The sequence below is a fragment of the Pseudofrankia coriaricola genome (assembly GCF_001854805.1).
GTDB lineage: Bacteria > Actinomycetota > Actinomycetes > Frankiales > Frankiaceae > Pseudofrankia.
Genome location: NZ_MBLO01000239.1, coordinates 57,672 through 161,522 on the forward strand (window position 1 = coordinate 57,672; position 103,851 = coordinate 161,522).

The 103,851-nt window shown below is 71.3% G+C and carries 87 protein-coding genes, 1 tRNA gene and 1 pseudogene; 56 read left to right on the plus strand and 33 right to left on the minus strand.

All coding sequences use genetic code 11. From position 1 onward, the window contains the following. The first annotated feature begins 46 nt into the window (after positions 1 to 46). The 4 genes from nth to BCD48_RS32280 are packed head-to-tail and all read left to right on the plus strand — an operon-like array spanning position 47 to position 3,410. Positions 47 to 772: an endonuclease III gene (nth, locus tag BCD48_RS32265; protein WP_071052163.1), complete on the plus strand. Its 726-nt coding sequence runs from the start codon at positions 47 to 49 to the stop codon at positions 770 to 772. Further along, complete coding sequence (locus BCD48_RS54305) at positions 769 to 1,767, plus strand: NUDIX hydrolase (RefSeq protein ID WP_241842167.1); 999 nt, start codon at positions 769 to 771, stop codon at positions 1,765 to 1,767. Before nth ends, BCD48_RS54305 begins: the two co-directional genes overlap by 4 nt. A 29-nt stretch (positions 1,768 to 1,796) precedes the next feature. Next, positions 1,797 to 2,177 carry a cupredoxin domain-containing protein gene (locus BCD48_RS32275; protein ID WP_397428807.1) on the plus strand — a complete coding sequence of 127 codons (381 nt, stop codon included), beginning with the start codon at positions 1,797 to 1,799 and terminating at the stop codon, positions 2,175 to 2,177. A gap of 51 nt (positions 2,178 to 2,228) precedes the next feature. Then, the gene (locus BCD48_RS32280) at positions 2,229 to 3,410 is read left to right on the plus strand and encodes a MarP family serine protease (RefSeq protein WP_071052165.1); all 1,182 of its coding nucleotides are present in this window, start codon (positions 2,229 to 2,231) and stop codon (positions 3,408 to 3,410) included. A 217-nt stretch (positions 3,411 to 3,627) separates the two neighbouring features. Here BCD48_RS32280 and BCD48_RS32285 read toward each other — a convergent pair whose 3' ends face one another. Both BCD48_RS32285 and BCD48_RS32290 read right to left on the minus strand, forming a co-directional pair. Continuing rightward, a complete protein-coding gene (locus BCD48_RS32285; protein ID WP_083419523.1) occupies positions 3,628 to 4,551 on the minus strand; it encodes an alpha/beta fold hydrolase in 924 nt (307 codons plus the stop codon). A 178-nt stretch (positions 4,552 to 4,729) separates the two neighbouring features. Continuing rightward, positions 4,730 to 5,251, minus strand: coding sequence for a phage holin family protein (locus BCD48_RS32290; RefSeq protein WP_071052166.1), 522 nt, complete (start codon positions 5,249 to 5,251; stop codon positions 4,730 to 4,732). A 320-nt stretch (positions 5,252 to 5,571) separates the two neighbouring features. Here BCD48_RS32290 and BCD48_RS32295 point away from each other — a divergent pair, with 320 nt between their 5' ends. The 6 genes from BCD48_RS32295 (at position 5,572) to BCD48_RS32325 (ending at position 11,486) form a co-directional block, all read left to right on the plus strand. Beyond that, the gene (locus tag BCD48_RS32295) at positions 5,572 to 6,498 is read left to right on the plus strand and encodes a Fic family protein (protein ID WP_071052167.1); all 927 of its coding nucleotides are present in this window, start codon (positions 5,572 to 5,574) and stop codon (positions 6,496 to 6,498) included. Between the two features lie 402 nt (positions 6,499 to 6,900). Then, the gene (locus tag BCD48_RS47595; protein ID WP_083419545.1) at positions 6,901 to 8,247 is read left to right on the plus strand and encodes a TadA family conjugal transfer-associated ATPase; all 1,347 of its coding nucleotides are present in this window, start codon (positions 6,901 to 6,903) and stop codon (positions 8,245 to 8,247) included. Then, a complete protein-coding gene (locus tag BCD48_RS32310) occupies positions 8,244 to 9,893 on the plus strand; it encodes a type II secretion system F family protein (RefSeq protein WP_071052168.1) in 1,650 nt (549 codons plus the stop codon). Before BCD48_RS47595 ends, BCD48_RS32310 begins: the two co-directional genes overlap by 4 nt. A 201-nt stretch (positions 9,894 to 10,094) precedes the next feature. Then, complete coding sequence (locus BCD48_RS32315) at positions 10,095 to 10,379, plus strand: DUF4244 domain-containing protein (protein ID WP_071052169.1); 285 nt, start codon at positions 10,095 to 10,097, stop codon at positions 10,377 to 10,379. A 193-nt stretch (positions 10,380 to 10,572) separates the two neighbouring features. Further along, positions 10,573 to 11,079 (plus strand): TadE family type IV pilus minor pilin, encoded by a 507-nt coding sequence (locus BCD48_RS32320; RefSeq protein WP_071052170.1) that lies wholly within the window; start codon positions 10,573 to 10,575, stop codon positions 11,077 to 11,079. Continuing rightward, positions 11,076 to 11,486, plus strand: coding sequence for an Rv3654c family TadE-like protein (locus tag BCD48_RS32325; RefSeq protein ID WP_071052171.1), 411 nt, complete (start codon positions 11,076 to 11,078; stop codon positions 11,484 to 11,486). The genes BCD48_RS32320 and BCD48_RS32325 overlap by 4 nt, the downstream gene beginning before the upstream one ends. A gap of 121 nt (positions 11,487 to 11,607) precedes the next feature. On the opposite strand, the gene BCD48_RS32330 is transcribed toward BCD48_RS32325, so the two are convergent. Then, positions 11,608 to 14,175, minus strand: coding sequence for a DEAD/DEAH box helicase (locus tag BCD48_RS32330; RefSeq protein WP_071052237.1), 2,568 nt, complete (start codon positions 14,173 to 14,175; stop codon positions 11,608 to 11,610). Positions 14,176 to 14,766: 591 nt separating this feature from the next. Between BCD48_RS32330 and BCD48_RS32335 the strand changes: the two genes are divergently transcribed. The 7 genes from BCD48_RS32335 to BCD48_RS32365 all read left to right on the plus strand — a co-directional run bounded on the left by BCD48_RS32335 (position 14,767) and on the right by BCD48_RS32365 (position 28,177). Further along, entirely contained in the window at positions 14,767 to 15,108 is a 342-nt protein-coding gene (locus BCD48_RS32335; RefSeq protein ID WP_007516571.1) for an anti-sigma factor antagonist, read from the plus strand. A gap of 291 nt (positions 15,109 to 15,399) precedes the next feature. Continuing rightward, on the plus strand, positions 15,400 to 15,966 hold the full coding sequence (locus tag BCD48_RS32340) for an ATP-binding protein (protein WP_071052172.1): 567 nt from the start codon (positions 15,400 to 15,402) through the stop codon (positions 15,964 to 15,966). A gap of 512 nt (positions 15,967 to 16,478) precedes the next feature. Further along, entirely contained in the window at positions 16,479 to 18,884 is a 2,406-nt protein-coding gene (locus BCD48_RS32345) for a sodium-translocating pyrophosphatase (RefSeq protein WP_083419524.1), read from the plus strand. A 948-nt stretch (positions 18,885 to 19,832) separates the two neighbouring features. Beyond that, on the plus strand, positions 19,833 to 22,859 hold the full coding sequence (topA, locus tag BCD48_RS32350) for a type I DNA topoisomerase (RefSeq protein ID WP_071052173.1): 3,027 nt from the start codon (positions 19,833 to 19,835) through the stop codon (positions 22,857 to 22,859). Beyond that, entirely contained in the window at positions 22,859 to 25,366 is a 2,508-nt protein-coding gene (tmk, locus tag BCD48_RS32355; protein ID WP_241842168.1) for a dTMP kinase, read from the plus strand. Before topA ends, tmk begins: the two co-directional genes overlap by 1 nt. After that, the gene (locus BCD48_RS32360) at positions 25,363 to 26,655 is read left to right on the plus strand and encodes a DNA polymerase III subunit delta' (RefSeq protein WP_071052174.1); all 1,293 of its coding nucleotides are present in this window, start codon (positions 25,363 to 25,365) and stop codon (positions 26,653 to 26,655) included. The genes tmk and BCD48_RS32360 overlap by 4 nt, the downstream gene beginning before the upstream one ends. A gap of 439 nt (positions 26,656 to 27,094) precedes the next feature. Continuing rightward, positions 27,095 to 28,177: a PSP1 domain-containing protein gene (locus tag BCD48_RS32365; protein ID WP_071052175.1), complete on the plus strand. Its 1,083-nt coding sequence runs from the start codon at positions 27,095 to 27,097 to the stop codon at positions 28,175 to 28,177. A gap of 86 nt (positions 28,178 to 28,263) precedes the next feature. On the opposite strand, the gene BCD48_RS32370 is transcribed toward BCD48_RS32365, so the two are convergent. Then, positions 28,264 to 28,989, minus strand: coding sequence for a response regulator transcription factor (locus BCD48_RS32370; RefSeq protein WP_071052176.1), 726 nt, complete (start codon positions 28,987 to 28,989; stop codon positions 28,264 to 28,266). A 447-nt stretch (positions 28,990 to 29,436) separates the two neighbouring features. Between BCD48_RS32370 and BCD48_RS32375 the strand changes: the two genes are divergently transcribed. The 4 genes from BCD48_RS32375 to BCD48_RS32380 all read left to right on the plus strand — a co-directional run bounded on the left by BCD48_RS32375 (position 29,437) and on the right by BCD48_RS32380 (position 32,225). Further along, a tRNA-Thr gene (locus BCD48_RS32375) sits at positions 29,437 to 29,508 on the plus strand. A gap of 713 nt (positions 29,509 to 30,221) precedes the next feature. Continuing rightward, complete coding sequence (locus tag BCD48_RS49925) at positions 30,222 to 30,377, plus strand: keywimysin-related RiPP (protein ID WP_116271733.1); 156 nt, start codon at positions 30,222 to 30,224, stop codon at positions 30,375 to 30,377. Between the two features lie 314 nt (positions 30,378 to 30,691). After that, a complete protein-coding gene (locus BCD48_RS49930; RefSeq protein WP_116271734.1) occupies positions 30,692 to 30,868 on the plus strand; it encodes a keywimysin-related RiPP in 177 nt (58 codons plus the stop codon). A 91-nt stretch (positions 30,869 to 30,959) separates the two neighbouring features. Beyond that, the gene (locus BCD48_RS32380) at positions 30,960 to 32,225 is read left to right on the plus strand and encodes an FAD-dependent monooxygenase (RefSeq protein WP_071052177.1); all 1,266 of its coding nucleotides are present in this window, start codon (positions 30,960 to 30,962) and stop codon (positions 32,223 to 32,225) included. Between the two features lie 301 nt (positions 32,226 to 32,526). On the opposite strand, the gene BCD48_RS32385 is transcribed toward BCD48_RS32380, so the two are convergent. After that, positions 32,527 to 33,069, minus strand: a complete 543-nt coding sequence (locus tag BCD48_RS32385; protein ID WP_071052178.1) for an inorganic diphosphatase — start codon at positions 33,067 to 33,069, stop codon at positions 32,527 to 32,529. A 589-nt stretch (positions 33,070 to 33,658) separates the two neighbouring features. Here BCD48_RS32385 and dacB point away from each other — a divergent pair. From dacB to folE, 5 genes are all read left to right on the plus strand, one after another. Beyond that, on the plus strand, positions 33,659 to 35,164 hold the full coding sequence (dacB, locus tag BCD48_RS32390; RefSeq protein WP_071052179.1) for a D-alanyl-D-alanine carboxypeptidase/D-alanyl-D-alanine endopeptidase: 1,506 nt from the start codon (positions 33,659 to 33,661) through the stop codon (positions 35,162 to 35,164). Positions 35,165 to 35,443: 279 nt separating this feature from the next. Further along, a complete protein-coding gene (locus BCD48_RS32395; protein ID WP_071052180.1) occupies positions 35,444 to 36,586 on the plus strand; it encodes a zinc-dependent metalloprotease in 1,143 nt (380 codons plus the stop codon). Between the two features lie 124 nt (positions 36,587 to 36,710). Continuing rightward, on the plus strand, positions 36,711 to 38,576 hold the full coding sequence (hpt, locus tag BCD48_RS32400; RefSeq protein WP_071052181.1) for a hypoxanthine phosphoribosyltransferase: 1,866 nt from the start codon (positions 36,711 to 36,713) through the stop codon (positions 38,574 to 38,576). A gap of 240 nt (positions 38,577 to 38,816) precedes the next feature. Further along, positions 38,817 to 41,060, plus strand: a complete 2,244-nt coding sequence (ftsH, locus tag BCD48_RS32405; protein WP_071052182.1) for an ATP-dependent zinc metalloprotease FtsH — start codon at positions 38,817 to 38,819, stop codon at positions 41,058 to 41,060. Continuing rightward, positions 41,057 to 41,773: a GTP cyclohydrolase I FolE gene (gene folE, locus BCD48_RS32410; protein WP_071052183.1), complete on the plus strand. Its 717-nt coding sequence runs from the start codon at positions 41,057 to 41,059 to the stop codon at positions 41,771 to 41,773. Before ftsH ends, folE begins: the two co-directional genes overlap by 4 nt. 117 nt (positions 41,774 to 41,890) lie before the next feature. Here the strand turns inward: folE and hisG are convergent, their stop codons facing one another. The 3 genes from hisG to BCD48_RS32425 form a co-directional block, all read right to left on the minus strand. Next, positions 41,891 to 42,736 carry an ATP phosphoribosyltransferase gene (gene hisG / locus BCD48_RS32415; RefSeq protein WP_071052238.1) on the minus strand — a complete coding sequence of 282 codons (846 nt, stop codon included), beginning with the start codon at positions 42,734 to 42,736 and terminating at the stop codon, positions 41,891 to 41,893. A gap of 161 nt (positions 42,737 to 42,897) precedes the next feature. After that, positions 42,898 to 43,161, minus strand: coding sequence for a phosphoribosyl-ATP diphosphatase (locus BCD48_RS32420; protein WP_071052184.1), 264 nt, complete (start codon positions 43,159 to 43,161; stop codon positions 42,898 to 42,900). 274 nt (positions 43,162 to 43,435) lie between these two features. Beyond that, complete coding sequence (locus BCD48_RS32425) at positions 43,436 to 45,220, minus strand: HNH endonuclease (RefSeq protein ID WP_083419547.1); 1,785 nt, start codon at positions 45,218 to 45,220, stop codon at positions 43,436 to 43,438. Positions 45,221 to 46,026: 806 nt separating this feature from the next. Here BCD48_RS32425 and BCD48_RS32430 point away from each other — a divergent pair. Beyond that, positions 46,027 to 46,815, plus strand: a complete 789-nt coding sequence (locus BCD48_RS32430; protein WP_071052186.1) for an HAD family hydrolase — start codon at positions 46,027 to 46,029, stop codon at positions 46,813 to 46,815. Positions 46,816 to 47,355: 540 nt separating this feature from the next. Here the strand turns inward: BCD48_RS32430 and BCD48_RS32435 are convergent. After that, on the minus strand, positions 47,356 to 48,249 hold the full coding sequence (locus BCD48_RS32435) for a helix-turn-helix domain-containing protein (RefSeq protein WP_071052187.1): 894 nt from the start codon (positions 48,247 to 48,249) through the stop codon (positions 47,356 to 47,358). A 50-nt stretch (positions 48,250 to 48,299) separates the two neighbouring features. Continuing rightward, entirely contained in the window at positions 48,300 to 48,497 is a 198-nt protein-coding gene (locus BCD48_RS32440; RefSeq protein WP_071052188.1) for a hypothetical protein, read from the minus strand. Between the two features lie 460 nt (positions 48,498 to 48,957). Here BCD48_RS32440 and BCD48_RS32445 point away from each other — a divergent pair, with 460 nt between their 5' ends. Together BCD48_RS32445 and BCD48_RS32450 are read left to right on the plus strand one after the other, a co-directional pair. Beyond that, complete coding sequence (locus BCD48_RS32445) at positions 48,958 to 49,164, plus strand: hypothetical protein (protein WP_071052189.1); 207 nt, start codon at positions 48,958 to 48,960, stop codon at positions 49,162 to 49,164. A gap of 346 nt (positions 49,165 to 49,510) precedes the next feature. Beyond that, positions 49,511 to 50,083, plus strand: a complete 573-nt coding sequence (locus tag BCD48_RS32450; RefSeq protein ID WP_131804137.1) for a hypothetical protein — start codon at positions 49,511 to 49,513, stop codon at positions 50,081 to 50,083. Positions 50,084 to 50,290: 207 nt separating this feature from the next. Here the strand turns inward: BCD48_RS32450 and BCD48_RS32455 are convergent, their stop codons facing one another. The 3 genes from BCD48_RS32455 to BCD48_RS50865 form a co-directional block, all read right to left on the minus strand. Next, positions 50,291 to 51,244: a helix-turn-helix domain-containing protein gene (locus tag BCD48_RS32455; RefSeq protein WP_157910593.1), complete on the minus strand. Its 954-nt coding sequence runs from the start codon at positions 51,242 to 51,244 to the stop codon at positions 50,291 to 50,293. A gap of 34 nt (positions 51,245 to 51,278) precedes the next feature. Then, positions 51,279 to 51,512, minus strand: coding sequence for a hypothetical protein (locus BCD48_RS32460; protein ID WP_071052191.1), 234 nt, complete (start codon positions 51,510 to 51,512; stop codon positions 51,279 to 51,281). A 398-nt stretch (positions 51,513 to 51,910) separates the two neighbouring features. Beyond that, positions 51,911 to 52,285: a hypothetical protein gene (locus BCD48_RS50865; protein WP_131804138.1), complete on the minus strand. Its 375-nt coding sequence runs from the start codon at positions 52,283 to 52,285 to the stop codon at positions 51,911 to 51,913. Between the two features lie 486 nt (positions 52,286 to 52,771). Here BCD48_RS50865 and BCD48_RS32470 point away from each other — a divergent pair, with 486 nt between their 5' ends. From BCD48_RS32470 to BCD48_RS32480, 3 genes are all read left to right on the plus strand, one after another. Beyond that, positions 52,772 to 53,707, plus strand: coding sequence for a hypothetical protein (locus BCD48_RS32470; RefSeq protein WP_071052193.1), 936 nt, complete (start codon positions 52,772 to 52,774; stop codon positions 53,705 to 53,707). 546 nt (positions 53,708 to 54,253) lie between these two features. Then, entirely contained in the window at positions 54,254 to 55,819 is a 1,566-nt protein-coding gene (locus tag BCD48_RS32475; protein ID WP_071052194.1) for a TldD/PmbA family protein, read from the plus strand. A 102-nt stretch (positions 55,820 to 55,921) separates the two neighbouring features. Beyond that, a complete protein-coding gene (locus BCD48_RS32480; RefSeq protein ID WP_071052195.1) occupies positions 55,922 to 57,343 on the plus strand; it encodes a metallopeptidase TldD-related protein in 1,422 nt (473 codons plus the stop codon). A gap of 196 nt (positions 57,344 to 57,539) precedes the next feature. On the opposite strand, the gene BCD48_RS32485 is transcribed toward BCD48_RS32480, so the two are convergent. The 3 genes from BCD48_RS32485 to BCD48_RS32495 all read right to left on the minus strand — a co-directional run bounded on the left by BCD48_RS32485 (position 57,540) and on the right by BCD48_RS32495 (position 61,845). Then, positions 57,540 to 58,100, minus strand: a complete 561-nt coding sequence (locus BCD48_RS32485) for a bacterial proteasome activator family protein (protein ID WP_071052240.1) — start codon at positions 58,098 to 58,100, stop codon at positions 57,540 to 57,542. 146 nt (positions 58,101 to 58,246) lie between these two features. Continuing rightward, entirely contained in the window at positions 58,247 to 59,242 is a 996-nt protein-coding gene (locus tag BCD48_RS32490) for an NAD(P)H-quinone oxidoreductase (RefSeq protein WP_071052196.1), read from the minus strand. 629 nt (positions 59,243 to 59,871) lie between these two features. After that, the gene (locus BCD48_RS32495; protein WP_071052241.1) at positions 59,872 to 61,845 is read right to left on the minus strand and encodes an ABC transporter ATP-binding protein; all 1,974 of its coding nucleotides are present in this window, start codon (positions 61,843 to 61,845) and stop codon (positions 59,872 to 59,874) included. Between the two features lie 584 nt (positions 61,846 to 62,429). On the opposite strand from BCD48_RS32495, the gene BCD48_RS32500 reads away from it, so the two are divergent. The 4 genes from BCD48_RS32500 to BCD48_RS32515 all read left to right on the plus strand — a co-directional run bounded on the left by BCD48_RS32500 (position 62,430) and on the right by BCD48_RS32515 (position 66,134). Continuing rightward, positions 62,430 to 63,305 carry a SigE family RNA polymerase sigma factor gene (locus BCD48_RS32500; RefSeq protein ID WP_241842169.1) on the plus strand — a complete coding sequence of 292 codons (876 nt, stop codon included), beginning with the start codon at positions 62,430 to 62,432 and terminating at the stop codon, positions 63,303 to 63,305. Further along, a complete protein-coding gene (locus BCD48_RS32505) occupies positions 63,302 to 64,564 on the plus strand; it encodes a hypothetical protein (protein WP_071052197.1) in 1,263 nt (420 codons plus the stop codon). Before BCD48_RS32500 ends, BCD48_RS32505 begins: the two co-directional genes overlap by 4 nt. Before the next feature lie 666 nt (positions 64,565 to 65,230). Beyond that, on the plus strand, positions 65,231 to 65,617 hold the full coding sequence (locus BCD48_RS32510; protein ID WP_198543484.1) for a hypothetical protein: 387 nt from the start codon (positions 65,231 to 65,233) through the stop codon (positions 65,615 to 65,617). Positions 65,618 to 65,702: 85 nt separating this feature from the next. Next, a complete protein-coding gene (locus BCD48_RS32515) occupies positions 65,703 to 66,134 on the plus strand; it encodes a DUF3817 domain-containing protein (RefSeq protein ID WP_083419530.1) in 432 nt (143 codons plus the stop codon). 81 nt (positions 66,135 to 66,215) lie between these two features. Here BCD48_RS32515 and BCD48_RS47610 read toward each other — a convergent pair whose 3' ends face one another. Continuing rightward, the gene (locus BCD48_RS47610; protein WP_083419531.1) at positions 66,216 to 67,256 is read right to left on the minus strand and encodes a hypothetical protein; all 1,041 of its coding nucleotides are present in this window, start codon (positions 67,254 to 67,256) and stop codon (positions 66,216 to 66,218) included. A 415-nt stretch (positions 67,257 to 67,671) separates the two neighbouring features. Between BCD48_RS47610 and BCD48_RS32525 the strand changes: the two genes are divergently transcribed. Next, entirely contained in the window at positions 67,672 to 69,846 is a 2,175-nt protein-coding gene (locus tag BCD48_RS32525) for a hypothetical protein (protein ID WP_071052199.1), read from the plus strand. Positions 69,847 to 69,957: 111 nt separating this feature from the next. On the opposite strand, the gene BCD48_RS56925 is transcribed toward BCD48_RS32525, so the two are convergent. After that, complete coding sequence (locus BCD48_RS56925) at positions 69,958 to 70,791, minus strand: FDXHR family putative zinc-binding protein (RefSeq protein ID WP_491677186.1); 834 nt, start codon at positions 70,789 to 70,791, stop codon at positions 69,958 to 69,960. 600 nt (positions 70,792 to 71,391) lie between these two features. Here BCD48_RS56925 and BCD48_RS32535 point away from each other — a divergent pair. Next, a complete protein-coding gene (locus BCD48_RS32535) occupies positions 71,392 to 72,435 on the plus strand; it encodes an ABC transporter ATP-binding protein (RefSeq protein WP_083419532.1) in 1,044 nt (347 codons plus the stop codon). Then, positions 72,432 to 73,202, plus strand: a complete 771-nt coding sequence (locus BCD48_RS32540) for an ABC-2 transporter permease (RefSeq protein WP_071052200.1) — start codon at positions 72,432 to 72,434, stop codon at positions 73,200 to 73,202. Before BCD48_RS32535 ends, BCD48_RS32540 begins: the two co-directional genes overlap by 4 nt. A gap of 162 nt (positions 73,203 to 73,364) precedes the next feature. On the opposite strand, the gene BCD48_RS32545 is transcribed toward BCD48_RS32540, so the two are convergent. Continuing rightward, complete coding sequence (locus BCD48_RS32545; RefSeq protein WP_071052201.1) at positions 73,365 to 73,811, minus strand: hypothetical protein; 447 nt, start codon at positions 73,809 to 73,811, stop codon at positions 73,365 to 73,367. Between the two features lie 688 nt (positions 73,812 to 74,499). After that, complete coding sequence (locus tag BCD48_RS32550) at positions 74,500 to 75,669, minus strand: glycoside hydrolase family 53 protein (RefSeq protein WP_083419533.1); 1,170 nt, start codon at positions 75,667 to 75,669, stop codon at positions 74,500 to 74,502. 1,106 nt (positions 75,670 to 76,775) lie between these two features. Here BCD48_RS32550 and BCD48_RS32555 point away from each other — a divergent pair. The 3 genes from BCD48_RS32555 to galE all read left to right on the plus strand — a co-directional run bounded on the left by BCD48_RS32555 (position 76,776) and on the right by galE (position 81,230). Further along, on the plus strand, positions 76,776 to 77,726 hold the full coding sequence (locus BCD48_RS32555; RefSeq protein ID WP_071052203.1) for a UDP-glucuronic acid decarboxylase family protein: 951 nt from the start codon (positions 76,776 to 76,778) through the stop codon (positions 77,724 to 77,726). 280 nt (positions 77,727 to 78,006) lie between these two features. Further along, entirely contained in the window at positions 78,007 to 80,148 is a 2,142-nt protein-coding gene (locus tag BCD48_RS32560; RefSeq protein WP_071052204.1) for a glycosyltransferase family 2 protein, read from the plus strand. Then, positions 80,142 to 81,230, plus strand: a complete 1,089-nt coding sequence (gene galE / locus BCD48_RS32565; protein WP_083419534.1) for a UDP-glucose 4-epimerase GalE — start codon at positions 80,142 to 80,144, stop codon at positions 81,228 to 81,230. The genes BCD48_RS32560 and galE overlap by 7 nt, the downstream gene beginning before the upstream one ends. A gap of 397 nt (positions 81,231 to 81,627) precedes the next feature. Here galE and BCD48_RS32570 read toward each other — a convergent pair whose 3' ends face one another. From BCD48_RS32570 to BCD48_RS32595, 6 genes are all read right to left on the minus strand, one after another. Then, positions 81,628 to 82,500 (minus strand): SAM-dependent methyltransferase, encoded by an 873-nt coding sequence (locus BCD48_RS32570; RefSeq protein WP_083419535.1) that lies wholly within the window; start codon positions 82,498 to 82,500, stop codon positions 81,628 to 81,630. Between the two features lie 258 nt (positions 82,501 to 82,758). After that, on the minus strand, positions 82,759 to 84,114 hold the full coding sequence (locus tag BCD48_RS32575) for an amidase family protein (RefSeq protein ID WP_071052205.1): 1,356 nt from the start codon (positions 84,112 to 84,114) through the stop codon (positions 82,759 to 82,761). A gap of 16 nt (positions 84,115 to 84,130) precedes the next feature. Continuing rightward, positions 84,131 to 84,820, minus strand: a complete 690-nt coding sequence (locus BCD48_RS32580; RefSeq protein WP_071052206.1) for an ATP-binding cassette domain-containing protein — start codon at positions 84,818 to 84,820, stop codon at positions 84,131 to 84,133. Next, positions 84,817 to 86,577 (minus strand): branched-chain amino acid ABC transporter ATP-binding protein/permease, encoded by a 1,761-nt coding sequence (locus tag BCD48_RS32585; RefSeq protein ID WP_071052207.1) that lies wholly within the window; start codon positions 86,575 to 86,577, stop codon positions 84,817 to 84,819. Before BCD48_RS32585 ends, BCD48_RS32580 begins: the two co-directional genes overlap by 4 nt. 100 nt (positions 86,578 to 86,677) lie before the next feature. Beyond that, positions 86,678 to 87,532, minus strand: a complete 855-nt coding sequence (locus tag BCD48_RS32590; protein ID WP_071052208.1) for a branched-chain amino acid ABC transporter permease — start codon at positions 87,530 to 87,532, stop codon at positions 86,678 to 86,680. A gap of 20 nt (positions 87,533 to 87,552) precedes the next feature. Further along, the gene (locus BCD48_RS32595) at positions 87,553 to 88,866 is read right to left on the minus strand and encodes a substrate-binding protein (RefSeq protein WP_083419537.1); all 1,314 of its coding nucleotides are present in this window, start codon (positions 88,864 to 88,866) and stop codon (positions 87,553 to 87,555) included. 189 nt (positions 88,867 to 89,055) lie between these two features. On the opposite strand from BCD48_RS32595, the gene BCD48_RS55120 reads away from it, so the two are divergent. The 3 genes from BCD48_RS55120 to BCD48_RS32605 all read left to right on the plus strand — a co-directional run bounded on the left by BCD48_RS55120 (position 89,056) and on the right by BCD48_RS32605 (position 91,190). Beyond that, the gene (locus BCD48_RS55120) at positions 89,056 to 89,178 is read left to right on the plus strand and encodes a hypothetical protein (RefSeq protein WP_274536603.1); all 123 of its coding nucleotides are present in this window, start codon (positions 89,056 to 89,058) and stop codon (positions 89,176 to 89,178) included. 249 nt (positions 89,179 to 89,427) lie between these two features. Beyond that, entirely contained in the window at positions 89,428 to 89,745 is a 318-nt protein-coding gene (locus tag BCD48_RS32600) for a metalloregulator ArsR/SmtB family transcription factor (protein WP_198543485.1), read from the plus strand. A gap of 17 nt (positions 89,746 to 89,762) precedes the next feature. After that, on the plus strand, positions 89,763 to 91,190 hold the full coding sequence (locus BCD48_RS32605; RefSeq protein WP_071052209.1) for an ABC transporter substrate-binding protein: 1,428 nt from the start codon (positions 89,763 to 89,765) through the stop codon (positions 91,188 to 91,190). 28 nt (positions 91,191 to 91,218) lie between these two features. On the opposite strand, the gene BCD48_RS32610 is transcribed toward BCD48_RS32605, so the two are convergent. Both BCD48_RS32610 and BCD48_RS32615 read right to left on the minus strand, forming a co-directional pair. Next, positions 91,219 to 91,506: a hypothetical protein gene (locus BCD48_RS32610; RefSeq protein WP_071052210.1), complete on the minus strand. Its 288-nt coding sequence runs from the start codon at positions 91,504 to 91,506 to the stop codon at positions 91,219 to 91,221. Positions 91,507 to 91,595: 89 nt separating this feature from the next. After that, positions 91,596 to 92,144, minus strand: coding sequence for a hypothetical protein (locus BCD48_RS32615; protein WP_071052211.1), 549 nt, complete (start codon positions 92,142 to 92,144; stop codon positions 91,596 to 91,598). A gap of 106 nt (positions 92,145 to 92,250) precedes the next feature. Here BCD48_RS32615 and BCD48_RS32620 point away from each other — a divergent pair, with 106 nt between their 5' ends. Further along, complete coding sequence (locus tag BCD48_RS32620; protein ID WP_083419538.1) at positions 92,251 to 92,775, plus strand: TetR/AcrR family transcriptional regulator; 525 nt, start codon at positions 92,251 to 92,253, stop codon at positions 92,773 to 92,775. A gap of 472 nt (positions 92,776 to 93,247) precedes the next feature. Here the strand turns inward: BCD48_RS32620 and BCD48_RS32625 are convergent, their stop codons facing one another. The 3 genes from BCD48_RS32625 to BCD48_RS32635 form a co-directional block, all read right to left on the minus strand. Next, positions 93,248 to 93,439, minus strand: a complete 192-nt coding sequence (locus BCD48_RS32625; RefSeq protein ID WP_071052213.1) for a hypothetical protein — start codon at positions 93,437 to 93,439, stop codon at positions 93,248 to 93,250. A gap of 68 nt (positions 93,440 to 93,507) precedes the next feature. Then, positions 93,508 to 94,686, minus strand: coding sequence for a hypothetical protein (locus tag BCD48_RS32630; protein WP_071052214.1), 1,179 nt, complete (start codon positions 94,684 to 94,686; stop codon positions 93,508 to 93,510). A gap of 190 nt (positions 94,687 to 94,876) precedes the next feature. Further along, positions 94,877 to 95,506, minus strand: a complete 630-nt coding sequence (locus BCD48_RS32635) for a deaminase (protein ID WP_131804139.1) — start codon at positions 95,504 to 95,506, stop codon at positions 94,877 to 94,879. Positions 95,507 to 95,993: 487 nt separating this feature from the next. On the opposite strand from BCD48_RS32635, the gene BCD48_RS32640 reads away from it, so the two are divergent. The 4 genes from BCD48_RS32640 to BCD48_RS32650 all read left to right on the plus strand — a co-directional run bounded on the left by BCD48_RS32640 (position 95,994) and on the right by BCD48_RS32650 (position 98,361). After that, on the plus strand, positions 95,994 to 96,269 hold the full coding sequence (locus BCD48_RS32640; RefSeq protein ID WP_071052216.1) for a hypothetical protein: 276 nt from the start codon (positions 95,994 to 95,996) through the stop codon (positions 96,267 to 96,269). Between the two features lie 296 nt (positions 96,270 to 96,565). Next, on the plus strand, positions 96,566 to 96,691 hold the full coding sequence (locus BCD48_RS55125) for a hypothetical protein (RefSeq protein WP_274536604.1): 126 nt from the start codon (positions 96,566 to 96,568) through the stop codon (positions 96,689 to 96,691). A gap of 99 nt (positions 96,692 to 96,790) precedes the next feature. Then, the gene (locus tag BCD48_RS32645; RefSeq protein ID WP_071052217.1) at positions 96,791 to 97,105 is read left to right on the plus strand and encodes a helix-turn-helix transcriptional regulator; all 315 of its coding nucleotides are present in this window, start codon (positions 96,791 to 96,793) and stop codon (positions 97,103 to 97,105) included. After that, on the plus strand, positions 97,105 to 98,361 hold the full coding sequence (locus BCD48_RS32650) for a type II toxin-antitoxin system HipA family toxin (protein WP_071052218.1): 1,257 nt from the start codon (positions 97,105 to 97,107) through the stop codon (positions 98,359 to 98,361). Before BCD48_RS32645 ends, BCD48_RS32650 begins: the two co-directional genes overlap by 1 nt. A gap of 59 nt (positions 98,362 to 98,420) precedes the next feature. On the opposite strand, the gene BCD48_RS32655 is transcribed toward BCD48_RS32650, so the two are convergent. Beyond that, positions 98,421 to 98,768: an NUDIX hydrolase gene (locus BCD48_RS32655; protein WP_083419539.1), complete on the minus strand. Its 348-nt coding sequence runs from the start codon at positions 98,766 to 98,768 to the stop codon at positions 98,421 to 98,423. Positions 98,769 to 98,896: 128 nt separating this feature from the next. Further along, the gene (locus BCD48_RS32660) at positions 98,897 to 99,412 is read right to left on the minus strand and encodes an ATP-binding protein (RefSeq protein ID WP_071052220.1); all 516 of its coding nucleotides are present in this window, start codon (positions 99,410 to 99,412) and stop codon (positions 98,897 to 98,899) included. Positions 99,413 to 99,667: 255 nt separating this feature from the next. On the opposite strand from BCD48_RS32660, the gene BCD48_RS32665 reads away from it, so the two are divergent. From BCD48_RS32665 to BCD48_RS47615, 6 genes and pseudogenes are all read left to right on the plus strand, one after another. Continuing rightward, on the plus strand, positions 99,668 to 100,471 hold the full coding sequence (locus tag BCD48_RS32665) for an aminoglycoside adenylyltransferase domain-containing protein (RefSeq protein ID WP_071052221.1): 804 nt from the start codon (positions 99,668 to 99,670) through the stop codon (positions 100,469 to 100,471). A 130-nt stretch (positions 100,472 to 100,601) separates the two neighbouring features. Beyond that, positions 100,602 to 101,195, plus strand: a complete 594-nt coding sequence (locus tag BCD48_RS32670) for a TetR/AcrR family transcriptional regulator (RefSeq protein WP_071052222.1) — start codon at positions 100,602 to 100,604, stop codon at positions 101,193 to 101,195. Further along, entirely contained in the window at positions 101,192 to 102,034 is an 843-nt protein-coding gene (locus BCD48_RS32675; protein ID WP_071052223.1) for an alpha/beta fold hydrolase, read from the plus strand. Before BCD48_RS32670 ends, BCD48_RS32675 begins: the two co-directional genes overlap by 4 nt. Positions 102,035 to 102,221: 187 nt before the next feature. After that, on the plus strand, positions 102,222 to 102,659 hold the full coding sequence (locus tag BCD48_RS32680; protein ID WP_083419540.1) for a P-loop NTPase family protein: 438 nt from the start codon (positions 102,222 to 102,224) through the stop codon (positions 102,657 to 102,659). A 234-nt stretch (positions 102,660 to 102,893) separates the two neighbouring features. Further along, positions 102,894 to 103,469: a ribonuclease HI gene (rnhA, locus tag BCD48_RS32685; RefSeq protein ID WP_083419541.1), complete on the plus strand. Its 576-nt coding sequence runs from the start codon at positions 102,894 to 102,896 to the stop codon at positions 103,467 to 103,469. 152 nt (positions 103,470 to 103,621) lie between these two features. After that, positions 103,622 to 103,759: pseudogene (locus BCD48_RS47615) on the plus strand (IS6 family transposase); the annotation flags it as partial. Between the last annotated feature and the right edge of the window lie 92 nt (positions 103,760 to 103,851).

The following is a 103,851-nucleotide window of genomic DNA, read 5'->3' on the forward strand; positions in this document are numbered from 1 at the left end:
GCCAGGCATCTCAGGGCCCCGTCGCCAGGGGGAATAGGCTCGGGACATGCCGGCCATCGTCGACGCGTCTGCCGAAACCACGCTGGCGCGGACCAGGCGGGCTCGGCGGATCGTCCGGATCCTCGGCGAGATGCATCCCGACGCGCGGATTGCGTTGGACTTCTCCAACCCGCTCGAACTTCTGGTCGCGACCGTGCTGTCCGCGCAGTGCACCGACAAGAAGGTCAACGAGGTCACCCCCGCGGTCTTCGCGAAGTACCCCACCGCCGCGAGCTACGCGGGCGCCGACCGGGAGGAGCTCGAGCAGCAGCTGCGCCCGACCGGTTTCTTCCGCGCCAAGGCGAATTCGCTGATGGGGCTCGGGGCCGCCCTGGTCGACCGTTTCGGTGGCGAGGTGCCCCACACGCTCGACGAGCTGGTCACCCTGCCCGGCGTCGGCCGCAAGACCGCCAACGTCGTGCTCGGGCACGCCTTCGACACGCCGGGCATCACGGTCGACACCCACGTCGGCCGCCTCGCCCGGCGGTTCGGCCTGACCACCAACGACGATCCAGTCAAGGTCGAGGCCGACCTCGCCGCGCTGATCGAGCGCAGGAACTGGACGATCGCCTCCGATCGAATGATCTTCCACGGCCGGCGTGTCTGCCACGCCAGGCGGCCGGCATGCGGCGCCTGCGGCGTCGCGAAGCTGTGCCCGTCGTTCGGCGAGGGCCCGACGTCGGCCGCCGACGCGGCCCGGCTGGTCCGCGGCGACGCCGAAGCGGCCAGATGACGGATCCCGACGGCCTCCCGCGCGACGGCGGGCCGCCCAGTTGGCTCACCGCGCTCGCGGCGGCGGTCACGCGCGACGGCCTGCCGGTCCGCGAGGAGGGCTGGCCACCGCCGCCCCCGGACGCACGGCCCGCCGCGGTGCTGATCCTGTTCGGTCGGGGCGAGCACGGCCCGGACGTACTGCTGCTCGAGCGGGCGGCCGACCTGCGCAAGCACGCCGGCCAGCCGGCCTTCCCGGGCGGTGGCGCGGACCCGGCGGACGGCTCGGCGATCCACACGGCGCTGCGCGAGGCCCGCGAGGAGGTCGGGCTGGACCCGGAGGGCGTCGAGATCCTCGGCGCCGCGCCACGGCTCTACCTGCCCCACAGCAACTACCTGGTGACGCCGGTGCTGGCCTGGTGGCGCGTGCCATGCCCGGTCTACCCGGTGGATCCCGGCGAGACGTCGGCGGTCGCGCGGGTACCGGTCGCGGACCTCGTCGACCCGGCGAACCGGGTGCGGCTGCGCCACCCGCGGACCGGGCAGCCAAGCCCGGCGTTCCGCGTCGCCGGCATGACGACGGTATGGGGCTTCACCGCTGGCATCCTCGACGCGCTGCTACGCCTCGGCGGCCTGGAGCGGTCGTGGGGGGAGGGCCCGCCGGTGGAGGACCCGGCCGTCAACGCCTCGATCGCCCGCGCCGCGGCCGAACTGGCGCAGGCCGGCGGCGTGGACGCCGCCGGCGAGATCGACCCCGACGACCTCACCCCGGACAGTGCCGAGCCCGACGGCCTCGGCGCGGCTGAGTTGAGCCAGCCCGGCCACGACGTGCCCGACCGGAGCGCCGTCGGCCTCGCCGCTCGCGGCCCCGGCACGGCACACGCCGGGGCACCCGCCCAGGGCGATAGCCGGCCGGCCGGCGGCGTGCCGCCCCACCAACCGGACGCCCCCGGCGACCGCGACCGCACCGCCGGCACCGGGACTGGTGCCGGCCCGACGAAGGGCTCGGCGGCTTGAGGATGTCGACGGCGGGCAGGCGGCTGGCCGTGACGGTGATCGGGGCGCTGACGCTGGCGACGGCCGGTGCCGGCTGCACGGCCGAGCACCCGGACACGCCGAAGCCCACCGCCGTGCTGGCCCCGACGACTGCCGGCGGTGTCCAGGTGTTCCACCTCGTCGGCCTCGCCGACCTGCGGTTCTCCGCGGCCACGTTGAACGCGAAGCCCGGGAAGATCCGCGTCGACTTCTCCGTCGCGGACGGCTCGGCGTCTCACAACTTCGTGATCCCGAAGATCCCCGCGGCGCGCACCGACATCATCGGCGCCGGCGCGTCACAGTCGGTGACCTTCACCGTGACGGCGCCGGGTGACTATCCGGTGATCTGCACGCTGCACCCGAACATGTCCGCCACGCTGCACGTCGCCTGACACCGACCGAGACACCCGAGACGACCGAGACCGAGACGACCGCCGTTCGTGATGAACATCCTGGATATTGTCCTGCTGCTCGTGGTGCTGGCGTTCGCCGTGTCCGGGTACCGGCAGGGCTTCGTGGTGGGCGCGCTGTCGTTCATCGGATTCATCGGCGGCGGCATCCTCGGTGCCCAGATCGCCCTCCCGCTCGCCAAGTTGATCGGCCAGCGTGAGCATGGCGCGGTCATCGCCCTGGTCACGGTCCTGACGCTCGCCTGTCTTGGCCAGGTGGCCGGGACAGGCGCCGGCGTCGCCCTGCGCAGCCGGCTCACCTGGCGGCCCGGCGAGACCGTCGACTCGCTGGCCGGCGCGGTCCTGTCGGGGCTGTCTGTGCTGTTGGTCGCCTGGCTCATGGCGACCGCGCTGGAACGGTCCCCGTTCACCACCGCTGCCCGCGAGGTCCGCGATTCGGCGGTGCTGACGACAGTCGACGACGGCATGCCCGCGAGCGTGCGGGACACGTTCTCCAGCCTGCGCCAGCTCGCGGACGGCAACGGCTTCCCGGCAGTGTTCTCCGGCCTCGGCAACGAGTCGATCGTCGCCGCCGACCCGCCCGACCCCGCCGTGGTGAACGCCGCCGGGGTCACGTCGGCCGCCGCCAGCGTGCTGAAGGTCCGGGGCATCGCGCCGTCCTGCTCACGGCAGGTCGAAGGCACCGGATTCGTGTATGCGCCCCAGCACGTGATGACCAACGCGCACGTGGTGGCCGGGGTCCGGGAACCGGGAGTGGAGGTCAGCGGGCGGCTGTTGCCGGCACAGGTGGTGGTCTTCGACGCCGCGCGCGACGTGGCCGTGCTCTACGTCCCCGGCCTCAACCGTCCGCCGCTGCGGCTGCAGACCTCGCCGCCGGGACACGCCGACGACGACGCCGTCATCGCGGGCTTCCCGGAGGACGGCCCATACCGGACGGAGCCGGCGCGGATCCGCAACCACCAGAAGGCCAGGGCGCCTGACATCTACTCCCAGGGCAGCGTGGTGCGCGACATCTACGCCGTGCGCGGCACCGTGCTGCCGGGCAACTCGGGCGGGCCGCTGCTCTCGCCGGGCGGCAGCGTCTACGGCGTCGTCTTCGCCGCCGCGACCGACGACAGCGACACCGGATACGTGCTGACGGCGGCCGAGGTCAGCGGCGCGGCGCAGGCGGGCGAGCGCGCCACCACCCCGGTCAGCACCCAGGGCTGTCGCTAAGCCCCTTCCCCGTCCCCACCTTCCCCACCGATTGGCTAGACGGGGACTGATACTCACCCCTCAGGTTCGACGCCGATCCCGGCTTGGCAGCCAATCCGGACCTCCCAGCAGACCTCCCAGATCGCCGATCCGGCAGGGACCCCGGCTTCGCGATCCGGCAGGGACCCCGGGGGACCCCGCGGGCAGCTCACCGCAGAAGAGGCGCCGGGGTGGGCCGTCAGGGTGGGGTGGGGAGCCAGCGCAGGAGCAGGTCGCTCACCAGGTCGGGAGCCTCCTCGGGCAGGAAATGGCCGGCGCCGGGAAGCAGCTGCCAGGTGTAGAGCCCGCTGACGTAGCGGCCCGAGCCCTGGGCCGTGTCCGGCAACAGGAACGAGTCCGCGCCGCCGTGCAGATGCAGAACGGGGCAGGTCACCGCCCGTCGCAGCGCCTGCGCGAACCGGGCACCATCGGGCCGGAACAGCGAGCGGAACACCCAGCGGTGGTACTCCAGCGAGCTGTGCGCCACGCCAGGAATCTGCATCGCCGCGCGGTAGCGCCGTTCTTCCTCGTCGCTTGGGAATCCCGGCCCGCCCCAGTCGCGCAACAGCTCGCCGATCCGGGCCGCGCCATCGGCGGTCAGATGGCGCTCAGGCAGCCAGGGGAGCTGGAAGGCGAACAGGTGCGCCCCGGCCAGGCCCTGTCCCCGGGGGCTCACCGCGTACTGGTGGCGGACCCGCAGCGGGTGTGGCATCCCGAGAACCGCTATCCGGCGAACCTGCCGAGGCCAGAGGGTCGCGGCCGTCCAGCAGGCGAGCCCGCCCCAGTCCTGCCCGACCAGGACGGCGTCGCGCTCACCGAGAGCGCGGATCAGCCCGGCGACGTCGTCCGCGAGGGTGAACGCGTCATACCCACGCGGTGGCTTGTCGCTCCCCCCATAGCCGCGCAGGTCGGGCGCCACCACCCGGTAGCCGGCTGCGGCCAGCGTCACCAGCTGGTGGCGCCACGCCCACCAGAACTGCGGGAAGCCGTGCAACAGCAGCACCAGCGGGCCCTGGCCCAGCTCGGCGACGTGCAGCCGGGTGCCGTTCGCGGAGACGTCGCGATGCCGCCACGGCCCGTCGATCAGCACGCTGGCGGGCTCCGACGCGAACACCTCTCCCACCGATCGGCTCCCGAAGGTTCAGCGCCCACCCGCACGTTCGGCGGCCCCCCGGGTGACAACCACGTTCGCGGGCCCAGCCCTAAAGACGTCGCTCACAGGCTAGCCGGGCGCAAGGCGGGGCCGGTCGGTGCGCACAGCCGAGAGCGGTCCTGGGCCCGCGCCGAGGAGGCGGTCAGCCTCACGGCTCGCGCCTGCCGGGACGGCCTGGTTGACCACCCTCCCGCGACGGCGGGATCGCCGGGGCCGCGCCGACCGGCGCGCTGGCACCCCCGGCACGGCCCGCCGCGCTGGTCCCGACGGGGTGCCGCAGCAGGGCCACGTCCTCGCGGACAGAGGAGATCGTCCGTCGCGGCGGCCGCAGCTTGCGCAGCCGCATCGCGCCGACCAGCACGAGCAGCCCGGCGAGCGCCAACAGCAGCACCGCCGTGATCAGGAAGGACCAGAACCGCTCGAGCCCAGCCCAGGTGAACAGCTCACCAAGGAAAATCGTCAGCGCGATCAGCGCGCCGAGCCCCAGCCCGGCGGCGGCACCGATCAACCCGGCGCCGACGGCGGCCGACGCCGCCTGACGGCCAAGCTCCGCCTTCGCGAGATCGATCTCCTGGCGGACGAGCATGGACATATCCCTGGTCGCGATCGCGACCAGCTCGCCCAGCGAGGCTTCCTTCCCCGCGCGGCGATCCCCGTTCTCGAACGTCACCGAAGTCCCTCCCCATCCCCCGGCTCCGGGAAGGCATATGCCGGCCGGTCACCGCCAGCCTGCTCACGCCCGTGGGGCCGCGCTCGCGGGCGACCGACCCGCCCCCTCGCCCGGTCCGCTCCCCGGTCCCCTGCCTTCAGTCTGACGCCCTGGGCACGCGCACGGGGGCCGTAGCGACGAGTGGGCGGGCGTGTGGCCCGGATTACCACTTTCCCCCCGATTGGCGGGACCTCGCGGAAGCCACGGAGCGGACGCCGGCCGGTCGGGGCGGAGCAGGCGCGGAACGCGGGTCACCCAGCTGGACGGGTAGCGTCGGCCGCGTGTCGACAGCGCCCAGCCCACACGCCGGTATCGAGGCTGACCCGTTCGCCAGGGTCGCGGCACTTCCCGGTGTGGACGAGGCGGTGGCGGCCGCCCGCTCGGCGGTCGACGCCCTGCTGCGCCACCGGGTGCTGCGGCGGCGCAGCGCTGAGGTCACGGCCGAGGCGTCGCTGCGCTCCGCCCGGGCGAGCGCGGCGCTTGAGGGCCACGGCGTCGCGATGGAGACGCTGCGGGAGCGCCTCACCGCCGGGGAGGACGGGGACAGCCACGACGACGCCCCCACAGCGGTCGGCCGGCCACCCGCTCCCGCCGACGATGACCTCGCGGCGACCCTGGGGGCGGTCCGGCTGTACGCCGAGCTGGGCGGCCTCAGCGCGGCCTGGGAGCGGGCCCCCCGCCAGGCGCTCGCCCGGATGCACACCCTGCTCGGCCGGGGCATCGTCCCGGACAGCGAACTTGGCCGGCCGCGCGCGGGCGCGGCCGTTGCCGGCCTGCTCGGGCTCGGCCCGGCTCCGGGTCCGGCCGAGGTGTCCGCCCGGCTGGACGGGCTCGTCGGCCTGCTCGTCGGGCGAACGGCGGCACCGGCGATCGTGGTCAGCGCCATCGTGCACGGCGAGCTGCTCGCGCTGCGCCCCTTCGGGAGCCTGGACGGGATGGTCGCGCGGGCGGCCGCCCGGCTGGTCCTCGTCGGACGCGGCCTGGACCCCAAGGCGGTGACGGCGAGCGACGTGGGCCATCTGGAGGCCGCGCTCGGCGACGGAGATGCCGGCTCCGCCGCGCCGGACGCCGCCTACCGGACCGCCGCCGCGGGCTACGCGCACGGCGGGGCGGATGGCGTGCGCGTCTGGCTGCTGCACTGCGCCCGCGCCGTCGAGCTCGGCGCCCGCGACTCACTCGCCGTCTGCGAGGCCCTCAGCAGGTCATGAGGGACGCCCCGGGCACCCCTCGGCGGAGGCCCGGGCCCGGCCGGCTGAGCCCGGTAGGCATCCCGCAGGGCCCGTTCCCGGTCCGGTGTGGACGACGTGGGACGGGCACGGGCAACCCTCCTTCGTACCGCGCCGGATGGCCTGTGGATGACGCTCATCCACAGGTGCTCCGGCGGGGCACGGTGGTGCGCGACCGAACCGTCCGCTCCGAAGGGACCAGGGCGCCATGGCCACCGGCCCACCGATCATCCTCGTCGCACCCACCGCCGCTCCGCCGGGTATCGCCGCTCCACCGGGTATCGCCACTCCACCTGCCCGCCGGGCCGCGCCCGCGGCCGGCCGGTGCTGGCGACCGGCCGGCCTGGCGGCGTCACCGGCGCCGGTGGCCGGCGAGCTGGTCCGATGACGGCCCCCGTCCGTGGCGTCCCAGCGGCGACGATCGACGGGGTGCGCGACCGACTGGCCGACGTGGTCCACCCGCCTACTCGGGCGGACGTGGCCCGGGCGCTCGCCGAGGTCGCCGGGCCGCTGCGTGAGGAAGATCGGGAGGCGACCCGGCGGGTGGTCACCGCCGAGCTGCTCGGCGCCGGCCCGCTGGACGAGTTGCTCGCCGATCCGGCCGTGACCGACGTGCTGGTGAACGGCCCGGCCGAGGTTTGGGCCGACCGAGGCGGGGGGCTGGAACGCGCGGACGTCTGGTTCGCCGACGACGACACGGTGCGCCGGCTCGCGACCCGGCTCGCGGCCAGCGGCGGGCGGCGACTGGACGCGGCGGCGCCCTTCGCGGACGCGCGGCTTCCGGACGGCACCCGGCTGCACGCGGTGCTCACGCCGGTGGCGATCGGTGGCACCTGCCTGTCGCTACGCCGACCGCGCCGGGTGCCGATCGGCCTCGCCGAGTTCGTCACGGGTGACGCCGGGGACGCCACCGGAACGCCTCCCCGGCGATCCGCCGGCACGGAGTCCCCGGAGGCCCACGCGGCGACAACGAAGCCCAGCGCGGCCGGAGGCCGGTCCGCCGGCATCGCCGCGAGGCGTGACGGAGAGACGCTCGTCGACGTACTGCGCGCGCTCGTCGACGCCCGGCTCGCGATCGCGGTCACCGGCGGCACAGGCACCGGCAAGACGACGCTTCTCGCCGCGCTCCTCGGCTGCGTGAGCCCGGCCGAACGTGTCGTGATCGTGGAGGACACAACCGAGCTGGCACTGGAGCGCGACAACCTCGTCCGACTGCAGGGCCGGCCGCCCAACATCGAGGGCGCGGGCGCCATCACCCAGCGCGACCTCGTCCGGCAGGCGTTGCGGATGCGCCCTGACCGGCTGGTCGTCGGCGAGGTCAGGGGACCTGAGGTGCTGGACCTGCTGGTCGCCTTCAACACCGGCCACGAGGGCGGCCTGACGACCGTCCACGGGAACGCGCCCGGCGCGCTGCCGGCCAGGATGGAGGCGCTGGGGGCGCTCGCGGGCCTGTCCCGGCCCGCCCTGCACAGCCTGCTGGCGGCCGCCGTGCAGGTCACCGTCCACCTGCGCAGGGATGACGCCGGCCGGCGCGTTGTCGCCGCCGTGGGCGTGCTGCGCCAGGACCCGGGCGGGCTCGTGCGGGTCCGCCCCGCGCTGGTCGCGACGCCGCCCGCACCGCCCGAAGCGCCCGGCGGGCGCATGCTCCCGGCGGACGGCCTGCCGTGGCTGCGCGACCTGCTGCGTGATCGCGGCGTCGCCCTTCCGCCACCGTTCGGGTCACGGCCATGAGCACCACAGCGAGCGTGCCACGGCTGGCCGCCCGGCTGGTCGGGGTGACGGCCGTCGCCGGGACCGTGCTCGGGGCCGCCATGGTCGCGGGGCGGGCCGGCGCCATCGTCGCCGCGCTGGTCACCGTGGTCACCGCGACCGCCGCCCGGGCGGGGCGGCGGGCGGCGGCACAGCGCCGGACGACGGCGGCAAGAGCGGCCGCGGAGGACCTGTTGGCCGCGTTCGCGGCCGAGCTCGACGCGGGTGCCGACCCGGACGCGGCCCTGCGAGCGGCCGCGGCCGCCGCCGGGCGACAGCCGTCCGGCGACGCGAATGGCGACATCCGGGAAGTCCTGGACGGGACAAGCGGTACCGCCGGCGACGCGGACGGCCATGCCGCGGGCGCGGGTGAGCTGGTGTGGCTCTCAGCCGGGCTGGCGGCCGGCGAGGACCCGGCCCGGCTGCTCGCCGGCTGCCGGACGCCGGCGCTACGCCAGCTCGGCGCGGCCCTGTGGGTCTGCCGGACCGGCGGAGCCCGGCTGGTGCCGGTCGCGATGACGCTCGCCGCGCAGGCGCGGGCAGATACCCGGCGAGCCGGCGAACTCGCCGCCGCGCTGGCCGGCCCGCGTTCATCCGGGCGGTTGGTCGCGGGCCTGCCGGTCGTCGGCATCGTGTTCGCGGGCTTGCTCGGTGCCCGTCCGGCCCACGTGCTGCTCGCCACGCCGACGGGCTCGGCGTGCCTCGCCGCCGGGGTCGCACTCGATCTGCTCGGCCTGCGCTGGCTGCGGTGGATCGGCGACCGAGTGGTCCGAGACGTCGAGTCGGTGGCGCCCCGGGACGCACACGTGGACGAGCACGCGCGCCGGCCGCGGGCCGGCCCGGCGAGGCGCCCGGGGTTCCTGCCGGATCGGCGATCCGGGAGATCGGCGATCCGGGAGATCGGCGATCCGGTAGGCCGGCGATCTGGGAGGTCTGCTGGCAGGTCTGTCGGGCGGCCGGCACTCGGGGCCGTCCTGACCAGCGCGATGGGGGCTTGCGCCGGAGTGCTCCTCGCTCACGGCCAGCGCGGGCCCGGAGCCATCGCCACGGTGGGGGCGGCGGCGCTGCTGGTCGGCGCGGCGTTGCCCGCCGACCCAGGCCGGGCGCGGCGGGCGCGGCTGTTGGCCGACCTCCCGCTCGCGCTCGACCTGATCGCCGCCTGCCTCGCCGCGGGCGCGACCGTGCCAGCGGCGCTGGAGGCCACGGCCGCCGGAGTGGCCGGCCCACTGGGCGTCGAGCTCAGGGCAACCGCCCGCGGGCTCCGTCTGGGGGCGACGGCGGCAGGGGCGACGGCCCGACTGGTCGCGGCTGGCACGGGACCGACCAGCCTCCTCGACGCGCTGCGACGGCGAGTCGGCGCAGGTCAGCGCGCAAGTTCCGCGCGCCCGCTGATGGCGGCGGCCCAGGCGCTCGGACGGGTCGAGACCAGTGGGGCGCGACTCGCCGACGGGCTCACCAGAATCGCCGCGCGCGCCAGGGCTCAGGCCCACGACGAGGCGATCGGCGCCGCGCGGCGGGCGGGCGTCGCCGCGGCCGCGCCGCTCGGGTTGTGCTTCCTGCCCGCGTTCCTCCTCCTGGGCGTGGTCCCGACCATTCTCGGCTCACTGCCCGGCGCGCTGCCGGCCTGATCCACCGCCTGTGGATACATCGGCTATATCCACAGGTCGCGGGCGAGCCATGACATCGGCGCCAGTCCCACGCACGATCACGATGCTCCTCGCGCTCCCAGGTCTCGGCCCGCCGGCTACCACCAGCCCATCACGGGCCGCGACCGGCGCACCCACCCCACGCGTTCGCTCCTCGCATCCCACCCATGGAGGTGTCAGCCGGTGTCTCCGCTGTCGGTTCTGTTCCTGCTGCCCGCGTTGCTCGCTGGCTGCGCTCTGCTGGCCCACGGGCTCGCCCACCGCCCTGACGACACCCGTGCCCGGCCCGAGGACACGGCGCACCGGGACGCGGTGGGCCGCGACTCGGGCATGTCGACCGCCGAGTACGCCGTGGGCACCGTCGCCGCGGTCGCGTTCGCGGGCGTGCTCTACGCCGTCGTCAGCAGTTCGGCCACCCAGGAGATGATCATGTCGGTCGTACGACGCGCGCTGACGCTGCCCTTCTGACGGCCGGAGGTACCCGATGACACGTTTCCGCGTCTGTCGGCCGATGGCCGTCCGTACCGCTCCACGTCGCCGTAGCCGCGGCTGGCTCGGCGGAGCCTCATCGCACGGGGCACGCTCCACCAGGTCCCGGCCCGGCCAGCCATGGTTCGAACCAGGCGGCGCCGTACCGGCCCGGTCTGGGTCGGCCAGCCGCGTGGCGGCCCGCTCGGGTCCTCCCGGATCCACGCCGGCGCCAGCCAGGCGCGCGCGGCTGGCTCGGCGGCCGGACGGCGGGCAGGCGACCGCCGAGCTGGCGCTCGGCCTGCCGACCCTCGGCGCCGTCGTCCTGCTAGCGCTCTGGCTGCTCGCCGCGGCCGGCGCGCAGGCCCGCGCCCAGGAGGCGGCCAGGATCGGAGCTCGGGCCGCCGCGAGGGGTGACGACGACCGCCAGGTCGCGGCTTGGGCACATCTGGCCGCCCCGGCGGGCGCCACGGTCACGATCTCCCGGCAGGCCGGCGAGGTCACGGTGACGGTTCAGATCCGGCTGTCCGTAGCGGGCTCCCCGCTGCCACCGGCCCACATCGCGGCCAGCGCCGTCGCCCCGACGGAACCTGCCGCGGCCGGCGCGAGCACCGCCGGCCCAGCCGCGGCCGGCTCTGGCGGCCAGGTGGCCGGTGGCGACCCCGAGGCTGGCGAGCGAGACGAGGAGGCTCCCGGATGAACCCGGCGGCCAAGCGGTCAGCCTGGCGCGGCGCCGATCGCGGGTCGGCGACGGTGCTACTGCTGGGCTGGCTGATGGTCCTCGCGATGTCGGCCGGGATCCTGCTCGCGGTCAGCGCGGTCTCGCTCACCCGGCGTCAGGCGGCCACGGGTGCGGACCTCGCGGCACTCGCGGCCGCCTCGGACCGGACCGGCGACCCGGCGGCGGCCTGCGGCCGAGCGCGAATCCTCGCCATCCGCAACGGCGCCGAGCTGGTCGTCTGCCGGGCCACCGGCGACGCGATCGAGGTGGTCGCACAGGTACACCCGCCGCCTGCCCTGCGGCTGCTCGGCCCGCTGGCCGCCACCTCCCGCGCTGGTCCCTGGATCGGCGCGACCGGCCAGACCGAGACGGGACCCAGCGGATGATCACGACTGGGTCACCGTCGATCGAAGCCCTCGCCGAACCCGCCAGGACCATTGCCAGCCACCCAGCACCCCCTTGAGAAGCCAGACGGGACGGCCAAGGCCGCCGCCGGTGCCCGGTGGGTCACGGTCCGTCCAGCCTCCCGAGGATCGTGGTGAGAAGCCGGACCGCGGCGGCCTTGTCGAGTGGCTCGTTGCCATTGCCGCATTTCGGTGACTGCACGCACGACGGGCACCCGGCCGGGCACTCGCAGGCGGACACGGCGTCGCGGGTCGCCGTCAGCCAGGTGCCAAAGCGCCCGTAGCCGCGCTCGGCGAAGCCGGCGCCACCCGGATGACCGTCGTAGACGAACACGGTCGTCTGCTCGGTGTCCGGATGCAGCGCGGTCGACACACCGCCGATGTCCCAACGGTCGCAGGTGGCGAACAGCGGGAGCAGCCCGATCGCGGCGTGCTCGGCGGCGTGTACCGCGCCGGGCACGTCGGCCGGCTCGACGCCGGCGTCCTCCAGCAGCCGGTCCGAGACCACGTACCAGACCCCTCGGGTACGCAGGTGGCGCGGCGGCAGGTCGAGCGGGACGTCCCCGAGCACCTCACCGGTGGTGATGAGCCGCCGCTGGTAGCCGACCACCTGGCTGGTCACCTCGACGGTGCCGAAGTACACGGCCAGGTCACGGTCGACGACCCGTGCCCGGGTCTGCCCGACGATCCGGATGTCGGTGTGGTCGCGGGCCGTCGTCGTCCAGTCCGGCGCGGCATGGACGACGAAGGCGACCGACTCCTCCAGGTCGAGCTCCTCGACGACAAAGCTCACGCCCTGGTGCAGATAGACGGCGCCGGGGTGAACGGTCGAGTGCGAGGTCGCCGCGTCCACCGTGCCGAGCAGCCGCCCCGTGCCGGACTCGACGATGCGCACCGGCGGGCCGCCGACGCCCCGGATGTCGACGTCGGGCCGACCACGCTGGGTCCAGTACCAGCCGGCCGGTCGCCGACGCAGCCGGCCGCGCCGGACAAGGTCATCGAGCACCGGTCGCGAGGCGGCCCCGAACAGTTCCAGGTCGCTCTCGGTGATGGGCAGCTCCGCGGCGGCGCACTCCAGCTGCGGGCCGAGCACGTAGGGATTGTCGGGATCGAACACGGTCGCCTCGACGGGCCTGCCGAACACCGCCTCGGGGTGATGCACCAGGTAGGTGTCAAGCGGGTCGTCCCTGGCGACCAGCACGGCGAGCGCTCCCTGCCCCGACCGGCCGGCGCGGCCGGCCTGCTGGCGCAACGAGGCCAGCGTCCCCGGATAGCCCGCGATCACGGTGGCGTCCAGGCCGCTGATGTCGACACCGAGCTCAAGCGCCGAGGTCGCGGCGACGCCGAGCAGATCACCGGAGCGCAGCCGGGCCTCCAGGTCACGGCGCTCCTCGGCCAGGTAGCCGGCCCGATAGGCCGCGACCCGCTCGCCGAGCTCGGGCGCCACCAGGCCCAGGGCCCGGCGGGCCGAGTTCGCGACCACCTCGGCCGCCCGCCGCGAACGGACGAAGACCAGCGTGCGCACGCCGTCGGCCACCAGGTCCGCCAACAGGTCCGCCGACTCGGCGGTGGCCGAGCGCCTCACCGGCGCCCCGTTCTCGCCGGCGCCCGGGCCGTCGTCGCCCTCCGTGCCCTCAGCCGCCGTGGCCACGCCACCACCAGCGCCGGCCCTGGTCGGGTGGTCCCCCCCAACCGATGCGCCCCTTCCAGCCACACCGGCCACGCCAGCCATACCGACAGCCCCGGCGACCCCGGCGACCCCGGCGACCCCGGCGAGCTTGCCCGCGCCGGTCAGCCTGCCAGCCCCGCCAGGTCCGGGGCCGGCGGCGGCCAGCCGCCCGCCCGCGGCGGCGTCCGGCTGGCGCCGGCCGGCCGTGAGGAACAGTGGCGGCTCGTACAGGACGAAGTCGGTCGCCCCGCGCGGGGAGCCGTCCTCATCAACCACGTCGACGTCGAGGCCCGTCAGCCGGGCCGCCGCGACCCCGGGGTCGGCGACGGTGGCCGATGCGAGCACGAAGACCGGGTCCGACCCGTAGCGGGCACAGACCCGCCGCAGCCGGCGCAGCACCTGCGCCACGTGCGCGCCGAACACCCCGCGGTAACCGTGGCACTCGTCGATCACGACGTAGCGCAGGCCGCGCAGGAACGGCCCGAACCGGCGATGGCCCGGCAGGATCCCCCGGTGCAGCATGTCCGGGTTGGTCAGGACGAAGGTGGCATGCGCGCGCACCCACTCCCGCTCGCCGGCGGGCGTGTCGCCGTCGTAGCTGGCCGCGCGGACGGCCGTCAGCGCCAGCGAGCGCACCGCGCGAAGCTGGTCGTGGGCCAGCGCCTTGGTGGGAGCCAGATAGAGGGCCCGCGCCGACGGGTCGGCGAGCAGCGTGGTGAGCACCGGGAGCAGGTAGCCGAGCGACTTGCCGGACGCCGTTCCGGTCGCGAGCACGACGCTTCGGCCGGCGAACGCCGCCCCCGCCGCCGCGGCCTGATGGCTCCACGGTGCCGTGACGCCGGCGGAGCGCAGCCGCCCGAGCAGCAGCGGGTCCGCCCACTCCGGCCAGTCCACCGCCGTTCCAGCCCGCGCGGGAACCCGCTCGACGTGGGTCACGCACCGGTCCCGCCGGCGGTCGGCCCGCAGCCGGGACAGGATCTCGGACCCGCGGTCGTCACCCACCTCGGACTCCCGTCTCCCGCGCTCGCCGGCGCGCGTGGTCAATCGGCCGAACCTCCCGGACCGTTCCTGCCAGCCCTGCCAGTCCCGTCAGCTCACGCCTGGTGGCTTGTCGGCACGAGCGGGCCCAGCACCGGCTCCCGTGGTCCTCGGATGCCCCAGGCGTTCTCAAGAGTAGGCAAGCCGCACTATGCCGCACTGTCCTGGCCGTTCGCCGCGCGCGACCGGCGCCGCCCGCGGCCCCCGGACCAGCGGCGCGCCGCCGACGCCGAACCGGCCGAAAAGCCGCATTGGCGTCTTTCGGCCAGACCCCACCGACAGGTCACCGAGAGTGGCAGACGGCAACGGAAGATCCGGCGTAGATTTCCGGTGGCGTCGGTACGCGTCAGGTCCGGCGCGTCGGGCCATTCCGGCGCACTAGGACCATGATGGTGTGGGGTCATGCCAGCCCGTGGAGCCATCTGCTCGGCTGTGTGATGCAGCGGTCGGATTGGCCCTCCACGCCGCGGGGTAGTGGCGCCTGCAGTCGGGTCACTCAGACCCGAACGCCCCATGCGCCTGACCGACAAGTCGACGTAGTACGCAGGAGGATCCGTGGACCTGTCCCTCACGACCCGCCAGGAAGGCGACCACACGGTCGTCGTCGTGGGCGGCGAGATCGACGTCTACACCGCGCCGAAGCTGCGTGAGCAGCTCATCGACCTCGTCTCAGCCGGTTCCTACCACCTGGTCGTCGACATGGAGGGCGTCGAGTTCCTCGACTCCACCGGTCTCGGCGTCCTCGTCGGTGGCCTCAAGCGGGTCCGGGCACACGACGGCTCGCTGCGCCTCGTCTGCACACAGGAGCGCATCCTCAAGATCTTCCGGATCACGGGCCTGACCAAGGTCTTCCCGATCCACGCCTCTGTAGAGGAAGCACTCTCCGCCAGCGACTGAGGCGCCTGGCTGGCCACCCGGCCCACCGTCCCCGTGACGGTGGTGTACACGGGGTGGCCCACCAAGGACGTCGCGCCGGGGTCCCGCCCCGGCCGCTCTGGGACCTTGGTCGAGCATCGCCCGACGGGGCGGGACCGATCGGCCTCACCGGCCGGCGCGGGTTCCCGACGAGGCTCGAGGCACCCGCGCGCCGCCTCGCCGGCACTGGCCAGGCACGGCCGCTCGGCGATGAGATGGTCGGGGCCGCCCCAGAGACGATGCTCACCAACAGGACAGAACCCCGGAGGCCACATGTCCACCGTCGAGTTGCGCTTCGCCGCCCTGCCGGGGCACGTCCGCACCGCCCGCAGGATCGCGATGGCGGTCGCGCGCCGCGCCGGGGTACCGACCGGCGTGCTCGACGAGATCGGGATCGCCGTCGGCGAGGCCTGCCTGCGCGCGGTGAACGTGAACCGCCGCCGCGCGCCCGAGAACCTGGTCGAGGTCCAGATGACGGGCGTCGACGGCACCTTCACCGTCGCGGTCGCCGACTCGGGTGAGCCGGGCGACGACGTGGCGCCGGGCCCGGACGGCGGCCTGCTCGGCGCCCCGGCGCTGCTCGACCTGGGCACCGGCGACGCCCGGCCCGCCGGCGACCCGCTGACGGCTCTCCCCGGCGACCAGGAGCCCGGGGCGGCCGGTTCGGCTCTGCCGCCGGGCATCGGCCTCGCCCTCATCGAGGGGCTGGTCGACGACGTCCAGATCCGCCGCCGCCCAGACGGCGTCGGCACGGTGGTGACGATGACCTGGGACACCGCCACCTTCGTCGGCAGCGGCCTGGAGGGCGACATGGCGACGGCGGGCAACCCCGCCCACTAGAGGGCCGGCGGCCATTGTCCCAGGATCACTGACGGCGAAACCCGCCGGCCGGCCCCGCGGGATCCCGGAGGCACGTCGCTCGCGACATGTGCCCCTACGGACCCGCAGAGGGCGGTCGGCGGCAAAAACGAGCGCACGCCGCAGACGTGTGGATAGACTCCGCCGCATCTCACAGACGGTGTAGCTGGCCGTCCGTGACCGGAATTGGTGCTCCTGGTGGAGCGCGGTGGAGGTGGGGCAGGGACCTTCCGCGAGACGGCAACGCAGGCGCCGAGTCAGCCGGCAGGCGTGGTACTCCCCGAGCAAAGGGCGCCACGACGCCGGTCGATGTTACCTGCGCGCCGCCAGCCACGGTTTGACCCGCGAACCCACGACATCCCCGACTAGCCACCCGCGGCGTCGTCCGATGCGACGCTCTGCTGTGACCGTTGGGCCTGCGCGCACCGTCGAGCCACGACGGCGTGCGGACGCCCGACCGTCCAGGGGACAAATAGTGCAGACCGGGAGGAGCCATGTCCCCGATCCAAGCCGCGGAGTCACCCGCGGCCGCTGGGATCGACCTTACTGGCGGGCAACTGGGATTGGTCGCCGGTGTGGCGTTCATCGCAGCGTTGGCCCTGCTCGTGGCCGCTTTTCTGGTCCGCGAGGTACTCGCGGCCAGCCAGGGCGGACCCAAGATGATCGAGGTCGGCGCCGCGGTACAGCAGGGCGCCGCCGCCTATCTGCGCCGGCAGTTCAAGACCCTGGCCGGGTTCGTCGTCGTCATCCCGTTCGTCCTCCTGGCGCTGCCGGCGGACGACACCGGCGCCAGAGTCGGCCGCTCGGTGTTCTTCGTCGTCGGCGCGGTCTTCTCCGCGCTCGTCGGCTTCGTCGGCATGTCGCTGGCGACCAGGGCTAACACCAGGACAGCGGCGGCGGCCAACGAGCGCGGCGAGAAGGCCGCGCTTCGACTGGCGTTCCGCACCGGCGGCGTCGTCGGCATGTTCACCGTCGGGCTCGGCCTGCTCGGCGCCGCCGTCGTGGTGCTCGTCTTCCGGGACACCGCGCCGCAGGTGCTGGAGGGATTCGGTTTCGGCGCCGCGCTGCTCGCGATGTTCATGCGGGTCGGCGGCGGCATCTTCACCAAGGCCGCCGACGTGGGCGCCGACCTGGTCGGCAAGGTAGAGAAGGGCATCCCCGAGGACGACCCGCGCAACGCCGCGACCATCGCGGACAACGTCGGCGACAACGTCGGCGACTGCGCCGGGATGGCGGCGGACCTGTTCGAGTCGTACGCGGTCACCCTGGTGGCCGCGCTGATCCTCGGCGTCGGGGTGTTCGGCGCGCACGGGCTCGTGTTCCCGCTGCTGATCCCGGCTGTCGGCGTCATCACTGCCGTGATCGGCATCTTCGCGGTCAGCCCACGCGCCAAGGACCGCAACGGGATGGCCGCGATCAACCGCGGGTTCTTCATCTCGGCCGTGATCTCCGCGATCGGCGTCGTCATCGTCGCGTTCGTCTACCTGCCGACCAGCTTCGCCGACTTCCCCGGCATGGCGGGCAGCACCCAGGACGGCAACCCACGAGTAATCGCGATCAGCGCCGTGCTGATCGGAATCGTGCTCGCCGCGGCGATCCAGCTGCTTACCGGCTACTTCACCGAGACGGCCCGCAAGCCGGTCCGGAGCGTCGTCGAAGCCTCCACCACCGGCCCGGCTACCAACATCCTCGCCGGCATTGGCGTGGGCCTCGAATCGGCGGTCTACTCGGCGGTGCTGATCGGCGCGGCGGTGTTCGGCGCCTATCTGCTCGGCTCGGGCAGCATCACGGTCGCGCTGTTCGCGGTGGCGCTCGCCGGCACGGGGCTGCTCACCACGGTCGGCGTGATCGTGTCGATGGACACGTTCGGCCCGGTGAGCGACAACGCCCAGGGCATCGCGGAGATGTCCGGCGAGGTCACCGCGGAGGGCGCGGCGATCCTGACCTCGCTCGACGCGATCGGCAACACCACCAAGGCCATCACCAAGGGCATCGCGATCGCGACAGCGGTGTTCGCCGCGACCGCGCTGTTCGGCTCGTTCACCGACACGATCGTCGAGGCGCTAGGCAAGGCGGGAGTCAGCGGCGACGCGGCCCGCGGCCTCGGCGGCCTCAACGTGGCCTACCCGGACGCGCTGGTCGGCCTGATTCTCGGGGCGGCGGTCGTGTTCCTGTTCTCGGGGCTCGCGATCAACGCGGTCGGCCGAGCCGCCGGCCGGGTCGTCTGGGAGGTGCGCGCCCAGTTCCGCGACCATCCGGGGATCATGGAGGGCACCGAGAAGCCGGACTACAAGGCCGTGGTCGACATCTGCACCCGCGACTCGTTGCGCGAGCTCATCACGCCGGGAACCCTCGCCGTGATGGCTCCGATCGCGGTCGGGTTCGGCCTCGGCTACCCGCCGCTGGGCTCGTTCCTGGCCGGCGCGATCGCCGGCGGCGTGCTGATGGCCGTCTTCCTCGCCAACTCGGGCGGTGCCTGGGACAACGCGAAGAAGCTGGTCGAGGACGGCGCACACGGCGGGAAGGGATCCGAGGTCCACGCCGCGACGGTCATCGGCGACACCGTGGGTGACCCGTTCAAGGACACCGCGGGCCCGGCGATCAACCCGCTGATCAAGGTGATGAACCTGGTCAGCCTGCTGATCGCGCCGACCGTGGTGAAGTTCTCGGTGGGCGAGGACAAGAACACCTGGCTGCGGATCGTCATCGCCGTCGCGGCCGTCGCGGTGATCGCCGCGGTGATCGTGATCTCCAAGCGGCGCGGCTCGGCACTGGACGCGGCACCGTCCTCCTCGGGTGCTCCGGCGGTGGCGGACTCGTCCAATGTCACGGTCACGGGCACCGACTCGACCGCGGCGGTGTCCCCGGACCAGACGACCGCCAACCAGGTGAACGTCTAGGCCGGGCGGCTTCCCGTCGATTCGCGCCACGCCGGTCCGGAGACTCGGCCCTGGCCTGGAGCGAATCGGCGGGGATCCACACCCGGGGGCTCCGACCCGGCAGTGCCTCTGAGGACTCGGCCGCTTGACCGGGGCCAGCCGCCCGGACTCCCCGGGCCGGGACTCCCCGGGCCGGGACTCCCCGGGCCGGGAGTCCCCGCCCGTACCGGCCCGATCAGGGCAGGATTCCGACCGCCCGCAGCCGGCGCACCGGCGGCGGGCGGTCGCTGCCGTTAGGCGGCCCGCCATGAGGGCACCTCCCCGGCATGGGGAGGTCGGTCACGTGACGCGCTCAGGGGATGGCGTACCGGCACCGTGAGCCCTTACCGTGGCGGCGGTGTCCACCCCACCGGGCCGCCGTGGTCCGGCGCGGCCAGGCCGTCTCCACCCGCCCCGCCGGGCACGCGGGCGTGGGCGAGGCCGGCGGCTGGGTGCGCCAGGGCCATGACGGTCCGGTGGGACCTGGACAGGCACGGGCTGTGATGGCGGCCGGGCATCGCCGCTGTCGGGGCTGAGGGGCCGCGGCGCGGTGACCGTGGCACGGTGATAAGGAAGGTGAAGTCTGACCGGGGGGCCGGGCGCGTCCCCCCGGCGCACCTGCGTGCCACCATCGAACCTCGCCCGGCCGTCTCGGACGGGCGGCGAGAAGCCGGCTGGGACGGCGCGGCGTACCGTGCAGCACGACACGTGCACCGGTTGCGGTGACGGCTCACCGGTTGGGGTGGGGTGGGGCCCGGTGTGGGCGCGAGCGAGCGCCCTGCCGGTCATCCGGCCCACGGCGTCCGGTCACCGCGGTGGCCGGCGGCCAGCCAGCCGGGCACGTGCCAGCCCTCGACGTCGCCAGCCAGCGACGCCGCCAGCCATGAGACCGCCGACAGCGACACGAGAACAGCAGTACCGAGGAGACCAGTGCCACCGCGCGCGAAGACGACGGCCCGGACCCCGTCCCGGTCGTCCACCCCGCTAGCCGAGCCGCTCGACGTCGACGAGGACGTCCTGGATGCGGCCGAGCAGGTCGACGAGGCCGAGACGCCGTCCGGCACCGCCCGCGGCGGCGTCGGACGACGGCGGTCCACCGCCGGCGGCACGGGCACCCGGCTGGTGATCGTCGAGTCGCCGGCGAAGGCGAAGACGATCGCGGGCTACCTCGGGCCTGGCTGGCAGGTCGAGTCGAGCATCGGCCACATCCGCGACCTGCCACGCAGCGCCGCGGACGTGCCGGCGGCGCACAAGGGCAAGCCGTGGGCCCGGCTTGGGGTGGACGTCGACAACGGCTTCGAGCCCCTCTACATCGTCACCCCGGACAAGCGCCAGCAGGTCACCAAGCTCAAGGAGCTGGTCAAGGACGCGAGCGAGCTCTACCTCGCGACGGACGAGGACCGCGAGGGCGAGGCGATCGCCTGGCACCTGCTGCAGACGCTCAAGCCGACCGTGCCGGTCAAGCGGATGGTCTTCCACGAGATCACCCCGCAGGCGATCCGCCGGGCCGTCGAGAGCCCGCGCGAGATCGACGAGAACCTCGTCAACGCCCAGGAGACCCGGCGCATCCTGGACCGTCTCTACGGCTACGAGGTCTCCCCCGTGCTGTGGAAGAAGGTCATGCCGCGCCTGTCCGCGGGCCGGGTGCAGAGCGTCGCGACGCGCATCCTGGTCGAGCGGGAGCGGGCGCGGATGCGTTTCCGCTCGGCGGACTACTGGAACATCGAGGGCCGGTTCGCCGCCACCGTCGGCCACGACGGCAAGGCGCCCGACCCGACCGCGCTGCCCGCGACCCTGGTGGCGCTCGACGGCCGCCGCCTCGCCACCGGCCGCGACTTCGACGCCGCGGGCAGGCTCACGTCGGCCGAGGTCGTCCGCCTCGACGAGGCGGGCGCGACCGGCCTCGCCGAGCGGCTGGCCGCCACCGTCTTCGCCGTCCGCTCGGTGGAGACCAAGCCGTACCGGCGCTCGCCCTACGCGCCGTTCATGACGTCGACGCTGCAGCAGGAGGCGGGCCGCAAGCTGCGGTTCTCCAGCCAGCGCACCATGCAGATCGCGCAGAAGCTGTACGAGAACGGCTACATCACCTACATGCGGACCGACTCGACGAACCTGTCCGAGACGGCGCTGGCCGCCGCCCGCGAGCAGGCCCGCCAGCTCTACGGCCCGGAGTACGTGCCGGACAAGCCGCGTGTGTACACGAAGAAGGTCAAGAACGCCCAGGAGGCGCACGAGGCGATCCGCCCCGCCGGCGACACCTTCCGCACCCCCGGCGAGGTGCGCGCCGGGCTCGACGCCGACGGCTTCCGCCTCTACGAGCTGATCTGGCGGCGCACCGTGGCGAGCCAGATGGCCGACGCCCGCGGAACCAGCGCCACGGTCCGCATCGGTGGCAGGTCCAGCGCGGGTGAGGACGCCGAGTTCGCCGCCAGCGGCAAGGTCATCACCTTCCCCGGCTTCCTGCGTGCCTACGTCGAGGGTGCCGACGACCCGGACGCCGAGCTTGAGGACCGCGAGACGCGGCTGCCGGATGTCCGCCAGGGCGATCCGCTGACCACCCGGCAGCTCACCCCGCGCGGCCACTCCACCAGCCCGCCGCCCCGGTTCACCGAGGCGAGCCTGGTCAAGACGCTGGAGGAGCTGGGCATCGGCCGGCCGTCTACCTACGCGTCGATCATCGGCACGATCCAGGACCGCGGCTATGTGTGGAAGAAGGGCACCGCGCTGGTGCCGAGCTTCATCGCGTTCGCCGTCGTGGGCCTGCTCGAGGACCACTTCACCCGGCTGGTCGACTACCGGTTCACCGCGTCGATGGAGGACGACCTCGACGACATCGCTGCCGGCACGGCGGGCTCGACAGACTGGCTGACCCGCTTCTACTTCGGCGACGGCACCCCCGCCGAGGCCGGCGGGGAAAACGGCACCGCGGTCGGCGGCAGCGGTGCCAACGGCAAGGTGGCCGGCGGTGGCAACGGCAAGGTGGCCGCCGACGCGGGGCTCAAGCACCTGGTCAGCGAGCGGCTCGGTGAGATCGACGCCCGCGAGGTCAACTCGATCCCGCTCGGCGAGGCCGACGACGGCGTGTCGGTGGTGGTCCGAGTCGGCCGCTACGGCCCGTACGTCCAGTACGGCGAGCGGCGCGCCAGCGTGCCGGAGGATCTGCCGCCGGACGAGCTGACGATCCCGAAGGCGCTCGAACTGCTGGAGGCGCCGTCGGATGACCGGGTTCTCGGCGCCGATCCCGAGACCGGGGCGACCATCACCGCGAAGGCGGGCCGCTACGGCCCGTACGTGACCACCGACACCGACCCGCCGCGGACCGCGAGCCTGCTGTCGACCATGGCACTGGAGACGGTCACGCTCGACGACGCCCGCAAGCTGCTCACGCTGCCAAGGTTGCTCGGCGCGGGCGAGGACGGCGAGGAGATCACCGCCCAGAACGGCCGTTACGGCCCCTACGTGAAGAAGGGGACGCAGAGCCGCTCCCTGGAGTCCGAGGAGCAGCTGTTCACGGTGACCCTCGAGCAGGCGCTCGCGCTGCTGGCGCAGCCGAAGACGCGCGGGCGGCGCAGCGCGGCCGAGACCCCGCCGCTGCGTGAGCTCGGGCCCGACCCGGCGAGCGGCAAGCCAGTCGTGCTCAAGGAGGGCCGCTTCGGCCCGTACGTGACCGATGGCGAGACCAACGCGAGCCTGCGCAAGGGCGACGAGATCGCGACCCTGACGATCGAGCGTGCCGCCGAGCTGCTCGCGGACAGGCGCGCCCGCGGTCCCGCCACCCCGCGCCGCGCGTCCAGCCGGTCGGCCACGGGAACCGGCGCCAAGGCCGCCAAGCCCGCGGCGGGCGCGGCCAAGGCGAAGTCCACCGCGAAGGGCAAGACGACGGCGAAGGCGGGCACGGGAACGCGCGCCGCCACCAAGCGGTCGGCCGGATCCGGCGGCACCAGCGAGGCTGGCTGATGGTCCCCGACTACGGGGACGAGAAGGACACTCGGGCCACGGCGGGCCTGATGCCCGAGCCAGGCCACACGGGCGGCCTGGATGGGCCGCCCGTGGACGATGTGGCCGCGGAGGGGGACGCGCCAGCCCGGCCCGTCGGCAACCCGAGCGGCGAGTTAACGCCGCGCCGTCCGCGGCGCGCCGGCTGGGCCGTCAAGACAGTCGGCCAGCATCCGGTCACCAGCGTGCCGGAGCCACCGGAACGGCGTGCGCCAGCGAGCTCCGACGAGGGTGACGTGCGCGCGGTGCTGCGCATCCCGGAGTTCCGCCGGCTGTGGATCCAGCTGGGGCTGTCCAGCCTCGGCGACTGGATGGGCCTGCTCGCGACCACCGCGATGGTCACCCAGCTGCAGCACGGCTTCTCCGGCCAGGCGTACGCGCTCGGCTCCCTGCTGATCATCCGGCTGGCGCCGGCGCTGATCTTCGGCCCGCTGGCCGGCGCGGTCGCCGACAAGCTCGACCGCCGGCTGACCATGGTGGTCACCGACCTGCTGCGCTTCGTCCTGTTCCTGTCGATCCCGATCGTCGGCACGCTGACCTGGCTGCTGATCGCGTCGTTCCTGATCGAGTGCGTGACCCTGCTGTGGGCGCCGGCCAAGGAGGCGAGCGTCCCGCATCTCGTACCGAAGGAGCGGCTGGCGGCGGCCAACACACTCAGCCTGCTCACCACCTACGGCAGCGCGCCGGTAGCGGCGGCGATCTTCGCCCTGCTGGCGACCCTCTCGCGCAGCCTCGCGCCGGGGCACCCGTACTTCCGGGATTCGTCCGTCGACATCGCGCTCTACTTCAACGCCGTGACCTTCCTGCTGTCGGCGCTGGTGATCTGGGGGCTCAAGTCGATCGGCAAGGCGGCACGCCCGGAGCACGGCCCGGAGCCGGGCTTCTTCGCCTCCATCACCGAGGGCTGGAAGTTCGTCGGCAACGACCGGCTGGTGCGGGGCCTGGTCATCGGCATCCTCGGCGGATTCGCCGGCGCCGGCTGTGTCATCGCGCTGGGCAAGCTCTACGTCCAGATCCTCGGCGGAGGGGACGCCGCCTACGGCGTACTGTTCGCGGCCGTGTTCATCGGCCTCGCGACCGGGATGGCGATCGGGCCGAAACTGCTCGGCGACTACAGCCGCACCCGCCTGTTCGGGGTCTGCGTCACCGGCGCCGGCATCACCCTGGTGTTCGTCGCGATCATCCCGAACCTGGTGCTGGCCTGCATTCTCGTCGTCCTGGTGGGCATGTTCGCCGGGGTGGCATGGGTGACCGGCAACACCCTCCTGCAGGCCGAGGTGGCCGATGAGCTGCGCGGGCGCACCTTCGCGCTCGTGCAGTCGCTGGTCCGCATCGACCTGCTGCTGGTGCTGGCCGCCGCGCCGGCGCTGGTCGGCCTGATCGGCTCGCACAGCGTGCACTTGTGGGGCGACGTCAACGTCCGGGCCGACGGCGTGACCTTCGTGCTGCTCGGCGGCGGTGTCCTCGCCATAGTCGTGGGCCTGTTCGCCTACCGGCAGATGGACGACCACTCCGGGGTGCCCGTCCTCCCGGAGCTGTGGAACGCGCTGCGCGGCCGTAGGCAGAACCGCCGACCGCGCCATGCCGGCCTGTTCGTCGCGATCGAGGGAGCGGACGCCGCCGTGAGGGCCAGCCAGCTCGAGGCGCTGCGCTCGTGGCTCACCGAGACCGGGCGCGAGGTGGTAGTCGCCTCGGACGCGGTGATCGCCGCCCCCCTGGAGGCGTCGCTGCGCCAGCTGCAGGCGGACCCGTCGGCGGCGCTGCACCCCCGGACCGAGGCCCTGCTCGCGGCGGCGGCCAGGGCCGAGCACGTCGCCAGGGTGATCGAACCGGCGCTCGCGCGCGGCGCCGTGGTCCTCACCGACCACTACGTCGACTCGACGGTCGCGCACCAGAGCGCCGCGAGCTGCGCCGGCCTGGACGAGCTGACCGTGCTGGCCCAGTGGGCCACCATGTCGCTGCTCCCCGACGTCACGGTCCTGCTGGACACCGAGACGTCCGCGGACGCCGACGCCGGCACGACGGCGACGGACACGGACACGGACGTGCCTGGCTCCCCTGCCCCCGGGTTCCTGAACGGCTCGGCGGCAGGCCACGCCCCGACGTTCGGCGAGGAGGTCCGCGCCGCCTACCTGCGGCTCGCGGACGAGGAGTCGCATCGGTACCTGGTGCTCGACTGCGCCGCGCCGGCGGGCGAGCTGCACGCCCGGATCCGCCGGGTGGTCGCCCGCCGACTCGGGGACGCCACCCTCAGCGACATCGGCGACACGGACGGCCCCACTGTGACGGCCGCCGCCGCCGGCGGCCCGGAGCTGACGGCCGTCGCCGCTGGCGGAACCGGACCGGGCCGTCCGCCGGGCACCGGGCGCGGCGACGAACCCGACCGGCGCGGCGGCGTCGACCGGCGCAGCCCGATCATGGATACCGGAGCGCCCGACTCCACGCGGTTCCCCGAGGGCTCGGCGTGAGCGTCTGGGAGTCGCTCACCGGCCAGGACGCGGTCGTCGACACCCTCTCCACGGCCGCCAAGGCGGCCGCGCTCATCGGTGGCCCGGACGGCGCCATCGCCGCCGCCAGGGCAGGGATGACCCATTCCTGGCTGTTCACCGGCCCCTCCGGCGCCGGCCGCGTCGACGCCGCCAGGACCTTCGCCGCCGCGCTGAGCTGCGAGCGCGCCTCGGCGGCCAGAGCGGCGGGGGCGGCGGGGGCGTCCGGCGAGCCGGCGGGCCCACCTGGCTGTGGCGAGTGCGTCGGCTGCCACACCGTCCTCACCAACACGGCGGCCGACCTGCGCACGGTGCGCGCGGAGGGGCTCTCGCTCGGCGTGCAGGACGTGCGGGCGCTGGTCAGGGACGCGGCGAGTGCCCCGACCAGTGGCCGCTACCGGATCCTGCTCATCGAGGAGGCGGACCGGCTCACGGACTCCGCTGCCAACGCCCTGCTCAAGGCGCTGGAGGAACCGGCTGAGCGGTCCGTGTTCCTGCTGTGCGCGCCCTCGGTGGACGACGTGATTCCCACGATCCGGTCTCGATGCCGGGTGGTGGCGCTGCGGCTGCCGTCCGTCGACGACATCGCCAACGCGCTGCTGCGCGACGGCGTCGACGAGCGGACGGCACAGGTCGCCGCGAGGGCGTCGCAGGGCCACCTTGGCCGGGCCCGCCTGCTCGCCGTCGACGAGCGGGCCAGGGCGGGGCGTGCCCAGGTGCTGGCGGTGCCTGGCCGGCTCGGCCGCGCGGCCGACTGCCTGGGCGCCGCCGCCGACCTCGTGGCCGCGGCGAACGCGGACGCCGACACGGCGAACACCGAGCGGGACGAGGCGGAGGCGGAGGCCCTGCGCACGGCGCTCGGCGTCGGGGCGACCTCGTCCGGCGCCGCGGGACGCTCGAAACGGGCGACGAAGACGGCGCCAAAAGCCAAAACGATGATGATCCGCGGCGCCGCCGGGGCGCTCAAGGACCTGGAGAAGTCGCAGAAGAGCCGCGGCCGGCGCACGGTGCTCGACTCGCTCGACCGGACGTTGCTGGACCTCGCGGGTCTCTACCGGGACGTGCTCGCCCACCAGCTCGGCGCGACCGTCGACCCGGTCAACCCCGACGCCGCCGCCGAGATCAGCCGGCTCGCCGCCGCGGCGACCCCGGAGCGCACCCTGCGTCGACTGGAGGCAGTCCTGGCGACCAGGGACGCGCTCGCCGCCAACCCGGGCCTGGTCGCCCAGCTTGCCGTCGAGTCCCTCACCCTGACTCTCCGGGACGCCTGAACCGAAGGCGGCCGGCCGGGCACGGGAGCGCCCTCCCTCCCACTCCCTCTCATGAGCCGCTGACCGATCCGCGAAGCACTGGGTTCTGCCAGCAAGCCGGATCGGCCGCCGAGTGGGCAGGTAACGAGCTCACAGGCCGGGGCCGATTCCTCGACGGGTCAGTCGACGGGAAAGTCGCGGTCGACGGCGGCGGAAGGGCGCATTCAGGGTCCCGTTCCCCGACGAACCGGGTGCTTCGGTGAGAACGCGGACGTACGCTCAGGGCGAACGGCGACTTCCGCCACATTCGGTCAGGTCAGAGTGACCTGGTCGGATGTACGGCCAGGTCCCACGTGGCCGGGATGGCTGGCATGGCCGGCCGGTGCCGGTGCCGGGCCACTCCGCGGTGCCTCGCGGCGGACACGACAGGACGGCGGACACGACAGGACGGCGGGCACGCATGTCGATGATGTGCGCGGTGGCCTTCTCGCCCCGCGGGAAGCTGTACTACGCCGACCCAGGGCAGCTGGCGCCCCGTGTCGGCGACCGGGTGCTCGTCCCCACCGACGACGGCCCGGCGGTCGCGACCTGCATGTGGGCGCCGCAGTGGGTGAGCGAGGACGTCGGCCACCTGCCGGTCCTCGCCGGGTTCGCGGCCGACGACGACGTCGAGCGGGACCAGGTGTCCCGGCGGCGGCGCGCCCAGGCGAGGGTCGCGGCCAAGCGGCTGGTCCGGGAGCACGGCCTGCCCATGAAGATCGTCGGGGTGGACCACGTCGACACGTCGGACACCTTCACGATCTACTTCACCGCCGACGGACGGGTTGACTTCCGTTCCCTCGTCCGCGAGCTGAACCGGACGCTGGACACTCGGGTTCTCCTACGCCAGCTGTCCGCCAGGGACAGCGCAAAGCTGCAGGGCGGCATCGGGTCCTGCGGCAGGGAGCTGTGCTGCTCCACGTTTCTGACCGACTTCGAGCCGGTGAGCATCCGGATGGCCAAGGACCAGAACCTGGCGCTCAATCCGCTGAAGATCAGCGGGGCCTGCGGCCGGCTGATGTGCTGCCTGCGCTACGAGCATCCGCTGTACGAGGAGTTCGCCGCCGCGGTCCCCGCCGTGGGCTCCCGGGCGAGCACTCCCGACGGCCCCGGCAGGGTGATCGGCCACGATGTGCCCCGCCAGCAGGTGACGGTGGCGCTCGACGCGGGCGGGCGGCGGGCCTGCGATCGGGCCGACGTCTGCTCCTCCCGCAAGACCCACGAGGCCGCCTATCCGACCGCCGCGGGCTCCGGATGCGGTTCCGTCAGTCTTCCCGAGGATGGGAGCCGGAACGGTGCCCAGGCTGACGCCCCGGATCAGAACGGGGAGGAGAGCTCCGTCGCACACCAAAGCGCGGCCGCGCCGGACGCCGCCATCCGGGAGGCTGCCGTGCCCGCGGTCGTTTCACAGCCGGACGAGGCAAGCCAGGAACCGCCGGCCAGCGACGGTGGGCACCGCCGGATCCGCCGACGTGCACGCTCCCGCCGCTCCGACTCGGACTGAGACGGGGATCCAGCTATGACCCGGTGGAGTCCCCGGCCTTCTGGGCACGGAGAACTCCACCGGATCACGGAATCACGGAGCTGGGCTCACGGGTCGAAGCGGTAACCCATGCCGCGCAGGGTGGTGACCAGCCGGCGCTGCGGCGGCCGGCCCTCGACCTTGGTCCGGACCCGCCGGACGTGCTCCGTCACGGTCGCGGGGTCCTGGAACCGCGTGCCCCAGACCTGCTCGAGCAGTTCCTCCCGGCTGAACACCCTGCGCGGATGACGGGCCAGGAAGGCGAGCAGCTCGTACTCACGGGCGGTCAGGTCGATCCGCTCACCGGCGACCGCGACCTCGCGGGCACGCAGGTCGATCGACACGTCGCCGTAGATCAGCGGCTCGTTGCCGTCCCCGCTGCGCTGGGGCGGCGCCTCCACCGGCCGGCGGCGCAGCCGGGCGCGAACCCTGGCCACCAGCTCGCGCAGCGAGTAGGGCTTGACGACGTAGTCGTCGGCCCCGAGCTCCAGGCCGACCACCCGGTCGACCTCCTCAGCCCGACCGGTTAGCATGATCACCGGCACCTCGCTCGTCTGCCGCAGCCGACTGAGCACGGCGAAGCCGTCCATCCGTGGCATTGCTACATCGAGTACAACCAGGTCAATCTCCGTCGTCTGAAACAGGCGGAGTGCGGTCTCGCCGTCGGCCGCCTCCAGCACGCGGTACCCGAATCGCTCAAGACTGCGCGCGAGTGCGACGCGCGATGCTTCATCATCTTCCGCGACGAGCAGCGAGGCCCCTCGCGTCGTCGTCGCAGTTGCTTCCCCGGTCATGGCGAAACCCTACGCAACCTCTCCAGCGCCACTGCGAGCGGGGTCGCATTTGACGAATTTCGGTCGACTGGCGACACCATGCTGACACATACATGTGACCACGCCAAAGCTTTCCGTAACGGAACCCCTACCCAAATCCCAGGGCGCACATCAACCCGTCACCAGACGATCCGGACACCCACCATCACATCCAACCCACCGCCATCAGACGAGACGACCAGCGCCGCCAGCCCGGCGCTCGCCCCCACATCCGCCGTCGGCGACCGAGATCGAAGATCGAGGCCGAGGTCGTCCGTGCGACGGCGGACCGCCAGCGATGCACCCACCCGAGCCGCGAACCAGAGCCATCCGCCAGTCGCAAGATCGCAAAAACGCGGCCGGGCCACACACGTCGGCCTCGTCATCCCATCTGGCATACTCGGAGCCGCGCCAGCCTCGCTGGACCAAGCCGAAGTAGCTCAGTGGCAGAGCAATCGCCTCGTAAGCGATAGGTCGCGGGTTCAATCCCCGCCTTCGGCTCGCGCCGGGGTCGCCTGCTCGCAGCCCTGACGGGCCGCTTCGCCATGGGCCGTCATGTTGCCCCGGGGCCGAGCCCCGGACCCCACGCCAAGGGGCTCCGCCCCCTGGACCCCCACCCGGGTCGCCTGCTCGCAGCCCTGACGGGCCGCTTCGCCAAAGGCCGTCATGTTGCCCCGGGGCCGAGCCCCGGACCCCACGCCAAGGGGCTCCGCCCCCTGGACCCCCACCCGGGTCGCCTGCTCGCAGCCCTGACGGGCCGCTTCGCCAAAGGCCGTCATGTCGCCCCAGGGCCGAGCCCCGGACCCCACGGCCCCGGCTCGCCGTTCATGCTCGACCTCGGGCGATGACCACGCGGCATCCCGCCTCGCAGCCCGACTCCCCCGAGGTCCGAGAGTCTGGCCCTTATAGCCGGGGCAGACATGATCGCTCTTTTCCTCTCCCCTTTTGGGAGCTGGCCGGGGGTTCGGGGGTGGAATTCATTTCCCGGCCGGATCCGCTCGTGGCGGGTGGGATCGACCACCGGAAAGAGAGTGATTGACGGACCATGCTCAGGGTGCTGAACCGAGGATGAACCGATCGGTGGCAGGCTGATGGTGGTCGGTCGCAAGTAGTTATAGAAGAATGACCAGGTCGGCGGACTGAACGTCGGCTGGTTTTGCTGCTCGGCCGGCCGAAACCGAAAGGTGACATCACCACCAGACGGAGGAACCGCCATGAAGACTGCATACCACGCACCGACCCTCCACGACGCCGGATCCTTCCACGAGCGCACCGGATGGGGCGGCGGCGGATGGGGCTGGGGCGGCGGCTGGGGCGGCGGATGGGGCTGGGGCGGCGGCTGGGGTGGCGGCTGGGGCTGGGGCTGGTAGGCCCACCCACTCGCAACCGCGTCGTCCTGACGCATCCCGTGGCGGTGGCCCGTCGGCCACCGCCACCCCCATCTCCGCGGCCCTGGCCCAGGGACCTGCCGTTCGGGTTGCCCCCTGAGGAAATTCACCGGTCCCTATAGGTCTGAGGCAGTTATGCGAAGCGTAGTGAACCCTCGGTGAACCGAGGGGTGGAAGGCTACTAATGGTCGGTTACAAGTGGCGCGACTAGCCGATTAGAACCGGTGGGTTGTTACCCAGATTTGTACGCGGATGGCCCGCCGAATGGTGACATCACCATAGAGGGAGGAACCGCCATGAAGGCTATGTATCGGGCGCCGGCCCTCCAGGACGTGGGGTCCTTCCGCGAGCGAACCCACGGCTTTAGCTTTGGCGGCTTCGGCGGCTTCGGCGGCTGGGGCTGGGGCTGGGGCTGGGGACGCGGCTGGGGCTGGGGACACGGCTGGGGCTGGGGACGCGGCTGGGGCTGGTAAGCCCACCCATCCCGCAACCGCGTCGTCCTGAAGCATCCCTGTGGCGGTGGCCTGTCGGCCACCGCCACCTCTATCTCCGAGGTTCCTTCCTATGAAGATCGTCTGCGTTGGCGGTGGCCCGGCGGGGCTGTACTTCGCGATCCGCGCAAAGCTGCGGGATTCCAGCCACGACATCGCCGTGCTCGAGCGCGACCGGCCGGGGGCCACCCACGGCTGGGGGGTCGTCTACTGGGAACCGCTACTAGGCAGCTTGTTCCGCGCTGACCCGGTCAGCGCGCGCGAGCTGCGGGCGGCGTCGACCCTGTGGCGGGGCCAGCACGTCAGCGTCGGCGGTCCACGACCCGCCTACCTGCCTGGCTACGGGTACAGCATCCAGCGCGCGACCCTGCTCGACGTGCTCGCGCGCAGGGCGGTCGAGCTGGGAGTCGACGTGCGGTACCGCCGGCATGTGGCCGACGCCGACGACCTGAGCGCGCTTATGGCGGAATCCGATCTGGTGGTCGCGGCTGATGGGGCGAACAGCCAGGTACGACGGCTCGCCGGCTTGGATGCCTTCGGCACCCAGCTCGAGGTCGGCGCCAACCAGTACATCTGGCTGGGCACGGACCGGCGATTCGAGAACTTCATGTTCGCGTTCGAGCGCACGGAACCCGGTTGGATCTGGTTCCACGCCTATCCGTCGGCCGCCGACATCAGCACTTGCATCGTCGAGTGCGCCCCCCAGACCTGGACCGGTCTGGGTCTCGACCGGCTGAGCGACGCGGATGGCTGTCGGCTCCTGGAAGGCATCTTCGACGGGCCGCTCGGCGGCCATCGGCTGATCAGCGACTGCCACGGCCGGCCGGCACGCTGGCAACATTTCACCCACGTCACCAATCGCACCTGGCAGCACGAGAACGTCGTGCTGCTGGGCGACGCCGCGCATACCACCCATTTCACCCTGGGCTCGGGCACGGCGCTCGCGATCATGGACGCGATCATGCTCGAACGGTTCCTCCACGGACGCGCGGACGTCACCACGGCGCTGCGGGACTTCGACCGGTCCGGCCACGCGGCGCTGGGGCCGCTGCAGAACCGGGCTCGGATCAGCATGTCGTGGTTCGAGGGTGTCGACGGCCAGCTCGACCGCCTGTGCGACGCCACCCAGCCCGCGGAACGCGGGCGCCCGCCCGTCGACGAGGCACCGGACCCTCTGGCGTTCGCGTTCAGGATGGCCACCCGACAGGGCGACGAGACGCCCCTGCGCTACCAGATTCTGCGAGCGGCCCAGCTGCCGGCGGTACAGGCCATCGACCAGCAGGCGGGCCGCGGCACACGCTGGCTGCTCGACAAGCGCCGCGCGCTGGTCACCCGGTAGCTCTCACGGCCGTGGCCACCCGGCCCGGCCTGGCAGCCCGGCGGCAACACCGACGCCGGGAGGGCGGAGGGTGCGGTCACCCGGCGCCGGTGTACTGGCAGTTGGCCGGTCCGGCACATCGCGGCTGGCCGTGGCAAGTCCGGCGCCGAGGAGGCAAGCCGCCCAGGCGACGAGACCGCGGCCTGCGCGCGATGACGACGGAATGGACGCGATGACGACGGAATGGAGATGACAACGGAATGGAAAGGCCCCGGTGGTTCGAAGAACCAGCCGGGGCCTCGCGATACGGGGTGGCGACGAGTCAGGCGGACTGGGCCTCGTCGACGACCGGCTCCGCCGGTTCCGCGTGCTCGTCCGCCTCGGTCTCCATCCGCTTGACCGAGGCGAGGATCTCGCGCTCGGCGTCGGCGCGGCCGACCCAGCTCGCACCCTCGACCGACTTCCCGGGCTCCAGGTCCTTGTAGACCTCGAAGAAGTGCTGGATCTCCAGCCGGTCGAACTCCGGCAGGTGACGGATGTCACGCAGGTGCTCCTGGCGGACGTCGGCCACCGGCACGCAGAGGACCTTGTCGTCCGGGCCCTTCTCATCGGTCATCTGGAACATGCCGATCGTCCGGCAGCGCACCAGGCAGCCCGGGAAGGTGGGCTCCTCGAGCAGCACCAGCGCGTCCAACGGGTCGCCGTCGCGGCCGAGAGTGCCCTCGATGAACCCGTAGTCGGACGGGTAGTGGGTGGAGGTGAACAGCATCCGGTCGAGCCGGATCCGCCCCGTGTGGTGATCCATCTCGTACTTGTTGCGCTGCCCCTTGGGGATCTCGATGGTCACGTCGAACTCGAGGTCCACGCCGCTCCCTGTCTCCTTCTTCTTCGGTGGCTCGGCCCTGGCGGGCCGGCTCGTCTTCCATCGTCCCGGCCCAGGCCTCGCGACCGGTACCGGCTTCCCGCGCGGACCGGCCCTGGGGCCGGCCGATGTCCATGGCGACCCGCCACACAGCGCGGCTGGTCGCTCAGGTTCGTGAAACCGCGCCTTCGTCCAGTGTCGGCGGACTTCCCACAGGCCGCAGCTCCGGCAATGTGGCCTATCCCACCCGCCGGGCCCTCGCCGGCGCGTGCCAGTTGTGCGGGTAGCCCCGACGCCGCCCAACCGCCAACGCTGACCCTGAAGTCGCTACCTGACCACTCCCCCGAACGCGTCGCCCCCACGCGGTCACCCGTGCGGGCCGAGTACCGAAATTCTCTCTCCAGTTCCACCCTGCCCTGGCGATCGACCGCGCCCTCCACCGATCTGCGGCGCCCTGCCGGTTGTCCGCCCCCCGTCGAGCAAAGCCCGACATTGGGGGTCTGGGGGTCGTCCCCGGAGCAATATCGCGAACCCTGGGAAGCTGACCACGTTCAGCGAACACACCTCGCCGCCGGCGCCTTAAGCTCGCCCAATGACGGGTGCTCGGGCTGGCGGCCTGACGGCGCTGACCGGCGCGTTGCTCGCCGGGTCCCTGTCCATATCGTCCACGCCGGGCGAGGCGCCGACACCGACGGTACCGCGCGTCACCGCGCCCGCCTTGGCCGGGCCGCGGGCGGACGGCCCTATGCCCGACCAGGCCACACTGGCCGCCCGGCTCACCGGGCCGCTGAGCAATCCGGCACTGGGCAGCCCGGCTGGGATCGTCGTCGACGCACTGTCCGGCAAGGTGCTGTTCGACGTCAGGTCCACCGTACCGACCGCGCCGGCATCGACGTTGAAGACCGCCGTCGCCACAGCCGCTTTGCGAACCTTCGCCCCGGACGCCCGGCTGACCACGCGGGTCGTCTACCTTCCGCCCGCCGGCACGTCCACGGGTGCCGCCGGCGCGCCGGGCCCCGCGACGCCGGCCGACAAGGCCTCGGCTGGCGGCACGCTCTGGCTCGTGGGCGCCGGCGACCCGACGCTGACCGCCGCGGCCGACCCCACCGGCTACCCCGCGAGCGCCAGCGCCCGCCTGTCGACCCTCGCGGCCCAGGTGCACGCCGCCGGGATCACGTCGGTGGACCAGGTGATCGGGGACGGCAGCCTGTTCTCCGGACCGGGGACGGCCGCCGGCTGGAACGACACCTACGTCACCGAAGGCGATGTCACCCCCGTCTCCGCGCTGGAGGTCGACGCCGGCCGCTCCCAGCCCGGCTCAGTCGGGCCCCGCAGCCCGGCCCCGGACGCGGCCGCGGCGGCCGCGTTCGCCACCGCGCTGCGAGGCGCAGGCGTGTCGGTCGGTTCAACAGGGACCGGAACCGCCGACAGGGCGGCGAGGTCGGTCGCCACAGCCGACAGCCCGCCCATCCCGATGCTGGTGGAGCGGATGCTGACCGACTCGGACAACGACCTGGCCGAGTGCCTAGGCCGGCTGGTCGCGCACGCCCGCGGCCTGCCGACGACATTCACCGGCGCGACGGCCGCTGTCGGCAAGGTGCTGGCCGGCCTCGGGATCGACACCACCGGGATGTCGCTGGCCGACGTGAGCGGGCTGTCCGTCAACAATCTGATCCCGCCGCGCACGGTGGTCGAGATCCTTCGGACCGCGACGCTGCCGAACCACCCCGAGCTGCGAACCCTGCTCACCGGCCTGCCGGTGGCGGGCTTCTCCGGGACGCTCGGAGACCGCTACGGCGGCGCGGACACCGCGGCGGCCGCCGGCGACGTCCGGGCCAAGACCGGCAGCCTCCGGATCGTCACCAGTCTGGCCGGGGAGCTCGTCGACGCGGACGGCCGGCTCCTCCTGTTCGGCTTCTTCGCGCCCGTCCAGGAGTCCCCCGCGGCCAAGGCGAGCCTCGACCGGGCCGCGGCGGCGCTCGCGTCCTGTTGCGCATCCGCCGGCGCCGACGGAGCCGACGGAAAGCCCGCCTCCGACGCGGGACCGCCGCCCACCAGGGAGGCCATCGGAGCGTCCAGCCCGCCGCCGGCCGGATAGCCGGACAGCCAGTCGGCCGGGTCCAAACAGGGCCAGGTCCGGACAGGGCTGTCTGGATAGGCCCAGGCCGGGATAGCCAGTTGGCCCGGCAAGGCCCGCTATCCACCTTTGGTCCACCCTTGGTGGACGGACTCGGATATGCATCGACGATTTTTGCCAGCGGACCGTCGAGGGATACCCAGGCGGGGCATCCAGTTGGTACCCATGGGTGGAGAACGGGTCAGGAAGCATGATCGGATAGCGCTCACCGGGTACCCTTGCCCTGTGGATGCGCAGCCGGTGGACAGGCAGCCCGTCGACTGGGACCTGGCGGTGGCGACAGCACGCAAGCTCGTCCGCCCGGGCCCGCAGCTGACGCGGGCCGAGGCCGACGAGGTCGTGACCGAGCTGCGCAGGCTGGCCGTCGAGGCCGAGCGGCACGTCGAGGACTACACACATCTAAGCCCGCCGGCCGCCGCGGTCACACCCATCGCCGTGGTCGACCGGCCCGAGTGGGCCCGGTCGAACGTCGCCGGCCTACGCATGATCACGACGCCGTTGCTGGAGCGCATCACCGACGCGAGCCGCGGGTCGCTGTCGACAGCGGTCGGCCGCCGGGTGACCGGCGTGCAGCTCGGCTCGGCACTCGCGTACCTCGCGGGCAAGGTCCTCGGCCAGTACGAGGTGTTCCTCCCACCCGAGGAATACGGGCCGACGCCCACCGTCGCCGCGGCTCATGACGGCGTCATCGCGGCCGACGGCACCGGACCGGTGGGCCGGCTGAGCCTGGTCGCGCCGAACATCGCGCACGCCGAGCGGCAGCTGTCCGTCGTCCCCCGCGACTTCCGGCTGTGGGTGTGCCTGCACGAGCAGACGCACCGCAGCCAGTTCACCGCGGTGCCGTGGCTACGGGCCCACCTCGAATCCGAGATCGGCGACTTCATCGAGGCGACCGACCTGGATCCCGACGTGCTCGCCGACCGGATGCGCTCGGCCGTGGCGGCGCTGCGCGGCGCCGTGCGCGACCGCGGCCAGGATGTCCCAAGCGTCGTCGAGGCGCTGCAGACCCCGGCTCAGCGCGCCGTGCTCGACCGCCTTCAGGCGCTGATGACCCTCCTCGAGGGGCACGCCGACCAGGTGATGGACGCCGTCGGGCCCAAGGTGGTGCCGACCGTCACCGACATCCGGGCGAAGTTCGACACCCGCCGCTCCGGCGGGTCACCGCTCGACCGGTTCGTCCGCCGGCTGCTCGGCCTGGACATGAAACTGCGCCAGTACCGGCAGGGCGGCGCCTTCGTGCGGGCCGTGGTCGCCGAGGCCGGCGTCGACGGGTTCAACCTTGTCTGGCAGTCACCCGCCACGTTGCCCAGTCAGGCCGAGATCGCCGATCCGGGTGCCTGGATGGCGCGCGTGCTCGGCAGCCGGCCGTCCATCTCGGCGTAGGCCCCGTAGTCTGGCCTCGATCGACGACGCCCTGGGCCTAGTCCCGCTTGGCTCGGAGTGGTCTCGGAGTGGTCAATGCCAGACGTGAGCGACGGGGGCTGTGGTAACCAGCTCGGAACAGCGGATGTACCCAACCGGATCGCCCGCGCCGGCGGTGGCGGCGGTGCGGCTGGCGGTGCGGCATGCCGTCGCGGACCTGCCGCCGGGCGCGCTGGTGCTCGTCGCCTGCTCGGGCGGCCCTGACTCGTTGGCGCTCGCGGCCGCGACGGCGTTCGTCGCGCCGCGACGGGCGCTGCGCGCCGGCCTGCTGACCGTCGACCATGGCTGGGATCCGGCGTCGGCCGCCCGGGCCGAGGAGGTCGCGCGGCAGGGCAGGGCGTTACGGCTCGACCCGGTGGAGGTGCTGACCGCGCACTCCGCACGCTCGGAGGGCGCGGCGCGCGATGCCCGCAGGGCGGCGCTGTTCGCCGCCACCGAACGGCTGGGTGGCGCCGCGTTGCTGCTCGGCCACACTCTCGACGACCAGGCCGAGACCGTACTGCTGCGGCTCGCCCGCGGTTCCGGCGCCCGAACGCTCGGGGCGATGAGCCCGCGCGACGGGCTGGTGCGCCGGCCGCTCCTGGGCCTGCGCAGGGACCACACCAGGACGGCCTGCCGCGCCGAGGCCTTCGAGCCATGGGACGACCCGACAAACGCCGACGAGGCGTTCGCGCGCGCCCGGGTCCGGCACAGCCTGCTGCCGGCGCTGGAGGAGCAGCTGGGGCCGGGCATCGCCGAGGCGCTGGCGCGCAGCGCCGACCTGCTGCGCGCGGACGCCGAGGCGCTGGACGCGCTCGCCGACGACGCCTACGCCCAGCTCACCGGCATCGCGGACGTCCCGCCCGGCGCCGGTCTCCCGGCCGGTCTCGATCTCGACGTCAACACGCTCGGCGCGCTGCCGAGCGCGCTGCGCACCCGGGTGCTGCGGCGGGCCGCGCTGACGCTCGGGGCGTCCGCGTCGGCGTTGCGCGCCGAGCACGTCTGGGCGATGGAGGCGCTGGTGACGCGTTGGCGTGGTCAGCAGCCTGTGCCACTCCCGTCGGGCGTCACCGCCCGCCGCCGAGGTGACAGGATTGCCTTGGTCGGACCTGGTAGGACCGGGTCCGGGCGCCGCGGGACGGCGGATGGGGACTCGCGAGGCGCCGGCCCCACGCCGGCGGATCCGCGGTCATCGCCGCGCCGGCGCGGCGCCGGCCGGCCAGACGCCGAGGAGGGCCCGCAGGTGAGCCACGCTGGGGTGAGCATGCCCGACTTCGACAACGCCCGCCTTGGCCAAAGGGTGCGCGATGATGCTTCTCCGTCGCGCGCCCGGAGGCCTGAAGAGACCCTGGGCGAGGGCGACGGGGAGGTCACATCGATCCAGGCGACCGTGACGACGATGCCGGGGGTCGCGCCCGCGCTCGCCGGCGACATCGGTGAGGTGCTGGTCAGCGCCGACGAGATCGCGCAGCGCATTGACGCGCTCGCGGCCCGGGTCGACGCGGACTACGCCGGCCGAGAGCTGCTGCTTGTCGGGGTGCTCAAGGGCGCCGTGATGGTGATGGCCGACCTGTCACGCGCGCTGCGTACTCCCGTGACCATGGAGTTCATGGCCGTGTCGTCCTATGGCTCGGCGACGTCGTCAAGCGGCGTCGTTCGCATCCTCAAGGACCTCGACCGCTCGATCGAGGGCCGGGACGTGCTCGTCGTCGAGGACATCATCGACTCGGGGCTGACACTGTCCTGGCTGCTGAAGAACCTGCGGTCGCGGCACCCGGCGTCACTCGAGGTGCTCGCGTTGTTCCGTAAGCCGGAAGCCATCACGGTCGACGTCGATGTCCGCTATGTCGGTTTCGACATCCCGAGTGCCTTTGTGGTCGGCTATGGCCTCGACTATGGCGAGCACTACCGGACCCTGCCGTTCGTGGGAACCCTCACCCCAGAAGCCATCGCTCGCGGCCCCCGCATCTGACGGCGAGCCAACTGCCCACTCCGTACCGTTACGCCTCACCACGTTGGACGACGTCGGACGACCAGGAGGCGGACCGGGGCGCCCAGCACCCCGGAACACGGTGGCGCGGCGAACCGTTGCTCACGTGTACGCACGAGTGAGAGGTGCGTGCCGGCGGTACCCTCGGCACAAGGGAATCCCCGATCGAGGGCAGAACACACGTCAGGAGGGCGGAGTGCGCGTGTCCCGCGCTCCAGGCAGATGACTCCAAGAAGAATCTTCCGTGGCTGGGTGGTCCTGGCTCTCCTGGTCCTCCTTGTGATCTTCCTGACGACGAACGTCCTGTCGGGCCCCAAGGAGTACTCCAAGGAGAACCTGCACTTCATCCAGGCCAAGATCGCGGCTAGCCAGGTCGAGAAGGCCACGATCCAGGACTCCAAGCAGATCATCCAGATCACGACCAAGGACAACAAGAAGTACGAGTCGTCCTACGTCACGAACCAGGGCCGCTACCTCGCGGACTCTCTCAATGACAAGAACGTCGCGTACGAGGTCAAGGTCGAACGCAGCAACGTCCTGGTCTCCCTGCTGCTCAACCTGTTGCCACTGGTCCTCGTGGTCGCGCTGTTCCTGTTCCTGATGAACCAGATGCAGGGCGGCGGCAACCGCGTCATGAACTTCGGCAAGTCCAAGGCCAAGCTGGTCAGCAAGGACACGCCGAAGACGACGTTCGCGGACGTCGCCGGTGCCGACGAGGCCCTCGAGGAGCTCGAGGAGATCAAGGAGTTCCTGGAGAACCCTGGAAAGTTCCAGGCGATAGGCGCGAAGATCCCCAAGGGCGTGCTGCTCTACGGCCCGCCGGGCACAGGCAAGACGCTGCTGGCCCGCGCCGTCGCCGGCGAGGCGGGGGTGCCGTTCTACTCGATCTCGGGTTCCGACTTCGTCGAGATGTTCGTCGGCGTCGGCGCGAGCCGCGTCCGCGACCTGTTCGAGCAGGCCAAGGCGAACGCGCCCGCGATCATCTTCGTCGACGAGATCGACGCGGTCGGCCGCCACCGCGGCGCCGGCCTGGGCGGTGGCCACGACGAGCGGGAGCAGACCCTCAACCAGCTGCTCGTCGAGATGGACGGCTTCGACGTCAAGGGCGGTGTGATCCTCATCGCCGCGACGAACCGGCCGGACATCCTCGACCCGGCGCTGCTGCGCCCGGGCCGCTTCGACCGTCAGATCGTCGTCGACCGCCCGGACCTGCAGGGCCGCGAGGCGATTCTCAAGGTGCATGCCAAGGGCAAGCCGATCGGCGCGGACGTCGACCTGCTCGTCATCGCCCGGCGCACCCCCGGCTTCACCGGCGCGGACCTGGCGAACGTGCTCAACGAGGCGGCGCTGCTCGCCGCCCGCGCCGACCAGAAGGTGATCTCCTCGGCGCTGCTCGAGGAGTCCATCGACCGCGTGCTCGCCGGCCCGGAACGCAAGACCCGGGCGATAAGCGACAGGGAGAAGAAGCGCATCGCCTACCACGAGGGTGGGCACGCCCTGGTGGCGCACGCGCTGCCGAACTCCGACCCGGTTCACAAGATCACGATTCTGCCGCGCGGCCGGGCTCTCGGCTACACGATGCAGCTCCCGCTGGAGGACAAGTACCTGTCCACCCGTTCGGAGATGCTGGACAAGCTGGCCGTGCTGCTAGGCGGCCGGACGGCGGAGGAGCTGGTCTTCCGCGAGCCGACCACCGGCGCGAGCGACGACATCGAGAAGGCGACCCAGATCGCCCGCGCGATGGTCACCCAGTACGGCATGAGCGACAAGCTCGGCGCGCTGAAGTTCGGCGCCGAGTCGGGTGAGGTGTTCCTCGGCCGCGAGGTCGGCCACCAGCGCGACTACTCGGAGGCCGTCGCCGGCGAGATCGACAGCGAGGTGCGCAAGCTCATCGAGGCCGCGCACGACGAGGCGTGGGAGGTGCTCAACACCTACCGCGACGAGCTGGACGCCCTCGTGCTTCGGCTGATGGACACCGAGACCCTCAGCAAGGACGACGTGCTGGAGACCTTCGCCACCGTCCAGAAGCGGCCGATCCGCGGCTACTACACGGGCGTCGGCCGGCGGGTACCGTCGGACCGTCCACCCGTGCGGACCCCCGCCGAGCTGGGCCTCGTCACCACGGACGTGGCCGACCTCGTCCACGGCGGGGGCAACGGCCACCCCGGCCAGAGGCCACGCGACAACGGCGGAGCACGCTCGGCCGGTGGCGGTCACGATGCGAACGGCGGCAACGGGAACGGCTCCCAGGGGCTGACCCAGCCGGCGGGGGCGGGTCCGGTCACCGACCCCGGCCAGGGCCATCACGACCCTGGCTCGGGCCCCGGTGCCAGCCCGATGGGCGGCCCAACCGCCCCCACCGGGCCAGCCGGTCCGCCAGGCGCACCCCCGCCGGACGCTCCGCGGATCTCCAACCCGTGGGCGCCGCCGGTGTGGCCGAATGACGACGAAAGGAAACACCGTTGACGTCCGAAACCGACCAGGCGGTCCTGTCCGCCCACCTCGACACGTCCGCTGAGCTGGCGGACGGGGTGGACGGATCAGAGACGGAAACCAGGTCAGGTTCTGGCGCCGCCGTCGCGGCCTTCCGCGCCGGCAACGGCCGAGTACGCCCGTTCGACCACGCCAGGGTCGCCGCGGCCGTGCGTGAACTGCTGATCGGTATCGGGGAGGACCCGGACCGCGAAGGGCTACGTAAGACGCCGGACCGGGTCGCCCGGGCCTATGCCGAGGCGGTCGAGGGCCTGGGCCGGGACCCGGCCGACGTGCTGACCACGGTCTTCGACGAGGGCCACGACGAGATGGTGCTGGTACGCGACATCGACTTCTCGTCGCTGTGCGAGCACCACCTGGTCGTTTTCTCGGGCAAGGCGCATGTCGCCTACATCCCGAACGAGAACGGCCAGATCACCGGGCTGTCCAAGCTTGCCCGGCTCGTCGACCTGTTCGCGCGCCGCCCGCAGGTGCAGGAGCGTCTGACCTCGCAGGTCGCCGACGCGCTGGTCGACGTGCTCAAGCCACGCGGCGTGATGGTGATCATCGAGGCGGAGCACCTGTGCATGTCCATGCGCGGTGTGCGCAAGCCGGGCGCCTGCACGGTGACATCCGCGGTCCGGGGGCAGTTCCTGAGCCCGGCGACCCGGAGCGAAGGCATGTCGCTCATCCTCAGCCACCGCTAGCGGCAGCTACCCGACCGACGGCGGCGGGGCCCGGGGCGCTTGCCCCGGGCCCCGCCGCCGTTCTCGGCACGACGGCACGCCTGCACTCCGCCCAGGCGTCGCGACAGGCGGCAGTCGCTACAGGCGGCAGGCCTGGATGGCGGACACGAGAATGCCGCGGGCGCCCAGCTCCCACAGGTCATCCATCGTCCGGTTGACCTCGTCCTTCGGCACCATCGCCCGCACCGCGACCCACCCCTCGCGCTGCAGCGGCGAGATCGTCGGCGACTCGTAGCCCGGCGTGATCTCGCAGGCCTTCTCGAGCACCACGACCGGCGCGTCGTAGTCCATCATCACGTACTGGCGGGCGACCAGGACACCCTGCACACGGCGCAGCAGCTTCTCGTGCGACGGCGAGAGTTCCGTGCCCTGCTTGGCAATCATGATGGCCTGCGACTGCATCACCGACTCACCGATGAGCTCGAGGCCCGCGGCGCGCAGCGTGCGGCCGGTCTCGACGACGTCGGCGATGGCATCGGCGACGCCCAGACGCACGGCTGTTTCGACCGCGCCGTCGAGGGTGACGACCTCGGCCCGCAGGCCGCGGGCCGCGAAGTCGGTGCGGACGAGCTCGGGGAACGAGGTCGCGATCCTGGCCCCATCCAACTGGGCCACGTCGGTGATGGCGCCCTTCGGCGCCGCGTAGTGAAACGACGAGTGCCCGAAGTCGAGCGCGACCAGCTCCAGCGCGGCGACGCCGCTGTCCTGCAGGAGGTCACGGCCGGTAATACCGACATCCAGCCGCCCGGAGCCGACGTAGACGGCGATGTCGCGCGGCCGCAGGAAGAAGAACTCGATGTCGTTCTCAAGGTCGGCGACGACAAGGTCGGCGCCCTCGCGCTTCGCCAGGTAACCGGCGTCGCAGAGCAGTTGGCTGGAGGCGGCGGAGAGCGCGCCCTTGTTCGGTACCGCGATACGCAGCATGATCATTCCATCGAGGCTGGCCGTGGCGGGGTCCGGAACTCACGGCGGGTCGGGCTCACAGCGGGTCGGGGGCTCACAGGGCTCTTCGAGGCGCGCGGCATCGTCCCGCGCACGGTCAACGCCCGCGCCGCTTCAAGGGCACGCGAGCCCCGAGGCGCGGGCTACAGATGGAAGTAGACGTCTGCCGGGGTGAGACCCCGCGAGATCATCATGAGCTGAATCCAGTAGACCAGCTGGGAGAGCTCCTCGGCGGCTCGCTCACGGCTCTCATGCTCCGCCGCCATCCAGCTCTCCGCGGCTTCCTCGACCAGCTTCTTGCCGATGTGGTGCACACCCGCCTCAAGGGCGGCCACGGACCCGGACCCCGGCACCTTCTGCTGCCACTTCGCGGAGAGCTCGCCGTACAGCTCGTCAAAGGTCTTCACGATGGGCGGACCCCTGGAATGGTCCTCGTGCCCGCGTGGCGGCACGCGCGCCGGCCTCGGGCGTCGACAGACCTCATGAACCGCATGTTACCTGGCGACGCCCGGCCACTCGCCCGCCACGATCTCCGTACGCAGCGGCGTTATCCGGCCCGCGCGCGCCGGTCCGCCGCGCCGCGTCCATCCGATGACCCTGCCCTCCCTAACTACGACCAAGGATGTTCTCCGGCACCGAAGGATGTTCTCCGGCACCGCTGGCTGTCCTCTCCCGCGGGCCTCATGTGTGATCTTCGATGCGGCGACGTCGCGAGCGAGTAGACCTCCGCGACCGCGGAACCAGGCGCCGCTGGTCGTGGTGGTCGAACGATGGCGCCGGCGGGCCCGTCGGCCCGACCGGCGAAGCCTCGGCCGGTCGGACGCAGCGCTTGTTCTCGTTGGTTCCGGCCGTGGACGGCGTACGGACGGTCTCCACGGTCATCTGGCTCTGACCGACCTGGTTCCAGCGGTGTTGGGTAAGGACGAGCATCGAATCGGCGAGGTGAAGCCGGCCACCATGGCGGGTCGCGATCGCGGCCTCGCCGACATGGCCGGTCACTGCGGCCAGGGTCTCGACGGGCCGAGGGCCGGCGTCGACAGGCGGCGCGGGGCGCAGTACCCGGCCGTCGGCCAGGATCGCGATGAGCACCCCGTCGACAGCACGCTCAAGGGTGATGCCTTCATCGTGGACCGCGTGGTGATGGGCCGTGCACAGCACGGTGAGCAGGTCGATGTCGGTCTCGCCCTGGTCAGCGACCCATTCCGCGAGATGATGGCATTGCAGCCAGCGGGTGTGCTCGCAGCCCGGGTACTGGCAGGTCGCGTGGTCGCGGGCATAGACCGCATCGCGCAATCGCTGGTTGGGAAACCGGCGCCGCCGGCCCAGGTGCAGCGGATTGCCCTCGGCGTCGGACAGCAGGGCCCGCAGCATCCCGTCACAGCCCAGCCGGCGCAGCACCGGCGCGGCCAGGCCGACTCCCGGTTCAAGATCCGCCCGGAACAGCCCCCGCCGGACCCGGTCAGGCAGCTGGCCTGGTCCGGCTGGCTCGCCGTCAGTCTGGCACGCTCTGGCGGTGCGATCGGGACGGCCAGCCTCATCGGTGCCGACCGCCGCGTCCGTTCTCCTCGCTTCCTCGGGCGCGTTTGCTGCCTCGGACCCGCGGCGGTCTTCGGGGTCGGGCGTTCGTGCTCCCGCGGTGCCGGCATGGTCCGAAGCGCCGATGCCCGTCCCCGGCGGGCCAGCGCCCAGCAACGTCCCGACGTCCACGTGGACGGTGACTGTGTGCGGCAGCGACATCAGACCAGGCGCGGGCCTGTGCAGAAACCCGGCAGCCAGCGCAACCAGCGCATCCGCGTCCGATCGCCGGTCCCGCGGGGCCGCCATGATTTCCCCGTCCGCTGGCACCCGGTCCGGCTCATCTGGCCCGGGCACCGGTGTGGTGTCGTCCAGGCCGGCACGTGCCGCGTCGATCGCCGCGACCAACTGCGCGCCCTCGTCGGCCGGCAGGACGGCGGTTAGGCGCAACATCCCGTCCCGATCAGTCCGCCAGGACACCCGCCTACCGGCCCGCTGCCCCGCGTGATCTCCGGCCAGCCGCTCATAGGTCGCCGCCAGGCGTTCCAGCTGGGCTGCCGTGCAGCACAACGCGTGCTTCAGCCACGACGCCTCGCTCGCGGGCTCCGCTACCCTGGCCACCGCGCGGACCTTGGAATACGACAGCCGCCCCGCCTCGAACGCGGTCCGTACTGCCGGGAGGCTCGCCAAGGCGTGCCCGACCGCCAGATGCTCTCGCGCCGTGCGCACCGCCAGCCCGCACCGCCAGGCCGCCCAGTGCGCGCAGGACGCGAATCCCTGTCCCCGCCACCCGTCCCGCCGGTCGAAAATCGCCAGCAACACCAACCAGTCACACGTCGCCGCTGCCAGCCGACCAGCCCAGGCGACGATCTCGCCTTCCAACACCGCGAGCGGCGCCTTCTCGGCGTCCACCGACGACGGGGACACAGCCTCGGACTCGACTACTGTCATCGCGATCACCAGCCAGGGGACAGTGGGCCAGAAACATCACGATCCTCGCACCCACGTCCGACAGTTTTCGGCATCGCCCCAGGCCACAGCCATGATCCATCGCGCGCCGGTGGATTCCGGTCTGGCTGGCGGACCCGCTCGACCGGGCGTGGGTCAGCCCAACGCCTGGCTCGTGGACACGCCGCGAAACGGACGGAGCCCATCCAGGCCACAGCCATGATCCATCGTGGCGCGCCGGTGGATTCCGGTCTGGTGGCGGACCCGCTCGACCGGGCGTGGGTCAGCCCAACGCCTGGCTCGTGGACACGCCGCGAAACGGACGGAGCCCATCCGCCGGGTGCGGGCCGCCAAGCGGCCGATCGCGACAACGGTTCCGCGGAACCAGCACCCGTCAGCTCCGCCGAGCCCGGCCGTCTGGCGCTCCCCTCCTCGGCGAGAACCTCCTGTTGCCTGATCGCGGCGGTCCGGCCGGCCGACCGACCAACCGACCAACCGCCGCGTCGCGCTCCACCTCGCAGCCGCCGGCACGATCTCGTCGACCAGGACCTCAACGGCCCGGGAGATGCCCGCCGCGGCGCGGTCGTCCGTCGGGCATGACCAGCGGGGGCCCACCCAGCCGCGGAACCGCATCGGCCCAGTTGGGGCATGCGCGATTCGTTCACACACCGACTCACAACCATAAAGATCTTGTGGTTGGACGAAGGCCACGAGTGATCCGCCTCGACGGCCCGATCGGTGTCGATCAGTGTCGGTGATCCGGCACCAGCCATGGTGCATGGGGCCTCGCACTGGTTGACTGGGTCGCTGTGTCCCCTCCCGCGATAGTTGCCACTGATCTGGATGGAACGCTGATCCGGTCGGACGGCACGGTGTCGGAGCGCACCCGCCGCGCGCTGCGCCGGGTCCGCGAGCATGGCGGGACGGTCGTGTTCGTGACGGGGCGGCCGATTCGGGTGATGGCGGACGTCGTCGCGCAGACCTCGGTCGCCGGCATCGCCGTCTGCGCGAACGGGGCGCTCGTCTATGACCTCGACGCCGAGGTCATGATCGACCAGCGCGGACTGGACCCGGCCGCCGCCCTCCGGCTGGCGTTGGCGATCCGCGAGATCGTGCCGGAGGCAGCATTCGCTGTCGAAAGCGGGATCAAATTCGGGCGCGAACCGCTTTTCCGAACGATGTGGCCCGATCCGGACGAAGTCGTCGCCGACGTCGCCGAGCTGCTCCTCACGTTGCCCCCGGCCAAGTTGTTGGTGCGCCGCGGCGGAGAGTCGCTTGCCGATATGTACGAGAAGATTGTCGCCCTCGCCGGCACCGAGGCTATGGTCACGCGCTCGACCGAGACGTTGGTCGAGATTGCCGGCGCTGGTGTCTCCAAGGCGGTCGCGCTCGCCCAGGTCGCCGCCACCCGCGGCGTGACCGCCGCCGACGTCGTCGCCTTCGGCGACATGCTCAACGACCTGCCCATGCTCGCTTGGGCCGGTTACGCGGTCGCCGTCGCCAACGCCCACCCCGATGTCCTAGCCGCCGCCGACGAGATCACCGCCTCCAACGACAACGACGGCGTGGCCCTCGTCCTGGAACGACTGTTCCCCTAGCCGGGTAGATCGACATATGCGGCGAAGGCGGTTTTCGGGTAAAATCACCCTCACCGAGAACTCATGGACATACGGTCCCCGGGCAAGGGTCGGCGTTCGGGTTGGCGCTACTGTAGAACCGGACGTCCCCTGGGCTGTTTCCAGCCCAGGGGCGCCCTACCTGGTCAGAAGCGCGGAGGCTGGCCTCGGAACCACTCCGGTGCAACGACCATGAGGCTGGCCGCGAGGAGGTCTGCCAAGACGGCAGCCTCCTCGTGGCCGGTCGACCGGACCACTGCGGCGGACAGCGTAAGCCAGGCGATGGAGTTAGCTAGTGCCTCCTCTGCCCGCCAACGCGGATTGGGCATCACATCTCACCTCCCTTCTCGCTCGGGTGGCATCACCACCGATCGAGCCCGAACCGGTGGGAATACCGAGTGATCTTGGGATGATGGCCAAAGCCACAGAATGCATGGCCGTTGGATGGATGCTTGTCGATTTATAGAGATTCTAGTGCCAGGGGCATGCGTCGCCCGCTGGGTGCCCTGTCCGCGACCGGCGTCAGTCGTCCTTCGGAAGCGCGAGCGAGGCGTACAGCGCCTTGTAGTGCTCGAGGATCGGCGTCAGGTCCGTAACGGTGCGCTCGACGTAGGCGTTGTAGAAGTGCGTGTAGAACTCGACCGACCGACGATCACGGAAGATCGTCGAGTCGACCGCCTCCGTGATCACCATGTCGTCATCGAACAGCTGGAACCCGTGCAGTGGCGGGAGCCCGAGTTCCGCGGTCTGCGGGACGATCCGGATCGTCACGTTAGGCAGCCGGGAGACCTGCTCGATCCGGTCGACCTGCGCAAGCATGGAACCGGGCGAGGCGAACCGGTTGGCGAGCACGGCCTCCATGAGCAGGAACTCGAAGGTCTTGCTCGGGTCGTACAACCGTTCCTGTCGCTGGATCCGCAGCGACACCATCGTCGCGGTCTCGGCCCACAACGCGCTCGGATCGGTCGTCATGATGGCGTGGTAGCCGTTGATCACGCGGCGGGCATATTCACTGATCTGGAGCAGGCCGGGTACCGCGATGGGCTGGAACTCACGGACGTGGGCCGCGGTCCCTTCCTCAGCGAAGACCTCTTGCTGGCTGGCGGTGCCGCGCCGGGTCGGCGCGCGCCTGTTCGCGCCATCCCCGTATGCCTGCTCGGCCCATTCGACCAGCTTGGCCACCAGATCGGCCGACGCGTCCAGCGCGGCCGCGATCTTTTCGGCGTCCTTTGGGGATGCTCGCAGCGCACCCCGTTCGATCTTGGAAATCTTCGCCTGGGAGAAGCCGACGAGCAGTCCCAGCGCCTCGCCGGTGATCCCCTTCTGGTGGCGCAGAGTAGCGAGCGCCGCGCCGACGTCCCCCGAGGGCTGGCTCAAGTCGAGAGCGTCCGGCCTGAAGCGAACGTCCTCCGTCATAGCGCCCAGTCACCTCCGTTCGAGCCGACGCGGCATTCTCCGCCGGTCGGCTAGCTCCACTCCGGCAGCTCGCGCGCGGCCTGGAGCAGAAGCTCCCGAGGGATCCGCACCCGCGCCTCACCGGCTGGCACGTCCGCCTGCGCCGGCACGACGTATCCCTGCACGACCAGGGACCCGTCAGCGGCGCTGAACACGGTCGGGCAGTTGGCCGCGGCGCAGGCGGTCGCCGCCAGGGGTACGAGCTCCATCGCTCCTACTTTCCTCTCCGGGCCGACCCCACATCAATTGGGCTCGCCCGGAATATGACAGATTGGATAATAGCGATCTTGAGGAGGCATGGTGATCGACCTCGGGGCTGAATACTAGCCGGACGCCGCCTGACCAGCGCGTCGACCTCGGCTGGAGGGGCCGGGCGGAGCGGCCGTCCCCCACGGAACGCCCATACGGATCATCGATAAAAGGGGTTTCGGGTCGTGGTTGGCCCTCGATAGGGCGAACGGCCGGTCGATGACCGGATCGCGATGAGGTGTGGCGGGTCGATGACCGTCTCCCGTTGGCCGCCCAAACCATGGGGCGTTGACGTCACGGTCATGTTCAAATGACGTAAAAGGTCCCGTCGGCCGGTGGGGCGACCCCCGACTGGCCGAGCCCGCCGGACGACGACGTGCGCGCAGGGGGTACGGGGCACGCACAGAGAGGGTTGCCTCGATGCAGCTGACCCCAGCCACGCCGGCGTGTAATACCGGCGCCTGCCCCCAGGTGTACTTCACCGACCGCGGCACCGTCGTCATCCAGGGATCCGGTCTCGACGCGGCCGAGGCAGGTGTACCGACCTCGGAGGGCGAGGTGCTGGTCGAGATCACCCGCGAGCTGTTCCTCGCGGCGGCCGCCGCGGACCGCGGCGAACCAGCCTGAGACACCACCCCGCACCCCGCCCAGGCCCACGCTGGTCCTGGCCCACCGTGCCGGGTCACGGTCTGTGCCCGTCCACGCCACCGCGACCACGGTCCTCATGACGTCGCTCCATCCATCCTGGCTCGTGCATCCAACCACCGAGCGGGCGATGACCCCTGGGAGACTAGAGTATTCCTACTAGCCCTCTATGATAGGGATCATGGACTAGATTCTCCTATAGGCCTTGTGAGAGCCTCCGCAGTCAGTTACCTTTTGCTCATGGCCTCACCGACCTACCGGTAGGTGGCCCTGCAAGCAGGAGGTGCGTCGGAATATGTCGCGCGCGGGGGCTCTAACCACGGAATCCTTGGTAGTACACAAGCGGGGTACGGCCGCGCTGGCCGGCTCCACCAGCGCCTCGGCCGGGTCTCCCGGCAGCCAGCCGCCCGGCCAGCGAGGCCCGGCAGGACACAGTCGCCTACCTCGACTGATCGACTTCTACGCCACCGCGACCGGAACCAACTCCCGACAATTGGAGTTCCGCCTGTGCTGGTGCGCCAGGGAGTATGTCCGGTCCGTCGCTCCGTGCCAGGGCCGGCCGCCCCGGCTGGACATCGGCTCGGAACAGGCGCACGAGATGGCGGCGGCGCTGCTGAACGCGGCCAACATTCTCCAGGAGCTGGGCCGGACGACTTCCAGGTCCGATCTCGTCAAAGCGGTGCGCCGCGTGGAGGAGCACTCGCAGGTCCTGTCCGACGACCTCCGACGGAAGACAATCGTCCGGGCGGACCTGCGTGCCGAGGAGCCCAAATGGCGGCCGGTCCACACCGCCCGGCGGCGGGACCTGCCCGCCCAGCGGACAGGTAGCCGGCGGTCGGCATCAGCGACGACTGCCGTCCCGGTCAGTCTCGGCGACCAGGAGAGCAACCGCTACGGATAACTGACCGCCCGGGAACGGACGGACAGCCGGGCCCGGCCGACGATGAAGACGGGCGGGCCCGGCCCCGACACCAGCCCATCAGGCCCGCGTGATCTCGTCAGGACACTCGGCTGATATTACTGCACAGTCAGGAGCACGCCTTCTGGCACAGTTGGCCCAGCTCCAGGGACCAATCGGGAGTCGACCTACCGGATACCCGCCTTCTCGTCACTGGTCGGAGTGGCCGGGCGCGCTCTGGTCAGACTCGAACCTGGCGACCTGAGCGCTCGCCTCCAGGTACTCCGCCTTGTACCGCTTGATGATCGGCAGCACGTCCTCGGTGCTGACCTCCCGGTACCTCTCGAACACCCGGGAGTACATGTCGATGTTCGACTGGTCGCGGTAGAGGAAACCGATCGTCGACTCGACCAGCACGGCCTCGTCGTCGAACACCTGGAACATGGCGAGCGGGGGGAACGGCAGGTCGGTGTCTCGCGGGATGACCCTGATCGAGACGTTTGGCAGGTCGCAGGCAGCCTCGATCCGCTGGAGCTGCGCGGCCATCGTCACCGGCCAGCTCGCCCGCCCGAAGCGGTACTCGAAGACCTGCTCCAAGATGATGAAGTCGAACTTCTTCGTGGTGTCGTAGAGCCGTTCCTGGCGCTGAAGCCGCGTGCCGACCATCGCGGCTGTGTCCGGCCAGACACGTTGGTCGTCGCCGAGGTACACGCCGAAGTATCGGTTGAGCACACGCCGGGCATATTCGCTGGTCTGCAGAAGCCCTGGCACGAGGACGGGCTCGAACGCCCGTACGGACCGGACACGGGCCTCGAGCTGGAAAAGGTCCTCCTGATGGATCTGCGGAGCCGGCGCGGGAGCGGTCCGGTGGGCGCCGCGGCGCCGACCGGACCGCTCCCTAACCGCGACAGTGTGCATGGAGCGCGCCCGCTCGACGAGGTCCGTCGCCTCCGTGCTCGGCAGCTCCAGCGCAGTAGCAAGCTTGCGGACGTCCGCGGGAGTCGGTGTCACCCGGGAGTTCTCAATCTTGGAAATCTGCCCCTGACTCACGCCGGATCGTTTGGCGACCTCGACTCCTGTCAGGTCGCGCTCCCGGCGCAGCCGCGCGAGCGCCTCACCCAGCGTCTCCGGAGAGTCATGGCGGACACGTCGCTCGTCGTCCATGCTCCCCTCCCCGCTCGGGTCCGAGCTCGGGCCGCTACTGCTGCGCCACCGGCGGCTCGGACGCCGCGAGCAAACGACGCGCGGCCTCACCGAGCAGCTCCCGCGGGATGACGACTCGTCCCTCGCCCACCGGCACATCCATAGCGAGGTGCTGCGGCGGGATGTAGCCCTGCACGATCAGCGTGTCATCGTCCGTGTCATCGTCCGCCGCGTAGACGGTTGGGCAACTTCCGGATGAGCACACACTCACCACAGGCTTTAGCCGCATCGCACGTCCCTCTCACCTGGCTCGAAACCTACACCCGGACGCGCCAACCGGCAAATATGTCGGAATATCTCGGCGAATGGCGCGGGTCGGCGCGCCGAAGATCGCGAATAGTCTCAGTCGCGCGCGGGAAGCGTACCCGGTCGCTCGACGGGAGACGCGGGCCGGGGCGGTTTGTGGGCCAACGGCGTGTTCACCTGCCGTCAGCAGTCGACGGCAGGAGGTCCTGAGGCCAGGGGATATGACCGGAAGCTAGCCCGGGCGTTCGACCGTCGATCACGTTGCGTGCCCAGATTGGCCTTTATCTGTCACGGCCGACTCGGGCGTGACGAATATGCCGGAAGTTCATAAGGAAATCTGGCGGACGGACGAACGTGTTCGGCCGCGGGGCGCAGCCCGGGTCAGTCGTGACCGACGGCGTGCAGCGCCTCGAGCTGCCCAGGTGCGAGCCGGCGGACGATGATGGCGGCCTCATGCGCCGCGACCTGGATACTCGCCGGCGTTGTCATGACGGGATGGCCGGTGACGTAGGCGGCGTCAGCCCGCACCTCGGCTGGAAGCTCGTCCCCAGGACGACCGGCGGCAGACGCGGTGCGCAGTACAGCGGTCGCCTCGGCGTAGATGGGCAGCGAGACTCGCACGGTCGTGACGGCGAGCTCCCCGCGGGTGGGCTCCGAGGTCCGGTCGCCTACAACGTAAAGATCACCGGTCAGGGGATCAGCCCAGACCCCGTGACAGGAGCCCGTGCTACAGGACGCATGAGCCAGTACAAGCATGCGGGGCTCTCTTTCTGTCTTGACCCGTAGCCGGCGCTGGACACGGTCAGACGCTGCATGACGTCCCAGAGGGACGAAGACTGCCGATCCCACCATTGGAACACAGGAACCAGCCCGGACCGGACGTTCCGCGTGACATCGGGGCAATGAGCGGCATTCTTCCGGCAACAGGGCGGGTTCGGCGCACATTGCCGCTATCGACCTATATGCCGGCTTTGCCCGGACGATGCGTACCGCGCGTGCCGCAAGGGCGACCACCGATCGACTCGTTGACAAATATTCTTCCAACTTGTTGCAGCAAGGCGGAGTATGGCCCAGAATTTCTAACATCGAGCAACGACGGCGAGCCAACGGAGGCGCGGCAGACCTAGCCCAGCACCCCGCCATCGCGTGACATCGAGATCATCTCCGGCGTCAAGAAGATCTTGAGGTGAACCACCGGGGGCTGCGGAATCCGCGAGAACAGCGCGGTTGGAAGGAGAGTTCATGCACGAGATGACCTTGTCGGGCCTCGGATCCGGCGTGTCCGCGAAGGACATGATCGTCACAGGCATCGGCCTGACCGCCCTGTCCGTCTGCCTTGGCCGCGCCAGAACGGCCCTATTCGTGGCTATTCCGACACTGATCCTGGCTGGCGCGGCCAACGTGATCGCGTGGCTGACCGGCGCCGATGGGAACACGCCGGGCGGGACGGGCCCGGCATCCACGGCGCCTACCGGCGGCCTCAGCTCCAAGGCGGCCTCTGCCGCCAGCGCGGGGGCGCTGAACGCGGAATCCCAAGGATCGTCGCACCCGCTCCCCTGGGTCCTGGCTCTGCTGGCCGCGGCGCTGGTGGCGCTCCTCATCGCCGGCATCGTGCGGCGGACCCGTGCCCGGACCGTCGAGGGCGCGGGTGCCTCCGACGATGACCCACCTCTGGCCGGGACCGACCCGTTGAACCGTGTCGCCCTCGGCGGTGACCAGTTGATGGCCGCGGATCCCTACCCGGACCTTCCACTCACCGAGAAGTCCGGATGGGACGTCGCCGACCACGGCGACGCGGATGGCGACGGCGGCTGGAGCGGACAGCCCGACTCGGCCGGCTGGCGCCGCCGCCACCGGCCCAGCACCGACTCACGACCAGGAACCGACGCGGACCATTACTCGGCGCGGATGAACCGACTCGCGGTCGAGTTCGTCACCGGAGTCGTGCCTCGACCGGGCAGCGCGGCCCGGATCGACCTGCACGCGCCGACGACCCAGAGTTTCCTGACGGCTTTCACGAACGCGACCGACCTGTTCCTCGGCGCACCTCCGCGAGACCGGCGGCTGTTGCCGGAAGCCCTGAGCGAGGCCGAGCGCTGCTGGCTCCTGGCCAAACGCGGCCCAGGTGGCCACCGCCACGGCGACAACCCCGACAGCGGCCGCGCGGCGGGACCGTGACGGCGATGGAGCCAGCCGCCTGAAATCGAGGGCTGACCAACCAACTTGGTGGGCTAACCGACAATCCTGCCCGGCCTGCACGAGGGGACGGCCGGAGGGAGACGCCGGAGCCGCCGCCGGTCGGCCACATGCCGACCGGCGGCACCGGCGAACCACCCAGTCCGCTGCTCAGAGCTCATCGAGATGACCGGTCGACCTGCTCCACGAATCAGAATCGGCGCCACGAATACCAGTCTGGCGGCGGACCTGACACAGGTACCGCGAACAGGCGCCCCGGCTCGTCCGGTCATCGGGGGGCGGGCCGGGGTCCGCGGGGCGGGACGGTGGGAGACCACCGCCCCGCCCCGCGGTCGTTTGTCCGCTGTCCGCCTCCTGGCACGGCGGCCCGCGCCGAGGCGGCCCGCAAACCCGCTGGCGCCTCCTACATCGTCGCCGGTTGCCCGTGCCGACGACATACGCGCGGTACTTCCACGCGCGGGCAAGGCCAGGTCCAGCAATCCGCGTCCCGACGCACGCGGCATGACGTGCACGGTCCAGGATGGGGGCATGTCGATTGCCGCCTCGCCGGGAGGGCCCGCGACGCCGCCCCACGACGTCGACCCCGAGTTTCTCGCCCTGCCACGCGCGGCGCTCACCGACGCGGCCCTCCAGACGGCCCGCGACCTCGGCGCGAGCCACGCCGACATCCGCGTCGAGCGGCTGCGCGACGGGTCGCTGTCGTTCCGGGACGGCAATCTGGAGAGCAGCCACGACGGCTCCACCGTCGGCTTCGCGGTCCGGGTCGTGCACGAGGGGACCTGGGGCTTCGCCGCCGGCGTGGACCTCACCGTCGACGAGGCCGTCCGCGTCGCCCGCGAAGCCGTCGAGATCGCCAAGGTCGCCCGGCCACTGAACTCGGAGCCGATCGAGCTCGCCGACGAGGCGGTGCACGCCGACGCCGCCTGGGTGTCCGCCTATGCGGTGAACCCGTTCGCGATCGACGCGCGGGAGAAGGTCGACCGGATCGGCGGGCTGTGCCGGACGCTGCTCGGCTCCCCCAACGTCGACCATGTCGATGGCCACTTCAACGAGGTCCAAGAAAACAAGTACTACGCGGACCTGGCCGGCACCTCGACGGCGCAGCAGCGGGTACGGGTGATCTGCCAGCTGGAGGCGACCCGGGTCGATCCGGCTGGCGGTTTCGAGACCATGCGCACCATCGCTCCCCCGGCGGGCCGGGGCTGGGAGTGGCTGGTCTCGGGGCCGGCCGCCGGCTGCTGGGACTGGGACGCCGAGATCGAGACGGTCCCGGGCCTGCTGGCGGAGAAGGCGAAGGCGTCGTCGGTCGAGCCGGGACGCTATGACCTGGTGATCGACCCGTCGAACCTGTGGCTCACGATCCACGAGTCCGTCGGGCACGCCACCGAGCTCGACCGGGCGCTCGGCTACGAGGCCGCCTACGCCGGCACATCGTTCGCCACTCTGGACAAGCTGGGCGCCCTGCGCTACGGCTCGCAGCTGATGAACATCACCGGCGACCGGACCGCCCCGCACGGCCTCGCGACCATCGGCTACGACGACGAGGGTGTGGCGACCAGCCGTTGGGACATCGTCCGTGCCGGCACGCTCGTCGGCTACCAGCTCGACCGGCGGATGGCGGCGGCGAACGCCGCCCGGCTCGGTGTCACCCGGTCCAACGGCTGCGCGTTCGCCGACTCGCCGGGGCACGTACCGATCCAGCGGATGGCCAACGTCTCGCTCGCGCCGACGCCCGGCGGGCCCTCGACCGCGGAACTGATCGGCGGGGTCGACCGCGGGATCTACATCGTCGGCGACAAGAGCTGGTCGATCGACATGCAGCGCTACAACTTCCAGTTCACCGGGCAGCGCTTCTACGAGATCCGCAAGGGACGCATCGTCGGCCAGCTGCGCGACGTCGCCTACCAGGCGACGACGACCGACTTCTGGGGCGCCCTGGACGGCCTCGGCGGTGAGCAGACCTACCAGCTCGGCGGGGCGTTCAACTGCGGCAAGGGCCAGCCCGGCCAGGTCGCCGCCGTCAGCCACGGCGCCCCGACGACGCTGTTCCGCGGCATCAACATCCTCAACACCCGCCACGAGGCTGGCCGGTGAGCGACCCCCGCCATCCGCCGGTTCGCGCCCTGACGGTCGGTCGACGGGTGCCGCATTGACCCGGGCTCATCGCCCGCTGGGAACGTATACGGGAGGACTCTGGTGACCGAGGCGTCCCACGAGATCGTGGAGCGGGCGCTCGCCGCATCGCGGGCCGATGGCTGCGTGGTCATCGCCAGCGAGTCGAGCGACGTGAACCTGCGCTGGGCGAACAACACGCTGACGACCAACGGGGCCACCCGCGACCGCTCGGTCACCGTGATCAGCATCATCGGCCGCTCGTTCGGGGTGCGCTCGGTGAGCTCGATCGACTCCGGCTCGGCCGAGGGCGTCGCCGTCGACAAACTCGCCGAACTCGTCCGGGCGTCGGAGGCCGCGGCGAAGGACTCCGACGAGGCGGAGGACTACGCGGAGCTGCTCGCCCCCGGCCGGCCGGGAGCCGCGATCGCCAGGCCGGGCGACGGCGCCTTCGACGAGCCCGCGCGGCACACGTCGACGGCGGTGTTCTCGGCGTTCGCCGCCGATCTCGGCGAGGCGCTGCGGGCGGCCCGGGGAGAGGGCCGAGCGCTCTACGGCTTCGCCGAGCACGACGTGACGACCACCTGGCTCGGCACGTCGACCGGGGTGCGGCTGCGGCACAGCCAGCCGACCGGCTCCGTCGAGTGGAACGCCAAGAACGGGCAGCCTGGCGGCTCGGTCTGGCATGGCCAGTCGACGCACGACTTCACGGACGTCGACGTCGCCGCGACCGATGCCGAGCTGCGCCGCCGCCTGGGCTGGTGTGGCCGCTCCATCGAGCTCCCCGCGGGCAGGTACGAGACGCTGCTGCCGCCGTCGGCCGTCTCGGACCTGATCCTCGACGCCTACTGGTCGGCCGCTGGACGGGACGCTGCCGAGGGACGAACAGTCTTCAGCCGTGCTGGCGGTGGCACCCGGCTCGGGGAGGCCTTCGGCCCGAGCGGGCTGCGGCTGTCCAGCGACCCGGCCGATCCCGACCTGTCCTGCGCGCCATTTGTCTTTTCCGGCCACTCGTCGGCGACGTCGAGCGTGTTCGACAACGGGCTCGCGCTCGGGCGGACGGACTGGTTCGAGGACGGCAAGCTCGCCGCGCTAGTACATACCCGCGCCTCCGCCCGCGCCGCCAGCACGACCCCCACGCCGTTCGTCGACAACCTGACGATGGACGGCGGCGGCACGGCCACGCTGGACGAGATGGTCGCCTCGACCAGGCGCGGCCTGCTGCTCACCTGCCTGTGGTACATCCGGGAGGTGGATCCGGAGGTCCTTCTCCTGACCGGGCTGACCAGAGACGGCGTCTACCTCGTCGAGAACGGCGAGGTCGTCGGGGTCGTGAACAACTTCCGGTTCAACGAGTCCCCGGTCAGCATGCTCGGCCGCATCGCCGAGATCGGTGCGACGACCCGCACCCTGGGCCGCGAATGGGCCGACTGGTTCAAGCTGAGCCGAATGCCGGCACTCCGCATCCCCGACTTCAACATGAGCTCTGTCAGCCCCGCCAGCTGATGAGTCTGGACGCTGGACGCGCCAGCCTCGTGTCGGGCGCCTAGGGCGCCCTCCCGCCTGGATCCGGGGCTGAGGTGTATGGCCGGGGCCGCCGTGGGGCGGGGTCGGGATGTGGTCGGGTTGGCAGTGCGCCAATGCGCTGTCGCCAGCGGTGGCTGGGTCGCGGTGACAGCTCACCAGAAGACGGCCCGGTGGGCTAGAGGTAGGTGCCGCCGCCGAAGCCTTCCTCTCGGGGCTGGCCGCTGGGGAGGGCGCGGCGGCGCATCTCCTCGAGCTGGGCGCGCGCGGCCATCTGCTGCGCGAACAGCGCCGTCTGCAGGCCGTGGAACAGGCCCTCAAGCCAGCCGACCAGCTGGGCCTGCGCGATCCGCAGCTCGCCGTCGCTCGGGGTGTGGTTCTCCTCGAACGGCAGCGTGAGCCGGTCGAGCTCGTCCTTCAGCTCCGGCGCGAGCCCCTCGGACAGCTCGCGGATCGAGCTGCGGTGGATCTCGCGCAGCCGCACTCGGCTGGCCTCGTCCAGCGGCGCGGCACGAACCTCCTCCAACAGCTGCTTGATCATGGTGCCGATCCGCATGACCTTGTCCGGCTGCGAGACCATCGAGGAGAGCGCGGAGCGGACGGACGCACCGTCGACGTTCTCCTCGTCGCCATCTCCCTGGCGTCCGCGGCCAGCTCCGGCCTGGAGCCCGTCCGGCGACTCATGCAGCTGGCCATCCGGCCCCACGATCACCACTCGCTGTTCCGGCTGATTTGTCATGTTCACCATCCTGCCCTCTCGACCCAGCCATCCCACCTGTCGGCGGGTTCGGCTCCGATCCCGTTGAGCCTTACCGGTACGGCTCCGGGCTGTCCGACCGGGAGCCGGTTCCGCCTGGCCACCAGAGTCCCTGGGGGAACGCCTGGTCAGGCTGTCGGTGTGGTCAACAGGACCTTGCCGACGTGGCCGAGGGATTCGACGACGCGGTGAGCCTCGGCGGCGTCGGGCAAGGGAAGCACCCGGTCGATGACCGGGCGGACCGAACCCGCCGCGAACGCCGGCCACACCTCGGCGCGTACCCCGGCCACGATCGTCGCCTTCTGCTCCGCCGGCCGGTGTCGCAACGACATCGCATGGACGGCGCCCCGCTTGACCAGCAGGGCCGACAGGTTCAGCTCGGCCTTGATCCCGCCCTGCAGACCGATCACCACCAGCCGGCCGTCGGGCGCGAGCACGTCGACGTTGCGGGCGAGGTACTTCGCGCCCATGTTGTCGAGGATGACGTCGGCACCGCGCCCACCGGTGGCGTCCTTCACCCGGGCGACGAAGTCGTCGTCCCGGTAGGAGATCGCGACGTCGGCGCCGAGCTCGCGGCAGCGCGCGAGCTTGTCCGGCGTACCGGCGGTGGTCGCGATGAACGCCTTTGGCCGCAGAGCCCGCACCGCCTGGATGGCGAACGTGCCGATCCCGGAAGCGCCGCCGTGCACCAGGAACGTCTCGCCGTCGGCGAGCGCCGCCCGCTGGAACACCGTCGAGTAGACGGTCGACGTGACCTCGGGCAGCCCGCCGGCCGTGACCAGGTCCACGCCGTCGGGCACCGGCAGCACCTGCCCGGCGGGCACGACGACCCTGGTCGCATACCCCCCGCCGGCGAGCAGAGCGCACACCTCGTCGCCGACCGCCCAGCCCTCGACGCCGGGCCCGAGGGCCGCGACCCGGCCGGAGCACTCGAGACCCAGAATGTCCGACGCGCCGGGTGGCGGCGCATAGAAGCCCTGTCGTTGAATCAGGTCAGCCCGGTTGACGGCGGTGGCGACCACCTCGATGGCGACCTCGCCCGGCCCAGGGCCGGCCGGGTCTTCCACCTCATGCCACTCGAGGACCTCGGGGCCGCCTGGGCTTTTCATCGTGACCGCATGCACCTGGCCACCGTAGAGCCAAGGCCGCTGGGTGGGCGAGCGGCCCAACAGGATGGTCAATCGGGCCTGGGGACGGAGGCTTGCTGGGACAGGGTGTTCCCGGTGAGACTGGGTGTTTCAGCACCGATGCGACGGGTAGAGCGGATCTCATGTGCGCGCAGGCGGAGACACGATTTCTCGCTCGGCCAGGCCGGCCGGACGTCCCGTGGGTCTCCCATCCGCGGACGGTCCGGCCGCGGCCGGACGCTCCGCCGCCGCCGTTGGACCCCGACATGCCCATCCCGGACGATCCCGGTCCACTGCTGCCCGACGACCCGGATGACCTGCCGCCCGCCCCGCACGAGCCGTCCCCATACACGGAGCCCGCGCCAGGGACCCCCGAGCCTGAACCGGTATAGGGACGTTTCTCACGTCCGGATCGAGGCGCACCTCGGCCTCGTGACTCGTCAGCGTGGCGCAACCGCGTCCAGTGACAGCGTCTCGGCGCACCGCCGACGCGACCACCACCTCGAGTCCGTGCCACATCAGCCCCGGCCGTACAGGCCACCCCGAAGCCAGGCCAGGAGGGCGCCCTAGCGCCCGACAGGCGGATCGGCGAGCGGTCGCGCCAGCGACCTCCGAGCCGATCCGCCTTATGCGGACGCCGGTCGGTAGAGGCGCGCGTAGGCACCGTCGTCGGCGAGCAGGGCGTCATGGGTGCCGTCCTCGACGACCTGGCCGTGGTCGAGGACGTAGATCCGGTCGGCGTCGCGCACCGTGGAGAGCCGGTGCGCGATGACCAGGGTGGTGCGACCGACCGACAGCGCCTCGAGGGCCTCGCGCACCGCCAGCTCGGAGACGCTGTCGAGCGCGGACGTCGCCTCGTCGAGGACCAGGACTTCCGGGGACTGAAGCAGCACCCTGGCGATTGCCAGCCGCTGGCGCTCGCCGCCGGAAAGCCGGTAGCCGCGCGCGCCCACCCTGGTGGCGAGTCCGTCGGGCAGCCGCTCGAGCAGCGTGCCGAGACAGGCTGCCTCCAACGCGGCGCGCAGTTCGTCGTCGGTCGCGTCCAGCCGGCCATAACGCAGGTTCGCGGCGATCGTTTCGTGGAACAGGTGCGGGTCCTGCGGAACAACGCCGACGACGCGGTGCAGCTCGGTGGGAGCCAGATCGGCCAGCGGCACGCCGCCCAGGCGCACCGTGCCGCGTTGGGGCCGGTACAGGCCGGCGACCAGGTAGGTGATCGTCGTCTTCCCGGCGCCGCTGGCGCCGACGACGGCCGCCGTCGTGCCAGGGGCCACCCGCAGGCTGACCCCCCGCAGGCTCCACTCCGGCTCACCGGCCCCAGCGCCGGTGCCGGTGCCGGTGCCGGTGCCGGCTTCCGCCGCGGGGCCAGGCGAGGTCCCGCGGCCGCGGGAGTCGGCGAGGTCGTAGGAGAACCAGGCGTCGTCCAGCGCGAGCTCGACGCCGCCGCCGAGGGCGAGCGCGACACCGCCGGACGGACGCGCGCCAGGCACGGCGGCCGGGGCCGGCGACAGCGGCCGGGAGGTCCGGGCCGTCGCGGGCCGTCGCGGGCCGCTGCCCGACGGAAGGTCGGTGGGGGTGTCCAGCAGGACGAAGATCCGGGTGAATGAGGCGCCGGCGCTGGCGAGCTCGGAACGCAGGCTGACGGCGGTCGACAGCGGCCCGAACGAGACCAGCAGGGCGCCGCCGAGCGCCGCGACCGTGCCGAGCGACGTCTGGCCGCTGGAGACGAGCGCCGCCCCGAGCGTGACGACCACCATCATCGTGGCGACCAGCCCGAGGTTCACGAGGAGGCGGACGCGCGAGGTCAGCCGCGCCTCCTCCTCGGAGGCCGCGAGCACCTCCTCGGCCGCGGCGCCGAAGCGCTCCTCCTCGTAGCCAGCCCGGTCGAAGAGCCGGACGTGCAGCGCCCCGGAGACCGACGCCGTGTCGGCGGCCCGGGCCATCAGCGTGCCGTCGAGGTCGCGCCGGCGGGCGGACAGCGCGCCGAGCCGGCGCCGGCCACCCCGAATGATCAGGAGGGTGGCCGGGGCGAACACCATCACCGCGAGGCTCAGCCGCCAGTCCAGCGTGAAGATGACCACAAGGCCGACGACGATGTCCGCGGCTCGGCAGACCACCGCCTGGGTGGTGGCCGAGACGGCGTTCTGCGCGTCCACGACGTCGGTGGACAGCACGGTCATCACCTCGCCCTGCTGGGCGCGGGGGAAGAACGAGAATGGCAGTCGCTGCAGGTGGGAGTTCACCGCCTGCCTGATCCGCACCGTCAGCAGCCCGCCGAGCCGCGCGATCAGTTTCATCCGCGCCGCGAGCACCGCCGACTCGAACACCAACAGACCGCAGAGCATCAATACCGGCGGAACCAGGTCGCCGACCTTCCCGGTGGGCAGCGCGTCGTCGACGAGCCGCCGCACGATGAACGGCCCGGCAGCCACGGCCAGCGAGCCGGTCACCGAGAGAAGAAGCAGCACGGCGATCACCCGGCCCTGGTCGGCGAAGAACTGCTCGGCGCGGACGGCCGCCGGCGCCCCGGTGAGCCGCGCGACCGCCCGGGCGTGCCACCGGGTGACGGCACTCGACAGCCGCCGACCCAGCCCACTCAGCGGCCCCGAAGTCCCCGAATCCGAGGAATTGCCGGCTGGCGGGACGATCGGCGGCGCGGCCCGGCCCAAGGCTGGACGATCGAAAGTCACCGGCCTGCTCACACAACCCTCCCGCAACTGGCGATTGCCACCCCGGCTCAGGGTATTGCCGGCCGACCCGGGCGACCCGCACGGGCCAGGCCACGACGGGGCCACTCCGGGCGATGACCGAACCATGCCCGGCACCGCGATGATCATATGATCGGCCTGACCGTCGCACAGCGCCGGCGCCACGGCGTCTGCAGATCGCGGCGGTCATGTAAAGCTCCAGCAGCCCAGATTTTCACCGATATCTGATGAATTTCCGGGTCTATGACCGATAGGCGGCTCTGCCGGACTTCTGCGCGATGACCCGGACGGGGTAACGTGCGGCCAGCCCGACAAGCCGTGGGGAGCGTGCCGTGTACCTCGACAGCGTGAACCTCGACCACATTGGCCGCTCGCGCTATCGGTCGCCGTCGTCGGCGCCGGTCGCCGCGCAGCCGTACCGGACAAGGCAAACAGCGGGCCCGACAATCCTCTCGCCAATGCGGGCGGTTCCGGCGGTGCCAACGACGGGCACACCGCCGCCTGACGCCTTCCCGCCACCATCCCCGCCACCATCGGTCTCCACGCCCCCGCCCGTGAGTCTCGACGGCACCGGGAGCGTTCACGACACCGAGGATTCTCGCGACGCCGAGGACCCTCAGGACGCCGATGATCCCCAGATCTCCAGCGATCCCCAGGTCCCCCAGCACCTCCGGACCTCCGAGCACCAGCGGACGGCCCAGGCCGCCTTCGAGGCCTTCTTCGAGGGCCATCACCGGGAGCTCGCCCGGCTCGCGTTCCTGCTCACGGGCAACAAGGAGGACGCCGAGGACATCACCGCCGACGCGCTGACCTCCGCCTGGATGCACTGGGACCGCGTCCAGGCCGCGGAGAACTCGCTGGCCTACGTCCGGCGCAGCGTCGCGAACCTCGCCGCCAGCCAGGTCCGCCGCCACATCCGGCAGCGCAACCTGCTCGCCAAGGTGGGCAGGCAGCCGGAGAACCCGGCCACGCGCGAGCCGGACGTGCCGCAGGCGCTGCTCCTGCAGTGGGCACTCGACCAGCTGCCGCACCGCAAGCGCCAGTGCGTCGTCCTGCGCTACGGGCTCGACCTGTCCGAGGCGGAGACGGCCGACTGGCTGGGAGTCTCGGTCGGCACGGTGAAGAGCCAGACCTCCAAGGCCGTGAGCGAGCTGGAGCGGCTGCTGACCGCCGGCGGCTCCGGCGCGGGCGCGCCGAGCGACGGCGGTGGGCGCCACCAGCGGCACCCGTCGCGCCCGGGCGGGCGTGGATCGTCCCGCAAGGTGGCCGGCCGCGGCCGGCAGGGCCGCGCGGGCGCACCCTCGGAGCCGACCCGCACCGCGTTCATGTGGCTGCGGGGAGGCGAGGCATGATCCAAGGGCCTCGGCGGCGCAGGATCGTCGTCACCCCCTCCGCCGGCGCCGGCTCGTCCGCGAACCATGGCGAGACCGCTGGGCCTGGTGGCCCCGACGGCCCCAACGGTTCTTCCGACCAGTGGGTGCGCGACCTGAAGGCGTCGCTGCACGAGGGCGATGTCAGCTCTGCCGCGATCAAGTCGAAGATGCTGACGCGGATGGGCACGCCGTCCTCGGCCGAGCGTCCCGGCGCGGCCGGTGCCTGGCCGCCGACGGCTGTTCCCGGACGGCGTCATGCGCGGCGGCGTGCCGCCGCGCCGGCCACCGCGCGTCGAGCCGGAGGGAGCGCGTCGACGCGGCCCGGCCAGTCCAGGCGCCGCCGGCCGCGGCTGGTGTCGGTCGGCGCGCTGGCGGCGGTGGCGAGCGTGATCGGCGCTACCGCCGTCATCGCGACCGTCGCTCACGATAATCAGCCGATCACGGTGAACGCGCCGACGGGCATGCCCGCGGAACTGATGGGAACGACGCCCTCCCCGGCCACACCCACCCCGGTGCCCACGTCCGCCGCGTCAGTCGAGTCGGCCCCGGCCACGCCACCGTCCGTAACTGACGAGCCACCGGACACCGCTCCCGTCACGGCCCCGGCCAGTTCCAGGCCCAGCAATGGCGGCAGCCTGGACAGAGGAGACAACGGCTCGGAAAGGCCGGCCGGACAGAGCGGGCAGGTCAGCCAGAAGTATGCGGCGCGCGGCGCGGACGCGGACACGCTCCCCCGAGAGGCCCAGCTGGTCCTGCCCGGCAGGGGCGTCGCCGACTGGGTGGTCTTCGGGCCCGGCGACGGCGGCGTCACCAGCCGCGCCGCCATCTCCTTCCCGCTGATCGACGCCAGGCGCCTCGCCGGCGTCGGCTATGCGAGGGACGGCTACGACACCCGCGTGTCCTGGTCGGGGGGAACCCCACCGCGCAGCCACGGCACCCGGGTCGACGACCGGTTGAGCATTCCCAATGGCCGCTCGGCGGCGCTGACCGTCTACCGAGGCCCCTACACCGGCACGCTTCTCGTCTACCTCGGTGGATCCACGCGCCTCAGCGTGCGAGTAAGCGCCGCCGGAATGCTGAACAGCGACTACACGCTGAGGCTGTCTGGTTCCAATCCTTTCGGGGTCATCACCATCGACCTCGGTGACCTGCCGGACTGGACACCGGCCACGGTGACGGTGACCGGCACCAGCGGCGACAGGTCGTCACTCTCCCTGGCCGCCGCCGTCCTGCGCTGAGATCCCGCGCCGACGTCGTCCGCTGTGGCGGCCGTCGGCGCGGTCCGCTGTCGACGTGCGGACGGGCTGCCCCCTCATCCCCGGCGAGCTGCTCCTGGACGGGGATGAGCGCGGGGCTGGCGAGTGCCTGGCGACGCCGCGAAATCGAGGGCGCGACGCCCCGGCGAAGAGAGGGCAGTGACCAGCGAATATAGTGAGCCACCCTGGGTGGGGCGACACGGAGCCGCGAGCCTCTGCGTGCCGCCCCCTCCCCGGGGGCACCTCTGCCGCCCGGGCGGGATTGGGGGGCCGGGCGGCAGAGGTGGGGGACGGAACGCCCGTCCTGCCAAACGGGCGTTCCGATCGCCGCTGAACGACGATTGCTGGCTTAGGTGGCCCGCCCGCCCGGCTGGGGGGGGTAAGCGGGGGAACAGACGGGCCAGAACACCGGGCCGGACCTCCTGGCGCGAACTCCGAATCGGCATTCACAGCTAGGTCGCCCGAGGCGGCCGCAAGGTTGCCGTCATCTTCAAGATTTTTTGGACCTGGCATCCGCACCACCCCGCGGAGCCGATCTGAGGGTCCGGATCACGCAAGCGACCTTCCCGCCAGCGCCGTCGCCTCGACGTGACGGACTGCCGGTCACCCCTGGGAAGGCATGGGGGTAGCGTCGGACGTGTGCGCAGGGTGCTGTTCTCACCGGGGTGGCTGCTACGCCACGCGCTGGCGCTGAGCCTGGTCGTCTTCTTCGTGTACATGGGTCGCTGGCAGTGGACGAAGGGCGAGTCCAGCCACGGCACCCTGCAGAACCTCTTCTACGGCATCGAGTGGTGGATCTTCACCGCGTTCGTGCTGTACCTGTGGGGCAAGATGATCATCGAGGAGATCCGGCCGACCGCGCCCAAGCTGGCGGACGGTGACAGCGAGGCGGCGGCTGAGGTCGCCGAGCAGCCAACGAGCGTCGTTCTCGCTTCCTTGGCGGCTTCACCCCCCGACGATGAAGATCCCGATGACGCGGAGCTTGCGGAATACAACCGCTACCTCGCCGCCCTCCGTGAGCGAGACCGGGTCTGAAGGCGCCACGCGCCACGCGCCACGCCTTCCAGCCCCGCCCGTTGCCCGTCCCGACGGCCACGACGACGACGCCTGGAGACCACCGATGACCCCACCCAGCCAGGACCAGGCCACCGTCGCCGCCGCGGCCCCCTCTCCCGGCCCGGCCTCCGCGGCGGCGGCCAGGCCCATGGCCACGCCCGCCGCCATCGCGAAGGCACTTACGCGCTACCGGACGCTCGCCTACATCGTCGGTGTGGTGCTCGTCACGCTGGTGCTCGTCGCGGTGCCTCTGAAGTACGCCGCGGACACGCCGCAGCTCGTCCAGACGATCGGCCCCATCCACGGTGTGCTGTACATCGTCTACCTGCTGGTGACCTTCGACCTGGCCACGAAGACGCGCCTGCCGTTCCGGCGCGCCGTCCTGGTGATGCTCGCCGGCACGATCCCGTTCGTCTCGTTCATCGCCGAGCGCTCGGTGACCCGTGAGGTGCGTGCCCGTCTGGCGGCGAGCACGGGCGCCGACGCTCAGGGCTGATCTCGGTCCGCGCCCACGCCCCGGCCTCCGTCCGTTGGCCGCGCGGGCAGTCGTGATCCGGAGAGTGGCCCGGTCACCGGATCAGTCGCGCCGGGCGATGCCGGGCTCAGGCTCGGGCTCGGATGGCCGCGGGACGAGCCGCAGGCCGGCGCCTCCCGGCCCACGCCGGGCGGCGGCGACCGATATCGAGAAGAGATCACCTGGGGCGAGCTGACGCGCCCGTCCCGACCTGCGTGGCCGCGCGGAGCCTCCGAGCTCCCGGCCGGCGGCGCTGGGCACGCCGCCGCCCCCTGGCCACGGCCGGGCGAGGGCGCCGCCGCCCGACGGGCCGGGAATGAGGCCGAAGAGTGGGGCACGGAAGGCGGCGAGAAGCTGCGCCGGCTCGGTACCGAACGCGATGTGCCGGCCGTCCGACCAGGTCAGCAGGTCCGCGGCGAGCCGGCCGGTACGGGCGACCAGAAGACGGCGGACCGCCGAGTCCCAGACGATGACCAGTTTGTCCGGGGCGAGCCCCCGCAGGCAGCTCTCGCCGACGGAACGGTAGGCGGCGGCTACCCGACAGGCGACCGCGCAGCCGGCGTGCCCACCGTCATCCAGCTCATCACGGTCCGGCTCATCACGGTCCGGCTCACCACCGCCCGGCCCGGCGTCCCCCGGCCTATCGCGGCCCGCACGTTTGCCGGCACCGCCGCCGGCACCGCCGCCGCCGGCACCGTTCGCATGATCGTGCCCGATTAGACCGGGCCAGGGCCGCACCCCCCGAACGGCGGCGAGAGCGCCTCGCCGAGCGGGCTCTGTGGGCCGCCTGCCGTGTTCCGCGCCGCCGCGGTCGAGGACGCCGCCCACCGGCCAGCCCGCCGGGCTCCCCGCCCCAGCGACGAGGCGCACGCGGGCGGGCCGGGCGGCCGTGACCACGACGACCGTGAGCCCGAGGTCGTCGACGGCGATCGGTGGGATGGGGTCACCCGCCGGGCCGGCGGCGGTGACGACGCCGAACGGGCCATCCAGATGCACGCCACGCGCGGCCGGCAGGCCCAGCGATGACGAGGCGAGCATCGAGGTGAGGGTGGAGCGGCGGACATCGTCTCCGTCCAGCCGTAGCAGACCGCAGCACAGGGTCACGCCCGCGCCTCCTCTCACCCGTCGTCCCATGCCACCGTCGTGCCCCTGTCGCCGTCTATGCGGCCGTTGCCGGGGGCACCGCTGGACGACGGAGGGCTCGGCTCCCGCCGCGCCGACGGTCATGCTCAGCGACGGAAAGTAGCAGGTAGACGGGTCTTCGACCGGGCCGTTGACCGAATTGGGGTAAGCAGCCCTACTCGCCCGAGCCGAGCCCCTCTCGACAGGGGCCCGGCCCAATCGGGCCAGGAATCACCCGATCGAGGAACGTCACGCGGCTCAGGCGGAGCGTCTGTCACCCAGGTCCAGCGCCCGGCGCGGGGCGAATCAGTGCCTTTCGGTGGTCTTCCAGACCCCGACTCGCCAAAGTCACGATAGGACACACAGTGACAACGACGTCACACGGCAAGGAACAGACATGATCACTGCCGCCACCGTCTCACTATCGCGCCTGGCGTCACCCACCCCGGGGACGGCGGTGGCATCTCAGCTCTCCTCATCCTGCGGGCCGAGCATCGCGGCGTCCTGCCTCCTCGCGATCTTCGCGGCACTCGCGGCGCTTGCCTGCGCGGCCCGAATCAGGACCACCCCTAGAACCGGTCTCGCCCGCGGCGTCCGCGGCGTCCGCGGCGCCGGCTGGACCGGCGCCGCCGCCGTCGCCATGGGCATGGCCGTCTGGTCGACGCAGCTGGCCGGCGGTGTGTCCTGCGAGTACAGCGGCGCCGCGCTGTTCGACCTGCGGATGACGCTCCTGAGCGCGTTGGTCGTCCCCGTGGCGACGGGCATCGGACTCGGCATCGCCGCCGCCGACCCGAGGAGCGCCCGGCGGCTGCTCCTCGGCGGGGTGTTCAGCGGCGCCGGCTGGTCGGCGGCCACCTTCATGAACATCGCCGCGGTGCGGTCGGCCCAGGTAGTCGTCAAATACGACATCCTGCTCGCCGTGCTGTCCGTCGTGATGAACGTGGGCACCGCGACCGTCCTGTGCTGGGTGGCATTCCGGCCCGGCGGCCGCTGGCACCAGGCTCTGGTGGCGGCATTCCTGCTGGGCGCCGCCACTCGCGGCGGGTACTACACGGCGCTCGCGGCGGTCCGCGTGAACTCCGACCGGGCCCACACGTGGTCGCCGGGGGTGGATCCGTTCGCCCTTGGGCTGATCACCGCCGCGGGGTCGACCATCGTGCTGATGTTCATCGCCGTCGCGGCGGTCGGCGGCCTGATCCATCCCCGGGTTCGCGGCGGCGACGTCATCGCGTGGCCGTCGGCCACGGCGGTGGCCAGGAGGGCGCGGACGATGCGCCCAGGCGCTGCGGCCAGGAGGGCGGCCACCATGACGCATACCCGGCCCCGCGCGGGCAGCCAGCGCGCTGGGTCCCCTGGCCGCGGAGGCCGTCCGGGCGGCTCCGACATTCCCGGCGGCTCCGGCGGTCCTGGCGTGCCGACCGCCGCCGGACTGGAGGCCCCGACGGGAACGGCCCCGCCGGTCGAGGCGCCAGCGCCGGTCCCAATGCTCCCCGGCTCGACGGGGAGGACAACCGCCGTCGGCGGGACCCTGCCCAGCCTGCCCTACGAGGACCTGACCTACGAGGAGCTCAGGTACGTCGGCCTCTCATACGACGGCCTGGCCGACGACGTCGAGCTTCTCGAGCCAGCCGGCGACGAACCGGGCGACGCCGGTCCCGCGGCCGGCCCGGCCGCCATCGAGGACGTGCTCGCGGCGGCCCCGCCCGACGCGGTTCCCGTCCAGGTGGCGGGGCCCCCCGCCGGGGCGTTCGAGGTCGCCCGGGCGGGGGAGGTCTCGTTCGCCGGCTCGGGGCTCGCGTCGGCGATACCCAGGGCCGTCTGGGTGGGCGCCGCCGGACCGGACGGACCGCCGCCCCAGGAAGCACCGACCGCGAGCGGAGCGTCGGCGACCGGCAGGTTCACCGCGCCGGGCTCGGGGGAAATGGTCGCGATCCTGGTGCCCTCCACCAGCCTTGTGCCCTCCGCCAGCCTGGAGCCGCCCGCCAGCCTGGAGCCGCCCGCCAGCCCGGAGCCGCCTCCGAGCATCTCGCCGCCCGCCGGGCTCGCGTCCCAGGCCCACCTACCCGCGCACGATCGGCGCGCCGCCAAGTTGCCGCCGGCGAGCACGGCCACCGTGGCGGGAACTGGCGACGGCCGGGGGCCGGGGTCACTCACTCCCAGTTCCCTGCTCTGGTCGGGCGCGCTCCCAGCGGACGCGGCGCCGGTCATGGCTGAGCCGGCCGCCGGTGGGGACGCTGACACTCCGTCAGCCTTGTCAGCTCTGCTGGCACCGTCAGCCCCGCTGGCACCGTCAGCCCTGTCAGCGCCGTCAGCCCCGCCGGCCCGGCCCAGCGGCGGAAGCCCGGCCGAGGGCGACGGCGCTGACGCGCCCGTGCGCGCGGATGGGGCGGGCGAGCCTGGAGGTGTCGAGACTCAGCCACGCTCGGCCGGGCCTGCGCTGTACTTCCCACCGCCCTCTTGGTGGTTCCGGGCGACCGCGCGGGGATGCGCGACCGCCGCCCGGCGCCGGGGCGACGACCCCAGCGCGCCCACCAAGCCCCTCCGGCTGGTACCAAACCGTCCCCCGCGCTGAGACAGGTGCGGGAGCCGCCCGGAGGACGCACGCAGCGGGTCTGACGAGGAAAGTGGCCGAACCAGGCTTGGCCTCTGGAGGTGTCTCCTCGTCGCGGGACGTACCGCGGGCTCAGGACGCCTTGCGGACGCGGCTACGGGCTGGCGGTGCGATGGGGATGTAGGTCGGGCATCCCGGCAGGTGCTCATCGAAACCGACGACATCCGGCCAGTGGCCATGACAGCCACGGCAGTGGGTCGCGTCCTCCTCCGTCCACCGCTGGTCGCAGCCGCCGCAGCTGGCCGTCACCGGGATGTGCTTGTTCCGACCGGGCTGTCCGAGGGTGCGCAGCGGGACGGGCAGCGTCTGCTGAACACCGTTCGCGCGGCCGGAGTTCCTGCCGGATCGGCGAAGGCCGGGGTCCCTGCCGGCAGACCTGCCGGATTGGCGAAGCCGATCTGGGAGGTCTGCCGGGAGATCTGCCGGCAGGTCCGGCGTGGACTGGCCGGTGGTCACCGAAGCCGTCCTGGTCGACGGCTCGCGGTCAGCCTGGGCCGGCTGCTGGGCAGGCAGGCGCGCGAACGGTGGCGAGGAAGCCAGGGAGACGGACGAAGGGGACCGGCGGGCAGGCACCGGGCCATCCTGTCGCACGCCGCCCGGACGGTCACGCCCTCCCCCACCGATCCGCCCGGACTGGCGCTGTCCCGCGGGCCAGGCGTTGGCGCGGGCCCCGGATGACGGCTCGAGGGCATCCCCCGGACGTTCATGCCGGTGGCCAGAGGGCCCGCGCCCGGCGTGCGCGCGGGCTCGAGGCGGATGACCGGACGCAAAGCGTTGCTGGATGGCACCTTCCCCCACCGATCTGTCTGGCCGAATGGTTCCATGCGTTTCATGCCAAGGTGACGAGGCCCCAGGGCGCGAGCCGGACGTCGGCCCCATCTTGGCGGCGACGTCCGACAATGTCATGGCTGGTGCCGTGTCGGGCACTGGTGCCGCGATGACGCCAATGCCGCGGCAGACGTACGGCACCTCCGGCCTACTCCGGGGGACGGCTGGGTCGCGGATCGTAGGGTTAGCCGCATGGTGGGCCGCTTGTCCGACCGGTTGACTGTGGCCACCGTAATCGATCGAACCTGACTGGGCTCCCGGGACGGCGCCGCCGCGATCTGGCGCCGCGCGATGGGCGATCCGGTCGAAGGCCTGTCGGTCGGCTGTCGATGGCGCGGCGCGTGCTTGGCCGGACGCGGCGGCGTCCACCGTCGTCGTCCGGGTCAGCGGAAGGTGATCCCGTCTCAGAGGTGGGCCGTCGCGAGTCGTTCAACGGTCCGGCGTGCCCGACCCGGCTCCTGGAGGCGTCTCGCCGAGCCGACCAGCGCGGAGGTCAGCCGACTCCGCGGACGGACGGGCCTGCTGCCACTGACACGCCGACCGCTTCGGGCCCGCCACCGCCAACCGCTGTCCGCTAGCCGACTACCCCCGTCGGTTCACCCCATTCTCGGCACACAAGAAAAGTGATATCACTTTGATAGACATTGACCGCAAGGTCACACCAACGGAGGGAGAGTGATGATCGAGGCGAACGGGCTCACCAAGCGTTACGGTCGCACGCTTGCCGTCAACGACCTGACGTTCACGGTGCAGGCCGGCCGGGTCACCGGCTTCCTGGGGCCGAACGGGGCCGGCAAGTCGACCACCATGCGGATGATCCTCGGGCTGGACCGCCCGACAGCCGGAGGCGTCCGCATCGACGGGAAGCGTTACACCGACCTGAAGGAGCCGCTTCGCCACGTCGGCGCCCTGCTCGACGCGAAGTGGGTCCACCCGAACCGTTCGGCCCGTGCGCACCTTCGTTGGCTCGCGGTCTCCAACAAACTGCCAGAGAAGCGCGTCGACGAGGTCTTGGCGCTGGTCGGGCTGACCGACGTCGCGGGCCGGCGGGCCGGCGGCTACTCGCTCGGCATGTCGCAGCGGCTCGGCATCGCCGGCGCGCTGCTCGGCGACCCCGGCGTTCTGCTGTTCGACGAGCCGGTCAACGGACTCGACCCGGAGGGAATCCTCTGGATCAGGCAGTTCATGCACCGGCTCGCCGACGAGGGCCGCACCGTGTTCGTCTCCAGCCACCTGCTTTCCGAGATGGCGCTGACCGCCCAGGACCTCGTCGTGATCGGACGAGGCCGGCTGATCGCTCAGACCAGCACCAGTGCGTTCATCGACGCCGCATCCGGTTCAAGCGTCAGGGTGCGCGGCCCCGAGCTCGACCGCCTGCGCGAGGTGATCACCTCCGGCGGGCTGAAGGCTGACGACGCTCCGGCGACGACCGAAGGCCCGGCCGCGCTCGTCGTGCACGACGCGACCACCGACGACGTCGGCGAGCTTGCCGGCCGCGCCGGGCTGGTGCTGCACGAACTCGCCGCCCAGCGCGGCTCGCTGGAGCAGGCGTTCATCCAGATGACCGGCGGCGACGTCGAGTACCGCACGGGCGATCCCGCGCTCGCCCCCGTGGCGGGCGTGGCGGGTGCGCCCGTCGGGGTGCCCGGCCAGCCGGGCGAGGCCCTGGCCTCCCAGCGGACAGGGGCGCCGGTGGCGGCGAGGAAGGCGGACGCGCGATGACCACGCTCACGTTGCTCAAAGTCGAACGGATCAAACTGTTCTCGACCAGGTCGCCATGGTGGTGCATGGGCACGGCGGTCTTCATCACCGTCGGGTTCGCCTCGCTTCTCGCCGGGACGATCCGTCCCAGGGATCTCCAGGACCTGACGCCGGCGACGACCCAGTTCTCGTACAACTTCGGATTCCTGATCATGATGGTGATGGCGATCCTCGCGATCACCACGGAATACCGGTTCGGGACGATCAGAGCGACGTTCCTCGCGGTGCCCAACCGTGTCGACGCGTTGCTGGCCAAGACCGCCGTCGTCGCCCTGCTGGCGGGCCTCGTCGGCGAGGCGGCCGGCGTGGGTGCCTGGGCGCTGTCCAGGGCGATCCGGCCCGAGGCACCGCTGGCGCTCGACAACGCACAGGACTACCGGGTCGTGATCGGCGTAGGTCTGGTGTACATGGTCGCGACGGTCGTCGCGATCTCCATCGGACTGCTCATCCGGCACTCCGCCGGCGCGATCACGGCCCTGCTGATCTGGGTGATGGTCGTGGAGAACCTGCTCCCGGCCATCCCGCGGGTTGGCGAAACCATCCAGAAGTGGCTGCCGTTCACGGTCGGCAACAACTTCCTGTACGCCGGCCAGCAGGTCGGCGAGAACAACAACGCCACTCCAAGCGACATGCCGTTCGGCGCCTGGGGATCACTGCTCTACTTCGCGGTGGTCGCCGCCGTCCTGCTCGCCCTCGCGGTGGGCCTCGCGAAGCGCCGGGACGCCTGAGACGGCTCGAGGTCGGGGCCGAGATAGGGGTCGAGGCGCGCGGAGCGCCTCGGCCCCGAACACAGACCTACCAGATCGCCGACTACCCGTCGGCCGCTACCCCAGCGAGATCCACGGGAAGGCCTCACTCCGACAGAACTCCGACAGATCCACGGGGAAGGTCTACGCGCCGAGGCCCCAGGGGTCGCGGCCGGCGTCTTCGCGTTCGGCCGCCTTCATCCGTGCCTCGTGCACGTGCCGGCGGCCGCCGGTGAAACGAATCCGGATCCGCTCGTCGGCATCCACGAAAGGCCGGTAGTAGAGCTCGTCGTACTCCTCGACGATCTGGAACGTCCAGCGCCCGGCGAGCACGTTGCGGCCGTGCAGTTCCCGGCGAAGCTGGGCCGCGGCACGAGGGTGGCCAGCGGCGGTCAGGGCGTCGATCGCATCACCCAGCGTCTTGTCGGCATGGCCGGACAGCTGGTGGAACTCATACAGCGCCCCTCGGGCCCGCTCGACCCACTCCAGCGCCTCGCTCAGCTTGCCGACCGCCTCGCTGGTCGCCTCGTCCACCCTCGGCGCGATCCGGTCCTCCCCCGCCCGTCTCACCGCATCCGGTCCTGCCCCCATCGCAGACGACGTGGTACTAGTCACGCCTCTGGCGTTCCCCACCGCCACCACCCCAACACCCTGAACAGGCAGCCCGCGGCGATCCGACGCTCGAGGGCGAAGGGCCAGGGGTCAAAACGACGGAGCGCCGGCCCCGGGCGATCCGGGAACCGGCGCAGACATGCAGGTCAGGAGCGGAGGGCGTGTGATTCGAACCCACGATGAGGTTGCCCCCATAGCGGTTTTCAAGACGGAAAACCGCAGGTCAGCGGCTATGTCGCGGTTTGCCGGGGTGGGTCGCCGGGTGCCGAGAAATCCTTGCCTACCAGCATGATCGCGTTCGGCGTGGGCCGTCGGGTGCCGACCCGTCCCGCGTCGTACCGGGGCTTCCACGCCCACCTGACGCCCACAATAATCTTGACGTGGGCTCACTGATCGGTGCCGCACGACTGCGCCGCCGCCGGCCGGCCCGGTTCGCCAGGAAGGTCAGCGAGACAGGCGTAGGAGCTGCCGGCAATGCGCGAGACCCGGCAGAGTTGTCGTGGTCGCTGGGAAACCTGCGCCGCCGCGACGGCCACCAGAGCGTCGCGCGGCTCTTCGACGTCGAGGACGCGCCCGGACCGCGACGATGTCGGGCCAGATCCCTCCAGGGTCCTCGTCCACGCCGGTGTGGACACGAAGACAAACGACTCCCCCTGCGTCACAGGTGTCAGTTGGTCGGAGGCGCAAATGCAACCTTTATCGAGGGCAGCGCCTCGCCGTCGTAGTCGAACATGGTCAGATTCGTGTACGGGGCCGCGTCCTGACCAGGATGCGCACCGACGCCCGGCAGCCATCCTGGCTCGAAGGCGAAGAAACCCACGCCGCGGCCTTCAGGCACCTGGGCGATCAGATCGCGCAACGCGGCGAAGTACGCGGCCTGTCCGGTAGGGGAGGGGGGGAACCTGTCGGCGTCGGGCAGCTGATTCCTATGTTTGAGAGCGAGGTTGGCCCGGTCGCCGCGCAATGTCCACGGGTAGGCGGTCTCGGTGACCATGATCTCCTTGCGGTATTTCGACGAAAGGTCGATCATCGTGTCCCGCAGCTGCGACATCGAGCCGGCCCAAAATGGGTAGTACGACAGCGCGATGACATCGAACGGGATTCCGGCCGCGGAGATCTGGTCGAAGAACTCATGGGCTGCGTCGGGCTCGCCGATGCGCGCGGTGTGTATCGCGGTCGACAGCCGGTGCCCGGTCGGGTTGCCTGCCTGGGCGCCGGCCACCCCGGAGCGCAGCAGGGTGAGGAAGCCCAGCCAGCCGCCCCCCGGCGCGGTCGCGTCGAGTTTTCCCAATGGCCACAGAAAGCCTGAGGAGAGCTCGTTGCCAATTTGGATCATGTCGGCCGGCGTGCCCTGCCGAGCGAAATCCGTGACGACCTTCCTCGTGTAGTCGAACACCCGGTCGGAAAGCTCTTTGAGATCGAGGTCGCGCCAGACGGGCGGGGTCTGCTGGAGCGTTGGATCGGCCCAGGTATCCGAGTAGTGGAGATCTAGGAAGATCTTCATTCCGGCGGCGGTCGCGCGCCGGGCGAGAGTAAGTGCTGTTTCCTCGTCGAAATATCCTGGTGGCGGGTCGATCCAGAGGTGAAGCCGCACATAGTTCGCGCCCGCGCCGACGAGGATGCGTTCGATCGGCTGCTCTTTTCCGTCGGCTGACAGGACGTTCCCCGCCGCCTCGTCCAGCAGCGTGGTGGAGATGTCCGCGCCGCGGATGGCCGGAGCGGCGCTTGAACTGGGAACGGTTACCTTATCGGAACCGTACAGTCCGCATCCGGTCATGCAGATAGCCAGGACGATAACAGTAGTGCGTAACAGTCGACGTCGCATCGACAGGCCCATGGCGCCGAGTCTACGGAGTGCGTTGGCTGCGGCTGGCTACCGCGGGGCGACGGCGGGCGGCGCCTGCCGGGGAACCCGGCGGCCGGCGGCGTCGGATGCGCGCAACGGGCCTCGGCCCACGGCGCCGTCATGGCCTGCGAGGCAGCCTCGGAGGGTGGCCGGACAGGCCACGCAGGGCACGCACGGCACCACTCAAGGGTAGTGATTGCCCAATCGGGCCGGGTGCCTACGTCACGGAGGGAGCCGCTCAAACCATTTGGTGCATACCTGCACCGACCGCGGCCTGTGGCACCGGCGCGTCTGCCGACAGTGTTCGAGCAGGTCACGGACCCGCGGAAGCGCCGGGTAGACGGCATCGGCTGCCGGTCCTGCTCGCGCTGGCGACCTGCGCGGCGCTGGCGGGTGCTCCGGTCGTTCGCGGCGGTCGGCGAGTGGGCCTCGGACGCCCGCGAGGCCGTCGGTTCGGCGCTGGGGATCGCCCAGGTTCCGGACGAGTCGACGTTCCGCCAGGTATTCGCCCTGCTCGCCGACCTCGCCCGCGGCCACCGGGCCATCAAGAGCCAGTTGCCCTGGGTCCGCGACGTCACCTTTGACGAGGACCGCCACCCGGCCCGCACCGGCGACGGCCCCAGGTCATGGCCAGCCTCCGCGACCTCGCCATCAGCACGTCAGCATCCTGCGCCTGACCGGCGGGACCAACATCGCCCAGGCGCTACGCCACTACGCGCGCCGTCCCGAAAGACCACTCGCGACGATCGCGAGACTGGATGCCAATCAGCAACTTTACCGGCTCCCTGCCTGCCACCCGCCCTGCCCCGAAGGCCCTGCGCCACCCCACGCCCGCCCCATTGTGGAACACGCGAGCCCGCCGTCGTCCGACTGCTGACGGGATCAGAGGCCCCATCGGGCGGCCAAGCGGCCAGGAGACCGCCTGGCTCTTGACCTGCGGGTCCGGCATCCGGGAGCATCGATGAGATCAACGGGGCACAGGTCGACATGCCAGGCGAATGATCGGCCTTCGGGCTCCATCGTCCGCCGGCCGCGGGTCGCGATTCTTTTCACATATTCCACCCGACGCTGGCGGGTGGAGTCTTTCGGGGGGTTGGATGACGCGTATCGCGGTGACCGGTGGCGGAGGCTTTCTTGGAAGTCATCTTTGCGACCGGCTGCTAAATGACGGTGCGGAGGTGTTCTGCATCGACAACTTCGCCACGGGTCGGGCGGAGAACGTCAGGCATCTCTTCGGCCATCCGGCCTTCCATTTGATCCACCACGACGTGACCCGTTTCACCCACGTCAAGGGCCCGCTTACCGCGGTGCTGCATTTCGCCTCCCCCGCCTCGCCCGTCGACTACAGTAGGCTGCCGATCGAGACGCTCAAGGTTGGCTCGACCGGAACCATGAACGGGCTCGGGCTCGCTCGCGCGAAAGGCGCGCGCTTCGTGCTCGCATCCACCTCCGAGACCTACGGCGACCCGAAGGTCCACCCACAGCCGGAAACCTACTGGGGCAACGTGAACCCCGTCGGTCCTCGCAGCATGTACGACGAGGCGAAGCGGTTCGCGGAGGCTGTGACGATGGCCTATCGTCATCATCACGACGTGAACACAGGCATCGCTCGGATCTTCAACACCTATGGTCTTCGGATGCGCCCGGACGATGGTCGCGCCATTCCGACGTTCATCTCGCAGGCACTGCGCGGCGAGCCGATCACAGTCTCGGGCGACGGTTCCCAGACCCGTTCGGTCTGCTATGTCGACGACCTCGTCGAGGGCGTCATGCGCCTGCTCTGGTCGGACCTGCCTGGCCCGGTGAACATCGGGAACCCGACGGAGCTGTCCATCCTCGACACGGCGGAGCTCGTTCGGACCGTCTGTCGGTCAGACTCACCGATTACATTCGTCGCCCGTCCGGTCGACGACCCGACAGCGCGCCAGCCCGACATCTCCCTGGCAAAGGAGAGGCTCGGCTGGGAGCCGAAGGTGGATATCCACGACGGCCTAATGAGGACCGTCAGCTGGTTCGCGGCACAGGTCGCGCCGCGATGGGCCGCCTGAACACGGTGAGGGCGACAGTGCTCCTTTCTCCTGTTCCAGCGCGCCTTGGCGCCGCGCATCGGTGCGATGTCGCGCTTCCACGCCCAGCGGCGTCGCCTCCTGCTCGGCCGACGAAAGTGGCCGGTGGGACGAGCCGGTGACCATGACCAGCAATTCCGCCGATTCATCTGATGACACGACGATGGCCAGCCAGCGTCAGACCAGGCCCGACTCGTTCGGGCGCCTGTCGTCGACGGCGACAACAAGCCTGGGGCCAGCTGCGGGCCAGGCAGCCGGACCTGTGAGCGGTACCACCAGGCAGGACGGGGCCGCCAGCACGCCCGTCCCGCCGGAGGCACGCCTCCCGCGGGCACCGGCACCCGGGAACCCGGCGCTGCCGTTCCAGCCGGCTGACCTCGGCTCGGCCGAGACAACCCTTCGCCTTGGGCCACGGCGGCACGGCGCCGGGCCGAGCGCCCCAGGGCCTGAGCCGCGGGGCCGGCTCTGGCGGGACCTCGCCACCGATCACGAACGGGCGGAGGGTGAACCCCGCACAGCAGAGCCGCCGCTCCCGCTGAACGGCCTGCCGAGTGTCCCCGTGCCGGAGCCACCGCCAGGCGCGAAGCGTTCGATGCTCCCGGCCGGGCTCGCCGACCCGTCTCGGCGGAACAGCGAGCTCCGAGTCCCCTACGCCGGCCGAAGAAAGATCAAGACCTTTGTTCCGATCTCCCACGGGCGCGACAGCTTCCTAATGCTGTTCCTCGCGGGGTGCTGGTTCGTGGCGGTGGCGGGTTTCTGGCTCTGGTGGTTCAACCCGCTACACGTCCTCACCCTCCCGGGATTCATACTGAACACCGCGGTTCTGTCCTATCTCAGCTACCTGCCCGCGTACTTCGTGCTGACGGTGCTCCGGCTTCGGCGGGTGAATCCCGGGCTGCCCATTCGCGATTTCCGGGTCGCCTTCGTCGTCACGAAGGCCCCTTCCGAGCCGTGGGAGATGGTACGCAAGACTCTGGGCGGCATGCTCGCCCAGGACTATCCGCATGCTTACGACGTATGGATCTGCGACGAGGACCCGACCGATGAGACATACTCCTGGTGCGAACGCCATGGCGTCGGGATCTCCACCCGCCGAGGATTTGATGACTATCATCGCGGTGAATGGCCGCGCCGCACGAAGTGCAAGGAAGGGAATCTTTCCTTCTTCTACGACCACTGGGGCTACGACTACTATGACGTCGTCTCGCAGCTCGACGCCGACCATGCCCCGGCGCGGGACTATCTCCGGCACATGGTTCGGCCGTTCGCCGACCCGACGATCGGGTACGTGGCGGCACCCAGCATCTGCGACACCAACGCGCGCGAGTCCTGGGCAGCCCGCGGCCGGCTGTACCGGGAGTCTCACCTGCACGGTCCGGTGCAGGCCGGGGCCAGCAGCTGGCTCGCGCCGGCGTGCATCGGCTCGCACTACGCGGTGCGTACCGCTGCGATCCGCGACATCGGTGGAATCGGGCCGGAACTCGCCGAGGATTTCTCCACCACGTTCCTGCTGTGCTCGGCGGGCTGGGGCGGCGCGTTCGCCCTCGACGCTGAGGCGCATGGTGACGGCCCAACAACCTTCACCGCCGCCATGACCCAGGAGTTTCAATGGTCACGCAGCCTCATGGTCCTCTTCATGGACATCTTCCCGTCCAACGTGCCTAAGCTTCCGTTGGTGCTGCGGATCCGGTTCCTCATCGCGCTGAGCTACTATCCGCTACTCGCGCTGGCGACGGCAGGTGCCACGCTGCTGCCTCCGGTGGCGGCTATCACCGGCGCGACCTGGGTGGACATCGACTACCTTCGCTATCTCCTCCTGTGGTGCTCCGCGCCCGGGGTCGTCGTTATCATAAACCTCCACCTGCGCCGCCGCGGGCTGCTCCGCCCCGCCGACGCGAAGCTGCTCGCCTGGGAGACGTGGCTATTCCTGATGGCCCGATGGCCCTACGTCGGGTGGGGATGCATCGCCGCCGTGATACAGAAGATCCGCCCGAGGCAGGTAACTTTCAAGATCACTCCCAAGGGTGACCACGGCGTCGAGATGCTACCGACCTACCTGGTCATGCCCTACGCCGTCATCGCCGCGTTCACGTTCTCGGCGGGGCTGTACGGCGCACGTGCCGGGCACCCACTCGGGTATGTCGGGCTGAGCCTTCTCTCGGGGCTCAACTATCTGCTCGTCCTACTGTGCGTCTGCCTCATGCATGCTGTGGAGACCAGGCGGGTCACGAGTGCCTCGGCGCGTAACCTTGTCGCGACGGTGGCCAGGCCGCTGCTCATTATCGTGCCGTTGACAGTGCTGGGTGTATTCGCCATGGTCACGATGTTGACATTGATCCAGGGGGCCCGTATAAATATCGTCGATAACATCGTCGACCTGCTGAAAATGGTGCAAGTATGGTGAGCGCTGTGCTCTCCGGCGGTCCAACGACGGTGCTTGTCACAGGAGCCTCCGGCTTCATAGGCTCGCACACCTGTGTCGACCTGCTGACCGCGGGCTACGACGTCATCGGTGTCGACAACTTCGCGAACAGCTCGCCCGGCGTCGTCGCACGGATCCGTGAGCTCGCCGGACATCGCCTACGGTTCGTCGAGCTCGACCTGCGCGACCGGCCCACTCTGTCCAGAGTCCTCGACGGGGAAGAAGTCGACGCTGTGATTCACTTCGCGGCGAAGAAGGCGGTCGGCGAGTCGGTGAACATACCGCTCGACTACTATGACACGAACGTCAACGCGACTCTCGGGCTCGTAGGCGCGATGCTTGACCACGGCATGAACCGCCTGGTTTTCTCCTCCTCCTGCTCCATTTACGGCGAGGCGGACGTCGTGCCCATCCGGGAGGACAGCCCCGCGCGGCCGACCAACCCGTACACCCGGACCAAGTTGATGTGCGAACAGATCCTCGCCGACCTGTGCGACCGCTACCAGGACTGGCATGTCACGTCGCTGCGCTACTTCAACCCCGCTGGCGCACACCCGTCCGGCCTGCTGGGCGAGGATCCTCGCGGCATTCCCAACAACGTGTTGCCTTACATTGCCCAGGTGGCTGTCGGGCGGCGGACCGAGCTATCGATCTTCGGTGGCGACTACCCGACGCCGGATGGCACCGGCATCCGCGACTACATCCACGTCATGGACATCGCGGAGGGCCACCGGCTGGCCCTTGAGCATCTCGGTGACGCTTCGGGGCACCGGGTGATCAACCTGGGGACCGGCCGTGGTACCTCCGTCAAGGATCTCCTGGCGGCCTTCTCCGCCGCGTGTGGCCGAGAGCTGCCTAGCCGCCTGGTGGCCCGCCGCGCCGGGGACGTAGCGGAACTGGTTGCCGACCCAGCCTTGGCCCTCAAGCTGCTCGGCTGGTCGGCACGCCGCAACGTCGCCGACATGTGTCGCGATGCCTGGAAGTTTCAGCACCTGAATCCGAATGGTTACGACGAGGACGGCGGCGAGGGCGTCCGGCCTCGGTGTCGAACGGACAGCGGGTGACCGCGGAGCGGGTCAAGGTCGCGGCCAACGCGATGCCTGTACCCACTGTCACAGGGTCTGAGTACGTCGTACTGGTGGCCCCGCATGCCGCCCACACGGCCCCGGCACCCAGCGGCTGATGGCGTCCCTGGCGCCGTCAGTCCGCGCCAGGGACGCCTACGCCGCCCACAACCGGACGCCGTCGTCACGGCCGGGCGGGCCCTTGACCTTGGCCCGGTCGATCGCGAGTCGGCCCGTCGGGGTCTGGCGGATCCACCGGCCCAGCGAAAAGAGGATCTCCGTACTCAACGTGCAAGCAGCACAAGATCCGCGACGGTCCCGGCTCAGTCGTGCGAGCGGTGACCGGGCCCGGCCGCCGCACTCGCCGTGCTCTGTGTGCTCTGTGTGGCGCGCTATTTCATTTCTTGCGGCCGACGCCGCCGTAGACGCTGACCTCGGCGTCGGTCAAACCCGCCGGGACGGCGGCGTCGGGCCGCCACCGGTGCGCGACCTGTATCCCAGGCTCGACCAGGTCGAGACCCTCGAAGAGCCGGGCGATCTCGCCGTGGCTGCGGGCCTGCGCGGGGATTCCCCGGCCACGGTAGGTCTCGATCAACCGGGTCCACGTCTCAGGCGCGTAGTCACCGGTGACATGGCTGATCACCACATGGCTACCAGACGGCAACGCGTCGAGCAGCCGCTGCACGACGCCGTACGGGTCGTCGGCGTCCGGGAAGAAGTGCAGGATCGCGACGAGCGACACCGCGACCGGCTGGGTCAGGTCGATGGTCTCGCGCAGCTCGGCCGACGCCAGGATCGCCTCGACGTCACGCAGGTCCGCGTCGAGATAGGCGGTGCGGCCGGTCGGAGTGCCGGTCAGCAGGGCGCGAGCGTGTACGAGCACGATCGGGTCGTTATCCGCATACACGACCCGGGCGTCCGGGGCGATCTGCTGGGCGACCTCGTGCAGGTTGGGGCTGGTGGGAATGCCGGTGCCGATGTCGAGGAACTGGCGGATGCCCACCTCGCCGGCAAGGTAGCGGATCGCCCGGTGCATGAACGCCCGGTTCTGCCCAGCGGTCGTCCGCCCGTGCGGGAACTCGGCCAGAGCCTGCTGCGCGGCCTCCCGGTCGGCGGGGAAGTTGTCCTTGCCGCCGAGGTAGTAGTCGTACATCCGGGCCGAGTGTGGCCGGTCGGGTTGCAGGTCCACCCGGACGGCGGCGTCCTCGGTCGAACTCGTCCAGTCCCAGCCTGGGACGTCGCTGATCTGTGAGTCGTCCGTCTCCGTCACGACGCCCCCTCCTCGTGGCCGACGACCGGCACAAATCACCCTATCCGTCGAAGACGCACCGTCGTCAAGACGGTGCACTGCGCATCGACCACAGCGACAACGCCCGCTGAGCAATGGCCGACCGCCGGATTCGGGCACCACTGTCGGAGCGCGGGGGCGCGGCACCGACGCCTTGACGGACGTTGAGCGGCGTCGATGACCCATGCGGCTCCGCACGGCCCCGAAACAGCGATCTTCGTGGTGCTCGCGCCGAAACGGTCACCGCATCGCGGCCTCGAGGGCACGGGCGACGGCCAGCAGTGTGCCGTCGGCGCCGGACGCTGCCTCCAGCGACAGGCCCACCGGCAGGCCGGCCGGTGTGTACCCGTTGGGCAGGCTCAACGACGGTACGCCGGCGACCGACCCCGGACCGGTGTTCTGGATCGAGGTGAGGAAGACGTTGACCTCTTGTCCATTGTGGGTGGTCGTCTCGGTGTCGTTGAGCGGCGGCGCGACCAGCGGCACAGTCGGGTACACCAGCGCGGCCACCCGATGACGGGTGAACGCCTCGGCGTACGCGGCCTGTAGCCGTTCTCGGGTCGCCAGGCATTCGTGGTAGTGCGCTTCGGGTATCGGCCGATCCAGGATGCCGTCGACGAGCTGCTTGACGTCCGGCGAGCTGATCTGCGCGGCAATGTCGGGCAGGCCGAGGTCACAGAACGGTGCCGGCAGCGCCTTCACGTACGCCGGGAGCGCCCGGGCCATCTCGAACAGCGCGATCGGCAACCCACACAGCGCGTCCAGCTCGTGGGCGCCCGCAACCCGCAGCTCCACCAGCTCAACGCCCGCGTCGCTGAGTACCGCCAGCGCCGCCTCGGTGCGGGCGGATACGTCGGGGTGCAGACCGGCGTAGAAGCCGTCGCGGGGCACGCCCAGCCGCAGCCCGGCCAGGCTGACGGCAGCCGCGCGGGCCCGTCCGGTGACGGCCGAGTCGACCAACGCCGCGTCGGCCACGGTGTGGGCCAGCACCCCGATCGTGTCGCGAGTGGGCGACACCGGCACCGTGCCCTCGTTCCCCCAACTCCCGGCGCTCGGCCGGAACCCAACGATGCCGCAGTACGACGCCGGGATGCGCACCGAGCCGCCGGTGTCGGTGCCGAGCGCGAAGGGCACCAAACCGGCGGCGACCGCTGCCGCACTGCCACCGCTGGATCCGCCGGCCGTCCGGTCGGTGGCATGGGGGTTGCGTACCGCTCCGTACGCCATGTTGTGGCTGGTTGTACCCAGGGCCAGCTCGTGCATGTTGGTCTTGCCGACCACGACGGCGCCGGCGCAGCGCAACCGCTCCACCACCGGCGCATTCGCGGCGGCCACCGAACCGCGCAGCGCGGGCGTCGCCGCCGTCGTCGGCAGGTCCACTGTGTCGATGTTGTCCTTGACCGCGTACGGCACGCCGGCAAGCGGCCGGCCGTCGGCGGCGGGTCCGGACACGTCCGCCGCGACCGCCGTGAACGCCGATAGCTCCGAATGCCTCTCGATGCCGGCGAGCAGTTCGCCGGCGACCTCACGAGCCGACGTGGCGCAGCCGCGCAGCCGCTCGGCGACCGCGACGATGGTCAGGGGTGTGGGTGGCATGGGTCCCTCCGAAGGATTACGGTGCAAGGCGGTCGGCGACGTGGTCGGCGGTGTCGGCGGTCACCGGGCCGCCGTCGACGATCTCCCCCCGCTCCATCAGGTACCAGCGGTCGGCGACCGACAGCGCCGCCTCCAGGTGCTGCTCGACGACGAGCACCGCGCGGCCCGCCGCGGCCGCCGCGCGGGCCCCGGCCGTGAATCGGTCGACGTTGGCCGGCTGGAGCCCCTCGGTGGGCTCGTCGAAGAGGCACACGGCGCCGGGCGCCATGAGGACGCGGGCGATCGCGAGCATCTTCTGCTCACCGCCGGAGAGCGTGCCGGCCAGCTGCTGCCCGCGGTCGGCGAGGAAACCGAACAGAGCCGCGGCGGCGGCCGGCTGCGCACCGGCGAGGCGCAGGTTGTCCCGGACGCTGATGTCGGCGAACACCGGCCGGTCCTGCCGGACGACGCGTAGGCCGTGCCGGTGCCGCCGTGACGGTGGCCAGTGCGTCACGTCAGCGCCGTCGAGAGCGACGGTTCCGCCCGCGGCGGCCAGGGTGCCGGCAATCGTGTTGACCAGGGTCGTCTTCCCGGCGCCGTTGCGCCCGAGCAGCGCTACCACCTCGCTGGGCGCTACCTGGAGGTCGACACCGAACAGCACCGGCGCCTGGGCGTACGCCGCACGCAGCCCGCGCACGGCGAGCCCGCCCGCTGCCCGGGCACTCACGACGCGCGCCCGACGTAAACGGCGCGTACTCGCGGATCGGCATCGACCTCGGCGGGGGTGCCGGTGACCAGAACGGCACCGCCGGCCATCACCGTGACGCGGTCGGCGACGCCACGGATGAACGCGGTGTCGTGCTCCACCACGAGGATGGCGATGCGCTGCCGGTGGGCGAGCTCGGTGAGCAGCTCTCCGACGGCGGCGGTCTCCGCGCGGGTCATGCCCGCCGTCGGCTCGTCGAGCAGGAGCACGGCGGGTCCCGGGGCCAGCGCCATGGCCAGCTCCACGAGCTGTCGTTGCCCGTGGGAGAGGTCTCCGGCCACCGTGTCGCGCTGGCCGATGAGGTCGGCCGTGGCGAGCACAGTCCACGCGGCCGGCGACACCGTGGCCGACCACGGTTGGCGCAGCAGCGCGAGCCACCGGTGCGTGGGGCCCCACCGGGCCAGCGCGAGGTTCTCGCCGACCGTGAGCGAGGTGGCCAGGCTCGGGGTCTGGAACTTGCGGGCGGCGCCGGCCCGGGCCAGCTCCCAGGCGGGCGCGCCGGTGAGGTCGCGCTTGCCGACGCGCCACCTGCCGCCGTTCGCCGGTGTCACGCCCGACAGCACATTGAGCAATGTGGACTTGCCGGCCCCGTTCGGCCCGATCAGGCAGTGCACCTCGCCCGGTCGCAGGGTGAGGCTGACTCCGTCGACGGCGGTGAACGCGCCGAACCGGCACACCACGCCGGCGGCGTCGAGCGCAACGGCGCCGTCGCCGGCGGGGTTCGCGCCCGGCAGGCCGGCCTCGCGCTCGTCCGCCCGACCGAGCCGGACCTGCCGCGGCGGCCGCCGGGTGGGTAGCCATCGCCGTACCCACAGGGCCAGCCCTTCGGGCAGGAACAGCACCGCGCCGACGACCACCAGCCCGGTCCCCAGCAACCAGTAGTCGAGAGCCCGGTCGGCCAGCTCGCTCGCGCCGATGTTGTAGCCGATGGTCGCCACGGCCGGCCCTACGATCGTGCCCTTGGAGCCGAGCAGGGCCCAGACCACGAAGCTGGTAGCCATCGCGACACCGACCAGGCCCGGGGAGACGAAGCCGACCTGCAGCACGAAGATGGCACCGAGGAACCCGGCGAGTGCGCCGGTGCAGGCGAAGACACCGGTCTTGAGGTTCACCACGTGGTAGCCCAGGCTGGCCGTACGCCGCTGGTGGTCGCGCGTGGCGGCCAGCGCCGCACCGAGCGGCAGCGAGGCCAGGTGCGACAGCGCGACGATCGCGGCCACCGCGACGAAGACGGTGAAGGCCCGCTGTCCGGCCGGGCTGAGCGCGGCGGCGCCCAGGTGTAGGCGCGGCACGTCGGTGAGGCCGTTGAAGCCGCCGGTCACCGACGTCCAGCCGTTGGCCACCTGTTCGGCGCCGAGCGCGAAGACGAAGGTGGCGAGCGCGAACGTCATCGGGGGCAGACCACGGCGGAACGGCAGCCAGGCCACGAGGAAGGCCAGCAGTCCACCGACGGCGGCGCCCGCGACCAGGCCAGCCAGCGAGCCGGCAGCGCCGACGTGCAGACCGAACCAGGCACCGGCGTACGCGCCGGCGCCGAACGTCACGCTATGGCCGAGGTTGAGGATGCCCGAGGTGCCCCAGGCCAGGGCCAGCGCGGCGGTGGCCGCCCCCAGGACGAGGAACTGGGCAAGCTGGCCACCGTAGTAGTCGCCCGACAGCAACGCCAGGATCGGCAGCCCGACGAGGGCGGCGCCGCGGCGGATGGCTCTGGCCGTCATGCTGTGCCCTCCTTTGGCATGCCCTTCTGGCCCTCGCCCGCGAGGCCGTTATCCGGTCCGGCTGGGTGCCGCTCGGTGCAGTCGGTCATGGTGCAGTCGGTCATGCCGTTGCCTCCCCGAACGCGGCTCGCCGGCGGGCCTGCAGCACGACGAAGGCGAGCGCCAATGCCGACAGCCGGCCCAGCATGGGATCGGTGAAGAAGGTCATGATGTTCTGCACCGTCGCGATCGCCAGGCAGGCGACGACGACCGCGCCGAGCCGTGAGCCGGCGACGATCACGCCGAGGAACGCGCCGAACAGGTAGTCGACGCCCATGTCCGGCTGCACGTTGACCAGCGGCGCGACGAGCGCTCCGGCGAGGCCGGCGAGCGCCGCGCTGCCGGCGAAGACTGCGAGGTTGAGCCGCTGGGACCGCACCCCGAGCGTCTCGGCCAGGTCGGCGTCGGCTGCGACGGCGCGCACGCGCAGCCCCAGCGGAGTCAGGCGCAACGCCGCCAGGACCAGCGCGAGCACACCCACCGCGATCGCGATGAGCAGTAACCGGTACGCCGGGAACGACACCCCGAGCAGCTCGACCGCTCCCGGCATCGGGTTGGCGACATTCCGGTACTGCTTTCCGAAGGCCAGCTCGACGAGCTGACGTACCACAATGGACAGCCCGAACGTGCCGAGGATCGACAGCTCCGGCGAGCGGTAAAGCCGCCGTATCAGAGCGACCTCGGTCAGCGATCCGACCGCCAGGCCCACCGCGGTAGCCGCGGCGAGCCCGGCGAGCCAGGGCAGCTCGTGGTCGGCCGTCACCATCGCGGCGTACGCGCCGAGCATGATGAACTCGCCATGCGCCAGGTTGACGATGCGCATCAACCCGAACGAGACAGCCAGACCGACGGTGATGAGTGCCAGCAGCGCCGCTGACCCGAGCACCCCCAGCGACTGGACGACTAGATTGTCCACAGTTGAGTCCCGAATCCCGGTCAGGCGTCGCAGGGTTCCTCGGGCGTGACACCCTCGTAGGTCTGGACGATTTTTGTCGTGCCGTCGGACTGGGTCTGCGCGATGTAGATGGGCTGAGTGGCATACCGGTTGACGCCGAAGGTGACCTTTCCGGCGGGAGCGTCAAGGCTCATGCCCTTCAGCTTCTCCGTGACCTTGGCGACGTCGGTGCCACCGGCGGCATTCGCGGCCTGCGCCCAGGCCTTGATGGCGACGTATGTCTGCTCCGACAGCGACGTCACCGGCGAGGCGTCGGCACCGAACTTCTGCCGGTACGCGGCCAGGAAGGCGGTGTTGGTCGGGTTGTCGACCTCCTGGAAGTAGCCGAGCGAGGTATACATGCCGGCCGCCACCCGGGCACCCATGGCGGCGCGGGTGTTGTCCTCGTACAGCACGCTCAGCCGCTGGACCTCGTCGTTGCCTAGCCCGGCGTCGTAGGCCTGCTTCTCGAACGTGATCCCGTCGCCGCCGACCAGGGCCGGCAGCAGCAGGTCCGGGCCAGCCTTCTGCACCTTCTGGATGACCGACTGGAAGTCGGTGGTCCCCAGCGGGGTGTAGTCCTCGCCAACCACCTCGCCACCGGCGGCGGTGATGTAGCGCTTGGCCGCCTCGAAGCTCTTGCGTGGCCAAACGTAGTCGTTGCCCAGCAGGTACCAGCGCTTCTTACCGGTCTGCTGCATCACCCACGGGATCGTCTTGGCGAGCTGCTGGCTGGGCACCTCACCATTGGCGAACATCACCGCATTGCAGGCACCGCCCTCGAACACCGGGGTGTACAGATACAGCGTCTTGGCCTGCACCGCGACCGGCAGCGCCGCCTCCCGGGTTGCCGAGTTGTGCATCCCGACCACCACCGATGCGCCGTCGCTCTGCACCAGCCGGCGCATCACCTGCTTGCCGGTGTCGGGGTTGCCGGCGTCGTCGCCAACAACCAGACGCACCTTCCGCCCGCCCACCCCGCCCGCCGCGTTGATCTCATCGATCGCGAGCTCGGCGACGTTCTTCGTCGGCGGGCCGAACAGTCCCGCCGGTCCGGTCATCGTCGTCAACAGACCAACCGTGATCTCACCGGACCCGCCTGCTGGAGCGGCGGCATCCGCGGCGCCGGTGCCGCCATCGCTGGAGCACGCTCCGACCACCAGCGCCAACGCCCCGGCTGCCGCCGCCAGGACCCCCCGCCGCAAGACTTCAGACGTCATGGCACCTCTCCATCGGAAAACAGGTAAACGCACGTTAGCACGTTTTCTTGATCTGCGGGCCGCGCTGTCCGCGGCGTGGGCGCGGCGCGGGTTCATCCCGCTCTACGACCGCGGCCAGCTGGCGGTCGACCTCGGGCTGACGCTGCCGCTCGGCGGGGAGGCGATCAGCGACTTCCAGGGCCTGCGGCACCTGGCTCCGGTGACGGGCCCGGTGGCGTCGACCCCGACGGCTGATCGGCGACATCACCGTCGGGGACTGCCTGGAGCTCGCGCTGCTGCAGGGCGGTGCCCGCCCGGCTCACCCACGGCCAGCGGAAACGCTGGCTGCACCTGCGCGCGGACTGGCCCTGGCTCGACGCCGTCCTCGGCAGCTGGACACGCGTCAAGGCACTGCCCACGAAGACCTGAACCACCCGTCGCCCTGCCCCCGCGACCACGAAACACCTCTCCGGGCCGTGGACCCGGCGCGGCGACGCGACCGTCGCACCCCACCCCCGCCTACAGACAGGAACCTAGATCAAAAACGCCGGTCGCCGATCACACGGGGGCGCCCCGCCAACCCCGTGAACGATCCAGGCCGGCAGCGGTGGCGAGGCGACAGGCGTGGCCCCAATGCGGTAACGTGCAAACGACTATTTACCTGATTGCGGGGTGACGATGACCATGGCGGAGCCCGAGTACGCCTTTGCCGCGCTGGCGGATCCGACACGCCGTGCGATCCTGCGCATCCTGCGCAAACGTGATTCCCTGACGGTCGGCGCGCTCGCCGAGGAGTTTCCGGACATCACGCGGGCGGGCGTCTCGGCCCACCTGCGCGTGCTACGCCACGCCCGGTTGGTCGAAGAGAAGCGAAGCGGAAAGTACCGCGTCTATTCGCTTGGCCCGAACCGCGCCGACGAGGTAGTGAAATTCCTGTCCGAGGTCTACCGGCAGTCGCTCGAAGACCTGCAGAATCCCCGCCAAGACGAAGGCTAGAGGCAGGTGCTTTCCCGATGGGCGATCTCGTCCTGACCGCGGAGCGATCCGTTGCGGAACCGCTCGCGTCAGCGTTCGAGCGTTTCGGCCATGCCTCGGGCGGCGGATGGCTGTTCGGCCTGTCCTGCGACGTGGTGGCGCCCGGCGCCGTGGTCCGGTTCTCGATGCCCGGTCCGGCCAGCCAGGCACCGATCCAGTCAACCGGGCGCATCGTCGAGGTCGACTCCGGGCGCCGGCTCGTCCTGCACCAGGAGTCGCCCTGGCGGAGCCGGGTGGTCCTCACTTTCGATCCCGACGGTGCCGGCACCCGGGTCCGGCTGCGCGCCGTCCTCGCCGACGACTGCGTGCCTTGGCTGATGCGGGCGAGTGGCCTGGAGGTACCGGAACCGGCCGAATTCGGCCGCGCGGTCCGCGTCGGCGTGCTGCTCCCACTGTCGGGCGCCGCGGGCGTGTTCGGGCGCGCGGCGCACAACGCCGGCGAGCTCGCGGTCGACGAACTCAACGCCGACGGCGGCATCCGCGGCGTGCCGTTGCGGCTGTACGTCGGCGACGACGGCACCAACAGAGCCACCGCGAGGCGCGAGTTCATCCGCCTCGTCGATCTCGTAGGCTGCGACGTGGTGATCGCCATGACGACGTCGGAGTCGATGGCGGCGGTCCGGCCGCTGGCCGAGGCCCGCGGAACGCTCCTGCTGCACGCGCCAGCCAGCGAGGGCGGGCCGGCCGGCGACCGGATCTTTTACCTCGGCGAGCGCCCCGCCGACCAGCTCGAGCACTCCGTTCCGCTGCTGATGGCCGAGACCGGTGGCCGAGGCTGGTTCATCGTCGGCAACGACTACTCGTGGCCGCGCAGCGTCGCCCGGGCGGCACGGCGGGTCATCGACGACGCCGGTGGCGTCCTGCTCGGCGAGCGCTATCTACCCTTCGGTTGCCAGGACTTCACCGCTGTACTGACGGCCATCCAGGCCACCGGCGCCGACCATCTCATCTCGGCACTGGTCGGCACCGACGCCGTCGCGTTCGAGCGGGCATCCTTCGCCGCCGGGCTGCGCGCTCGGGTGCGGACGATCGCCATGCTCGTCGACGACGTCTGCCGCGAGCACATCGGCGACGATGCCGCGACGGGCATCTGGTCGGTCCTCGACCACTTCACAGCGCTCGACGACGTCGACAACCAGCGCCTGCAACGGCGATGGCGGCAACGGTTCGGTCTGTTCTCACCCCCGCTGTCGAGCACGGCGAAGTCGGTATACGACGTCGTGCGGCTCTACGCCGGCGCCGCGCGCGCAGCCCGTTCGGTGGACCCGACCGACGTCGCGCGCACGCTGCGCATTTCGCGCGGCCGCGCAGGCGCGATGCTGCCGCGGGTGCTCGGCGAACCGCGCCGTACCTGCATCGCCGAGGCGGTGCAGGGAGGCTTCGTCGTGCGTGAAGCGCCGGCCTAGCGCCTCGCGACGATGGTTGTCAGGCAGCCTAACTGACCGTGCCGGGCGAGGGAGGCGACGTCCGTGACTGCCCCGCCCACCGGGCCGCAATGCGGTAGGCCGTGAGCGAATCGAGGGCGGCCTGGCCAAGGACGAGTACCGGGTCGCGCTCGTCGCCTGGGGAACGTAGGGCGGCCGCGACCTTCTCGAGTTCGACGGCGATGGCCAGCGGGGTCGGGTAGCTCCCGACCGCCTCGCGGATCCAGGCGAGCGCGGCCGCGTACGCGGTGTCGAAGTGGACCCTGCGCGCGTGCCGTTCCGTGGGAAGAGAGGTCACCAGCCGGGTCTCCGCCGCCCGAAAAAGCCCGGCCAAGCGATCATTGAGGACAGAGCCGCAGGTCAGACACTCCCTCCGAAACCGAGAGTTCAGCGATGCTGGCCGCTCAAGGTGGCACTTGGCGCCTGGGGCACGGTTCGCGTCCTGCGTCGCCCGGTCCTGCGCATCTGGGCCCGCAGTAGCCGGACTCGACGTGAATATGTCGCGGGCCGGGCGACCGCTCCGGTCAGGATGCGCTCGGCGTTGTCGAGGGCGTCTTCCACCAGAGCGTCATGCAGATGCGACCAGACCAAGGGCCATCCCAGCCGCATCGCCCCGGTCGGACGGCCGGTCAGTTCGTGGCGGAACTCCACCGTGCCCGGTCCGGTCGCCGAGACCTCGAAGGCGTGGGTGCCGCGCAGCCCCACACTCGGGTCGAAGCGAAACGTGACGGCGCGTCCTGGCTGGTATGCCTCGACCGTGTACCGGATCGGGCCGTGCCCGCCGGTCGCCCCCTGACCCAGTGGCCGGTCCAGGCGTTGCGCGGGCCAGCGGTCGCTCGGCCAGAGCCGGTCGTCGTCGCTCGACAGGCCGTCCAGCAAAGCGCCCGCGGCGTCGAGGTCGGCTTGCAGGGTTCGCGCATGAACATTGACGATCATCACACACCTCCCGATCCGGGAGCGCCATACGGTACCGTATGGCCACTGCTCCGTACGGTACCGTATGGAGGTGGCTGGGAACAGTAGTAGCGGTCTAACTCGCGCAATGTGGATCGATGCCGCGCTCGACGCCCTCGCGCGGGGAGGCGTCGCAGCCGTGGCCGTCGAATCCATCGCCACGCGCCTGAAGGCCACCAAGGGAAGCTTCTACTGGCACTTCACCAACCGAGACGCGCTGGTCGTCGCCGCACTCGAGGAGTGGGAACGGCGGAACACCGCCGACGTGATTGCCGATCTGGAGGCGCATAGCCATCCAGCGGTCCAGCTCAGGGAGCTGTTTCACCGGGCCTTCGGCAGTGCTCACATCAACGCGGTCGACGCCGCCGTGCTGGCGGACGCGGAGTCGCCCCTCGTCGCGCCCGTGCTCGACCGGGTGACCCGACGGCGCCTGGCCTACCTGGAACGCGCCTACAGCGGCCTCGGACTGTCCCCGGCGGACGCCCAGCGCCAGGCACTGCTCGCCTACACCACCTACCTCGGCGTGTTCTCCCTGCGCCGAGCCGCGCCCGGCCTCATATCCGACGACGACCTGATGGTGGCACTCGAACCGCTGCTCTCACCACGGACGTAAAAGAGTGTCCGCGCGCGTGCCCGTGTTCTCCGCGCGCGGCCGAACAGCCCCTAGGTCACCGCATCCTCTTCAGCCAGCCCAGCGTCACCACTGAGAATGGAACAGAGCCGTAGGTCAGCGACTCCCTGTCGGTGCGGCAACGCTGGTCGGCCGGGCGCGTGGCCCCGAAAGCGCGGCGTTGTGTCGCCCCGGCGGGAGCCGTTCTCAAGGCCGGCGCGGTGCGCGGCTTCGAAGACCACCGCGGGCACCTCGTCGGCCCGGCGCCGACGGCGATCGGACGCACTTGCCGGAGCCGTCACGCGTCGTCCCGGCCACCGAGCCACCCGCGGGGTCGGCCGCGGAGGTTGTAGTAGCGGCCGTTCGGATCCGAGGGCGGCGCGCCGCCGACCTCCGGCTCCGAGCGGTGTTCTCCCGAGGACTCCGGGTTGTCAGTCCTGGTCGTCGAGGAGCTTCGCGGCAGCCTTGGGCATGATCACTCGTCCCAGTCGCCGGCGCCGCCAAGTTCCGCGATCCGCTCGGGCGTCATCCTGGTCAGGGCGGCGACGCTTGCGCTGAGCGAGCCGTCGAGGACGCGCATCGACTCGACCATCCCGCTGCGGACTTCCTCGCGGCGCAGGTCGAGGTAGGCCCGCGTCGCCTCGGCGACGAAGTCCTTCTTCGACATGGCGAATGGCCGTCCGCTATCCGCCGCGCCGCTTTAGAGCGATGTTCCGAGGGGCTACCTGCGAGGAGTCAGGTCATGCAGGGGGCTCCGAGGTCGGGCCGGTCGAGGTTGTCCGCGACGGCGGCGAGCGACGCTGCGAGAAGATGTTCGGGGAGGTCTGTCTGTTCGGCGTGCCAGCGGATCCAGTCGGGTAGCAGGGCGCTGGCCTCCTTGGTGACGGGGTCGTCGACCCAGTCGCTGATCAGGCCTCGGATGTGGCGGACCCGGTGGGGTGAGGCCGCGTGCCAGGTGCCCGGAAGCCGTCCTTCGATCCACTCGTAGGCAAGGGCGTCAAGGGGCTCGGGGGCAGGCGGGTTGCCGTGCCGGTCGCTGTACCAGGTGGCGAACGCGTCGACGAGCGGGCCTGCGTCGAGGTCGCGGTGAAGGTTGGTCGCGCGGGGCAGCGGGGTGCCGCGGCGGCGTAGCGCGTCGGCGAGCTCATGCAGGCGGCGGCTGGTCCGGAACCAGTTGTCCAGCGCCGAGTCCGACTCGTCGCCCTGGAAGATCTCGCCCCCATGGTCGGCGTACGCCAGGCAGACCAGTTCGTCGGCGCGCTGCGCCGCGGCGGGCTCGGCGTCGCTCGCGGACTCGCCGGCGAAGGCTCGCCACGCTGCGACGGCCTGGGCGACGTCGTCGTACACGCCAGCGTTGACGACGGTCACCATGCCGCAGGCATCGACGTCGAACAGGAACACCGACGGGTCGACCCCGCCCGGGTAGGTGAAGCCCGCGATCACCCCGATCCGGCTGCCGTAGGCATCACACAGGTGCCAGACCTCCCCGGTGGAGGACAGACGGCGCATCGCCGGCAGCCAGCGCGCCTCGCCCGGCCCGCCAGCACGGGCGACCTTGGCGGCGAGGCGTCGGGCCGCGGTGGTCGCGCCGGAGGCGAGCGCGGGCGAGCCGATCGCGCTCAGGCCGTGCAGCAGCCGCCACGGCCCCTCCCAACCAGTGCCACCGCGGTCGAGTTCGTCATGAATCCGGGCCGCGGTCGCCTCGGTGAGCTGCGCGAACCACCAGTCGACCCACAACCCCCGGCGAACGTCGCGCACGGCGTGGCGGATCTGCCCACCGACCAGCTCGACGGTCGCCTCCTCCAGCACACGGGGCCCATCGGCGGCCAGAACCGCGCCAGAGCCGTCGAGGACAGCCGCGATCGTCGGATCGAACCAGGCCGGCCTCTCCCGAGAACCCACGAACAGGTCCACCGGCGAGACCTCTGCCGCCGAGCCGGCCTGCGCCCTGCCCGCACGCGGCGAGCCAGCACCCGACCGACCGGACGGCCGGTTCTTGGACTTCTTCGGCTTTCGCCCACGGGAGACCGGTGACATGTGGCTGATCGTAGGGACCCGCACCGTCAGGCCAACCAAGGCCATGGTGTGGTCCGGCCAACCAGATCTACGAGCCCACCCACGGCGGCGGGTCGGGATGTGAGTGAACGGCGACATGCAGTTCGTCGATCAGCGTGTCGATGCTCGTGTCGCGCGCGACGGCCCGCGAGATCGCGGAGGCCACGGCCGGCTGCGCGGCGAGCGTGACGAGGTCGGGTCTCTCCTCGCGCCAGGCGACGCTCGCCGCGCCCCGTCCGGGGCGGCGGTAGAAGTAGTGGCAGGTGATGAGGAGTCCGGTCACCGCCTCCACCACGTCGTCGGCCGGTCCGACGACGGTGAAGCCGCGGCGGCTGATCTGGGGATTGCGCACCACCATGGAGGTCGCCGCCCCGCCATAGTGATCCCGCCAGGCGTAGTGCAGGGCGCCGACACCGGTCTGGAGAGCAGCACCCATGCACAGGCAGCAGGGCTCCACATTCGTGTAGAGAACGTGGTCCTGGAACGAGCCACGGCACGGAAGCCGCGCGAGCGCGTTGACCTCGGCGTGCGCGATCCGCGTGTTGGAAAGCTGGCCGGGCACCGCGATGTCCTCATGGCGAGTACTACGGCCCTGCCCGACCGGCAGGCCGGAACCGTCGAGGACGACCGCGCCGATCGGCAGGCTCCCAGCCCGATACGCCTCCCAGGCCAAAGACATCACCAGCGACCACGGAAACTCCACCAGACCAGGATCGCAGCACCATCCATATACTGAAGGCCCCTCACCGTGTTGATCACCGGTTTAGGTCGGGCTACAGGACCTGCGCAGCCAAATCCGAAGGGCGGGCCAGACGAGCCGTCAGAACCGCGGGATAGCGTGTGAGAGTGACAAAAGGACTGGCGCAGGCCAGACGGCTCTGCGACACGCTCGGCGAGGTCTTCTGCCTGACGTTCATCCGCGGAGTCGACCCGGCCGAGGCCCTCCGGCGGATGGGCGCCTATCCGGAAACGTTCACCGAGCTCGCCCCGCGCGACATGTACGAGCGACAGATGTCCTTCGACGCCGGCTATCCGAACATGGCCGGCGAAGCGCGCCGCCGCGGTCGCGGAGGTGCGCCGCATCGCTGGCCTTCTCGGCGTCGCCGACGCACCGGGCCTCGCCGACGCGCTCACCCGCGCTGGAGGACCGCTTCCCCGGAGTGTCCATGGAATCGCCGCTTGGCCGTGAAGTGCGCGGCTGGCTGCGGTTGTCCGCGATGGCGGGCTGGTCACGCAACGATTCCACCGCCAGTTACCGGATGACCGAGGCCGAACGCCGTCGGGGCAACCTGCTCGGCTGGTTCGCCACCGCGCTACGCGGCGCGCTGTACCCGGATCCGGACCTCGCCGTACGCACGGCGCTCTACCCGCTCGGCTGGGGCCCGCCACCCATCGCCGACCCCGCCGCACACACGGCCGCCCTATCCCACCTACGCGCCTGAAATCGCCAGGCCAAGCCGCCGTCAATCACCCAGCCACCCTCCGGTCTCCATCCTGTGCCGCGTCCTCCGCGACCTGGCCGATCTGATCTGCCGGCTGTGTCAACATCCCCGGATCCGGACCGGCCGCCCTCGCTCGTCGTGCTGCGCGGTCCGTCCTGCAGCGGCAAGACAACGACCCCGCTCGCAATCCGACAGGCGGTCGGCCGCGGTGTGGCAGTGGTGCAGCAAGACATGATCGCCGCGAGCTGCTCCGCGAGCACGACCGGCCGGGTGCCCTGAACATCGACCTGATCGCCATGATCGTGACGCGCTGCCTGACCGGTGGCTACAGCGGCGAGCAGTTGCTCGGTGGCCGCGGCACGGAGCTGGAGACCGCCACTGGTTCAGACGGCCCGGTCGGGCACGCGATCCACCCGTCTTGACCGCCTTCGCCTCGGCCTGCCCCATCTGGTCAGCCACCGCACGGAGGCAGCCGCACTTAACGGCGAACTTAACCACCGTAGACCAGTATGATGCTGGCTATGGTCGGCGACAGGGCCTCGCATGCCACGCCGTTGTCGGTGGCGCGGTCGCTGCGTCTACTTGGCGAGCATGTGTCGACCTGGCGGAAGCTGAACCGGCTGACCGCGGCCCAGGTCGCCCAGCGAGCCGGGATCTCGCGGGACACGCTGCGCGCCATCGAGCAGGGTAAGGGCACCGCGAGCACCGAGAACCTGTTCAGGGTGCTACGCACCGTCGGGATCATGGACGCCGTCGTCAGGGCCACCGACCCGTACGAGACCGACGTCGGCCGGCTACGCATGGACGAGATCCTCCCCAAGCGAGTACGGCGCTGATGGTCGAACGGAATCCTGTCGAGGTCACCGTCGAGATCGACGGGCAGGAGACCGCCGCCGGAACGTTGTGGCTTCACGACCGCGGCGGACAGAGCGCCACGTTCCGCTACACCGACGCCTACTTGACCAACCCTGCCGGATACGACCTCGACCCGGCACTGGCCAGGGCCGCCGGCGTCTTCCACACGCCGCCGCGGTCAGCCATCTTCAACGCGTTCGCCGACAGCGCCCCCGACCGATGGGGTGAGAACCTCATGAGGCGCGAGGAGCGCGAGCGCGCCCGTGCCGCCAAGACGACACCTCGCACTCTCGGCAAGGCCGACTTCCTTCTCGGTGTCCGCGACGACACCCGCCAGGGATGTGTCAGGTTCCGCAAGCCGGCAACCGCCACCTACTATTCGACGCACCGGCACGCGGTCCCACGGCTGATCGACCTGGCCCGGCTCATGCGAGCAGCCGACCGCGTCCGCGCGGACGGCGACTTCGACCGCGACCTCGCGGACCTCATCGACGCAGGTAGCTCGCTCGGTGGCGCGCGCCCCAAGGCAGCGGTACGGGACGTGTCCGGGCGGCTCTCGATCGCCAAGTTCCCGCGTTCGGACAGTGATGAATGGGACGTGGCCGGTTGGGAGGAGGTACAACTGAGACTCGCTCGGAGAGCGGGGCTTACCGTGGCGGAGTCGGAACTACTGACCGTTGCCGGCCGGCACGTACTACTCCTGAGTCGCTTCGACCGCATCGGGGCGCGGCGTCTGGGGTTTGCAAGCGCCCTGACAATGCTCGAGGCCTCCGACGGGGACCTCCGCAGCTACCTCGAGATCGCCGAGGTGATCGAACGTTACTCGCCGAGAGCTGACGCCGACCTGCGTGAGCTCTACCGGCGGATCCTGTTCTCCATCCTGACCGGGAACACCGACGACCACCTGCGCAATCACGCGTTTCTACGCGAGCGAGACGGCTGGGCGCTCTCTCCTGCCTATGACCTCAACCCCAATCCGGACAACCCGGCCCGGCTGAGCACGGCCGTCGATCTCGACAACACCGACGCAAGCCTCGACGTCGCGCTGTCGGTAGGCAACTACTTCCGCCTGTCGCCGCCAAGGGCCCGCGACCTCGTCAGAGAGGTAGAGACCGCCACGTCGGGCTGGCGGCAGGCCGCCGCCGAGCTCGGCATCCCGAAAAGTCAGGCCGACCGGATGGCAGTGGCCTACGAGAGCGAACAGCGACGGATCGCGCGTGCTCTCAGGGTGCTTTGAGGATCGGTACAGGCGCGTGCGATCGCGTCAGAGACTGCCGTTGATCACCAGTCACACCCTCATCGAACGCGGCGGCGCCGCCGCCGTCGTCCCAGGCAGACGTCGAGTGGTTGAACCCGGCCGGCGAGCGGTGAGGCACCATCCCACCAAGTGATCGCGGTGATCTCGTCGTTCGGGGCGAAGGCGTTGCCCGGTGTCGCTCGCCCGGCGTAGATCGCCGCGTACTCGGCGCGTTGCTCGGGGCCAAGCGCGAACCGCGCGAAGCCAGCGAAGGTCAGATCATCAACCTTGCAGCCAGATTCCTCGTGCAGTTCGCGTATGGCTGCCTGCCGAGGCGTTTCGTCAGGGTCGATCATCCCGCCTGGCAGTTCCCAGCACGCGCGCTGTCGGTTGAACACCAGCAGCATGCAGCCGTCGTGCCAAAGCGCGACCAGCGAGACGGTCAGCGGAGCGTCGCGCTCGTCGTGCTGCGCGGTCCGTCCTGCAGCGGCAAGACGACCACCGCCCTTGGGCCTGTTTCGCGTGGCGGCGGTCCTCAGCCCTTGACGGCCTCTGCGATCTGCCGGGCGGCCTGGGCGGCCGTGAGGTGCGTGGTGTCGACGACCTCGGCCGCGTCGTGCAACCAGGTGCGGGCTGCCTCGGCGTAGGGCTCAAGGTGGCTGAGACGGAACGGGGAGACAGCATGCTCGCCCAGGATGCGCCCGCGGAGGGTGTCTTGGTCGGCGTGGAGGACGAAGTGCCGAACTGGGACGTCATGGTGGGCGAGGCCCGTGCTGATCTCGCGCCAGTACTGCTCAACCAGGACCGTCATCGGCATCACCAGGATGCCGCCGGTGTAGTCGAGCACGCGCCGGGCAGTCTCAACGACAAGCGGGCGCCACGGCGGCCAGTGCTGGAAGTTGTCCGTCGCGGGCAGCCCCGGCGAGATGTCCATGAGCGTCTCGCCCACCTTCTCGGCGTCGAACACCCGTGAGTCCGGGATCAGCTGCTGCACAAGGGCACTGGTCGTCGTCTTGCCCACGCCGTGGGTGCCGTTGAGCCATACGATCACGGGACCCGATGCTACCGCCGCGGGCCGAACCGTCCTGCCGGCTCTGCCGCGGACAGCTCGTCCGCTGCGCGACCACGGCGTCACCGATTGTCACCTCAAGTGTCCGTCATATGGGGTCGGGCCCATGTCCGCGAGCCCACGGACCTCGCCCGTGCCGACGCCACTTCATCGACGGCAGGAGGTCGAACGCTCCGAGACGGTCGCCACGTGAGTCCGGGCCCCAGACACGGTGGCGCTGGCAGACAATCACCGGTCATGACAGTGCCTGCCGCGGTATGCAACGTCGTGGACACCTACCTGATGGCGATCGACGCCGCGGCTCCCGGTCTCGTGGAAGGCTGCTATGTAATCGGGTCCGCGGCCCTGGACGACTTTCGTCCCGGCGCCAGTGACATCGACTTCGTCTCCGTCACGGCGACACCGCCCGCCGGGAACCAGCTCGCCGCGCTGGAAAGCGTGCATGCTCATCTGCCCCGCCGTCCGCTCCTCGACGGCATCTACATCACCTGGCGTGACCTCGCCGGCGGCCCGGAACAAGCCTCACCCGGGCCGCACGCCCACGGCCGACGGCTTCATCCGCGGTGCGACCACCAGCGCCACCCCGTCACCTGGCACAGCCTCGCCCTCCACGGCATCGCGATCCGCGGCCCCAACCCCACGAACATCGGCATCGTCACCGACGCACAGGCCCTCGCCCACTGGACGCGCGCCAACCTCGACGACTACTGGCGACGATGGTGGCAACGCAGCTCCCACCTGCCCACACCGGCCGGTCTGGCCTGCCTCGCGCCACAGGGGCCAGTCTGGGGGGTGCTCGGCGTCAGCCGCCTCCACTACACCTTGACCACAGGCAAGATCGCCTCCAAGACGGCGGCGGGAGAATACGCACGAACCACATTCGAACCACGATGGCATCGCATCATCGACGAATGCCTACGCATCCGACGCGATGATCACTGCACGTCCCTCTACCGCAGCCCGCTGGCTCGACGGGCCGACGCACTGGCCCTCGTCGACGGGGTCATTCGTGATGTGCCTCCGCCCACGGGATCGGACTGACCGACCGCTCGCGCCACCAACCCACAGGTCCTGGCGCGACCCGTAGTCGCATGCGACACGGCACCTGCTCGCTTGGCCTTCCTAGGGGTATTAGGGTGAAACTAGAAACCCTAGGATCTGGGGAGGGCGGATGGCGCGGGCCGGGCTGACGGCGGAGCGGGTGACGGTCGCGGGCGCCGAGCTGGCGGACGAGGTCGGGCTCGACCAGGTGACCATGTCGCAGGTGGCGCGGCGGCTCGGGGTGAAGGACGCGAGCCTCTACTCGCATGTCCGCGGCCTGGACGACCTGCGCGGACGGATCGCGCTGCTGGCGGCGGACGAGAAGACCATCCGTATCGCGGAGGCAACCGCCGGGCGGGCAGGCAGGGACGCGCTGGTCGCGTTCGCGAACGCCTGGCGGGACTATGCGCACCGGTATCCGGGCCGCTACGCGGCGACGCAGATCTCGATCCGGATCGACCCCGAGCTGGCCGCGGAAGCACCGGGACCCCGGCGCGCGGTCAAGCTGACCTACGGAATGCTGCGCGGCTACGGACTAGCCGAGCCGGACCTGACCGACGCGGTCCGGCTGCTGCGCAGCACGTTCCACGGGTTCGTCGCGCTGGAGGCCGCGGGCGGTTTCGCGCACGAGCGTTCGTCGCAGCAGTCCTGGGTTCGCGCCCTCGACGCCCTGCACACCCTCCTGGAGCGTTGGCCCCCGTCCCGAGAAGGAGACCCTCCATGACCGAGCCGACCGTCGGGAGCCTGCGCGTGCAGGGCGCGACCCTGCACTACGAAGTACGCGGCCACGGCCCGCTCCTGATCCTGATCCCCGGAGGGACGGGAGGCGCGGCCTCCTTCGACGGCATCGCCGACGACCTGGCCGTCGAGTACACCGTCGCGAGTTACGATCCGCGCGGCATGTCGGGCAGCACCCTCGACGACTCCGAGGCCGAGCAGCATGTGGCTGAGCATGCCGACGACGCGTTCCGCGTCCTGGAAATGCTGTCACCCGGGCGGCCAGCCCGGGTGTTCGGCGCCAGCTCCGGCGGGATCGCCGCCCTGCACCTGCTCGCCACGTATCCCGAACGCGTCGAACGCCTCGTGGCGCACGAGCCGCCGGTAGTCGAGACCCTGCCGGACGCCGCCGAACATCGCGCGCTCATCGCCCGCGTGCAGGCAACGTTCCACGCTCAAGGGCTCATGCCGGCGATGGCCCTGTTCGCCGCGGGCCTGGCACAGGACGGCGAGACCACCGAGCCGAAGGCCGACATAGAGCTTCCGCCCCAAGCGGCGGCGCGGGCCGAGCGGACGATCGCCAACCTGCCGTACTTCGTCGGACGCATCGTGCCCAGCTTCATGTCCTATGCCCCGGACCTCCACCGTCTGGAGACGCTGTCGGACCGGCTCGTACTCGCCGGCGGCCAGGACTCACGAGGCGAGCTCCCCTACCGGGCTGCCGAATCCCTGGCCGAACGCCTCGGCACGGAACTCCACGACTTCCCCGGCGGCCACGTCGGCCTGACCACCCACCCCGCCGAGTTCGGCGAACTCCTGCGGAAGACCCTCAGTCCTTCGACCTGAATCCCGCTCACCCAAGCCAATCCCACGAAGGCGGACACTGCATGTCACCGGGCGACGCCCCGAGAATCGCAGCTCGCCGCAGCGCATCGCCCCCGGGCCCGATCGACCCGGCAGTTGACGTTACGAACATGTTCATGACGCATATGCGCTGCTCAGGACGGCTCAACGCCCTGAGCAGGTCGGTAAGGTGCAGCAGGACGTGATCCGCCGCGAGTTGCTCCGCGAGCGGGACCTGCCGGGCGCGCTGAACATCCAACTGATCGCCACGATCGTGACGCGCTGCCTGGTCGGTGGCTACGACGTCATCCTCGAGGGCATCCTGGATGCCTCCCGCTACGGCACCGCGCTCCGGTCGGTCATCGCGGCGCACCCCGGCTCGGCCCACGTCTACTACTTCCACCTCCCGCTCGAGGAGACGGCGCGCCGACGCGCGACGAAACCGAACGCCAGCGGCTACGGCGAACGCGAACTGGCCAAGTGGTACGTCCCGGACGACCTACTCGGCGTTCCCGGCGAACAGATCCTCAGCCCCACCAACACCCAGCAGGAGATCGTGACCCGCATCGTCACCGAGGCCCTGCCACAGCGAATCCACCCAGGTGTCGCACGATCATTCCCGGCTTGAACAGCGTGGCCCGACGGCCAGGCTTCCGCTGTGGCAAGTGTTTAGAACCAGGAGGGTCTATCTGGTCCTGGGTGGACGCAGGATTCCACCCTGGCCACAGGCTACGATCGCCAGGTGGCGCCGACGCCAGACGAAATCGACGCCGCGCGGACGCCTGCGGGAGGTTGGACCCGCGAGCAACTCGCGAGATGGGGTGTTCCCTGGCCTCCGCCGAAGGACTGGAGGCGGCGATTGATGGATCAGGATGAGCAGATCGTAGGCGCGGCCGAGCGGAGACCGCCTGTCGTCGCCCAGTACCGCACCTCCGCCGATCGCGACGTGAGAGCCGCCAGCGGAGGCGGGAGACGGCAAGGTGACCGCGACGGTGTCGTCGAGATCTACACAGACGGCGCCTGCAAAGGTAATCCGGGCCCCGGAGGATGGGGCGCCGTCCTGCGCTATGGCAGGCATGAGAAGACCATCTGCGGCGGTGAACCCGGCGACACCACGAACAATCGCATGGAGCTACTGGCGGCGATCATGGCGCTTGAGGCCCTCACCCGGCCATCGGTCGTACGTATCCATACCGACTCCCAATACCTGCGTAGTGGCATCAACGAGTGGCTCGCTCGCTGGAAAAGGAACGGCTGGAAAACCGGCGAGAAGAAGCCGGTCAAGAACGTTGACCTGTGGCAACGCCTGGACGCGGCCGCGAGTGTGCACAACGTCGAGTGGCTGTGGGTACGTGGGCACGCTGGCGATCCCGGCAACGAGCTCGCCGATCAGCTCGCGAACCGCGGACTGATCGAGGCGCGCCGACAGCCAAGCTGATCGCCGGACGCGGACTCTCCCGCCCGAATGCCGAATGAACATCATCCGGGGATGGGCGGCCGGTCGGGGCTCTGCTGGTCGAGGTCGTCCTGCCGGGTCTGTTGCGCGGATCGAGGTCGTGGTCAGCCTCGGCGGGCCGACATGATCGAGTGATGTCTCGCCGCCACCCTCGTCCGCCGGTCCCGGTCTCGGGGTTCGTCGGGTTCCGGTTCCCATCTGAGGTGATCACGCTGGCGGTGCGGTGGTGGCTGTGGTTCGCGCTGTCGTACCGGGATGTCGAGGAGCTGCTAGTGCGCTGTCCGTGAACGTCTGCCGGGCGAGGTGTGGCGATCTCGGTTTGCGGTGATGCGCAGGTATCTGCTCCTGCTCGTGGGAGGGGTCT

Excerpts from the sequence above, each read along its gene's own strand:
- BCD48_RS32525 (WP_071052199.1), top strand. The coding sequence starts at position 67,672 with ATGATCACTGCCGCCACCGTCTCACTATCGCGCCTGGCGTCACCCACC.
- BCD48_RS32515 (WP_083419530.1), top strand. The coding sequence starts at position 65,703 with ATGACCCCACCCAGCCAGGACCAGGCCACCGTCGCCGCCGCGGCCCCC.
- ftsH (WP_071052182.1), top strand. The coding sequence starts at position 38,817 with ATGACTCCAAGAAGAATCTTCCGTGGCTGGGTGGTCCTGGCTCTCCTG.
- BCD48_RS32365 (WP_071052175.1), top strand. The coding sequence starts at position 27,095 with ATGTCGATGATGTGCGCGGTGGCCTTCTCGCCCCGCGGGAAGCTGTAC.
- BCD48_RS32635 (WP_131804139.1), bottom strand. The coding sequence starts at position 95,506 with ATGTCTTTGGCCTGGGAGGCGTATCGGGCTGGGAGCCTGCCGATCGGC.
- BCD48_RS32535 (WP_083419532.1), top strand. The coding sequence starts at position 71,392 with ATGATCGAGGCGAACGGGCTCACCAAGCGTTACGGTCGCACGCTTGCC.
- BCD48_RS49925 (WP_116271733.1), top strand. The coding sequence starts at position 30,222 with ATGAAGACTGCATACCACGCACCGACCCTCCACGACGCCGGATCCTTC.
- BCD48_RS32455 (WP_157910593.1), bottom strand. The coding sequence starts at position 51,244 with ATGGACGACGAGCGACGTGTCCGCCATGACTCTCCGGAGACGCTGGGT.
- hisG (WP_071052238.1), bottom strand. The coding sequence starts at position 42,736 with ATGCTGCGTATCGCGGTACCGAACAAGGGCGCGCTCTCCGCCGCCTCC.
- BCD48_RS32655 (WP_083419539.1), bottom strand. The coding sequence starts at position 98,768 with ATGCTGCTGGTGTTCAACCGACAGCGCGCGTGCTGGGAACTGCCAGGC.
- BCD48_RS32325 (WP_071052171.1), top strand. The coding sequence starts at position 11,076 with ATGAACCCGGCGGCCAAGCGGTCAGCCTGGCGCGGCGCCGATCGCGGG.
- BCD48_RS54305 (WP_241842167.1), top strand. The coding sequence starts at position 769 with ATGACGGATCCCGACGGCCTCCCGCGCGACGGCGGGCCGCCCAGTTGG.
- BCD48_RS49930 (WP_116271734.1), top strand. The coding sequence starts at position 30,692 with ATGAAGGCTATGTATCGGGCGCCGGCCCTCCAGGACGTGGGGTCCTTC.
- BCD48_RS32645 (WP_071052217.1), top strand. The coding sequence starts at position 96,791 with ATGGTCGGCGACAGGGCCTCGCATGCCACGCCGTTGTCGGTGGCGCGG.
- nth (WP_071052163.1), top strand. The coding sequence starts at position 47 with ATGCCGGCCATCGTCGACGCGTCTGCCGAAACCACGCTGGCGCGGACC.
- BCD48_RS55125 (WP_274536604.1), top strand. The coding sequence starts at position 96,566 with ATGATCGTGACGCGCTGCCTGACCGGTGGCTACAGCGGCGAGCAGTTG.
- BCD48_RS32650 (WP_071052218.1), top strand. The coding sequence starts at position 97,105 with ATGGTCGAACGGAATCCTGTCGAGGTCACCGTCGAGATCGACGGGCAG.
- BCD48_RS32665 (WP_071052221.1), top strand. The coding sequence starts at position 99,668 with ATGACAGTGCCTGCCGCGGTATGCAACGTCGTGGACACCTACCTGATG.
- BCD48_RS50865 (WP_131804138.1), bottom strand. The coding sequence starts at position 52,285 with ATGCTTGTACTGGCTCATGCGTCCTGTAGCACGGGCTCCTGTCACGGG.
- BCD48_RS32470 (WP_071052193.1), top strand. The coding sequence starts at position 52,772 with ATGCACGAGATGACCTTGTCGGGCCTCGGATCCGGCGTGTCCGCGAAG.
- BCD48_RS32475 (WP_071052194.1), top strand. The coding sequence starts at position 54,254 with ATGTCGATTGCCGCCTCGCCGGGAGGGCCCGCGACGCCGCCCCACGAC.
- rnhA (WP_083419541.1), top strand. The coding sequence starts at position 102,894 with ATGGATCAGGATGAGCAGATCGTAGGCGCGGCCGAGCGGAGACCGCCT.
- tmk (WP_241842168.1), top strand. The coding sequence starts at position 22,859 with ATGGTCCCCGACTACGGGGACGAGAAGGACACTCGGGCCACGGCGGGC.
- BCD48_RS32345 (WP_083419524.1), top strand. The coding sequence starts at position 16,479 with ATGTCCCCGATCCAAGCCGCGGAGTCACCCGCGGCCGCTGGGATCGAC.
- BCD48_RS32505 (WP_071052197.1), top strand. The coding sequence starts at position 63,302 with ATGATCCAAGGGCCTCGGCGGCGCAGGATCGTCGTCACCCCCTCCGCC.
- BCD48_RS32620 (WP_083419538.1), top strand. The coding sequence starts at position 92,251 with ATGTGGATCGATGCCGCGCTCGACGCCCTCGCGCGGGGAGGCGTCGCA.
- BCD48_RS32585 (WP_071052207.1), bottom strand. The coding sequence starts at position 86,577 with ATGACGGCCAGAGCCATCCGCCGCGGCGCCGCCCTCGTCGGGCTGCCG.
- BCD48_RS32280 (WP_071052165.1), top strand. The coding sequence starts at position 2,229 with ATGAACATCCTGGATATTGTCCTGCTGCTCGTGGTGCTGGCGTTCGCC.
- BCD48_RS56925 (WP_491677186.1), bottom strand. The coding sequence starts at position 70,791 with ATGACATTGTCGGACGTCGCCGCCAAGATGGGGCCGACGTCCGGCTCG.
- BCD48_RS32625 (WP_071052213.1), bottom strand. The coding sequence starts at position 93,439 with ATGTCGAAGAAGGACTTCGTCGCCGAGGCGACGCGGGCCTACCTCGAC.
- hpt (WP_071052181.1), top strand. The coding sequence starts at position 36,711 with ATGTACCCAACCGGATCGCCCGCGCCGGCGGTGGCGGCGGTGCGGCTG.
- BCD48_RS32595 (WP_083419537.1), bottom strand. The coding sequence starts at position 88,866 with ATGAACCCGCGCCGCGCCCACGCCGCGGACAGCGCGGCCCGCAGATCA.
- BCD48_RS32340 (WP_071052172.1), top strand. The coding sequence starts at position 15,400 with ATGTCCACCGTCGAGTTGCGCTTCGCCGCCCTGCCGGGGCACGTCCGC.
- BCD48_RS32670 (WP_071052222.1), top strand. The coding sequence starts at position 100,602 with ATGGCGCGGGCCGGGCTGACGGCGGAGCGGGTGACGGTCGCGGGCGCC.
- galE (WP_083419534.1), top strand. The coding sequence starts at position 80,142 with ATGGTGAGCGCTGTGCTCTCCGGCGGTCCAACGACGGTGCTTGTCACA.
- BCD48_RS32485 (WP_071052240.1), bottom strand. The coding sequence starts at position 58,100 with ATGACAAATCAGCCGGAACAGCGAGTGGTGATCGTGGGGCCGGATGGC.
- BCD48_RS32615 (WP_071052211.1), bottom strand. The coding sequence starts at position 92,144 with ATGATCGTCAATGTTCATGCGCGAACCCTGCAAGCCGACCTCGACGCC.
- BCD48_RS47595 (WP_083419545.1), top strand. The coding sequence starts at position 6,901 with ATGACGGCCCCCGTCCGTGGCGTCCCAGCGGCGACGATCGACGGGGTG.
- BCD48_RS32310 (WP_071052168.1), top strand. The coding sequence starts at position 8,244 with ATGAGCACCACAGCGAGCGTGCCACGGCTGGCCGCCCGGCTGGTCGGG.
- BCD48_RS32600 (WP_198543485.1), top strand. The coding sequence starts at position 89,428 with ATGACCATGGCGGAGCCCGAGTACGCCTTTGCCGCGCTGGCGGATCCG.
- BCD48_RS32440 (WP_071052188.1), bottom strand. The coding sequence starts at position 48,497 with ATGGAGCTCGTACCCCTGGCGGCGACCGCCTGCGCCGCGGCCAACTGC.
- BCD48_RS32380 (WP_071052177.1), top strand. The coding sequence starts at position 30,960 with ATGAAGATCGTCTGCGTTGGCGGTGGCCCGGCGGGGCTGTACTTCGCG.
- BCD48_RS32640 (WP_071052216.1), top strand. The coding sequence starts at position 95,994 with ATGGAATCGCCGCTTGGCCGTGAAGTGCGCGGCTGGCTGCGGTTGTCC.
- BCD48_RS32540 (WP_071052200.1), top strand. The coding sequence starts at position 72,432 with ATGACCACGCTCACGTTGCTCAAAGTCGAACGGATCAAACTGTTCTCG.
- BCD48_RS32370 (WP_071052176.1), bottom strand. The coding sequence starts at position 28,989 with ATGACCGGGGAAGCAACTGCGACGACGACGCGAGGGGCCTCGCTGCTC.
- dacB (WP_071052179.1), top strand. The coding sequence starts at position 33,659 with ATGACGGGTGCTCGGGCTGGCGGCCTGACGGCGCTGACCGGCGCGTTG.
- BCD48_RS32460 (WP_071052191.1), bottom strand. The coding sequence starts at position 51,512 with ATGCGGCTAAAGCCTGTGGTGAGTGTGTGCTCATCCGGAAGTTGCCCA.
- BCD48_RS32445 (WP_071052189.1), top strand. The coding sequence starts at position 48,958 with ATGCAGCTGACCCCAGCCACGCCGGCGTGTAATACCGGCGCCTGCCCC.
- BCD48_RS32425 (WP_083419547.1), bottom strand. The coding sequence starts at position 45,220 with ATGACAGTAGTCGAGTCCGAGGCTGTGTCCCCGTCGTCGGTGGACGCC.
- BCD48_RS32555 (WP_071052203.1), top strand. The coding sequence starts at position 76,776 with ATGACGCGTATCGCGGTGACCGGTGGCGGAGGCTTTCTTGGAAGTCAT.
- BCD48_RS32675 (WP_071052223.1), top strand. The coding sequence starts at position 101,192 with ATGACCGAGCCGACCGTCGGGAGCCTGCGCGTGCAGGGCGCGACCCTG.
- BCD48_RS32605 (WP_071052209.1), top strand. The coding sequence starts at position 89,763 with ATGGGCGATCTCGTCCTGACCGCGGAGCGATCCGTTGCGGAACCGCTC.
- BCD48_RS32435 (WP_071052187.1), bottom strand. The coding sequence starts at position 48,249 with ATGACGGAGGACGTTCGCTTCAGGCCGGACGCTCTCGACTTGAGCCAG.
- BCD48_RS32545 (WP_071052201.1), bottom strand. The coding sequence starts at position 73,811 with ATGGGGGCAGGACCGGATGCGGTGAGACGGGCGGGGGAGGACCGGATC.
- BCD48_RS32575 (WP_071052205.1), bottom strand. The coding sequence starts at position 84,114 with ATGCCACCCACACCCCTGACCATCGTCGCGGTCGCCGAGCGGCTGCGC.
- BCD48_RS32550 (WP_083419533.1), bottom strand. The coding sequence starts at position 75,669 with ATGGGCCTGTCGATGCGACGTCGACTGTTACGCACTACTGTTATCGTC.